General features: G+C 64.7%; 94 protein-coding genes, 1 tRNA gene, 2 pseudogenes and 1 riboswitch. Of the genes and pseudogenes, 38 read left to right on the forward strand and 59 right to left on the reverse strand.

All coding sequences use genetic code 11. The features are described from left to right. Positions 1–9 precede the first annotated feature (9 nt). Positions 10–390 carry a hypothetical protein gene (locus tag JJT62_RS12070; protein WP_202073007.1) on the reverse strand — a complete coding sequence of 127 codons (381 nt, stop codon included), beginning with the start codon at positions 388–390 and terminating at the stop codon, positions 10–12. 344 nt (positions 391–734) lie between these two features. Next, entirely contained in the window at positions 735–1709 is a 975-nt protein-coding gene (locus JJT62_RS12075) for a glycine--tRNA ligase subunit alpha (RefSeq protein ID WP_202073008.1), read from the reverse strand. Between the two features lie 252 nt (positions 1710–1961). Here JJT62_RS12075 and JJT62_RS12080 point away from each other — a divergent pair, with 252 nt between their 5' ends. Both JJT62_RS12080 and JJT62_RS12085 read left to right on the forward strand, forming a co-directional pair. Beyond that, positions 1962–2978, forward strand: a complete 1017-nt coding sequence (locus JJT62_RS12080; protein ID WP_246744851.1) for a DUF2778 domain-containing protein — start codon at positions 1962–1964, stop codon at positions 2976–2978. 227 nt (positions 2979–3205) lie between these two features. Next, the gene (locus JJT62_RS12085) at positions 3206–4291 is read left to right on the forward strand and encodes a DUF2778 domain-containing protein (protein WP_246744852.1); all 1086 of its coding nucleotides are present in this window, start codon (positions 3206–3208) and stop codon (positions 4289–4291) included. Positions 4292–4355: 64 nt separating this feature from the next. Here the strand turns inward: JJT62_RS12085 and JJT62_RS12090 are convergent, their stop codons facing one another. From JJT62_RS12090 to JJT62_RS12115, 6 genes are all read right to left on the reverse strand, one after another. After that, entirely contained in the window at positions 4356–4646 is a 291-nt protein-coding gene (locus tag JJT62_RS12090; protein ID WP_202073010.1) for a DUF5132 domain-containing protein, read from the reverse strand. 299 nt (positions 4647–4945) lie between these two features. Further along, positions 4946–5383: a hypothetical protein gene (locus JJT62_RS12095; RefSeq protein WP_202073011.1), complete on the reverse strand. Its 438-nt coding sequence runs from the start codon at positions 5381–5383 to the stop codon at positions 4946–4948. 369 nt (positions 5384–5752) lie between these two features. After that, a complete protein-coding gene (locus tag JJT62_RS12100) occupies positions 5753–6127 on the reverse strand; it encodes a hypothetical protein (RefSeq protein ID WP_202073012.1) in 375 nt (124 codons plus the stop codon). Between the two features lie 100 nt (positions 6128–6227). Then, positions 6228–7010, reverse strand: coding sequence for a hypothetical protein (locus JJT62_RS12105; RefSeq protein ID WP_202073013.1), 783 nt, complete (start codon positions 7008–7010; stop codon positions 6228–6230). Between the two features lie 53 nt (positions 7011–7063). Beyond that, positions 7064–8053, reverse strand: coding sequence for a hypothetical protein (locus JJT62_RS12110; RefSeq protein WP_202073014.1), 990 nt, complete (start codon positions 8051–8053; stop codon positions 7064–7066). A gap of 134 nt (positions 8054–8187) precedes the next feature. Next, on the reverse strand, positions 8188–8415 hold the full coding sequence (locus JJT62_RS12115; RefSeq protein WP_202073015.1) for a hypothetical protein: 228 nt from the start codon (positions 8413–8415) through the stop codon (positions 8188–8190). 90 nt (positions 8416–8505) lie between these two features. Here JJT62_RS12115 and JJT62_RS12120 point away from each other — a divergent pair, with 90 nt between their 5' ends. The 4 genes from JJT62_RS12120 (at position 8506) to JJT62_RS12135 (ending at position 12907) form a co-directional block, all read left to right on the forward strand. Next, the gene (locus JJT62_RS12120; protein WP_202073016.1) at positions 8506–9408 is read left to right on the forward strand and encodes a 50S ribosomal protein L11 methyltransferase; all 903 of its coding nucleotides are present in this window, start codon (positions 8506–8508) and stop codon (positions 9406–9408) included. Continuing rightward, entirely contained in the window at positions 9405–9896 is a 492-nt protein-coding gene (locus JJT62_RS12125) for an N-acetyltransferase family protein (protein WP_370568535.1), read from the forward strand. Before JJT62_RS12120 ends, JJT62_RS12125 begins: the two co-directional genes overlap by 4 nt. A gap of 372 nt (positions 9897–10268) precedes the next feature. After that, positions 10269–12083, forward strand: coding sequence for an aminopeptidase P family protein (locus JJT62_RS12130; RefSeq protein WP_202073017.1), 1815 nt, complete (start codon positions 10269–10271; stop codon positions 12081–12083). 218 nt (positions 12084–12301) lie between these two features. Beyond that, positions 12302–12907, forward strand: coding sequence for a phosphatase PAP2 family protein (locus JJT62_RS12135; RefSeq protein WP_202073018.1), 606 nt, complete (start codon positions 12302–12304; stop codon positions 12905–12907). Here the strand turns inward: JJT62_RS12135 and JJT62_RS12140 are convergent. Both JJT62_RS12140 and JJT62_RS12145 read right to left on the reverse strand, forming a co-directional pair. Next, positions 12904–13497 carry a GNAT family N-acetyltransferase gene (locus JJT62_RS12140; RefSeq protein WP_202073019.1) on the reverse strand — a complete coding sequence of 198 codons (594 nt, stop codon included), beginning with the start codon at positions 13495–13497 and terminating at the stop codon, positions 12904–12906. The two genes, JJT62_RS12135 and JJT62_RS12140, sit on opposite strands and share 4 nt — an antisense overlap. A gap of 231 nt (positions 13498–13728) precedes the next feature. After that, a complete protein-coding gene (locus JJT62_RS12145) occupies positions 13729–14874 on the reverse strand; it encodes a type III PLP-dependent enzyme (protein ID WP_202073020.1) in 1146 nt (381 codons plus the stop codon). Positions 14875–15566: 692 nt separating this feature from the next. On the opposite strand from JJT62_RS12145, the gene JJT62_RS12150 reads away from it, so the two are divergent. Further along, positions 15567–17129: a glucan biosynthesis protein gene (locus JJT62_RS12150; RefSeq protein WP_202073021.1), complete on the forward strand. Its 1563-nt coding sequence runs from the start codon at positions 15567–15569 to the stop codon at positions 17127–17129. Between the two features lie 247 nt (positions 17130–17376). Here the strand turns inward: JJT62_RS12150 and JJT62_RS12155 are convergent, their stop codons facing one another. From JJT62_RS12155 to JJT62_RS12170, 4 genes are all read right to left on the reverse strand, one after another. Beyond that, positions 17377–20097 (reverse strand): mechanosensitive ion channel domain-containing protein, encoded by a 2721-nt coding sequence (locus JJT62_RS12155; RefSeq protein ID WP_202073022.1) that lies wholly within the window; start codon positions 20095–20097, stop codon positions 17377–17379. Positions 20098–20424: 327 nt separating this feature from the next. Continuing rightward, positions 20425–21285 carry a hypothetical protein gene (locus tag JJT62_RS12160; protein ID WP_202073023.1) on the reverse strand — a complete coding sequence of 287 codons (861 nt, stop codon included), beginning with the start codon at positions 21283–21285 and terminating at the stop codon, positions 20425–20427. Positions 21286–21340: 55 nt separating this feature from the next. Further along, positions 21341–22138 carry a creatininase family protein gene (locus JJT62_RS12165; RefSeq protein ID WP_202073024.1) on the reverse strand — a complete coding sequence of 266 codons (798 nt, stop codon included), beginning with the start codon at positions 22136–22138 and terminating at the stop codon, positions 21341–21343. A gap of 178 nt (positions 22139–22316) precedes the next feature. Next, positions 22317–22847, reverse strand: coding sequence for a Spy/CpxP family protein refolding chaperone (locus JJT62_RS12170; RefSeq protein WP_202073025.1), 531 nt, complete (start codon positions 22845–22847; stop codon positions 22317–22319). A gap of 123 nt (positions 22848–22970) precedes the next feature. Between JJT62_RS12170 and JJT62_RS12175 the strand changes: the two genes are divergently transcribed. Beyond that, the gene (locus JJT62_RS12175) at positions 22971–23441 is read left to right on the forward strand and encodes a DUF411 domain-containing protein (RefSeq protein ID WP_202073026.1); all 471 of its coding nucleotides are present in this window, start codon (positions 22971–22973) and stop codon (positions 23439–23441) included. Here JJT62_RS12175 and JJT62_RS12180 read toward each other — a convergent pair. Continuing rightward, the gene (locus JJT62_RS12180) at positions 23369–24733 is read right to left on the reverse strand and encodes a TIGR03862 family flavoprotein (protein WP_202073027.1); all 1365 of its coding nucleotides are present in this window, start codon (positions 24731–24733) and stop codon (positions 23369–23371) included. The two genes, JJT62_RS12175 and JJT62_RS12180, sit on opposite strands and share 73 nt — an antisense overlap. A gap of 78 nt (positions 24734–24811) precedes the next feature. Here JJT62_RS12180 and JJT62_RS12185 point away from each other — a divergent pair, with 78 nt between their 5' ends. Together JJT62_RS12185 and smbP are read left to right on the forward strand one after the other, a co-directional pair. After that, the gene (locus JJT62_RS12185) at positions 24812–25834 is read left to right on the forward strand and encodes an RluA family pseudouridine synthase (RefSeq protein WP_202073028.1); all 1023 of its coding nucleotides are present in this window, start codon (positions 24812–24814) and stop codon (positions 25832–25834) included. 71 nt (positions 25835–25905) lie between these two features. Further along, entirely contained in the window at positions 25906–26256 is a 351-nt protein-coding gene (gene smbP, locus JJT62_RS12190) for a small metal-binding protein SmbP (RefSeq protein ID WP_202073029.1), read from the forward strand. A 255-nt stretch (positions 26257–26511) separates the two neighbouring features. Here smbP and JJT62_RS12195 read toward each other — a convergent pair whose 3' ends face one another. Further along, entirely contained in the window at positions 26512–27675 is a 1164-nt protein-coding gene (locus JJT62_RS12195) for a hypothetical protein (RefSeq protein WP_202073030.1), read from the reverse strand. A gap of 73 nt (positions 27676–27748) precedes the next feature. On the opposite strand from JJT62_RS12195, the gene JJT62_RS12200 reads away from it, so the two are divergent. After that, on the forward strand, positions 27749–28171 hold the full coding sequence (locus tag JJT62_RS12200) for a DsrE family protein (protein WP_202073031.1): 423 nt from the start codon (positions 27749–27751) through the stop codon (positions 28169–28171). A 139-nt stretch (positions 28172–28310) separates the two neighbouring features. On the opposite strand, the gene JJT62_RS12205 is transcribed toward JJT62_RS12200, so the two are convergent. Beyond that, the gene (locus JJT62_RS12205) at positions 28311–28556 is read right to left on the reverse strand and encodes a DUF6496 domain-containing protein (RefSeq protein ID WP_202073032.1); all 246 of its coding nucleotides are present in this window, start codon (positions 28554–28556) and stop codon (positions 28311–28313) included. Between the two features lie 120 nt (positions 28557–28676). Here JJT62_RS12205 and JJT62_RS12210 point away from each other — a divergent pair, with 120 nt between their 5' ends. Beyond that, a complete protein-coding gene (locus JJT62_RS12210; protein WP_202073033.1) occupies positions 28677–28928 on the forward strand; it encodes a hypothetical protein in 252 nt (83 codons plus the stop codon). Between the two features lie 43 nt (positions 28929–28971). Here the strand turns inward: JJT62_RS12210 and typA are convergent, their stop codons facing one another. The 4 genes from typA to JJT62_RS12230 form a co-directional block, all read right to left on the reverse strand. Beyond that, positions 28972–30795 (reverse strand): translational GTPase TypA, encoded by a 1824-nt coding sequence (gene typA, locus JJT62_RS12215; protein WP_202073034.1) that lies wholly within the window; start codon positions 30793–30795, stop codon positions 28972–28974. 234 nt (positions 30796–31029) lie between these two features. Next, complete coding sequence (locus JJT62_RS12220; protein WP_202073035.1) at positions 31030–31914, reverse strand: DUF1259 domain-containing protein; 885 nt, start codon at positions 31912–31914, stop codon at positions 31030–31032. An 81-nt stretch (positions 31915–31995) separates the two neighbouring features. Next, positions 31996–32583 (reverse strand): hypothetical protein, encoded by a 588-nt coding sequence (locus JJT62_RS12225; protein ID WP_202073036.1) that lies wholly within the window; start codon positions 32581–32583, stop codon positions 31996–31998. Between the two features lie 277 nt (positions 32584–32860). Continuing rightward, positions 32861–34099, reverse strand: a complete 1239-nt coding sequence (locus JJT62_RS12230; RefSeq protein WP_202073037.1) for an argininosuccinate synthase — start codon at positions 34097–34099, stop codon at positions 32861–32863. 201 nt (positions 34100–34300) lie between these two features. On the opposite strand from JJT62_RS12230, the gene JJT62_RS12235 reads away from it, so the two are divergent. The 4 genes from JJT62_RS12235 to JJT62_RS12250 are packed head-to-tail and all read left to right on the forward strand — an operon-like array spanning position 34301 to position 36698. Then, positions 34301–34795: a hypothetical protein gene (locus tag JJT62_RS12235; protein WP_370568536.1), complete on the forward strand. Its 495-nt coding sequence runs from the start codon at positions 34301–34303 to the stop codon at positions 34793–34795. A 31-nt stretch (positions 34796–34826) separates the two neighbouring features. Further along, a complete protein-coding gene (locus JJT62_RS12240; RefSeq protein WP_202073112.1) occupies positions 34827–35255 on the forward strand; it encodes a Fur family transcriptional regulator in 429 nt (142 codons plus the stop codon). Position 35256: 1 nt separating this feature from the next. Further along, a complete protein-coding gene (locus JJT62_RS12245) occupies positions 35257–36090 on the forward strand; it encodes a YgcG family protein (protein WP_202073038.1) in 834 nt (277 codons plus the stop codon). Then, on the forward strand, positions 36090–36698 hold the full coding sequence (locus JJT62_RS12250) for a TPM domain-containing protein (RefSeq protein ID WP_202073039.1): 609 nt from the start codon (positions 36090–36092) through the stop codon (positions 36696–36698). The genes JJT62_RS12245 and JJT62_RS12250 overlap by 1 nt, the downstream gene beginning before the upstream one ends. A 257-nt stretch (positions 36699–36955) precedes the next feature. On the opposite strand, the gene purD is transcribed toward JJT62_RS12250, so the two are convergent. Further along, positions 36956–38236 carry a phosphoribosylamine--glycine ligase gene (purD, locus tag JJT62_RS12255; RefSeq protein ID WP_202073040.1) on the reverse strand — a complete coding sequence of 427 codons (1281 nt, stop codon included), beginning with the start codon at positions 38234–38236 and terminating at the stop codon, positions 36956–36958. Between the two features lie 244 nt (positions 38237–38480). On the opposite strand from purD, the gene JJT62_RS12260 reads away from it, so the two are divergent. From JJT62_RS12260 to JJT62_RS12270, 3 genes are all read left to right on the forward strand, one after another. Next, positions 38481–39164 carry a hypothetical protein gene (locus tag JJT62_RS12260; protein ID WP_202073041.1) on the forward strand — a complete coding sequence of 228 codons (684 nt, stop codon included), beginning with the start codon at positions 38481–38483 and terminating at the stop codon, positions 39162–39164. A 159-nt stretch (positions 39165–39323) separates the two neighbouring features. Continuing rightward, positions 39324–40976: an energy-dependent translational throttle protein EttA gene (gene ettA, locus JJT62_RS12265; protein ID WP_202073042.1), complete on the forward strand. Its 1653-nt coding sequence runs from the start codon at positions 39324–39326 to the stop codon at positions 40974–40976. Between the two features lie 86 nt (positions 40977–41062). Further along, positions 41063–42025, forward strand: a complete 963-nt coding sequence (locus JJT62_RS12270) for a hypothetical protein (RefSeq protein ID WP_202073043.1) — start codon at positions 41063–41065, stop codon at positions 42023–42025. A 47-nt stretch (positions 42026–42072) separates the two neighbouring features. Here JJT62_RS12270 and JJT62_RS12275 read toward each other — a convergent pair whose 3' ends face one another. Further along, positions 42073–42369: a DUF3175 domain-containing protein gene (locus JJT62_RS12275; protein ID WP_202073044.1), complete on the reverse strand. Its 297-nt coding sequence runs from the start codon at positions 42367–42369 to the stop codon at positions 42073–42075. A gap of 375 nt (positions 42370–42744) precedes the next feature. Here JJT62_RS12275 and JJT62_RS12280 point away from each other — a divergent pair, with 375 nt between their 5' ends. Further along, positions 42745–43170 carry a transglycosylase SLT domain-containing protein gene (locus JJT62_RS12280; RefSeq protein WP_370568537.1) on the forward strand — a complete coding sequence of 142 codons (426 nt, stop codon included), beginning with the start codon at positions 42745–42747 and terminating at the stop codon, positions 43168–43170. 299 nt (positions 43171–43469) lie between these two features. Here the strand turns inward: JJT62_RS12280 and JJT62_RS12285 are convergent, their stop codons facing one another. The 4 genes from JJT62_RS12285 to JJT62_RS12300 form a co-directional block, all read right to left on the reverse strand. Continuing rightward, positions 43470–44012, reverse strand: a complete 543-nt coding sequence (locus JJT62_RS12285; protein WP_202073046.1) for an LptA/OstA family protein — start codon at positions 44010–44012, stop codon at positions 43470–43472. A gap of 7 nt (positions 44013–44019) precedes the next feature. Continuing rightward, complete coding sequence (gene lptC / locus JJT62_RS12290; RefSeq protein WP_246744854.1) at positions 44020–44841, reverse strand: LPS export ABC transporter periplasmic protein LptC; 822 nt, start codon at positions 44839–44841, stop codon at positions 44020–44022. Then, positions 44838–45452, reverse strand: coding sequence for a ribonuclease D (locus tag JJT62_RS12295; protein ID WP_202073047.1), 615 nt, complete (start codon positions 45450–45452; stop codon positions 44838–44840). The genes lptC and JJT62_RS12295 overlap by 4 nt, the downstream gene beginning before the upstream one ends. A 70-nt stretch (positions 45453–45522) precedes the next feature. Continuing rightward, positions 45523–45777, reverse strand: coding sequence for a hypothetical protein (locus JJT62_RS12300; protein ID WP_202073048.1), 255 nt, complete (start codon positions 45775–45777; stop codon positions 45523–45525). Positions 45778–46074: 297 nt separating this feature from the next. Between JJT62_RS12300 and JJT62_RS12305 the strand changes: the two genes are divergently transcribed. Continuing rightward, entirely contained in the window at positions 46075–47235 is a 1161-nt protein-coding gene (locus JJT62_RS12305; RefSeq protein ID WP_370568538.1) for an AI-2E family transporter, read from the forward strand. Between the two features lie 302 nt (positions 47236–47537). Here JJT62_RS12305 and JJT62_RS12310 read toward each other — a convergent pair whose 3' ends face one another. The 4 genes from JJT62_RS12310 to JJT62_RS12325 all read right to left on the reverse strand — a co-directional run bounded on the left by JJT62_RS12310 (position 47538) and on the right by JJT62_RS12325 (position 54240). Further along, positions 47538–48713 carry a lytic murein transglycosylase gene (locus tag JJT62_RS12310; protein ID WP_202073114.1) on the reverse strand — a complete coding sequence of 392 codons (1176 nt, stop codon included), beginning with the start codon at positions 48711–48713 and terminating at the stop codon, positions 47538–47540. A gap of 235 nt (positions 48714–48948) precedes the next feature. Continuing rightward, positions 48949–49539, reverse strand: a complete 591-nt coding sequence (locus tag JJT62_RS12315; RefSeq protein WP_202073050.1) for a hypothetical protein — start codon at positions 49537–49539, stop codon at positions 48949–48951. Positions 49540–49664: 125 nt separating this feature from the next. Next, on the reverse strand, positions 49665–49949 hold the full coding sequence (locus tag JJT62_RS12320) for a hypothetical protein (protein WP_202073051.1): 285 nt from the start codon (positions 49947–49949) through the stop codon (positions 49665–49667). Positions 49950–50073: 124 nt separating this feature from the next. Then, positions 50074–54240: a tetratricopeptide repeat protein gene (locus tag JJT62_RS12325; protein ID WP_202073052.1), complete on the reverse strand. Its 4167-nt coding sequence runs from the start codon at positions 54238–54240 to the stop codon at positions 50074–50076. Between the two features lie 383 nt (positions 54241–54623). On the opposite strand from JJT62_RS12325, the gene JJT62_RS12330 reads away from it, so the two are divergent. From JJT62_RS12330 to JJT62_RS12355, 6 genes are all read left to right on the forward strand, one after another. Further along, entirely contained in the window at positions 54624–56417 is a 1794-nt protein-coding gene (locus JJT62_RS12330; protein ID WP_202073053.1) for an acyl-CoA dehydrogenase C-terminal domain-containing protein, read from the forward strand. A 147-nt stretch (positions 56418–56564) separates the two neighbouring features. Further along, positions 56565–57773: an acetyl-CoA C-acetyltransferase gene (locus JJT62_RS12335; protein ID WP_202073054.1), complete on the forward strand. Its 1209-nt coding sequence runs from the start codon at positions 56565–56567 to the stop codon at positions 57771–57773. Between the two features lie 144 nt (positions 57774–57917). Next, positions 57918–60125 (forward strand): 3-hydroxyacyl-CoA dehydrogenase NAD-binding domain-containing protein, encoded by a 2208-nt coding sequence (locus JJT62_RS12340; protein WP_202073055.1) that lies wholly within the window; start codon positions 57918–57920, stop codon positions 60123–60125. 172 nt (positions 60126–60297) lie between these two features. After that, positions 60298–61122 carry a prolipoprotein diacylglyceryl transferase gene (gene lgt / locus JJT62_RS12345; RefSeq protein ID WP_202073056.1) on the forward strand — a complete coding sequence of 275 codons (825 nt, stop codon included), beginning with the start codon at positions 60298–60300 and terminating at the stop codon, positions 61120–61122. Beyond that, a complete protein-coding gene (locus JJT62_RS12350) occupies positions 61119–62201 on the forward strand; it encodes a class I SAM-dependent methyltransferase (RefSeq protein WP_202073057.1) in 1083 nt (360 codons plus the stop codon). The genes lgt and JJT62_RS12350 overlap by 4 nt, the downstream gene beginning before the upstream one ends. Positions 62202–62315: 114 nt before the next feature. Next, positions 62316–63095, forward strand: a complete 780-nt coding sequence (locus JJT62_RS12355; RefSeq protein ID WP_202073058.1) for a polyphenol oxidase family protein — start codon at positions 62316–62318, stop codon at positions 63093–63095. A gap of 117 nt (positions 63096–63212) precedes the next feature. Here JJT62_RS12355 and JJT62_RS12360 read toward each other — a convergent pair whose 3' ends face one another. Beyond that, the gene (locus tag JJT62_RS12360) at positions 63213–64235 is read right to left on the reverse strand and encodes a TonB family protein (RefSeq protein WP_202073059.1); all 1023 of its coding nucleotides are present in this window, start codon (positions 64233–64235) and stop codon (positions 63213–63215) included. A gap of 230 nt (positions 64236–64465) precedes the next feature. Here JJT62_RS12360 and JJT62_RS12365 point away from each other — a divergent pair, with 230 nt between their 5' ends. Next, entirely contained in the window at positions 64466–66139 is a 1674-nt protein-coding gene (locus JJT62_RS12365; RefSeq protein ID WP_202073060.1) for a multicopper oxidase family protein, read from the forward strand. A 13-nt stretch (positions 66140–66152) separates the two neighbouring features. Here the strand turns inward: JJT62_RS12365 and JJT62_RS12370 are convergent, their stop codons facing one another. From JJT62_RS12370 to JJT62_RS12390, 5 genes are all read right to left on the reverse strand, one after another. Further along, positions 66153–66320 (reverse strand): hypothetical protein, encoded by a 168-nt coding sequence (locus tag JJT62_RS12370; RefSeq protein ID WP_202073061.1) that lies wholly within the window; start codon positions 66318–66320, stop codon positions 66153–66155. Between the two features lie 113 nt (positions 66321–66433). Beyond that, the gene (locus JJT62_RS12375; protein ID WP_202073062.1) at positions 66434–66718 is read right to left on the reverse strand and encodes a hypothetical protein; all 285 of its coding nucleotides are present in this window, start codon (positions 66716–66718) and stop codon (positions 66434–66436) included. Positions 66719–67008: 290 nt separating this feature from the next. Next, a complete protein-coding gene (locus JJT62_RS12380) occupies positions 67009–67800 on the reverse strand; it encodes a Spy/CpxP family protein refolding chaperone (RefSeq protein WP_202073063.1) in 792 nt (263 codons plus the stop codon). 209 nt (positions 67801–68009) lie between these two features. Further along, positions 68010–71549 carry a transcription-repair coupling factor gene (gene mfd / locus JJT62_RS12385; protein WP_202073064.1) on the reverse strand — a complete coding sequence of 1180 codons (3540 nt, stop codon included), beginning with the start codon at positions 71547–71549 and terminating at the stop codon, positions 68010–68012. Next, the gene (locus JJT62_RS12390) at positions 71546–71851 is read right to left on the reverse strand and encodes a succinate dehydrogenase assembly factor 2 (protein WP_202073065.1); all 306 of its coding nucleotides are present in this window, start codon (positions 71849–71851) and stop codon (positions 71546–71548) included. Before JJT62_RS12390 ends, mfd begins: the two co-directional genes overlap by 4 nt. A gap of 170 nt (positions 71852–72021) precedes the next feature. On the opposite strand from JJT62_RS12390, the gene JJT62_RS12395 reads away from it, so the two are divergent. Together JJT62_RS12395 and JJT62_RS12400 are read left to right on the forward strand one after the other, a co-directional pair. After that, positions 72022–72098 (forward strand) — tRNA-Asp (locus tag JJT62_RS12395). A gap of 159 nt (positions 72099–72257) precedes the next feature. Continuing rightward, positions 72258–73604: a Fic family protein gene (locus tag JJT62_RS12400; protein ID WP_202073066.1), complete on the forward strand. Its 1347-nt coding sequence runs from the start codon at positions 72258–72260 to the stop codon at positions 73602–73604. Positions 73605–73829: 225 nt separating this feature from the next. On the opposite strand, the gene JJT62_RS12405 is transcribed toward JJT62_RS12400, so the two are convergent. From JJT62_RS12405 to JJT62_RS12460, 12 genes are all read right to left on the reverse strand, one after another. Beyond that, positions 73830–76241, reverse strand: coding sequence for a TonB-dependent receptor domain-containing protein (locus JJT62_RS12405; RefSeq protein WP_202073067.1), 2412 nt, complete (start codon positions 76239–76241; stop codon positions 73830–73832). Positions 76242–76347: 106 nt separating this feature from the next. Further along, positions 76348–76540, reverse strand: a riboswitch (cobalamin riboswitch). 175 nt (positions 76541–76715) lie between these two features. Then, positions 76716–76880 carry a hypothetical protein gene (locus JJT62_RS12410; RefSeq protein ID WP_202073068.1) on the reverse strand — a complete coding sequence of 55 codons (165 nt, stop codon included), beginning with the start codon at positions 76878–76880 and terminating at the stop codon, positions 76716–76718. A 35-nt stretch (positions 76881–76915) separates the two neighbouring features. Continuing rightward, entirely contained in the window at positions 76916–78193 is a 1278-nt protein-coding gene (locus JJT62_RS12415; protein WP_202073069.1) for a glycerate kinase, read from the reverse strand. A 331-nt stretch (positions 78194–78524) separates the two neighbouring features. Next, positions 78525–79496, reverse strand: coding sequence for a CoA ester lyase (locus JJT62_RS12420; protein WP_202073070.1), 972 nt, complete (start codon positions 79494–79496; stop codon positions 78525–78527). Positions 79497–79558: 62 nt separating this feature from the next. Beyond that, the gene (locus JJT62_RS12425) at positions 79559–82306 is read right to left on the reverse strand and encodes a phosphoenolpyruvate carboxylase (protein WP_202073071.1); all 2748 of its coding nucleotides are present in this window, start codon (positions 82304–82306) and stop codon (positions 79559–79561) included. Between the two features lie 125 nt (positions 82307–82431). Continuing rightward, a complete protein-coding gene (sucD, locus tag JJT62_RS12430) occupies positions 82432–83319 on the reverse strand; it encodes a succinate--CoA ligase subunit alpha (protein ID WP_202073072.1) in 888 nt (295 codons plus the stop codon). A 17-nt stretch (positions 83320–83336) separates the two neighbouring features. After that, complete coding sequence (locus tag JJT62_RS12435) at positions 83337–84509, reverse strand: malate--CoA ligase subunit beta (RefSeq protein ID WP_202073073.1); 1173 nt, start codon at positions 84507–84509, stop codon at positions 83337–83339. 76 nt (positions 84510–84585) lie between these two features. Continuing rightward, on the reverse strand, positions 84586–85215 hold the full coding sequence (fchA, locus tag JJT62_RS12440; protein ID WP_202073074.1) for a methenyltetrahydrofolate cyclohydrolase: 630 nt from the start codon (positions 85213–85215) through the stop codon (positions 84586–84588). A 1-nt stretch (position 85216) separates the two neighbouring features. After that, positions 85217–86077, reverse strand: coding sequence for an NAD(P)-dependent methylenetetrahydromethanopterin dehydrogenase (locus JJT62_RS12445; RefSeq protein WP_202073075.1), 861 nt, complete (start codon positions 86075–86077; stop codon positions 85217–85219). A 187-nt stretch (positions 86078–86264) separates the two neighbouring features. Next, positions 86265–87206, reverse strand: a complete 942-nt coding sequence (locus JJT62_RS12450; RefSeq protein ID WP_202073076.1) for a D-2-hydroxyacid dehydrogenase — start codon at positions 87204–87206, stop codon at positions 86265–86267. 202 nt (positions 87207–87408) lie between these two features. Further along, positions 87409–88605 (reverse strand): aminotransferase class V-fold PLP-dependent enzyme, encoded by a 1197-nt coding sequence (locus tag JJT62_RS12455; protein ID WP_165055706.1) that lies wholly within the window; start codon positions 88603–88605, stop codon positions 87409–87411. Positions 88606–88695: 90 nt separating this feature from the next. Further along, on the reverse strand, positions 88696–90432 hold the full coding sequence (locus tag JJT62_RS12460) for a formate--tetrahydrofolate ligase (protein WP_202073077.1): 1737 nt from the start codon (positions 90430–90432) through the stop codon (positions 88696–88698). 101 nt (positions 90433–90533) lie between these two features. Here JJT62_RS12460 and JJT62_RS12465 point away from each other — a divergent pair, with 101 nt between their 5' ends. Further along, positions 90534–90812 (forward strand): hypothetical protein, encoded by a 279-nt coding sequence (locus JJT62_RS12465; protein ID WP_202073078.1) that lies wholly within the window; start codon positions 90534–90536, stop codon positions 90810–90812. 214 nt (positions 90813–91026) lie between these two features. On the opposite strand, the gene msrB is transcribed toward JJT62_RS12465, so the two are convergent. Next, positions 91027–91443 (reverse strand): peptide-methionine (R)-S-oxide reductase MsrB, encoded by a 417-nt coding sequence (gene msrB / locus JJT62_RS12470; protein WP_202073079.1) that lies wholly within the window; start codon positions 91441–91443, stop codon positions 91027–91029. A gap of 126 nt (positions 91444–91569) precedes the next feature. Here msrB and JJT62_RS12475 point away from each other — a divergent pair, with 126 nt between their 5' ends. Beyond that, entirely contained in the window at positions 91570–93144 is a 1575-nt protein-coding gene (locus JJT62_RS12475; protein WP_202073080.1) for an NAD(P)/FAD-dependent oxidoreductase, read from the forward strand. A 490-nt stretch (positions 93145–93634) separates the two neighbouring features. After that, positions 93635–94864 (forward strand): PepSY domain-containing protein, encoded by a 1230-nt coding sequence (locus JJT62_RS12480; RefSeq protein ID WP_202073081.1) that lies wholly within the window; start codon positions 93635–93637, stop codon positions 94862–94864. Between the two features lie 70 nt (positions 94865–94934). Here the strand turns inward: JJT62_RS12480 and aqpZ are convergent. The 5 genes and pseudogenes from aqpZ to JJT62_RS12500 form a co-directional block, all read right to left on the reverse strand. Continuing rightward, positions 94935–95624, reverse strand: a pseudogene (aqpZ, locus tag JJT62_RS19160) (aquaporin Z); the annotation flags it as partial. A 195-nt stretch (positions 95625–95819) separates the two neighbouring features. Continuing rightward, positions 95820–96383, reverse strand: a pseudogene (locus JJT62_RS19165) (HdeD family acid-resistance protein); the annotation flags it as partial. A 93-nt stretch (positions 96384–96476) separates the two neighbouring features. After that, positions 96477–97622, reverse strand: a complete 1146-nt coding sequence (locus tag JJT62_RS12490; protein WP_202073083.1) for a GSCFA domain-containing protein — start codon at positions 97620–97622, stop codon at positions 96477–96479. Then, positions 97622–98386, reverse strand: coding sequence for a hypothetical protein (locus JJT62_RS12495; RefSeq protein WP_202073084.1), 765 nt, complete (start codon positions 98384–98386; stop codon positions 97622–97624). Before JJT62_RS12495 ends, JJT62_RS12490 begins: the two co-directional genes overlap by 1 nt. Before the next feature lie 3 nt (positions 98387–98389). Beyond that, on the reverse strand, positions 98390–98620 hold the full coding sequence (locus JJT62_RS12500; protein WP_202073085.1) for a hypothetical protein: 231 nt from the start codon (positions 98618–98620) through the stop codon (positions 98390–98392). Between the two features lie 170 nt (positions 98621–98790). Here JJT62_RS12500 and JJT62_RS12505 point away from each other — a divergent pair, with 170 nt between their 5' ends. Together JJT62_RS12505 and JJT62_RS12510 are read left to right on the forward strand one after the other, a co-directional pair. Beyond that, a complete protein-coding gene (locus tag JJT62_RS12505; protein ID WP_202073086.1) occupies positions 98791–99936 on the forward strand; it encodes a class I SAM-dependent methyltransferase in 1146 nt (381 codons plus the stop codon). Next, on the forward strand, positions 99933–100925 hold the full coding sequence (locus JJT62_RS12510) for a hypothetical protein (RefSeq protein WP_202073087.1): 993 nt from the start codon (positions 99933–99935) through the stop codon (positions 100923–100925). The genes JJT62_RS12505 and JJT62_RS12510 overlap by 4 nt, the downstream gene beginning before the upstream one ends. On the opposite strand, the gene JJT62_RS12515 is transcribed toward JJT62_RS12510, so the two are convergent. From JJT62_RS12515 to JJT62_RS12525, 3 genes are all read right to left on the reverse strand, one after another. After that, positions 100901–101212 carry a DUF2513 domain-containing protein gene (locus JJT62_RS12515; RefSeq protein ID WP_202073088.1) on the reverse strand — a complete coding sequence of 104 codons (312 nt, stop codon included), beginning with the start codon at positions 101210–101212 and terminating at the stop codon, positions 100901–100903. The two genes, JJT62_RS12510 and JJT62_RS12515, sit on opposite strands and share 25 nt — an antisense overlap. Positions 101213–101522: 310 nt before the next feature. Next, positions 101523–104666: an efflux RND transporter permease subunit gene (locus JJT62_RS12520; RefSeq protein WP_202073089.1), complete on the reverse strand. Its 3144-nt coding sequence runs from the start codon at positions 104664–104666 to the stop codon at positions 101523–101525. Positions 104667–104677: 11 nt separating this feature from the next. Further along, complete coding sequence (locus tag JJT62_RS12525; protein WP_202073090.1) at positions 104678–105835, reverse strand: efflux RND transporter periplasmic adaptor subunit; 1158 nt, start codon at positions 105833–105835, stop codon at positions 104678–104680. A gap of 304 nt (positions 105836–106139) precedes the next feature. Between JJT62_RS12525 and JJT62_RS12530 the strand changes: the two genes are divergently transcribed. From JJT62_RS12530 to JJT62_RS12540, 3 genes are all read left to right on the forward strand, one after another. Continuing rightward, positions 106140–106436 carry an HdeA/HdeB family chaperone gene (locus JJT62_RS12530; protein ID WP_202073091.1) on the forward strand — a complete coding sequence of 99 codons (297 nt, stop codon included), beginning with the start codon at positions 106140–106142 and terminating at the stop codon, positions 106434–106436. Positions 106437–106457: 21 nt separating this feature from the next. After that, positions 106458–106751 (forward strand): HdeA/HdeB family chaperone, encoded by a 294-nt coding sequence (locus tag JJT62_RS12535; protein ID WP_202073092.1) that lies wholly within the window; start codon positions 106458–106460, stop codon positions 106749–106751. 133 nt (positions 106752–106884) lie between these two features. Continuing rightward, on the forward strand, positions 106885–107760 hold the full coding sequence (locus JJT62_RS12540; RefSeq protein WP_202073093.1) for an NAD(P)-dependent oxidoreductase: 876 nt from the start codon (positions 106885–106887) through the stop codon (positions 107758–107760). Here JJT62_RS12540 and JJT62_RS12545 read toward each other — a convergent pair whose 3' ends face one another. Continuing rightward, positions 107761–108702 (reverse strand): nickel/cobalt efflux transporter, encoded by a 942-nt coding sequence (locus JJT62_RS12545; RefSeq protein ID WP_202073094.1) that lies wholly within the window; start codon positions 108700–108702, stop codon positions 107761–107763. It lies immediately after the preceding gene. Positions 108703–108973 lie beyond the last annotated feature (271 nt).

The following is a 108973-nucleotide window of genomic DNA, read 5'->3' on the forward strand; positions in this document are numbered from 1 at the left end:
CACACGCACTCAATTCAGCAGCGACCCGGCCAGATCGCGAACCGCCTCTATGTCCGGGCAGAAATGCACATGCCATTCGACGACGGCGAGTTCACGCCCGACCTTGCGCAGCGCATCGCGGGAGCGGCGCTCCGCAGCAGCAAAGACGCAGACCGGCCGCAGGACGCCGCCGTCGGATGCGACGCCGATGACGGCGCCCCTCTCCACGTCGGAGACAAAGCCCTCCTCGCCGCGCTGGAAGACGGAACAGACAAAACGCCGCCCACTCGCGCCCCGCCAGGAGAAGAAACGGCCGCGCAGCGCCTCCGAATCCGCAAGAGAATCGAGTTCCTGCCCGCGCGGCGTAAAAGCGCGGATCGAGCGGGACCTGGGGGAAGCGAAGCGTTGCATGACGACCCTGCCAAAAGCGGGAGCAGAACAAGAACACAACTAGAACAAACACTGCACGCTGTCAAGGCGCGCGACCGCCGAAACCTCGGGTTCCTGAACAAGGCCCGGCGGGCGCGCGCCGCGTTGCGCCGACCGCACAACGCAAGACGGCAACCCGTCTCGCCGCGTTTATGCCCCGCTCAGCATCGCCCGGATGTGCGCCAGCGCGCATGGCGAAAAGCGTCTTGTCGTGAAAATGGGGAGGCCAAGCTTCTGTTTCAAGCTGAGACAGAAGCGCACGAACACGCAGGAGAGCGCGTTGGAAATCCTGGCGCAAGCGCCGCGCTGGCTGCTCCCCCGCGGCCTTAAGCGTTGGCCCCGCCCCCGGCGGTCTTCAGCCAAGCCGCGCCGCAGGCCTTGGCCAGCTCGCGCACGCGCAGAATGTAGCTCTGACGCTCGGTGACCGAGATCACGCCGCGCGCATCGAGCAGGTTGAAGGCGTGGCTCGCCTTGATGCACTGGTCATAGGCGGGCAGCGCCATGCGGTGCATCTCGTCGCCCGAGCCTGCGCCGAAATCGAGGAGGCGCCGGCACTCGGCCTCGGCGTCCTTGAAATCCTCGAACAGCTTCGCCGTGTCGGCGGCTTCGAAATTATGGCGGGAATATTCCTGCTCCGCCTGCAGAAAGACGTCGCGATAGGTGACCTGCTCATCGCCGTCGCGGCCGTTGAAATTCAGCTCCATAATGCTGTCCACGCCCTGCAGATAGCAGGCGAGACGCTCGAGCCCATAGGTCAATTCGCCCGCGACCGGCGCGCATTCGAAGCCGGCGACTTGCTGGAAATAGGTGAATTGCGAGACTTCCATGCCGTCGCACCAGCATTCCCAGCCGAGGCCCCAGGCGCCGAGCGTCGGGCTCTCCCAGTCATCCTCGACGAAACGAATGTCATGCAGCCGGGCGTCGAGGCCGATGGCGGCGAGCGAGCCGAGATACAGCTCCTGGAGATTGGGCGGCGACGGCTTCAGGATCACCTGGAACTGATAATAATGCTGCACCCGGTTGGGGTTCTCGCCATAGCGCCCATCCTTGGGCCGCCGGCATGGCTGCGCATAAGCGGCGCGCCAGGGCTTGGGGCCGAGCGCGCGCAGCGTCGTCCCCGGATGAAAGGTCGCCGCGCCCATCTCCATGTCGTAGGGCTGCAAAATGACGCACCCCTGCGCCGCCCAGTAATTCTGCAGCGTGAGAATCAAGCCCTGGAAGGAGCGCGTGGGGGAGAGATAGTCGACAGCCCCGCGCGACGCATTGGCGGCAACCGCTTCCTTGCTTTGATCGACGCTCATATCTCGAACCCCTGGCCGCGCCTTCGCGGATCTTGCGACGAAGCAGTTACGGTTGTCGCGCCGCGCGGTCAATGGGGCGCGTCCGCCTCAGAAGTCGTCTCAATTTAAGCCAAATACGCCGCTCGGCGGAAAGGGCTTGGCAACCATTCCGAAAGCACCCCGCGCTAGCGTCGAACCATGCGTAACATGGTTCTGTATCCTCGCGTTTTTTCATCCCGAGAGCTTCGCCGGATCATTCCGGCGCTCGGGGCGATGAGCATCTGCCTCTTGACAGGCGCCTTGCTCTTCCCGCGCTCGCCCCTCGACCCGGCGCCCGACGCCGAGGCCGCGGGCGTCAAGGACCTTGGCCTGCGCGGCTCTTATCTCTCCGATATCGGCCCCCATGCGGCGAGCGCCTTTGCGCCGCGCGAAGCGCGCGCGAAACCGCCGTTCCGTTTTGTGGCGGAGGCCGAGGCGGCGACGCCCGCGCGGCTGGCGAAGGCTCCCGAACCGCCGGCGCCTCCAACGCGCCCGGTCGAATTGCGCAGCGTCAGCGCCGCTCTCGTCGAGCCGCCCCACGTCACGGCGGATGCGCCCACTCCGCCGCGCCGGCCCGCCGAGCTCTCGGCCGCGCTGCGGCCCGAGCCGCCAAAAGAGCTGCCGCTCGCCGCGCGGCAGGAACCGGCGCCGCGCCGGATATCCCGCCTCGAGGGCGCCACCGCCGTTCCGGCGACCCCGTCCGACAATCCCGGCTTCTTCGAGCGGCTGTTCGGCGGCGCGCCCCAGGCCGCCGCGCCGCGGGCGGCCCACCGTCAGGAAGCCATGGCCTACGCCAACCCTTCCGATCCAGTCGGGCTTTTCGGCGGGCTGCACAGCGCCGTGGCGCCGGCGAATCCGAGCGCGCGCTTCGACCGCTACACGGCGGTCTACGACATCTCCGCCCGCACGGTTTACATGCCGAACGGCCAGCGGCTGGAAGCCCACTCCGGCCTGCGCGAGCATCTCGACGACCCGCGCTATGTGCATTTGCGCATGCGGGGTCCGACCCCGCCGCATGTTTACGATCTGAGGCCGCGTGAGGCGCTGTTCCACGGCGTCGAGGCGCTGCGGCTCAATCCTGTCGGCGGCGGCGGGGCGATCTATAATCGCGCGGGGTTGCTGGCGCATACTTATATGCTCGGCCCCAACGGCGACTCGAACGGATGCGTCTCCTTCCGCGACTACGACGCCTTCCTCAACGCCTATAAGAGAGGCGAAATCCGGCGCCTCGCGGTGGTTTCCCACCTGTAAACGACTGAGCAGGCAGGACCTTCCCGCCCTGCCTGCTCCGCCGCCGTTCCCCGAAGCGCCTGTTTACAGCCAAGAATTCGCCCGAATTGAGCCCAAGCAAGGCCGTGATGCTTTTCCAGAGTGTTGCCGTGACGCTATTGCGCGCGCCAGTCCGGGTCCGGAGCATCGATTCGTCGAAGCCCTAAGCCACAAGTGGCGCGCCCCAGCGATGCTTTCGGGGGCGGACGTTGAAGAAAACCCATCTACACGGCTTATTGTCGCGCGATCACGGCCGGCCGCTTGCCTATGCCGTGCTGGGCGCGGGCGTATTGTCCTTGGGCTTGCTGGCCGCTTGGCAAGGGCTTCATCAGCGCCCGGCGCCGGCCCCAGTCCTCGCCGGGGCCGCGCAGCCGACCCAGGGCCCACATCCCTATGGGCCGATGGTCGTCGGGCTCGGCCCCTGGGCGCGCAGCGCCGTCACGACGGCGCCTGCCCCTCAACAGAGCGCCGCGCTGGAGGCCAGGGTCGAGTCGGCGACGCCAAACGACAGCGTCGAACCGACCCCTTCCGACGTTGCCGAGGAGGCCGGCGCGCCATTGCCGCCGCATCGCCCGGCCGAGCTGAAAAACTCCATGAGCCGCGCGCCTGAGGCGGCGCCCATGCGCCAGGCGGCGCTGCCAAGCGAGCCGGCGCCGGCGCCGGCGGACAACCGCGGTTTCTTCGAGAAGATTTTCGGCGGCGCCGGCGAGCAGCAGCCAGGGCAGCAACAGGCCGGCCAGCAGCCTCAGCCCACCCCCCTCGGCCGCGGCCGCCGACAGCAGCAGGCGGTCGCGACTCAGGGCCAAACCCAGGCCTTGGCTTATGCGCCGCAGGAATCGACCGGCGGCCTCTTTGGCGGCCTGACCAGCGCGGTCGCGCCTTCCGTCCCCGCTCAATCGACCGCAACCGCCCGCGCTGGCGCCGGCACGGCCGTCTACGACATCTCCGCCCATACGGTTTACATGCCGGACGGAACGAGGCTCGAGGCGCATTCCGGCCTCGGCCCGCATCTCGACGATCCACGTTTCGTCCATGTCCGGATGAAGGGCCCGACCCCGCCGACCGTCTATGCGCTTACGCCGCGCGAGGCGCTGTTCCATGGCGTGGAGGCGCTTCGGCTCACGCCCATCGGCGGAGACAATATCTACGGGCGCGCCGGTCTCCTCGCCCATACGTTCATGCTGGGCCCGAACGGGGATTCCAACGGCTGCGTCTCTTTCCGAAACTATAGCGCCTTCCTGCAAGCCTATAAGCGCGGCGAGGTGCGGCGGCTGGTCGTCGTCGCGCGGATGTAACGGCTCATAAAAAACGCCGCCGAGGGCGCGTCCCTCGGCGGCGTTTGTATTGCGCAGCTTACTATTAGGTGGGCGCGTGCGCGTGACCGTGTGTCCCTCCGCGCTCCGGCCCCGCGACTCGATGCGACTCGCTTTCAAGCTCTGAGCGCGCCTCGGCGACGAGATCGCCCGTCGCTTCGGCGATGGTGGCGACGGTTCTCTCATAGACGGAGATACCGGTCTTGATCGCCCCCTTGGCTACCGGCCGCAGCGCGCGCCCAACCGAGGGGAACAACGCCGGAACGACAAGAAGCGCCCCGATGCCGATCGCCACGGGTCCCAATGCTTCTTCCATGAGGTCTTCGAACAGCGCCATTGCCGTGCTCCTTCAGGATGTGATCGAACGATCCCTTTCCGGTTGAATGGCTCGCACTGGGGGATGTCATTCCCGGCGGGCTGAAAGCCCGACCGGGAATCCAGAGCCGCAGAAGCGCTGGTTTTGCTCTGGATTCCCGATCGCTCGCTATGCGAGCGTCGGGAATGACGCCGAACCAATCAACGGATCTCACACCAGTCATGTGCGCATCCGCGTTGCGCCTTCAAGGCGCGTCAGCGCCTAAAACATTTTAAAAATCTTTTAGTTAGGCAGAGCTGCGCACAGCCGACGACGCGATTTCACCTGCCGCCGGAGGGCGGTAGAAACTGCTGCAAGGGCAAGCCCGCGCGCTGCCCCTCCTGATAGGAAACCCACCAGCGTTGCGCCGCCCGGCCGCCATAGAGCAGGACCATGGCCGCCGCGGCCACACTATTGCCGCGCGCCAGCTTGAGTGCGACGCTGGCGCCCACAACAGCGAAGACGGAAATCCGCGCCATATTGACCCGGCCGGGGCTCCGGCGCTGGAGATGCGCCTGGGGCTTGGCGCTCGGCTGTTTCGGCTGGGGCGCTTCGTTCCTCTCGTCGCGCATGGAGGCTTCCATGGCCCGCAGCATGCCGCTCGATTCCAGCAGATCGAGAATGGCTCCGGCGTCGGGAGCATGAATCACGACGCTCGTGGAAAGCGGATTGACGTCGACGCGCTCGACGTCCGGCCATTGGGACAACTGGTCTTGCACAGACCTAAAAAATTCACGGTCACCGCGTTTGTGCGGCGCTTGGAGTCGCAGCCGCCGAGGCGTGGCGTGCGCAACGTGGAATCCATGATGTCTCGTCATCGGGCTGTTTCCCGCATAGGGGCCGGGCTCTTTGACGAAACGATAGTTCCAGGGAAAGCGCATTCAAGCGCGCGTGACCGCGTGACGCGCGAATAGTCTTGAGGATCGGACCCATCATACGAGGTTCGACGTCGTTCCCGCCGCTCGCGCAGAGAGGGGTCGGGAATCCCGAGCCAAACCGGCGCTTTTGTGGCTCTGGATTCTCGATCGGGCCTTCGGCCCGTCGGGAATGACAAGCGCCCAATGCGCGCTGTTCAAACGGAAACGGTATCAGGTCAGCAATTTGACCAGGGAAAGCGCCGAGCGGTCGAACAGGCTCTTCACCAGCGCCGAAGCCAGGGCCTGGCCAAGCCCGGAAGCCGCACTCGTCGCAACAGAGTCGGCGCTGTGTGACGGGGCGGGCTCGCCGGCCTGATCGCTGAGGCAGCCCTGCCGCCGCAGCGTCGCCCAGAAGGCCTCCAAATCGAAGTCGGCCCGGTGATAGAGCACCGTGACGCTGCCCGTGTGGGCGTTGATCGAGGCTGATCTCACGCCGGGCACGGAAAGCAGCGCCGAATGGAGGGGGATAATCGCGCGCGAGTGGCCGACGAGATTTGCGAGGCAGACCCGCAGTCGCCCGGGAACATGGTGCAGGTGAAGGACCATCTGACAGCCGACGTTAGTGTTGCTGGTACAACTACTTAGCCTGATCGAGTTACAACTGCATGACATTTCTGGGGCGTCGCGCGCCCGCTTTCACAAACGATCAGGCCGCCGCCTGCGCCTGTCCCGAGGACGGGATATAGCGCAAGCAAAGGCCCGGCAGCGGATTGGCGAGGCCCGAAACGACGCTGACGTCGCGCCAGCGCGGATAGGCCGGAGGAAGAAGTTCCAGCACCAGGCCCACGCCGGCGAGGAAAGCGCCCTCATCGGCGAAATCCTGCGGCCCGAAATCACGGGAGGCGTCGGCTCCGCTATCGGCGCCGTCGAGCAGCGTCTCGAGCATCGGAAACGCCCAGGGCGCCTGCTCCACGATGCGGCGCACGTCCGCTGGATCGGGCCGCGACACCCGCCAGCGGAGCGGCGGCTCGCTCAGCCGCGCGGCCGCGTCTTCGCTCGCAAGATCAGGCAGCGCCCGCAGATCATGCGCGGCGATGGAGAGGCAGCCCGCTGGGTTGCGCCGGAAGGCCTCGAAGGCGCCGACCAGGATCGCCGACTGCTGATGCAGGCGCCCGTCGCCGCGCTCGCCATCCTCGGGCCGGAATCGGGCGCGCATGAAAATGATGCTGTCGCCGACAGCCCGCGCAATCAGGCAACCGGCGCTGCGCGCCCCGACCGCAATGGCGTCCGGCTCGAACCGGCGCAGGCCCGCGAGGCGCAGGGGCGAAAGATAAGGGTCCCAGGCGCGATCGAGGCCCGCGGAACGGCGCGTGACGGCATAACCCGCCGAGGCGGGCACGCGCCGCTCGGCGCCCTCGCCGAGCTTGCCGTAATGCAGGCGGTGAAAGGTGATGATCTCGTCGCCGCCAGACGACGCGCCGCTCGCCATAAACCCGCCCCTCACTATGTCTTTCGCGCTTTACGACAAATAGGAAGGTTTCATTAAGCAAGAATTGCTGTCGCCGGAATTTCTTCTTCCAGCGCGTCGATCTGCGCGTGGGAGAATGTGAAGGCGCTGTCGAGCCCCAAAGCGGCGTAGAGAATGGGCTCGGCGGTCAGAAACGGCCGCCAATATTCGCTGTGGACGCGAGCGCCCTCGAGCCCGGCGCGGCGGAAGCGGCGCTCGCCCGGCTGATGCGGGTCCATATTCGGATTCTGAAAGCGTTTGACGAAGCCATAGGCCGAGCAGACGGTATAGCGCACCGAGACGCCGACGGCGTCCAGCGCCCTGAGCCGCGAGAGCCATTGCGCCGAGCGCAGCGACTTGCGCAAGACATGCAACGCCACGGCCGGATCGCAGGCATAGGTGAAGGCGCTCGGCCCCAGGCGCGTGAACAGCCGCTCATATTGTGAGAAGACCACGACGAGGCGCTTGATCTTCTTTTCGCGCGCAAGCGCAAGGCGGTCGATGAGCCGCGCCAGCGCGCCCATCCAGGCCGAGTCGTCGAGCCGCACCAGCGGCAGCACCATCACCAACGCATCCGCCTCCAGCATCTGGCGCGCGAGCTTGGCTTTCACGTCGTTGAGGATCGCGACCTCCGCGCCATCCGGCGGCGCGGCGATTTCGCCCGCCGAGTCGACGATCTCCAGCAGCCAGGGCCCGCGCGTCACGATTTCGGGCGGCGCCTCGCCATTCACCGAGAGGCGGAAATAATATTCGTAAGTGTTGAGCGTGTCGGTGGCGACGCCGCCGTCCGAGAATTCCTGTTTCAGGCGCTCATAGTCGCCCTTCTCGGCCGCGAAGAAATCGGCGCGGCGCAAATCCGCCGGCCCGGCGGCGAACTCGGCCTGCGAGATCGGCTGCAGCGCCGGCCGCAAGCGGGGCGAATAGCCGAAGGCGCTGTGCGCGACGCAATCGACGAGCGACGCCAGAAGCGAGGACTTGCCGCCCTTCTTGGGCCCAACGAGACAAACCGTTAGTTTTTCGGTCATTTCCGCTCCCTTACGAGCGCGACCATACAGGGCGAGAGCGATGCGGGAAAGGAGGGTGAGCGCGGCGTTTCACGACCCGTCGGCAGGTGCTTCTTAAGCGGGAGTAAGTGTATTGGGGCGTGTATAGCGAAGCTTTACAGACCGTGCTTCGCCCAGATCGCGCGGATCTGCTCGTCAGTGGCAAATTCGCCGGACGCCGCCTGGGCGTAGGACTCGTCGAAAGACGCTTCCTCCTCGGCCGTCAATTGAACGACGGACGTAACCTCGCCCGTCATCGCCATGATGGCGCGCGCCAAATCATCCTGCATCGCGGGAGGAAGGTTGCGCGCGGCCTTGAAAGCCCGATCGAGAAGCTCCGTCATGCGCGAATAATAGCCCTCCCCTGGCAATACCGAAACCCATCGTCGCCCTAAATGGTGACGCGCCCCGGGTCGCCGTGCTAAGCGCGCCTTATGCTCGAAGGCCTTCCCCCCAATGGCGCCAGCCATGTGCTGCGCCTCTCCACGGACGAGCGGCGCGCCCGCGCCGTCGCGGACATCATCGTCGAGACGTTCGACCCCACCGAGACCGCCGCCGGCGCCTTCGAGGTCGACGACGGCCCGGTCTGGGCAGTGGAGGTCTATTTCGCCGAGGCGCCCGACGAAGATGACATCCGCACGCTGATCGAGGTGGTGACCGACGCCGAGACCGCCGCCCGCGCCGAATTCTCCGAGATCGCCAAGGAAGACTGGGTTCAGAAGTCGCTCGCGGGGCTCGAGCCGGTGCGGGCCGGCCGCGTGCTGGTGCATGGCTCGCACGATCGCGACCGGGTGAGGACGAACGACATCGGCGTCGAGATCGAGGCGGCGCTCGCCTTCGGCACCGGCCATCACGGCACGACGCTCGGGTGCCTCCGCGCCCTCGATCGCGTCTTGAAACGCCGGCGCCCCCGCCGCGTGCTCGACGTCGGCACGGGAACGGGCGTGCTGGCGATCGCGGCGGCGAAGCTCCTCCATCAGCCTGTGGCCTGCGGCGACATCGACCCCGTCGCGGTCGAAACCGCCCGCGCCAACGCCGTGGCCAATGACGCCGGCGCCTATGTGCGGCCGGTCGTGGCCGTGGGGCTGCGCCATGAAGCCATTGTCGGCAAATACGATCTCATCCTTGCGAATATTTTGGCGAAGCCCTTGCGTTTGCTCGCGCCCTCCATCGCCGCAGCCGCCGGGCCGGAGGCGGAGCTGGTGCTCTCGGGCCTCCTCGCCCGGGACGTGGCGGGCGTTCTCTCGGCCTATCGCGCCCAGGGATTTTCGCTGGCCGAGCGCGGCGACATCGACGGCTGGGCGACGCTGGTGTTGAGACGCGGCGGCGCGCGGTGACGATCCGCCGCCTCCTCGCTGCGGATGCGGAGGCGTTCCATTATCTGCGGCTGGAGGCCTTCCGCCTCGAGCCGCGTTGCTTTCGCTATGCGCCGCAGGACGAGGCGGGCGTCGGCGCTGCGGAGAAGGCGGCTCGGCTGGAGCGTGATTTCGTCGTCGGCTACTTTGCCGGTGACGCGCTTGCGGGCGCCGCCGGGCTCGCCTTTTTTTCGGGCGCGAAGCTGGGCCACAAGGCGCTGCTCTGGGGCATGTATCTGCGCGCCGCGCATCGCGGCTCTGGCGCCGCCGACCGGCTGATGGACGCGCTGCTCGAACAGGCCCGCCTTCGGGTGGAGATCGTCACGCTGACCGTCGTCGACGAGAACGCACGGGCGAAGCGCTTTTACGAACGCTGGGGTTTTGCAACCTATGGCGTCGAGCCCCATGCGGCGAAGCTCGGCGACGGCGATTATCTCGATGAGGCGCTGATGACGCTGCGGTTGCGATAGTCCCCGCTTATCGTGCTCTCGCAGGCATACATCTTCACCTCGCCGCCCTCGTCATGGCCGGGCTTGTCCCGGCCATCCACGCCCCGCAAACCAAAGCAGACGCTGGGCGTTCGTCGCCATTCGGAATGTTTGCGTCGACGTGAGGTAACAGGACACGGAGATCGCAAAGCCCTGCAGGGAACTTTATCCATAGCGACGACGCGCCCAGTTCGGCTGTACCCCTCGGCGTGGGTGGCCGGGACAAGCCCGGCCATGACGCCCCCGGGGATGTGTGACTCCCTTAAGGCTTATCGCGGGGGAGGGACAGAGAGGGGGCGCTTGCGGCGGCGACAAACCATTGCTCATCATCTCTTCCCGAACTAGCTTTGCTTCATGTTCGAAGCAAAATTCCAATCCTTCGCCGACGCCTCCTCCTCCCACGACAGCGCCACGCGGATCGCCGCGCTGCGCGAGGAGCTCGCGCGCCAGAACCTCGACGGCTTTCTCGTTCCGCGCGCCGATGCGCATCAGAACGAATATGTGCCCAAAAGCGCCGAGCGCCTCGCCTGGCTGACGGGCTTCACCGGCTCCGCCGGCTTCGCCGTGGTTCTCGCGCAGGAAGCCGCGATCTTCGTCGACGGGCGCTATGTGATCCAGGTGCGCCAGGAGATCGACGGCAACATCCTCACGCCGATCGACATCTCCGAAACCGCGCCCTCGAAATGGCTTGCGGAGCATGCGCGTGAGGGCGCGCGCATCGGATATGACCCCTGGGTCCATACGAGCGGCCAGATCGAACGCTTCGCCAAGGCGGTCGAGGGCAAGAAGATCGCGCTCGTTCCGCTCGACGCCAATCCGATCGACGCGCTTTGGGCTGATCGCCCGAGCGAGCCCATGGGGCCCGTCGCCATCCATCCTGCCCGCTACGCTGGCGAGACCGCCGCCTCCAAGATCAAGAAGCTGCGCGAGGCGCTGAAAGACGCCGACGCAGCGTTGATGTCCGACCCGCACGCCATCTGCTGGGCCTTCAACATCCGTGGCGCCGATGTGGCGCATACGCCGATCGTTCTCGCCTTTGCGCTTCTGCCCAAGGAAGGCGCGCCGACGCTTTATGTCGACGACGCCAAGCTCGACGCGAAGACGCGCGCGGCGTTAGAGAAATTCCTCACGCTACGCGCCCCCGCCGAGTTGATTGGCGATCTGACCGAAGCCGGCAAGCGTGGCGAGACGGTGATGTTCGACGCCGCCACCGCGCCCGTAAAGCTCGTCGAGACGCTACGCGCCGCCGGCGGCAAGCCGCGCGTCACCGAAGACCCCGCGGCGCTGCCCAAGGCCATCAAGAACAAGGCCGAGCTGGCCGGCGCGCGCGAAGCGCATATCCGCGACGGCGCCGCGCTGACGCGCTTTCTCGCCTGGTTCGCTGAAGCGGCGCCCAAGGGCGCGCTCACCGAAATCACAGCCGCCGAAGCCGCGGAGACCTTCCGCCGCGAGAGTGGCGATCTGCGCGACATTTCCTTCCCGACCATCTCCGCCTTCGGCGAGCATGCGGCGATCCCGCATTATCGCGTGACCGAGAAAAGCAATCTCAAGATCGGCAAGGGCGTCTATCTGATCGACAGCGGCGCGCAATATCTCGACGGCACGACGGATGTGACGCGCACAGTTGTTGTCGGGCGCGCCTCGAAACAATTGAAGGATCATTTCACGCGCGTGCTCAAGGGCCATATCGCCATTGCGCGGGCGGTGTTCCCCAAAGGCGTCACCGGCGCCCAGCTGGACGCTTTCGCGCGGCGTTATTTATGGGAGGCGGGGCTCGATTTCGACCATGGCGTCGGCCATGGCGTCGGCTCTTATCTTTCCGTGCATGAAGGACCGCAGCGCATTTCCAAGATGGGCGCGACGCCCTTGCAGCCGGGCATGATCCTCTCGAACGAGCCCGGCTATTACCGCGCTGGCGAATATGGAATCAGGCTCGAAAACCTCATCATCGTGGAAAAGCGCGAGATCGCCGGCGCCGAACGCGAAATGTATGGCTTCGAGAGCATCACGCTTGCGCCTTTCGATTTGAACTGCGTCGAACCCAAGTTGATGAACGCCGAGGAGACGGCATGGCTCAACGCCTATCACGCTCATGTGCGCAAGACGCTCTCGCCGCTCGTAGACGCGAAAACGCGGAAGTGGCTGCGCGAGGCGACGCAGGCGATTTGAGCTGAGCCACCAACCGTCATTGCGAGCGTAGCGAAGCAATCCAGAGCCACATCACGGCCCTGGATTGCTTCGTCGCTTTCGCTCCTCGCAATGACGGCGTGATACGGCCACGCTGTCACTGAACCATCACGTCGCCGTCACGCAAGCTCAATCCAACCGTCACGCAAACGCAGTCGCAACGTCGCGAAAACGCAGCGCAATATCCCTAGCCTTGCGTTATGGCGTTTACGACGGACCTGGCGGCGAAGCTGACGCGCGACGCGTCAACCCTCCCGCAAACCGGCCTCTCCGGCCAATGGCTGCAACGTCTTCTCGACGCTGATCTTGCCGCGGTTCACCTCTTCTCCCGCTCGGCGCGGCCCAAGGCCATCCGCTTCCTCGCCATTGGCGTGAGCAAGCTCGGCAATGGCTGGATCTATCCGATCCTCCTGACCATCGTCTTCCTCGGGCTGGGCTGGCGGGGCTGGCATGTCGTGCTGCTCGCCGCCGCCAATGCGGCGCTGCTGCACATCCTCTATCCGATCATCAAGCGCCGCTTCTGCCGCAAGCGCCCCTTCCACGTCGATCAGCGCCTGCCCTCGCTGCTCAAGACGCTGGACGAGCACTCCTTCCCGAGCGGCCACGCCATGACGCTGACCGGCGTGCTGGCGCCGATCGTTCTTGCATGGCCGGCGATGAGCCTCTCCGCCGTGCTCCTCGTGATCTCCATGGCCTGGTCGCGAATCGCCACGGCGCATCACTATCCGAGCGACGTCATCGCCGGCGTTGCGCTCGGCCTCGGCCTCGCCTTCCCGCTCTCGACTTACGCGCTCGCGCTTTTCTAGGCCGCGCGCGCCAGCGCCAGCGGCGCCTCGGCAGGCGCCGCGCTCACGCGGCCCTTCGCCCCTTCGAGCGCGCCCGCGACGAGCTCCAGCCCCAGAAAGCGCGCGCGCTCCACCGGGCCGGGCAGCGACAGATTCTCGGTGAAACGGCGCTCGAAGCCGAATCGGCGATAATAGGGTTCGTCGCCGACGAGCAGCACCGCGCCATGGCCGAGCGCCGTCGCGCGATCCAGAGACGCGCGCATCATCTGCGCGCCGAGCCCCAGCGAACGGGCGTGCTCGGCGACCGCCAGCGGACCCAGCAGCAGCGCCGGACGGCGCCCGCCGGCGAAGACCGGCCACAAGCGAATCGTCGCGAGCAGCTCGCCCTCGTCGTCCTTGGCGACGAGCGCCAGACCCTCTGCGGGCACATGGCCCTCGCGCAGCCTTTCGCAGGTCTTGAGGAAACGCGCGGGTCCGAAAGCGGCGTCCAGCAGCGCCTCGCGCGCGGAGACATCGGCGGGAGTCTCTTCGCGAATCGCAAAGGAAGCGCGCGGCAGCGGCGCGGGGGCTGCGAGGGGCGCGAAAAGGTCGGTGTGAAGTTCAAAGGCCATCTGTTCCTCCTTCAGAGGACAAGCGACCCTCGCGCCTGGCGCGTATAAGCGCCCGCCGGACGGGACTGGTTTACTGGGATTTTGCTCTCACGCCGCCGGCGCCTGCCGGAGGGGATCAACTTTTATCGAAGGTTCATACCCGCGCGCACCATCCACGCGATGCGAGATCGCGCTGGCTTGGATGGCCGGGACGCGCCCGGCCATGACGTTGCGAGTCGAGCGGTGAATCGCTCAGATGATGAAGGTCTCGAGCGGCGGGAAGCCATTGAAGCCGACCGCCGAATAGGTGGTCGTATAGGCTCCCGTTCCCTCGATCAGCACCTTCGTGCCGATCTCGAGCGAAATCGGCAGCGCATAGGGCGCCTTCTCATAGAGCACGTCCACCGAATCGCAGCTCGGGCCCGCGATGACGCAAGGCTCGGTCGGCGCGCCGTCCGCTTCCGTGCGAATCGGATAGCGGATCATCTCGTCGATCGTCTCGGCAAGGCCGTTGAACTTGCCGATGTCGAGATAGACCCAGCGCAGCTCGCCCTCGGCTTCCGACTTCTTCGAGATTAGCACGACTTCCGCCTCGATGATCCCGGCGTTGCCGACCATGCCGCGGCCCGGCTCGATGATCGTCTCCGGAATGCGGTTGCCGAAATGCTTCGACAGCGCGCGGAAGATCGCATTGCCATACTGCTTCACGGCCGGCACGTTCTTCAGATATTTCGTCGGGAAACCGCCGCCGAGATTGACCATCTGAAGATTGATGCCGCGCTCCGCGAGGTCGCGGAAGATGTCGGCCGCCGACTTCAGCGCGCCGTCCCACTTGCGCGGGTCGGTCTGCTGCGAGCCGACATGGAAGGAGACGCCATAGGCCTGCAGGCCCAGACGATGCGCATGCTCCAGCACGCGCGTCGCCATCTCCGGGACGCAGCCGAATTTGCGCGACAGCGGCCATTCGGCGCCCGAGCCGTCGCAGAGGATGCGGCAGAACACTTTCGAGCCCGGCGCGGCGCGCGCGATCTTCTCGACTTCCTCGACGCAATCGACCGCAAAGAGGCGGATGCCGAACTCGAAGGCGCGCGCAATGTCGCGCTCCTTCTTGATCGTGTTGCCGAAGGAGATGCGATCAGGCGTGGCGCCGGCGGCGAGCGCCTGCTCGATCTCGACGAGCGAGGCCGTGTCGAAGCAGGAGCCCAGCGACGCGAGCAGCGAGAGCACTTCCGGCGCCGGATTGGCCTTCACGGCGTAGAAGACGCGCGTGTCTGGCAGCGACTTGGCGAAGCCGAGATAGTTCTCGCGCACGACATCGAGATCGACGACGAGGCAGGGACCCGTGTCGCGGCCGGCGCGACGGCGCTCGGCGAGGAATTCTTGGATACGGTCGGTCATTGCGGCATCCCCTTCGAAGGGCGCGGGTCGAGCCGCGCCAGGAACCAGTTTGCTTCGGCGGATGCACGACGCCGTTCCCTCGCGCGCGTGGTGGAGACGCGACGACGGTTGAATGCGCCAGCAATCCAGGATCGCCACGCTTGCGCGCAAACGATCCGGTGATGCGCCGTCGGCCAATCGGACAACGAAAAACATGCGAAGACGCATGTCGCTCGGTATCAGAACAGCCTCGATTGGAAGGGGAAGAACCCTTTCCGCACGCCCGGCAAGAAAGACAAGCCTCTTCGGTAAGCCAGCCTTTGGAGGGCTGACAGAGACCAAAAAAGCCCGGTCCGTCGTTGCTTTAAGTCGCGATCCTCCGCTGAGAGCGGAGTTCGCCGGTTCGCCTCCGGCTGCCGGTTTTTTTACGGTGGTTAACCGGCCTCTTGTCCGGATCCCCGCCGACCGACACACGACCACAGGCACGTGCGATTTGGGCAAGGCTGTAGATACGCCCTTTTCGATCCGACACAAGCCTTTTTTGACCTTTGTTGGGAATTTTTTCGGCCCTTGCGCAGCGTGGGCGCGGCGGCGCCCAAAGAGCGCCGCAAGCAGCCGCGGCTTGCGTAACCGGAGCGTTGTCGCTACAGCAGCGTCAGCCGCGCCCTGCGATGACACGAGCAGAAGACACGCGCCGCTCCGGTAATTGAGAGATGATCGACATCACCCGGCGCCAGATGATTGGCGCCTTGGCCGCGTCAGGGGCGCAGATCGCCTTTCCTGGCAATGGGCTGAGCCAGAGCCTCACGCCGAAATTCGGCTTCGACGAAGTCGTGGCGCGCGCGCGCGATCTCGCCCGGGCGCCCTTCGAAGACGCGGCGCCGCGCCTGCCCGACCCTTTCGATGCGCTCGACTTCGACACGTGGCGCGACATCCGCTACAAGCCGGACCACGCGCTGTTTTCCAATCTCGCTGGCGGCTTCCGGCTCCATACTTTTCACCTGGGCTTCCTCTACCGCCGCGCCGTCACGATCAATACGATTCGCGACGGCATCGCCGCGCCGATTCCCTATTCGCCGGCCATGTTCGATTATGGCAGGCTGAAGCTCGATAAGGCGCCGGCCGTCAACACCGGCTTTGCCGGCTTCCGGCTGCATTTCCCGGTCAATGATCCCCATGTCCAGGACGAGGCGATCTCGTTTCTGGGCGCGAGCTATTTCCGCTTTCTGGGCCGCGATCAGCAATATGGCCTCTCGGCCCGCGCGCTCTGCGTCGAAGCGGGCACGAACCGGGAGACCTTCCCCTTCTTCCGCGAATTCTGGGTCGAGACGCCGGTTTCGGGCAACAACCACATCACGATCTACGCTTTGCTCGACGGCGAAGCAGTGACGGGGGCCTATCGTTTCGATCTGACGGTCGGACAAGAGAGCACGCTCGACGTGCAGGCGACGCTGTTTCCGCGCCGCTCGGGCGTGAAGTTCGGCCTTGCGCCGCTCACCTCCATGTATCTCACGGGCGAAAACGACCGCCGCGTGCGCGACGGCTTCCGCGACGAGCTGCATGATTCCGACGGGCTGCTGGTTCGCACCGGCTCGGACGAGTGGCTGTGGCGCCCGCTCGGCAATCCGGCGCGCGAACGCATGTCGTCCTTTCTCGATCGCAATCCGCGCGGCTTCGGCCTGCTGCAACGCGACCGCACCTTCGAATCCTATCAGGACCTCGACCTCGCCTATCAGAACCGGCCGAGCTATTTCGTCGAACCCGTCGGCGATTGGGGCGAGGGCCGCGTCGAGCTCATCGAGCTGCCGACCCCGGACGAAACCAACGACAATATCGTGGCGAGCTGGGCGCCCGCGACGCCGCCCGAGCCCGACAAGCCTTTCTCCTTCGCTTACCGCGTCAACGCGGGGCTCGACATGCCGCGCCTCGCGCCGAACGGCCGCGTTGTCCATACGTTCGAAGCGCCGGCGCGGGCGCTGGGCTCGTCCGAGCCGAACAATCCGGGCGCGCGCCGCTTCCTCGTGGATTTTGCCGGCGGCGACCTCAGCTACTATGTTTCCGATCCGGCGCAGGTCGAAGCGATCGCTTCCACCTCTTCCGGCCGTGTGCTGCGCGCGAGCGTGACGGCCAATCAACATATCGACGGGCTGCGAGCGCTGTTCGACGTCTCGGTGAAGCCCGGCGACACCGCCGATCTGCGGCTCTTTCTGCGCGCCAATGGGCGCACGCTGACAGAGACCTGGACCTACCCCTGGACGGCGCCGTCAGGAACCTGAGGCGCCGGCAGGCCAACGCTCCGAATTCAGGTTAACAAACACGCAGCCGCGTCATGCCCGCGCTTGTCGCTGGCATCCACGCCAGGACATTGCGACACGCGGGGAGAAGAAGCGGCGTTCTTCCGCTCATGTTCCCAGCTTTTTCGTGTCGGCGCGGCGTGGATGGCCGCGACAAGCGCGGCCATGACGGTGTTCGCCCGAATTCGAAGCCCCGGCTGGCGGACGCCCCGAACGCCGCCCCCTCAACTTAGCCAAGCTCGAAAGCGCCGACCGGCTTCATCGCGCCGTCGTCGTTGAGCGTCGGCGTTTTCTTTTCGGGGCGGCCCGTTCTACCCCAAGCGAATTCGATGTCATGCGCGACAAAGGCGGCTTGAATCGCCGCGAGCAAGGCGCTTTTCGCAGGTGCGTCGCTCTTCAACCCGAAGTGGACGTAGAAGCGCAGGATATATTGGATCTGGCCTTCCTTGCTGTCGTAGACGTCGACGCGGGGCGCTCTCTCACGGCTGATGTTGTCGATATGGGGAAGCGCGGCTGCGATCGCCTCGTCCAGCGCCTTGCGAACATCCGCGGTCGGAACGCCGGCGAAAGTCGAGATAATAATCGTCGATTCCGACCAGGAGGCCGGACGGGAGCGATTGACGATCGTCGCCCCGGCGAGCACCGAGTTGGGCACCATCACATAGTCCGGCGCGGTCGTGCGAATCGTGGTGGTGCGCCAAGTCATCTCCGTGACCATGCCGCGAATCTCCCCTCTCGAGATTTCGATCCAGTCGCCGAGCACGAAAGGCTTCTCCATGCCGATCATGACGCCGGCGAAGAAGTCGAGAATGAGTTTCTGGATCGCGAGACCAACCACGATCCCGACGACCCCGGAGGTAAGCCCCACGCCTTGCAGATCCAGGCCGAACAAAAAGTGGCCCGCCCAGAGAAGGGCCACGCCATAGATCAGAAAGGAAACGATCGACCGCAGGATCGCCGGCGCGCGCTGCGGATCGGCGGCGTCGGCGACCTGTTTCCAGACATGGCCCTCGAGCCAGGAATTGAACGTATAGGCGCAAGAAAAGGCGATCCAGGCGACGATGCTCGGCCAGACCGCCTTCTCGACGCCGAGCCCTGTCGACCGCACCAGCGTTTCGATGTCGGGCGCGAGATAAGCCAGAATATTGCCGCCGGCGACAGCCGCTAATCCGACCAGGACGCGCAAGCTCGCCTCTGGCCACCGCGCGAAGACGAACAGCAACCCGCCGGCGGATGCGAAGGCGAAGGGGATCGCCAGCGCCCAGATCAGCCAGCGGCGGTCGGCGCCGCCCGACCAGCCCTCGAACGGAACGGCGGCGATGTCGATTTGCGCGCCCGGCAGGCGCACTGCCGTGACCAGCGCGTCCGATCCCTCGTCGAAGAGCTTCTGATCGCCCTGGAAAGCCGGTTGCGGCGTTCCGTCCTGCTCCAAGCGCATGGCGAAGCGGTATTTCTGCGAATCTGCGCAAACGCCCAGATGGCAGACGAGCGCCTTGCGGTCGATCAGCACCGTGGAGAAGCCCCAGAAATTGTCGGCGGACGGCCGCTGATCTCCCAGAAACACGGGCCGCCGATAGAGGAACGCCTGATCGCCATTGGGCATGTTCACCGGGCCGGAGAACACGGGGATTCCCGTCTCTATGGCGCGCTGATTGGCGGCGGCGTCGGCGGCGGAATGCGCCAGATCGTGGCCGATCAGCGCCTGGTCGATCGAGTCCGCGGGTTCGACCTGGCTGATCTTGCCGCCGCGCGCCAGACGAATCGACATGAGGTCGGGGTTCGCGCGCCGGAGCCGCTGGGCGAACTGGCGGAACTCGGCCTCGGAGAAATCCGGATGCGCCGAGACAAAGGCCGACAGATTGCTGCTGACCGACAATTCTTCCGTCACGTCGCGGGTGGCGCGGCTGGTGACGAGCGCGAGCTCCTTCTGCATGGCGTCGCGCGAGGCGCCGGCTGCGCGACTCACTTCCAGCCGATCGAGGATCGTGGCGAGCCCGAGGAGAACCAGAAAGACGGAAGCAGACGCCCCGAAGGCCCAAAGGCGGCTGCCGAGCGGCAAGCCCGTCGCGCCGCGCAGCCAGACGAACGCGACCGTTCCGCAAAACAGGGAAAGAAGAAGCGCGAGCCCACGGATCATCCAGCGATTGGGCGAGTCCTGGCTCCAGCCGTCCGACGGCAGCGCGGCAACCTCGATCCGCACGCCGGGGAAACGTATGGCGCCGAGCGCCGGCTGCGCGGCGGCGTCGAAGAGGCTCGGATCGCCGCGCAACATCCCGCGATATTGCTGATCGACGAAAATCTTCATCGCCATGCGGTATTTCGGGCGAGGCTCGCACAGCCCGAGCTTGCATTCGATGTTGGGGCCCGCTTCGACGGTCAAGCCGACGAAAGCGGGCTTGGCGCCGGGGCCCGGCGCTCCTTCCGTAAAAACCGGCCGCGTATAAAGCAGGCCCGGCTCGCCGTCGCGCAGCGCGAAGGGACCAACCAGCGCCGGCGCCCCCTTCTCGATCGCCCGCGCGATGGCGGGTTCGGAGGCTAGAATATGCGTCTCGATGCGATCGATCGCCGCGCGGTTTTCGGTATAGGGCTCGATCCGCGCCACTTTCCCGTTCTTCACCAGGAACACCCGGCGCAGATCGGGATTCTCGCGGATGAACGGGCGGATGTAATTGGCGAAGGCTTGCTGGTCGATATTCGGATTAGCGCCGACCAATGCGCTGAGGCCCTGCACGACGGCGACCTTTTGCGTGAGGTCGCGCGTCGCCCCGCTGCTCATCGCCTCCAGCTCGACGACCGCATCCTCGCGCTGTTTTTCCAGCCAATTATTGCGGTCGATCCGTTCGGCGACGACCGCCGCGACGATCACCGCCAGCGCCACCGCCAGAGCCGCTAACGCCGGCTGCCAGAGCGAAGTCGTCCGGGATTGCCGAACGACGTTTTGTTTATCCATTTTTCCCTCGTCGGGCCAAACTTAGGCTTTGGCCTAGCTTAGGAGACTCTAAAGCTCAAGTAGCTCAACTGATGTGCGGCACGGCGCTTTCCAGTTAGAGCCACACATCTCGGGGACCGTCATGGCCGGGCTCGTCCCGGCCACCCACGCCGAGGGGCACGGCAAAACTTGGGGTGTCGTCGCTATGGATTAAGTTCTTGCGGGGTTTGCGATCTTGGAAGTCCTGTCGCCTCTCGTCGACGCAAACATTCCCATGAATGCCCAGCGTTTGCTGTCATTCGCTCGGCGTGGATAGCCGGGACAAGCCCGGCCATGACGAGGACATTGCTAGGAGCGCGGCTTCCGCTCGAAGAGGACGCGCGCCAGGAAGCCGACCCCCGCAGCGGCGAAAAGCGCCGCAATGCGCCAGGAAAATAGATTGGCCAGCAGCAGCGCGATCGCCGCGAGAACCGCCGCGATCACCATGCCGCGCAGGGCCGTTGGGGAAAGAATTGGCGTATCGGACGGCCGCACGATGGGGCGCGGAATCACTTGCTCCATGACGCTGGCGAGAACGAGCCCCGCGCCGGGGTCGATGAGCAGGCGATAGGTGTCGATCGTGGGCGCCTGATAGGGAAATGCCGCCCCGCCTCTGGCCGGCTCATGCGCAAATGCAGTCGCCTCCCACCGGTCGGCGTCGACGCGCGCCAGATAGAGATCGAACAAGCGCAGGCCGCCGGCGGCGTCATAGGCGGGCACGCGCGCCTTGAGCGCATAGACGGACTGAGGCGAATTTTGCGACGGCAGCCGATCGGGCGAAATCTGGCTCGCGGTTTCGATCAACCGGCGGACGGGGACGCCGCGCTCCTCCGCCGCGCCGCGCAGCAAGATTTCGACTTCGCGCAGGATCGACTGTTCGGTCAGCCGGCCGTCCCGCAGCTCGGCATTCATCGGCCGGACCGCCTCCTGCGCATAGGAGGCCTTGGCGGCGGCGACTGAAAGCAAACGGTCCTCGCCGCTGCTCATATCCGGCACGGGAAGAACAAGGCTGTCGAAAAGATGCGACATGCCCTCGGCCGGGGCGCCCGCTATTGTCGGCGGCGGCGCGTTGGGCGCCGTCGTCGGCGTGACCGACGGGCGATGGGCGACGCGCAAGCTTTGCGTATCCGTCGCCACTGGCGGCAGCGGCGCGATCTTCTCGACGCTCATCGCGGGCCTCCTCGCGGCGCGCGCGCCGCCTGCGTTGTTCCATCCGCCAGCGGCGCTATTCGCTCTTCAAGCGCGCGAGGTCGAACGCCTCGACGTCGCGCAGCAATTCGATGAAAGCCGTCGCCCAATAATCCGCCGTCGCCTCGCCCTTTTCGGCGCTCGCTTTGGAGGCGTCGCCCATGGCGCCCGAGGGCGACAGATCCTGCGTCAGCCAGCCGAAGCCCGCCGGCCGATCGGCGCGCAGCCAGGCGAAGTCGCGCTCGAAATCCAGCGTCGCGGGCGGGAAATTCTTGGCGCGTCCCATGTCGACCAGCTCGGGCCGGAAGGCGAGCATCAGAGAGGTCTCGATCTCGCCGCCATGAATGCCGTGGCGCTGCTCCTGCGCCGAGAAGAGCCCGTCGGGATAGCCGAAACGCGCCCAGGAGCAGGTGACTGCGAGAAGGCCGAGATGCGCCCGCAGTTCGAGCGCGACTGTGGAGATCAGCGCGGAATTGCCGCCGTGCGAATTCATCAGCACGAGTTTTTTCACGCCGGCGCGCGCGACGCCTTCGGCGATGTCGAGGAGCATGCGAGAGGCCGTCTCCTGCGACAGCCATAAGGTGCCGGGGAAGTCGCGGTGTTCGAGCGAGACGCCGACGCTCTGCATCGGCAGGAAGACGGCGTCGAGGTCTTCGGGCAGGCGCGCCGCGACGCGCTCGATGCAGCCCTCCATGATCATGGCGTCGACGCCGAGCGGCAGATGCGGGCCATGCTGCTCGACGGCGGCGATGGGCAGCACGGCGATGACGCCGGACATGTCATGCGCGCGTATGTCGCGCAGGGAAAGCTCGGACCAGAAGCAAGAGGGCAGCATGGGCCGATTAAAGCCCGGCTGCGGCAAAATTGCGAGCCTGAAGGCCGGACCGCGCGCCTTCAGGCGCGCTCAGGCTGTTGACAAAGCGGCGACGGCGCGCGCCGCGTCTTGAGAAATGCGAGCCTGAAGGCTCGCGGTCCATCACGCGGACCGCGCGTCTTCAGACGCGCCTCATCGATCAGTCGGGACCGGCGCCGAACTCTCCCGGTCCCCTGCCGCCCATATGCCCCGGGTGGCCGCCCATGTGATGGCCCCTATGCGGGTCGACCGCCCCTTCGACGAGCGCGCCGAACCGGCGCTTCTGCGCCTCGTCGAGGCTGTCGTAGAGCGGCTTGGCGGCGGCGGCGATCTTTTCCAATTCGCCGGCGTGCGCGACCATATGTTGCGCCCGCCGCTGCAAGGCGCCGAGGGCGTCCGAGTCAGGAGCCGGCGGCGCCTTGTCGCGCCTCTCGGCGAGATGCGCGATGCGCGCCTTGGCGATGTCGCGCAGCGCCGTTTCGAGCGCAGGCCAGTTTTTCTCCTGGTCGGATTTGAGTTGGAGACCCGCCTTCAATGCGGCGATGCGGGCGTCGGAAAAGGCGGCGATGTCCTGCACGGATGGGTGCGGCGGATGCACGAATGGCTCGGCGTTCGCCGGCTGCGCGGCTTGGGCGGCCGCCGCGCCGCAAAGAGAGAAGGCTGTGGCGATAACAAGAAGAGACTGACGCATGAGATGTCCTAAATCACTGTCCACGCCCGGATTGTTTCGTTTCAGCTCGCGCTCGGCAATTTAAAGTTCGGTAATGTCGCACTACCTTCGGCATGAGACCCAACCGGACAAAGGAACCTATCTGTGCCGCTCGAAATTTCCCGTCGCCAGGCGACGCTCTTTTTCGCCGCCGCTGGCGCGCTTCTCTCGGGCGCCGCGCGCGCCGAGGACGCCAAGAAGATGATCGTGCACAAGAGCCCGACCTGCAGTTGCTGCGGCGGCTGGGCTGAGCGCATGCGCGCCGCGGGCTTCATCGTGGAAGAGATCAAAGAGCCCGACATGAACATTTTGAAAGCCAAGCTCGGCGTGCCGGAGCCGATGACCTCCTGCCACACCGCTGAGCTGGACAGTTACGTCATCGAAGGCCATGTGCCGCCGCAGGCCGTCGCCCAATTGCTGAAGGACCGCCCGAAAGTCACGGGCGTCGCCGCGCCCGGCATGCCCATGGGCTCGCCCGGCATGGAGATGGGCCCGCCGGAGACCTACACGCTGTATTTGTTCGACGCCTCGGGCGCGCGAGAATTCGGCAAATGGCTCGGAGACAAGCCCGCCTGACCGGCCGCGTCGAGCAAGCCCAGATAGCGGGCGGCGCCCCTGCCCGCGGCGCGTCCCGTGGCGAACGCCGCCTGCAGCAAATAGCCGCCCGTCGGCGCGTCATAGTCGAGCATTTCCCCGGCGACGAAGACGCCCGGCATTTTCCTCAGCATGAGATCGGCGTCGACCTCGTCGAAGGCGACGCCGCCCGCCGTAGAAATGGCGCGCTCCAGCCCCGCGACGCCCGAGACCTTGAGCGGCGCGTTCTTGATCAGCGTGGCCAGGGCCTCGGCGTCTCGCGGCAAGCCCTCCGGCTGCGCCTCCCGCAGAAGGCCGATCTCGGCCTTGGAGAAGCCGGCGCGGCGCAGGAAGGTCGCGTGAGACTGTTTGGGCGGGCGACGCGACAGCTTGCGGGCGAGGCAGACCTGGCTGGTGTCGGGACGCAGATCGACGAGAAGCGTCGTCGCGCCATCCGTCTTCGCCGCCTCGCGCAGGCGCGAGGAGAGCGCGTAAACCGGCCCGCCCTCGAGCCCCTTGGCGGTCACGACCATATCGCCGCGCGCCGTCGCCTCGCCGTGGCGGAGCAGGACGGTCTTGATCGGCTGGCCCTCGAAATCGGCGCGGAAGATCGGACTCCAGCGAACAAGCGCGCCGCTGTTTGCGGCCGATAGCGGCGTCACCTCGATGCCTGCGGCTTTCAAGAGGCCGACCCAGCCGCCCTCCGAGCCGAGCTTGGGCCAGGAGGCGCCGCCCAGCGCCAGCACCACGGCGCCGGCCGCGCGGGAGAATTCATGTCCGTCAGGACCTCTCAGCCGCAGGGCGCCGTCTTGGGCAAAGCCCAGGAAGGAATGCCGCAGAGCGAAGGTCACGCCGAGCTGGGCGAGGCGCGTGAGCCAGCCGCGCAGCAAGGGCGACGCCTTGAAGCTCGCCGGAAAGACCCGGCCGCTGCTGCCGACGAAAGTCACCTCACCGAGCTCGGCGCAGAAATCGCGCAGCGCCTGAGGCGGAAAGGCGCGCACGAAAGGCGCGAGACGCTTCGCCGCCGCGCCATAGCGCGAGACGAATCTGTCGAGATTTTCGCTGTGCGTAATATTGAGACCGCCACGGCCCGCCATCAAAAATTTGCGCGCGGGGCTCGGCTTGTGCTCATAGATAACGACGCGCGCGCCAGCGCGGGCAAGGACCTCGGCGGCGAAAAGCCCGGCGGGCCCGGCGCCGATCACAGCGCAGAACGGAGCGGCGGCGGCGTTAATGTGAGCGGCCTCCACGCGAACGGCGGCGGAAAATGCGAATGGCGGATGGACTTGTCCCATCTCTTGTCACGCTTCTTGACCGGCGTTTTGTTGCGCCCCAGTTAGCACGGGCCCCCTGCAAGCGGAAGTAAACTTTATATGACGGTGGATGAAATTCAGCAAAATGACGCAGCGGGCGAACGCTTCGGTTTTGTCGTCGGGGAGGGCGAGACCGGCGCGCGGCTCGACCGCTTTCTGGCCGAGCGGCCGGAGCTCGTCGAGGCGCATCTCTCCCGCAGCCGCATCAAGGCGCTGATCGAGGAGGGACGCGTCTCGCTTCGCGGCGCCGCCGTGAATGATCCTGCGAAGAAGCTTTTAGCCGGCGACGCCGTGACGCTCGACGTGCCGCCCCCCGCCCCCGCCGAGCCGCAAGCCGAGGATATTGCGCTCAACGTCGTCCATGAGGACGCGCATCTCATCGTCATCGACAAGCCGGCGGGGCTCGTCGTGCATCCGGCGAGCGGGCATGAGAGCGGCACGCTGGTCAACGCGCTCATCGCCCATTGCGGGGAAAGCCTTTCCGGCGTCGGGGGCGTGAAGAAGCCCGGCATCGTGCATCGCATCGACAAGGACACGACGGGCCTTCTCGTCGTCGCCAAAACCGACGCGGCGCATCATGGCCTCTCGGCGCTCTTTGCCGACCATGGCCGCACGCTGTCGCTCACGCGCGAATATCTCGCTTTCGTCTGGGGCGTTCCCGATCGCGCGCATGGGACGATCGAAACCTATCTCGGCCGCCACTCGATCCAGCGCGAACGCATGGCCGTGGTGCCGGAGTCGCGCGGACGCGAGGCGATCACCCATTGGGAGAAGATCGCCGATTATGGCGTCGCGTCGCTGATCCGCTGCCAGCTCGAGACGGGCCGGACCCATCAGATCCGCGTGCATATGGCGCATATCGGCCATCCGCTGATCGGCGACTCGACCTATGGCGCGGGCTTCAAAACCAAGGTCGCCAAGCTCCCCGAGGCGGCGCGCGCGGCAGTGGAGAAGCTCGGCCGGCAGGCGCTCCACGCCGCGACGCTCGGCTTCGAACATCCGATCACGGGCGAGGAGATGATGTTCGAAAGCGAGTTGCCGCAGGACCTCGCCGCATTGATAGCGGCGCTCGAACAGATTTGAGCGCAGTTGAGGCCGGGGCAAAAATAAGCACTATACGCGAAGAGGGTTTTCATCGCTCGAGGAGGCAAAATATGTTGTCGCGCCGGTTAACCATCATCGCCATGATGAGCATGGGCCTCGGGGTCTTCGCGCAGCCGGCCTTCGCCGATCCCGCTTATCTGGAAGACGCGATCACCGAAACCAGGGAAGCCATTGCGGCCGGCAAGCAGCTCCAGGCCGGCTCTTTCGTCGAGCACGCCGATCAAGCGATCGACCGCGCGCGCAGCGCTGTCTGGCAAACGCCCGTCGACGAGATCCGCAAGGGCATCAAGCTGATGCGCAAGGCGGTGAAGCTCGCGAAGGGGACGAATTCCGAGAAGCGCATCGCCAAGGCGACCGAACAGGCGGAATTCGCTCTGGAGCAGTTCGAAGCGGTGAAGTGATTTGGGGGGCCATTATAGCGTTGGCCCCTACGCCGACCCATCCCCGCAAGCGCTATAGGATCACGCATCTCAGAACCGTCATGGCCGGGCTTGTCCCGGCCACCCACGCCGATGGGCATGGCTGACCTAGGGACGGGACCGTGTTTTACGCCAAGACCAATCCGACCAGGTGAGCCGCCATTGCCCGGCGTGGATGGCCGGGACGAGCCCGGCCATGACGGTGTGGTGCGACCCTACGCACAGATGACGCCTCCCTCACCGCCCCTCGCAGGCGGAGAGCGGCATCGGCTCCAGACGATAGACCTTGTCGTCGCTCTGCGTCTTTTTCTCTTGCCCGCAATAGGCTTCGAGCTGCAGGCCCATATTGGCGTTGCCGAGCATCATGAAATCCTTTTCGCCGCGCCGCAGATAAATGGTGCGCGTTTCGCCGGTCGTGCAGCCCGTGGCCTTGGCGTTCTCGATGTCTTGCGGCGCGCAATCCGCCTCACTGCCCGTCTTGCAGAAGGCAGCGCTGCATTGCCACTGATCCTCGAAAGGCGTGCAATTATATTTGAGCGTCGCCGGCTTGCCGTTCTTTCGCGTCGTCACCGACGCCGAGACGCTCGCGCCGTCCGGCCAATCCGGCAGAAGCTTTTTCGCGCGGTCCGCATCGATCTGCCGGAGGTCGCGCGACACACGAACGGAAACCGTCTGCTGCTGCGGATGCGACGCCAGATGCTGGGTCGAATAATCGCGGCCATAGCAGAACGGAACGTCGGGTTTGAGCCGCTCGCGCAGCGGCGCGCCCAGGCCGGCGTAGGGCGAATTGGTCTTGTTCGCCTCCGCGACACAGTCCTCGATCGGCCGCCGCTCCAGGCGGAAACTCTTGTCGTCGGCGCCGAGCCGCGATGTGACGTCGCCCGCTTCCTCATCCTCGGGATCCAGCAGAAGATCCGCGCCAACTCCATCGACGATTACATGCGCATCGTCCTCCGCGCGCAGGCCGCCAATATGGCGATCGCACTCGCCGCCGCATTGCAGGCTGGCTTTCGACTTGTCGTCGTAATCGTTTTTGTAGCACCAGCCGGAGACATTCTCGGGCTTTTTGGCGCCGCGAAGGGTGACGAGCGCCGCGACATGGGTCGTGTCGCGGTTCGAGGCGTCCGCTTCGGGGTTCGCGTGCTTATGCGGGCTTTCCTCGCTGTGGCGCAGATTGGGGTCCTCCCAATAGGTCGAGGCCTTGTCCTTGCCGACCATGAAAAACAGCCGCTCGACCCTCTGATGCGGATGCGCGGCGAGATGCGCGGAATCATAGACCCTTGCGAAACAGAGCTTGCCCTGCGCGAAGATCAACTTCTCGACGCGCGAGGGCTCGTCCGCCGCAGCGGTAAAGGGCGCAACGGCTGCGGCCGCCACGAAGAGAAATGCCAGGAATCGCACGCGCCCCTCCCCTGCTTCTGACCTGTCGCGGACTATGCCATAATTCGCTCGTCTCGCATGAGGGCTGGCGCACATGGATCGACGCGGGGTTTTCCGGGGGGCTTTAGTGGCGGCGGCCGGCTGGTTCGGCGTTGCGCGGGCGAGCGAGGAACGCGCGCCGATGAAGGTGGTCTATCACCTCTCGGATTTCGAGAAGGCCGACTTCGTCCTGCACAATATGCGCGTGCATTACGAACACGCGACCGCCCCCACGGCGCTCGCCCTCGTCGTGCACGGCCCCGCCGTCCGCGCGTTCCATCGCGACGGGTCAAGCGTCACGCAGGAGCGCTTCGCGAGTCTCTCGAAGCGCGGAATGACTCCTTACATCTGCGCGGTCGCCTTGCGTGGGCACAATGTGGAAGAGAAGGATTTGACGCCCGGCTTTCAGGTGGTCGAAGCCGGCACGGTCCGTCTCGCGGAGTTGCAACGCGACGGCTATCTCTACATTCGGCCCTAACAAGATCGTTTGAACGACTGGCGTTTGGACTTGTCATTCCCGACAGGCCGCAGGCCTGATCGGGAATCCAGAGCCAAGATAGCGCTGGTTGCCCTGGATCACCGATCGCTCGCTTTGCGAGCGTCGAGGATGACAGCCCCTAACCGCCCTCTTTTTGGGCCTTAGCCGTCTTGCCGCTGCGTTCCTTCGCCTTGGTCTTGCGGAGGTTCTCCGCATTCTTCTGAGGCGTTTCCTCCTTGGAGGCTCCGGCCTCATGCAGGGCGATGGCGACGGCTTGTCTTGGATTCTCGACCTTCTTGCCGGCGCCGCTCTCGAGTTCGCCATGCTTGTATTCATGCATGACGCGGCTCACGGTTTTCTTCTGTTCCGGCGACTGCTTGGGCATGACAGCGCTCCCGCTCGAGGAATGCTGACTGAACGCATCGCGAAGGCGGATGATCCTAAATCGAAACCTTCGCGCCCCAGCGCGCGTTATTCGATCATGTGGCCCACCGGGAGGTCGGAAATGTGGTCGAGCCGCCAACCCACGCGCCTTTGCAAGACGGTCGCGATCGCGCTCTTGATCGTCACATTCGCGAGCGAGGCGCTCGCGCAAACTATCTGGCTTCCAAGGCCGCCGGCCAGAATACACCGCGCGCAGCCGTCCTATGCCGGCGATTGCGGCCCCAACCCGCCGCCCGGCTATCGCTGGGACTTGAAAGGCTGGCGTAGCGGGTTCAACCGGGATTTCGAGTGCTACATGCTCGACGAATATTGAGCGCGCGGCCGACCAACGGGGTCGCCGCGCGCGACGTTTATCTTCACTCCACCAGCGCGGCCTTCGCCTTGCCGAACTTCTTGCGGTCGTTCGGATCGAGATAGACCTTGCGCAGGCGGATCGACTTCGGCGTCACTTCCACCCGCTCGTCGTCCTCGATATAGGCCAGCGCCTTTTCGAGCGTCATCTGGATCGGCGGCGTCAGGCGCACCGCTTCGTCCTTCGATTGCGTGCGGATGTTGGTGAGCTGCTTGCCCTTGAGCACATTGATTTCGAGGTCATTGTCGCGCGTGTGCTCGCCGACGATCATGCCGCGATAGACCTTCCAGCCGGGCTCGATCATCATCGGGCCACGATCTTCCAGCTTCCACATGGCGTAGGCCACGGCCTCGCCCTGATCGTTCGAGATCAGCACGCCGTTGCGGCGGCCCTGAATCTCGCCCTTATAGGGCGCGTAGCTGTGGAACAGGCGGTTCATGATCGCCGTGCCGCGCGTGTCGGTGAGCAATTCGCCCTGGTAGCCGATGAGGCCCCGCGTCGGCGCGTGGAACACGAGGCGCAGGCGATTGCCGCCCGAGGGGCGCATTTCGATCATCTCGGCCTTGCGCTCGGCCATTTTCTGCACGACGACGCCGGAATGTTCCTCGTCGACGTCGATGACGACTTCCTCGATCGGCTCCAGTATCTCGTCGCCCTCGCCGCGCTTGAAGACGACCTTGGGGCGCGACACGCCCAGCTCGAAGCCCTCGCGGCGCATTGTCTCGATCAGAATGCCGAGCTGCAATTCGCCGCGGCCCGAGACGATGAAGGCGTCGCCCATCGGCGCGTCTTCCACGCGAAGCGCGACATTGCCTTCGGCCTCCTTCATCAGCCGCGCGCGGATCATGCGGCTCGTGACCTTGTCGCCTTCCGTGCCCGCCAGCGGGCTGTCGTTGACGAGGAAGGTCATGGAGAGGGTCGGCGGATCGATCGGCTGCGCCTGCAGCGGCTCATTGACTTCGAGCGCGCAAAGCGTGTCGGCGACGTTGAACTTTTCGAGGCCCGCAATGGCGACGATGTCGCCGGCTTCCGCCTCATCGATCGGCTGGCGCTCGATGCCGCGGAAAGCGAGGATCTTGGAGACGCGACCCTGCTCGACCACTTTGCCCGTGCGGTCGAGAACCTTCACGGCCTGGTTCGGCTTCACGCTGCCGGAGAAAACGCGGCCGGTAATGATGCGGCCGAGATAGGGGTTCGCTTCGAGCAGCGTGCCGAGCATGCGGAAGCCGCCTTCTTCGACCGTAGGCTCCGGCACATGCTTGAGCACGAGATCGAACAGCGGAGCCATGCCGTCCTGCGGTCCGGTCGGCTCCTCGGCCATCCAGCCCTGCTTGGCGGAGCCGTAGATGATCGGGAAGTCGAGCTGCTCGTCGGTGGCGTCGAGGGCGGCGAAGAGATCGAAGACCTCGTTGACGACCTCCGAGACGCGCGCGTCGGGCTTGTCGACCTTGTTGACGCAGACGATGGGCTTCAGGCCGATCTTCAGCGCCTTGCCGACAACGAATTTCGTCTGCGGCATGGGGCCTTCGGCGGCGTCCACCAGCACGATGGCGCCGTCGACCATGGAGAGAATGCGCTCGACCTCGCCGCCGAAATCGGCGTGGCCGGGGGTGTCGACGATGTTGATGCGCACGTCCTTCCAGGTGATGGACGTGGCCTTGGCCATGATGGTGATGCCGCGCTCTTTTTCGAGATCATTCGAATCCATCACGCGCTCGGCGACGCGCTGGTTGTCGCGGAACGCGCCCGACTGCTGGAGGAGGCGGTCGACAAGCGTGGTCTTGCCGTGGTCGACGTGGGCGATGATGGCGATATTGCGAAGCTGCATGGCGGCTTTCGAGTAAACAGCCGCGACCCGTTCCGTCAGGCTTGAACTGGCCCGGAAGACGCGGCGGCGACTTTTGTTGCGATGCGGCGGCTTTTACAGGAGCGGGGCGGCGAAGGGAATAGAAAAGGGCGGATCGGGGCGCGTTGAGCGCCCTCCAGCATGGGTTTAGCTCGTTTTCTGCCTTTGGATGCTCCCCGCCGCTATGGTGGGGAGCGGCTCGCGAGGCTCCTGAGGCTAGCTTCTCTCCGGGGCGTGCACCGCGTCCAGGCCGGCGCGCAAAGCGTGCGCCAGCTTCACGGCGTCGTCATTGGCCCAGAAATGCACGAAGAAAAGCCTCGGCTCGTCGTCGAGCATGTGGTTGTGAAGCGCCGTGACCTCGACGCCGTTCGAGCGGAGCGCTTTCAGCAGCGGCTCGACCTCCCTGGCCTCGGCGACAAAATCGCCGCTGATCGCCGCCTTTCCGCCGCCGGTGGGTTCGAAATTAAGGGCCGTCGCCGTGCCCATCGCCGGGGCGACGGTCATGCCGCCGGCCCTTATCTGGTCGCCGCGCGGGAAGCTGAATTGATAGACGCCGCCATTATTCTTGCCGTGGGCGCCAAGGGCTTCGTCTAGCCGGGCCGCGTCGAAGCCAAGCTCCGGGGCTTGTTGGCCGCCGCTGGAAGCCTCGAAAGGCGTGCCCGACGCCCCCAGAGCGTCCCGGACCAATTGCGCGAGTTTTGCGGGATCGCCCTCCGCGGAGACATGCATGTAGAAAGTCGCTGGCTGCGCCCGCAGGAGATGATTATGGACGCCGGTGATTTGCACCCCGGCGGCGAGCAGCGACTCCATCACCGGATTGATCTCGGGCTCGGTCAAGACCAGATCGCCCATCATCATGGCGTCGCGACCCATCGGCTCGAAGGCGACCCACCCTCCAAGCGCGAGCGCCGGCTTGATGTCCACGCCGTCGAGGGTGACGTGGAGATCACTTCGCGGCAGCCCATATTTGTGGACGGCGCCGCTGACGATCGGCTTTTTGCCGAAGGCGGCGTCGACGCGGGACCAGTCGAATTCGGCGGGCGCGGCCGGCGACGACAACACAAGCGCAAAGAGCGCCAAGGTCGCAGGGATCTTTCGCATTGGCTTCCCTTTCGTTGAAGGCCTCCCCTCCAGCGAAATAGGGCCGCGCGCGCCGGCGCGCTGGGAAAAGGTCGCGCCTTGCTACAGGCCGAGATTTTCCCTGAGCCAGAAGGCGGCTTTGAACAGCCCCCCCTCTGAGATGTTCGCGCCGAAGGCGAGATAGCTCGCGACAGAGGCCGTGAAGGCGAGCGTCGGCGCGACCGCCTGGAGACGCGCCTTGACGTCGAACGGGCCGGCAAGACGGAAAAACAGCGCGAAACAAGCCAGTCCGACCGACGCGCCGACGACCGTATCGGGGAAAGTGTGGCCGCCCACGAGGAAGCGATTGAAGAACACCAAAAGGGCGACCGACCAGGACGCGGCGGCGAAAAAATAGCCCGCCGGGGACCGGGCCGCGAGCGCCATTCTGCCGAACGAGCAGAAGAAGAAGCAGGCCAGCGCGGCATGTCCGCTGGGACTGTAAAGCCCGCCTAACCCATGGATGGCCAGGAAGACGATCTTGCCGAAAGAGATCAGCGCCGCGCAGAGGCCCGCGGAGAAGATGAAAGCCGCTGCGGGTCGCCGCAGGCCGGCAAACCACAGCGCGGCGGCAAGTCCGACGCAGGCGGACAAGACGAGGTTCGACGCGCCGAAGGGCGTGAAAAAAGCCAGAAGCCTGGACCCAGTCACCGACAAGCCTCGAAAAAACTATTACCGAAAGCATACATTCTCATGTCACCGCCCTCGTCATGGCCGCCGAGATACGGAATCCGCTTGATTGGTTCGATGTCATTCCCGACGCTCGCGCAGCGAGCGATCGGGAATCCAGAGCAAAACCAGCGCTTTTGTGGCTCTGGATTCCCGATCGGGCCTTCGGCCCATCGGGAATGACAAGGCCCCATGCGAGCTATTCAAAACGGAAACGGCATGACTCCCTTCGCCCATAAGGGGAGAGCGCCTCGTCCGGTTACTTCTTCGCCCCGCGCGCCGCGCGCTTGGCAAGCGTGCGCAGCCGCAGCGCATTGAGCTTGATGAAGCCTTCGGCGTCGCGCTGGTCGTAGGTGCCGCCTTCCTCAAAGGTCACGAGATCCTGGTCATAGAGCGACCACGGGCTCTCGCGGCCGACGAGCGCCGCTGATCCCTTGTAGAGCTTGAGCCGCACGCGGCCGGTGACGAGCTCCTGGCTCTTGTCGATCGCGGCCTGCAGCATCTCGCGCTCCGGCGAGAACCAGAAGCCGTTGTAGATCAGCTCCGAATAGCGCGGCATCAGCTCATCCTTGAGATGCGCCGCGCCGCGGTCGAGCGTGATGCTCTCGATGCCGCGGTGGGCGACGAGCAGGATCGAGCCGCCGGGCGTCTCATACATGCCGCGCGACTTCATGCCGACGAAACGGTTCTCGACGAGGTCGAGACGGCCAATGCCGTGCTGGCGACCCAGCTCATTGAGCTTGGCGAGCAGCGCCGCCGGCGTCAGCGCCACGCCATCGACCGCCACCGCATCGCCCTTCTCGAAATCGATGGTGATATATTGCGGCTCGTTCGGCGCATCTTCGGGATGGCCGGTGCGCGAATAGACGTAGTCCGGCGTCTCCTGCGCCGGGTCTTCCAGCACCTTGCCCTCGGAGGAGGTGTGCAGGAGATTGGCGTCGGTGGAGAACGGCGCCTCGCCGCGCTTGTCCTTGGATATGGGAATCTGATGCGCCTCGGCGAAGGCGATGAGATCGGTGCGGGAATGGAAGTCCCATTCGCGCCAGGGCGCGATCACTGTGATGTCGGGCTCCAGCGCATAATAGCCGAGCTCGAAGCGCACCTGATCGTTGCCCTTGCCGGTCGCGCCGTGGCAAACGGCGTCCGCCCCCATTTTGCGGGCAATCTCGATCTGCTTTTTCGCGATCAGCGGACGGGCGATGGAGGTGCCGAGAAGATACAGCCCCTCATAGACGGCATTGGCGCGAAACATCGGGAAGACGTAGTCGCGCACGAATTCCTCGCGCAGATCCTCGATGAAGATGTTCTCGGGCTTCACGCCGAGGAGCAGCGCCTTTTCGCGCGCCGGGCCCAGTTCCTCGCCCTGGCCGAGATCGGCCGTGAAGGTGATGACCTCCGCGCCATAGGTCGTCTGCAGCCATTTGAGGATGATGGAGGTGTCGAGGCCGCCGGAATAGGCGAGGACGACCTTCTTGATGTCTTTCTTGGCGCGGGTCATGTCGGGCTCGGTATTGGTGCTTGGTCGGCGCCGTTATAAGCCCGCCGCCGCCGCGCGCAAGCGTTGGGCCTAGGGTTGCGAGCGGTCAGCGCCCGCCGGGGATGACAGAGGGCGTCATTCTCGATGTGCGATAAATCACAAGCGAGGCGGGTCGGACTGCGCTAGGCTTCCGTTTCCGCCTTCCCTCTCTAGGAGAAGCCCGTGATCAGGAATGCGCTTGCGAGATTTGCCCTGGCCAATTGCGCTCTGTTCGTTCTCTGCGCCCCGGCGCCCGCCAAGGACGAGCGGGTCTGGACGCTCTCGGGCCTCGAAGAAAAGAAGCCGGACTTGATTTATCTCAACTACGGCGTTCCCGAGACGGACGACAGCTTCGGCGCCTTTCGCTGCAAGCCCAAGAGCGGCGACGTGACCTTCTTCGTCTCCGAGACGAGCGAGAAGCTGAAACCCGGCAAGAGCGCCACGGCGGCGCTTTCCATCGGCGAGGTTCAAACGAAAATCGCCGGCAAGCTTTTGCCCAATGAAGAAGCGGGCGTGCCGAGCTTCGAAGGGCGGCTGCCGGCGAATGACCCGATCTTCGAGGCGATGGCGACGGGCGAGACATTGGCCGCGATCATCGGCCCCTCCAAGCAGACCGCGCCGCTGAAGGGCGCCGCCGAGAAGGTGAAGAAGTTCATTGCGGCCTGCGCCAAGCCGTGACGGCGGCGCGGCGCAACGCTACAATGACGTCATGAGCAGCCATCCGCCGCAAGATACGGCCAAAACCATCGCGGGGCTCACCCCCGCGCGCCGTCGCGCGCTCGACATTCTCATCGAGGCCAACCGGCCCGTCGGCGCCTATGAGATGATCGATCTCATGGCGAGCGCCGACGGCAAGCGGCCGGCCCCCGTCTCGGTCTATCGCGCGCTCGCCTTCCTCCTCGACAATGGACTTGCGCATCGGCTCGAATCGAAGAACGCCTTCGTCGTCTGCGGCCATTGCCATGGCGCCGAGGAGCCGGTCGTGTTTCTCATCTGCGAGGAGTGCGGGGAGGTCAAAGAGGCGACCTCCCCCGGCCTCGCCCGCGAGCTCTCCGCGCTCACCAGCGAAGCCGGCTTCAAGGCGCGCACGCGCGTCGTGGAGATCGCCGGCCGCTGCGCGCGCTGCGCCGGCGCCTGACATGAACGCGCCGGCCTTTGCGCCCCGGATTTTGGCGCCCCGGACTTTGGCGCTGCGGGGCTTGCTCGTCTTCGTCTTCTGCCTCCTCGCCGCGCTGGCCTTGGCCGCGCCGAATTATCCGGCGCTCACCGGCCGCATTGTCGATCAGGCGAACGTGATCCCGGAGGCGACGCGCGCGAGCCTGCAAACGAAGCTGAAGGACCTCGAAGACAAATCCAGCATCCAGCTCGTCGTCGCGACGATCAAGACGCTGGACGGCTATGACATTGAAACCTACGCCAACGGCCTCTTTCGCTTCTGGAAGCTGGGCGAAGCCAAGAAGAACAATGGGGTCCTTTTCCTCGTGGCGCCCAGCGAGCGCAAAATGCGCATCGAGGTCGGCTATGGGCTCGAAGGCACGCTGACCGATGCGCTCTCAAAGGTGATCCTCGCCAGCGCCGTCGCGCCGAAATTCAAGGCGGGCGACTATGGCGCCGGCATCGAGCGCGGCGTCGAGGGGATCATCGAGATCCTGAGCGGCGACTCGGCGGAATGGGTGAAGAAGGCTGCGCCGGCGCCGTCGATGGTCGACGAGCTTCTTCCTCTCCTCATCTTCGCGCTCTTCGTTTTCATCTTCATCATGATGGCGCGAAGCGCCGGACGTCCGAAGGATTACCGCCATTACCGCCGCGGGGGCCCGCCGATCGTCATCCTGCCCCCGAGCCGCGGCGATTGGGGCGACGGCGGCTCCTTTGGCGGCGGCTCGTCGTGGGGCGGCGGCGACGGCGGCGGCTTCGACAGTTTCTCGGGCGGCGGCGGCTCGTCCGGCGGCGGCGGCGCCTCGGGAGATTGGTGATGCTGCTGACCGAGCAAGACCTCGACGCAATCGCCCAAGCCATCGGCAAGGCGGAGCAGAAAACCTCCGGCGAGATCGTTTGCGCTTTGGCGCGCCGCGCGTCGGACTACGCCTATGTGCCGCCGCTCTGGGCCGCTTTTTTCGCGCTCGTCTCGCCCTGGCCGCTCGCCGAATTCACCGATCTTTCCGCCAAGACGATCTACGCCGCGCAGATCGGCGTCTTCATCGTCTGCGCGCTCATCGTCTCCTGGCCGCCGATCCGGCTCGCGCTCACGCCCCGCCTCGTGAAGAAGCGCCGCGCCGAGCGGGCGGCGATCGAGCAATTTTTCTCCCGCGGCGTCTCGGGCACGAAAGGCCGCACCGGCGTGCTGATCTTCGTCTCCTTCGCCGAGCATTACGCCCGCATCATCGCCGACGAGGGGTTGAACGGAAAAATCTCGGACGCGGAATGGAAGGCGGCGCTGGAGCCTTTGCTAACTTCCCTCGCTCAGCGCCGCTGCGCGGAAGGTTTTGTCGCGACGATCGACGAATGCGCGCGCCTGCTCGCGCGCGCCGCGCCGCCCGGCGAAGAAGGCGACGAATTGCCGGACAAGGTCTATGTGAGTTGAGCTTTCGCATAGAGGGCGCGCCCGGCGAGCGCTGCGCCGAACGGTCGCTCGCAAAACGAGCGGTCGGGAATTACCGCCGTCATTGCGAGGAGGCGGAGCCGACGAAGCAATCCAGCGCCGCACCGCTGCCCTGGATTGCTTCGCTTCGCTCGCAATGACGGGCTCTGAGCAAAACCACAGCCCGCCGGGAATGACGAGTGCCCGTGCGAGCTATTCAAACGAAAATAGTGTTAGAAGCCCCCTAGCCTCGCAAGAGATCAGCCGCGCCGTTCCCGCGCGACCTCGCGCCAGCCGATGTCGCGGCGGCAGAAGCCGCCCGGCCATTGAATGGCGTCGACCGCCGCATAGGCTCTGACCTGCGCCTCCGAAACGCTCTCGCCGAGCGCCGTGACGTTCAGCACGCGGCCGCCCGCCGCCAGCAGCCGCTCCCCCTCCAGGCGCGTGCCGGCATGCGTGACGATAACATCGTCCATCGCCTCGGCGCTCGCCAGGCCGCGAATTTCCGAGCCGGTCAGCGGCGTGCCCGGATAGCCCTTGGCCGCGAGCACCACGGTGAGGGCCACGCGGTCGGAGAAATGCGGGCGCGCCTCGGACAGCGCGCCGCGCGCGGCGGCGAGCATGATCGACAGCAAATCGTCATCGAGGCGCGGCAGGATGACCTGAGCTTCCGGATCGCCGAAACGGTTGTTGTATTCGATGAGCTTCGGCCCCTCCGCCGTCAGCATCAATCCGGCGTAAAGCACCCCCGTAAAGGGCGCGCCCTTCTCCTGCATGGCGCGCATCGTGGGCTCGATGATCTCGGCCATCACGCGGCGCTCGATGTCCGGCGTCACGACGGAGGCCGGCGAATAAGCGCCCATGCCGCCGGTGTTCGGCCCCGTATCGCCGTCGCCGACGCGCTTGTGGTCCTGCGCCGTGGCGAAAGGCGCCGCGCGCGTCCCGTCGCAGATGGCGAAGAAGGAGGCTTCCTCGCCCTCTAAGAATTCCTCGATCACCACCTCGGCGCCCGAGCGGCCGAAGAGCCCTGCGAACATCGCCTCCACGGCGCGCTCGGCCTCCTCCAGCGTCTGCGCCACCACGACGCCCTTGCCCGCGGCGAGGCCATCGGCCTTCACGACAATGGGCGCGCCCTTCTCGCGCAAATAGGCAAGCGCTTGGTCCTTATCGGCGAAACGTCCATAGGCCGCGGTGGGAATGCCATAGTCGCGGCAGAGATCCTTGGTGAAGCCCTTGGAGCCTTCGAGCTGTGCGGCCGCCTGCGTCGGCCCGAAGGCGAGAATTTCGGCGCGCGCCAGCGCGTCCACCAGCCCGCCGATCAAGGGCTGCTCCGGCCCCACGACGACGAGCGCAATGCCCATCTCGCGGCAGAAGCGGATGACCGCGCCGTGATCCCCCGCGTCGAGATCGATATTCTCGCCCACCCGCTCGGTCCCGGGATTGCCGGGGGCGACATAGAGGCGGGTGAGCAGCGGGCTCTTCGCCAGCGCATTGGCGATAGCGTGCTCGCGGCCGCCCGATCCGATGAGGAGAATGTTCATGCGCTTTCCGCCCGAGTTGAACCGATTGCCCGCTTCTAAAGCAGGATTGCGGAAAAGTGGAAATCGGATTTCCGCCAGATGATCCCGCGCAATAAAAATGAGCCGGCTTTCGCCGCGCCGCCAGCCTGCCCGGGCGCCCGCCGGACAAGACGCGACAACGGCCATTTAGCGACGAACGCCATGCTTGCTGGCCATTTATGCGGCGCTAGCTACCGGCCCCGGGGGCCATGGCCGGAGTAAAGAAATGTCCATCACCCGAGAGGTCGCCACGCATGAAAATGCGGTTGCGTACGGCGGCTTGATCGACGCTATCGGCGGCGTCGCGACAATCGTCCTGGCCGTCTGCGGCCTGGTCAATATCGCGCCCGTCTACATGACCGCGATCGCGACGATTGTCTTCGGAGTCGCGCTTCTCGTCCAGGGCGGCGCCATGGTCTCCGAATATGCGCAGATCGCCTTCCCCGCCGAGACGAAAGGCTTTACGGCCGAACAGTTCGGCGGCAACAGTCTGGCGGTCGTCTTCCTGGTCGGCGCGGCCGGAATCGTGCTCGGCATTCTGGCCTTGCTGGGCATTAATTCGGGCGTGCTCATGCCCGTGGCCGTCATCGCCTACGGCACAGCGCTCGTCCTGAGCAGCAACGCCGTCTGGCATCTCTTCCTGCTGCGCCGCGCCTCGCGCATGCAGGCGGTGACGTCGGGCCGATCGATGATCGGCGGCGAAATGCTCGCAAGCGAAATGGCCTCCGGGTCGGCGGCGTTGCAGGCGCTCGCGGGGCTTGCCGCGATCGTGCTCGGCATTCTCGCTCTGGCCGGCAATGTCAACGATCTGACGCTGAACCTCTGCGCGCTGCTCGCCTTGGGCGCCACGCTCGTCCTGACGGGCAGCACGCTCAGCGCGACGGTCATGGGCTTCATGCGGACAACCTGACCCCGCGCCGACCTGTCGTTCCCGGCGGGCCTCAGGCCCAGCCGGGAATTCGGCGTTTCGAGAGCGGGTAGCCGGAACCGCCGGGGCCTCGCGCGACCCCTCCCCACGGCCGCGAAAATGCTCTAAACACGGCGCCAACTTCTCTCGTTGCGAGGCGATATGGCGCGCCAGTTCATCTACCACATGCAAGGCCTCACCAAGACCTATCCGGGCGGAAAGAAGGTCTTGGACAATATCCATTTGTCTTTCTACCCGGACGCCAAGATCGGCGTGCTCGGCGTCAACGGCGCGGGTAAGTCGACCCTGCTGCGCATCATGGCCGGCATCGACAAGGAATACACCGGCGAGGGCTTCGTCGCGGAAGGCGCGCGCGTCGGTTATCTGCCGCAGGAGCCGCAGCTCGATCCGGCGCTCACAGCGCGCGAAAACGTCATGCTCGGCGTCGCGGAGAAGAAGGCCGTTCTCGACCGCTACAATGATCTCGCCATGAATTATTCGGACGAGACTGCGGACGAGATGACGAAGCTCCAGGACGAGATCGAGGCCAAGGGCCTGTGGGATCTCGACAGCCAGGTCGATCAGGCCATGGACGCGCTCGGCTGCCCGCCCGATGACGCCGACGTCACCAAGCTCTCCGGCGGCGAACGGCGCCGCGTGGCGCTCTGCCGCCTGCTGTTGGAGCAGCCCGACATGCTGCTGCTCGACGAGCCGACGAACCATCTCGACGCCGAGACGGTGAACTGGCTCGAGGGCCATCTGCGCAACTATCCGGGCGCGATCCTGATCGTCACCCACGATCGCTACTTCCTCGACAATGTCACGGGCTGGATTTTGGAGCTCGATCGCGGCCGCGGCATTCCCTATGAGGGGAATTACACGAGCTGGCTGAAGCAGAAACAGAAGCGCCTCATGCAGGAGGCTTCCGAGGACAAGGCCCGCCAGCGCGCGCTGGAAGCCGAAAGCGAGTGGATCGCCTCCTCGCCCAAGGCCCGCCAGGCCAAGAGCAAGGCGCGCATCCAGCGCTATGAGGAGCTCGTCGCCAAGCAGGGCGAGAAGGCGCCGACCACCGCGCAGATCATCATTCCGGTGGCGGAGCGCCTCGGCGGCAATGTCATCGACTTCGAGCACATCACCAAGGGCTTTGGTGAAAACCTCCTGATCGACGATCTCTCCTTCAAGCTGCCGCCGGGCGGCATCGTCGGCGTGATCGGCCCTAACGGCGCCGGCAAGACCACGCTCTTCCGCATGATCACCGGCCAGGAGACGCCTGACAAGGGCACGATCACCGTCGGCGACAGCGTGCAGCTCGGCTATGTCGATCAGTCACGCGACGCGTTGCACGCCAATAAGACGGTCTGGGAAGAAATCTCCGAAGGCAATGAGGTGATCTATCTCGGCAAGCGCGAGATCAACTCCCGCGCCTATTGCGGAGCCTTCAACTTCAAGGGCTCCGACCAGCAGAAGAAAGTCGGCCAGCTCTCGGGCGGCGAGCGCAATCGCGTGCATCTCGCCAAAATGCTCAAGAGCGGCGCCAATGTTCTGCTGCTCGACGAACCGACCAACGACCTCGACGTCGACACGTTGCGCGCGCTCGAAGAAGCCCTCGTGGATTTTGCCGGCTGCGCCGTCATCATCTCGCATGATCGCTTCTTCCTCGACCGCATCGCCACGCATATCCTCGCCTATGAAGGCGACTCGCATGTGGAGTGGTTCGAAGGAAACTTCGCCGACTACGAGGAAGACAAGAAGCGGCGCCTCGGCGTCGACAGCGTCATCCCGCACCGGCTGAAGTATAAGAAGTTCGCAAGATAATCCTCACTGCGCCGGGCCGTGCTTCCCCGCACAGAGGTCCGGCGCATTGGCCTTTACCTTCGTCTCGCGGCTTGAAAGTTCGTGACATGAAGGTCCAATCGCAAAAACCTTTCCTTTGGATTCCTGGCCAGGGCTGCGACGCCGCCGCCCTCGCGCGCATGCGCGCCGCCTTCCCCCGCCCGCGCGAGCCCATGGGCGAAGCCTGGTTCATGGGCGAGACCCGCGCCATGTTTTGGGATTTGCTGGGCGACCTCTCAACGCTGCCGATCGGCGACCTTCAGACGGCGCTCTTTGAAATCGCGAGCGGCACAAAAAATTTTGGCGAGCGCACCGAGTGGACCGATTGGTATCATCATATTCTCGTACAAACCCTGCCGCGCGCGCATGAGAGACATATCAGCAGCTATATCGAGACGCTCATCACCACTTTCATGTCCCTTTATTTCAATGGCGTAGCGCGTGAACCCTATAAAGGTTTCCGGCGCGACGCGCTGAATACGCTCGGCCGCTCGATAATGAACCCCGAGTGCTGGGATGGCGAGCGGATCAAGATCGGGCGCTTCCTCCGCCGCGAATATAATCCGCGTGTCGGCGTCTGGTTCTGGCGCGACGCCTCGGGCGACTTTTCGGCCTCCATGTTTTTCTGCCTGAAATACCTCGCCGCCGAAGAAATCGCGCCTTGGCTTCGTTCGGTCCTCTCGATTCCCGATCCGCATTGGCGGGCGCAGATCATGGTTTGGTTCATCGGCGCATACGACCTTCTCACAGGTCGGATCGACGATCCCTCAAGCTACGAAATTTCGGATTGCCCGAGCGTCTACTGGGACAGCGCTCATCTGCTGACCCGCGCCGCCTCAGACGGAGCGCCGACGCATTTTTTGCCCCAAGCCAATCGCGACGCGGCGCTGACGACCTTGGCGGCGGTTATGCTAGATGAGGTCTACCTCGACTGGCTGTGCTCTATCGCGGCGTTCGATTATCTGGAAAGCGAGCTTGCGGATTTGCCCGAGCGCTTTCGGATGCTCTACATTTTAGGCGCGGCGCCCTGAGCATGCCACGGTTCGGACCCACAGCGCGCCTGCATGTACCGCAGAGGCTAGCAGCCCGTCCGCCCGAACGCCTTCCGCAGCTCGTCCTTCGCCGCCTCCAGCACGCGCCGCCGCTCCGGGGCCAAATCCTTGCCGGCGCGGTTGATATAAAAAGTGAGCATCGACATCGCTGAACGAAACGGCGTCGTCTTGCGACGCGTGCTCGCCTCCGCCGAGCGCTTCAGCGACTGCGCGATCGCCTCGGGATCGTCGCGCGTAAAGACCCCCGCTTCGAGATCGAGCGCATTGCTGTGGCGTGTGACCTCGTTCGACCAGTAAGCGTTTTTGTCGTCCCGGCGCGCCATTCGTCCCTTCCTCGAAGAAAGAAGCTAGTCGGCGCCGGCGGGATCGAAAGGCCCGGCCGCGATCGCGGCCGGGCCGAGGTCACTGAAATTGCTCCTGAAAACCCGGCCCCTTGATTTGCCCCAGAAACAACTGCAACAACACCATTAAGGTGACGCTTTCGTTACGGGCCCGCCGTGCGGCCGCACACATGGTCGCCGCTTGGCTGGTCCACAGGCTCCCTGCCTACCGCCACGATTTCGCCATCTGGGCGTGGCGAGCTAGCCAAGTTGCGATTCATGCGGGCGATCGAGGGAATGTATTGAATGAAGTCAACGACCTGTGCCGCAACCTTGGCGGCTCTCGTCCTCGCCGGATGCGTCCAGACGGAATCGCCAGTGGCCTCCGCCCCAGAATCCTACGTCAATGAGCCCCGCCCGGAGACGGCGCTGACCGGCAAGGACGCGCTTCACGCCCGCATCGCCCATTTCGCCCGGATCTACGATATTCCCGAATCGCTCATCCATCGCTCGGTGCGGCGCGAGAGCAATTACAATCCGGCCGCCCGCCACGGTCCCTATTGGGGCCTGATGCAAATCCGGCACGATACCGCCAAGGGCATGGGCTATTCGGGCCCGGCGCATGGGCTGCTCGACGCCGAGACCAACCTCACCTACGCCGTGCCTTATCTCGCCAACGCCTATAAGCTCGCGGGTGGCAGCGAAACGCGCGCGATCCGGCTCTACGCCGGCGGCTATTATTACGAAGCCAAGCGGCGCGGGATGCTCGGCCTCCTCCACAAGGAAGCGCTGTCGCCGGAGTGACGCCCGTTTGAACGGCTCGGATTGCCGTTTGTCATTCCCCGCGGGCTGAAACCCCGACCGGAATCCAGAGCAGCAAAGGCGCTGGTTTTGCTCGGCGCCCGTCATTGCGAGCGAAGCGAAGCAATCCAGAACAGCGATGCGGCCCTGGATTGCTTCGTCGGCTCCGCCTCCTCGCAATGACGGCGGTGAACCGACCAAGAATCCAGAGCCACAAAGCGCTGGTTTTGTTCTGGATTGCCGATCGCTCACTCAAGTGAGCGGCGGGAATGGCGCCGCACCAATCAAGGAACTGATAAAATTTACTGCGCCTTGGCGGCGCCGGGCGTGAAGGTGGAGCGCACGCGCCCGCCTTGCGCGCCGCCGCCCTGCACGGTCGCCATACCGGTCGTCACGTCGTAGACGAGCCGCTCGCCTTTCACGATATTGTCGCCCTGGGTCAGGGTCACATTGCCGGAGAGATAAACCTTGCTCTCGGCCTTATCGTATGTGCCATGGTCGCCCGTGCCGATCTGATCTTTCGAGACCAGCGTCACGGGCCCGTCGGCCTCGATATGCTTGACGCGGTCGTCGCTGTTCGCGCCGCCCGGCGCGCCCTTGCCCTCGAGCAAGATCGTGATGCGCGTGGCCTTCAGCGTCGAGGGGCCATTGGTGACGATCACGCTGCCCGAATAGACCAGCTTCTGCTCGTGGTCGAAATAGTCGAGCTTGCCAGCGTCGATGTTGAGCGGGTCCTTGGCGGTGGCGCCGGGAAGAATGCCGCCCGAACGGCCCTTGGCGGCGACGGGCGCCGCCGCGGCGACGAATAGCGCGGCGAGGCCGGCGAGGATGATCTGACGTTTCATGCTTGTCTCATTGGGCCGCGGGCGGCTCGCTAGCCTGCGCCGGCGGGCCGTCCTCGCCATACAGCACGGAACGGACATTGCCGGAGAAGCTCGCACGGCGCTCTTTTTGCGAAAACGTGACCGAGTCGGCGACGACCTGGCCGCCGTCTATGTCGAGGGTGACCGGCTTGTCGGAGGTCATCACGCTGGCCCTGAAATCCATGGCCGCGCTCTCCATCCGCATATCGAAACTCTTTTTGTCGGAGATGACCACGCCGCCGCTCATATCGGCGCGGTCGTCCTTTGTGCTGTAGCGGGCCTTGGCCGCGGTGAGCACGACGGGCTTTTCGCCCTGCGTTTCCACGCGCACGTCCAAGCCGTCGAGATCGAAAAGCTCCGGCGTCGTGATGTCCTGCACGCCGACGCGCGCCCGGATCTCATAGGGTTTGCCGTCCTTGCGGTAACCGACGAGCTTCGGCGTCTCGATCACGATGCGGGTGCCTTTGAGGGCGACGCGCGACAGGCTCAAATCGATGGGGAGAAATCGCAGAGAGCTCACCACGAGCCCGAGCGCGACCAGACCGACCGTGCCCCCGACGCCCCACAGAATCCAGCGCCGCAGCCGCGTGACGCGGGCCGTGTGGCGCAGAGCGTCGGGAAAGGCGCTTTCGCGGCGGGCCGTCAAAGCGGCGAGCCGGTCGCGGCCGCCGGGCGGCGGCGCGCGCAGACCCGTCCCCGACGGCGGCGCGCCGGCAGAGGGTGGGGCCGGTCTCACGTCAGCGGCGCCGCTGTTGCTCATGTCTCGATCATCGGGCGGCGGGGTGGCGAATTCGAGGCGCCCGCTGCTCATTCATGGGAAAAGATGTCCGTCTCCGGCCAGCCGGCGATGTCGAGCTGGGCGCGGGCCGGCAGGAAGTCGAAGCACGCCTGGGCGAGCTCCGTCCGCCCCTCGCGGGCCAGCATGACGTCGAGCTTCTCTTTGAGCTGGTGCAGATAGAGAACGTCGGAGGCGGCGTAAGCCTGCTGGGCGTCGGTGAGCGTCGCGGCGCCCCAGTCCGAAGATTGCTGCTGCTTCGAAATCTCGACGCTGGCCAGCTCGCGCACGAGCTCCTTCAGCCCGTGCCGATCGGTATAGGTGCGCGTGAGCTTGGAGGCGATCTTGGTGCAATAGACCGGCGCTGGCATGACGCCGAAGGTCTTGGCCAGGATCGCCAGATCGAACCGCGCAAAATGGAACAGCTTCAACACATTGGGGTCGGTCAGCAGCCGCACCAGATTGGGCGCGCTGGTCTGGCCCTTGGCGATCTGGACAAGTTCGGCGTCGCCGTCGCCGAAGGAAAGCTGAACAAGACACAGCCGGTCGCGGTGCGGATTGAGGCCCAGCGTTTCGGTGTCGATGGCGACGATGGGCGATGTCGCAACCGCCGAGGGAAGGTCGCCTTGGTGCAGTCTGATGGTCATAGCGCCCGATTCGTTAGGAAGGCTTTCCCCATCCTATTCGAAAAGGCGGGCGCATGTCTAAGATCCGCCTTTATTCCTTACCGCGGGCGCCGGGGCCGGTGGTGAAAGGATTCTCGCCCTGTTGAAGCCGCTCCCCGACGAACCGGGCCCAGCCGATCAGCAACTCCGCGATAGAAACCGTAATGGCCGCGTAACGGAAGTCGCGATTCCCGGCGAGCGCCCGCAAGGACAGGCCGAGATAATGCGCTTCCACCAGCGCCTGCTCCAGCTTCGCGAGATCGCCTTCCGGCCCATGGGTGGCCTCGGCCTCGTCGATCTCCGCCATAGAAAATAGCTCCTGTCCGGTAATGTTGGCGTCCGCCAGCGGCAACAAGCGCGACCTTGGCGCGGCGACGAACATCACACGGCGGTAACATGCCACTGTAACTCAGTCGTTGCCGCAACAAGTCTGATTTGAAACGCTTTTTAACGAATGGACAGAAAAGCGCGCGCGGACGCGCCTGGCCGCATCCTAAAAAAATGGGTTAGCGGCGCCAGGCCCCGAAAGCGCGCGCGCCCCTTGCCAGAGGAGCGGCGCGCGTCCACTCTCCGGCCGCATCACAGCGCATCGCAGGATACCCGCGTGGCCGACGAGACAAACATCTTCAATGGCGCCGACCGGCGTTTCAACGCCGTCTTCATCGAAGTGTCGATACGGCTCTTCGTGATCGGTTTCCTGGTCTATTGGACCTTCGTCATCATCCAGCCCTTCGGGGCGATGATCGTCTGGAGCGTCGTTGTCGCGGTTGCGCTCTTTCCGCTCTTCGACAAGCTCTCGTCCTGGCTCGGCGACCGGGGCACGATCGCCGCCGCCCTCATCACCGTGGCGGCGCTGATCCTGGTCATCGGCCCCGTGACATGGATGGGCGTCGGCGTCATCGACCCGGTCAAAGGCGTGATCGCCGGCTTGAACAATGGCGACATCGCCGTCCCGCCGCCGCCGGAATCGATCAAAAGCTGGCCGATCGTCGGGGCGCAAATCCACGCCTATTGGGAGCTCGCCTCGACCAATCTCAAAAGCGCGCTCGCGCAGATCCTGCCGGAGCTCAAGCCTGTCGGCGAATATCTGCTGTCCATGGCCCGCAATGCGGGCCTCGGCACGCTGAAATTCCTGTTGTCGGTGATCCTCTCGGGCTTTTTGCTCGCCTATGCGAGCCAGCTCATGATCGGCATGCGGGCCCTGGCGCGGCGCATCGATCCGGCCAATGGGGAAAAATATCTCAGCCTTGCCGGCGCCACCATCAACGCCGTGTCGCGCGGCGTGATGGGGCTCTCGATCATGCAGGCGGTGATCGGCGGCCTGGGCATGTATCTTGCCAACGTCCCGGGCGCGAATCTGCTGTCGGTCGCCATTCTGGTGCTCGGCATTATTCAGATCGGGCCGCTGGTGATCGTCGCGCCGGTGGTTTTCTGGGCCTGGACAAATCTGTCGACCCCCGGCGCGATCGGCCTGACGATCTGCATGCTGAGCGTCAATTACATGGACAATGTGTTGAAGCCCTTCATCTTCGCGCATGGGCTCTCGACGCCGATCCCCATCATCTTCATCGGCGTGATCGGCGGCGTGCTCGCCCATGGCGTCGCGGGCCTCTTCGTTGGCCCGGTGGTGCTCGCCGTCGTCTGGGAGGTGGGAAGCGCCTGGGTTGCGGAGGAAATCGCGTCGACGACGCCGGAAAAGACCGCCGCCAAGGAGGCGCCGCCCCAGCTCTTGTCTTCGTCCCGCAGCGGGGCTGAAGCCGTTTGAAAACCCCTGGACCGCGAGCCTTCAGGCTCGCATAGGCTGCTGATACCATTTCCGTTTGATCAGCGCGTTTGAGGCGTGTCATTCCCGGCGGGCTGAAAGCCCGACCGGGAATCCAGAGCCACAAAGAGGAGCTTTTGCAACTTCTCTCAAACACTTAGGCCTCATCCTGAGGAGCGAGCGAACGCTCGCATCTCGAAGGACGAGGCCGCCTCGGAGGTTCGTCCACAGACTGCGCGAGCCTTCAGGCTCGCATTTCCCACAGAAAGATTCCTGGAGCGAGCCTGAAGGCTCGCGATCCGTTGTCAGCGGCCCCGCAGCGCCTGCAGCACTTTCAGGCTTGCCCTGCCGTTGCGCGGCAGGCCGACGCGGCTCTGATAGTCGGCGATGGCTTCCTTCGACTTGGTCCCGATCACGCCATCGGGGTCGCCGACCTCATAGCCCGCGCGAATGAGAAGCGACTGTAGCTCCCGCCGCTCCGCCCGCGACAGGCCCGGATCGTCCGTGGGCCACGGCGTCTGAATGCCCGGACGCCCGCGCAGCCGGTCGGAGAGCACGCAAATGGCGAGCGCATAAGACTCAGCCGCGTTATAGGCGTAGACCGCGTCGAAATTCTTGGTCACGAGAAAGGCTGGACCATTGCGGCCCGCCGGCAGCAGTAGGCCCGCGGTTCCGCCGCCGAGCCCGCTCCCGTCGAGACGGGTCACGCCGCGCGACTCCCAGAAGGACATCGGCTGCTTATGCGTGCGGCCGGAGGGGCCGGAATAGCCCTCGGGCAGGCGCACCTCGAAGCCCCAGCGCTCTCCCGAACGCCAGCCACTCTTTCTCAGATAATTGGCGGTGGAGCCCAGAGAGTCGGCGGCCGAGCTCGCAATATTGCGTCTCCCGTCGCCATCGAGATCGACGGCCGTGCCTAAGAAGGTCGAGGGCATGAATTGGGTATGGCCGAAAGCGCCGGCCCAGGAGCCGATGAACTCGTCGGCGCGAATGTCGCCGCTGTCCAAAATCTTGAGCGCGGCGACGAATTCCTTGCGCCAATAGTCGTTGCGGCGCGGGGCCTCGCAGGCGAGCGTCGCCAGCGACTGCACGACCGGGCGCTTGCCGAAGCTCTTGCCGAAATCGCTCTCGACGCCCCACACCGAGACGACGGTCGCCGGATCGACGCCATAACGCCCCTCGGCCGACTGCAGCGCATGGCCGTATTTGTGCAGCATCGCGCGCCCTTCCTCGACGCGCTCCTCGTCGACGAGACCGGCGACATAATCCCAGACCGGCGTCGTGAACTCCGGCTGCTTGTCCATGAAGCTCACAGCGTCATTTGGCTCCAGACCGTCCGTCGCCGAGGCGATCGTCTGCTGGCTGACGCCGGCGCCCGCCGCCGTGTGACGCAGGCTCGAGAGACAGGAAGACCATTCCGCGCGGGCGGGGGCCGCAAGGAGGAGAAGCGCGGCCGAGGCCAGGAAGAGGTGATTCGCCTTCATGGAGGAAGGGTAGCCCAACAAGGGTTGTTTTTCATTCGCCATGCGCGCGCTCGGCGCGTTGTTTCGGGCGCGGCAGGCTCGCTCTGTCGCCGCGCGCCGTTCGCAGCGTTAACCGCCGCGCGCTTCGAAAATAAGGCGCAAGGAAGGAAATGTGGCGAACATACAAAATGCGCCGCCGGCGCATCACCGGCGGCGATCAAGATCGGTTGCGAAGAATTCGAGCAGCTCCAGCCGCCTAGACAGGCCGGTTCGCGTTCCTGTTGCGGACCGGGCCCATGCGCTCCACGCCCTGAGCGTAGCTGATCACGTCATATTTGGCGTTGAAGCCCAGCGCCGCGTCGGCGACGGCGTCGGTCTTGCCGGCGGTGGAGAGCTTCTTGAGGTCGCCCTTCTCGAGATAGAGCAGCTCGAGCAGCTCGTTATAGACCGTCGCCTCGTCGATCGGCAGCACGTTATAGGTGATGCCGTCGATCTCGACCTCATATTTGGCGAGGAGGTCGATGTTGTTGCAGAAAATGAAATACTTCCCCTCGGGCGAGAACAGGCCCTTCGTCACCGAGGCAAGGTCGGTCAGCCATTCGAAGGAATGAAGATAACAAGCAAAGAACGGAATTGTCGGTTCTCCGACATTCGCGATTGCAATCACCTGGTCGACCGAACGCTCCGGCGGGCGCTTCTCATCGGCGAGCGTCTCCGCGAAAATCAGCGCCAATTCGCCACGAAAGCCATAACGGCCGGGCTTTTCCGTGGGGCCCTTGAGGACTGCATTGAGAAGGCGGCCCTGCTCCTCGAGGGTCTTGAAGGCGGTATCGAGAATGCTCGTCATGTGGTTACTCTTCGCCATTGGAATTTGTGCGGCGAAGAACGAGCAACCGACGTGCCACTGCGCAAAAAATGAGCGCCGGACCGCCTGCGGCAATCCGGCGCTCTGTTTCTGGTTGGCAGAGTCTCTTATTCGCAGATGCGGCGCGGGCGCGAGCCGATTTCGACGCCATATTCGTCGAAGACCGGGCGGCGCTCGACCCAGCAGCGCGGCGGCGGCGGCGGCGGGGCGTAATAGACCGGCGGCGGCGGAGCCGGCTGAGCCAGCGCGCCGCCGGCCATGGCGCCGAGCGCGAAGCCGCCGATGCCCGCGGCCACAGCGGCGCCAGCCGAATCCGCCCGCGCCGGCGCGGCCGCAAGCGTCAAAGCCCCGATCGCCGACACGGCGAGGATCGCGGCGGTGGTTTTTCTCATCCCGATTCTCCCAAAAAGCGGCCGCGGCTCTCAAAAAGCCTGCGACATCGCGACGTTATGCGTCAGGCGTCGATTAACCGTAAATGAACGGCGAAAACTTGACGGCTCGCGCCCTTCATACCGCTCAAATCGCCGAGAGTTTAGCCTTTTGCGCCGGCTTCGTCCCGCCCTTCGCGGCGGCCGGATCCTTGACGCTCTCCCAGCCGCCCTTGGGCGGCAGCACGTCATTGGCCTCGCGAACGGGCTCCTTGGCGTGGAAGCCGGCCGCCAAAGATTTGGCGGTCGCAAGCTCCTTCGAGTCGAGCCGCGCGGCGACCTCGTCGCGCTTCTTGCCGGCGTCGGCGTCGCCCTGTTCCGCGGCGGCGGAGAACCACAGGTAAGACTGCGTGAGGCTCTGCGTGACGCCGAGCCCCCGGGCGTAAAGGATCGCCAGATTATACTGGCTGTCGCGCACGCCATATTCCGCCGCTTTGCGGAACCATTCCGAGGCCGCAGGATAATCCGGCTTGCCGCCGTCCCCGCCCTCGGCGAGCAGCACCGCGAGATTGTGCATGGCGCGGGCGTTGCCCGCCTCGGCGGCGGAGAGATAATATTTGCGGGCGCGCCCATAGTCGCGCTCGACGCCCACGCCCTTTTCATAGAAGGAGCCGAGCCGGTATTGCGCCGGAACGAGGCCCTGGCTCGCCGCCTTCTCGAACCACTCCGCGGCGGCTTTCGCGTCGCGGGCGACGCCGCGACCGTCGGCGTAGCGGACCGCCAGCTCATATTGCGCCGCCGGCAAGCCTTGCTGGGCCAACACTTTGATGACGCCGATGGCGTCGGGCGCCGACAGCGGGCTGGGGCTGGAGATCGATCCAACGGGCGTCGGATCGACCGGCGCATTTTCGGTATGCGGCGCGATCATGCGCGGCGGCGGCGCTTTCGGCGTCTCTGGCGCGCGGGCGGGAGCGGCGGGCGCCGCGGCTTTCGCCGCCGGGGCGGGTTCGGCCGGCGGGGCGGCGGGGCTTTCCGCGCCGGGCGCCGTCTCAGCCGGAGCCGCGTCGCTCATCTCGTGATTGGCGTGGGCGTTGACGTCGGCGGTCTGGATGCCGACGCGGGCGATCTGATAGGCGCCAATGAGCAGCACCAAAGCGCCGAGGCCGAGCAACAGCGGGCGCTTGCGCTCCTGAATGGCGCCGACCAAGCCGCCCTTGGCCGGGTTCTGCTCCGCCGCCGGCGCGCTTGCCGGCCGGCCGGCCGAACGGCGCGCCTGCTGCGATTTTTCAGCCGCCTCGGCGTCCATGGCCGCCTGTTGCGCCGCGCGGCGCGCTGCCGCGATAAAGTCGGTCTGAACCGGCTCGGACCTTTCCTGCTTTGCCCCGGGCGACGCAAATCCCGGCTCGCGGCGCTGCGGGCGCGGCGCGCCCGGCTGCACCAGCAAATCCATCAGATTTTCGTCGTCCAAGCCGCTACGGGGAGCCGAGCGCGGCTCGACCGCCAGCTCCGGCGCGCGCCCGTCGCCCCGGCGCGGGGATGCGGCGGGGGCCGAGAATGGGGCGGCGGGCGCAGGGGCCGCCGCTTCGCTGCGCATGTCGCTCAGCTCGTCCTCGAACATCGCCAGACGGTCGACGACGCGCTCCAGCGTCTCGTGCACGGCGAGCAAAGTCTCATGCGTGCGCTCGCCCGCTTCGTCTTGAGCCTTGCGAATGTCGGCGAGCTCGCGCTCCAGCGCCTCGCGAAGCGCGCCCGGCGCCGGGTTCGCCTGACGCAGAATGTCCTGCGTGGCGCGACGCACCGCTTCTTCGGCCGCGAGCGTCGTCGCCGCCTTGGTTTCCTCCATCTGCGCGACGAGGGCGGCGATCCGCGACTCGACGCCGCTGAGCGCCGCGCCGTTGCGATCATTGCGATCGAGGCGCTGCGACAGCGCGCCGATCTGGCTTTCGAGGGCTTTCAGCGCCTCGGCGTCGCCGCGCGGATCGAGCGCCTGATTCATGCGCGTGGCGAGCTGCTCGACGAGCGCCGTCAGATCCTTTTGTTGCGTCTCGACGCGATAGGAGTCCTCGGCGCGCTGCGCAAGCGCGCCATGCATGCGCTCGAGACGTCGGGCGATCTCGTCGAGCTGAGGATTGTCGAGCGCGCCCGGCTCGAGGCGCTGCGCCAGCGTCTCGCGAACCACGTCGATGCGCTGCGCCAGCTCGGCGAATTGCCGATCGGCGACGGGATGCGCCGACATCTCCGCCGGATCGAAGCGTTTTTCCAGGCGCTCGAGCTTGCGGCCGAGCTCCTCGAAACCCGGCGCATGCGGCCGATCGTCGAGAACAGAGTCGATCTTGCGGCCCAGATTGGCGATCAAATGCTCGAGCGAGGCTGTGTCCGCTGGCTTCTGGGCGACGGCGCTGTCGATCCGTTCGCCGAGATCGCGGCCGAGCGCATCGATGCGCTGCCCGAGTTCGTCGAAGCGTTGGGCGCCCGCGCCGAGAACGGCCTCGTCGAACTTGCCGGCGAGATATTCGAGACGGCTGTTGAAGGTCTCGAAGCTCGTGCCGGTTTCAGAAGCGACGATCGAGCGGATCGATCGCACCAATTCGCCCATGTCGAGAGCCGCTGCGGCTTGCGCCGGACCGGCGCTCGCATGCGCGAGCCCCTCGACGCGCTGCGTCAGATCGAAAAGCCGCGTCTCGATCTTTTCCAGCGGCAGCGGACGGGCCGCCATGGCGCCAAGCTGGTCCTTGATCTCGCGCGCCTGCGTCGCAAGTTGGCGAACCGCCGCCATATCAGCGGCGTCGGGCGCCTGCATGGCGTCGAGCCGGCGGCCAATCGCCTGAACGTCGGCGTCGAGGCTGCGCAGGATCGGGCTCGGATCGAGGTCGCGCACGACGGCGCGCAACTCTCCTGCAATCCCTTCGGCCGGCGCCAGAAGGTCCGCGGCGACGCCGCGATCGCGCTGCGTCTCGATGCGGCGCGACAGGTCGCGCAACGCCGATTCGACGGCGGCGACGGAGGCGCGCGGCGCAAGATCGCCGACTGCGCGCGCCATCTCCTCGATTTCGCGGCGCAGTCCCTCGATCTGCCGCATGGTCACGAGCTGTTGGTCGGCGCGTTCGCCGCCCTGCTGGCGAAGGCCTTCCACTTGCTGCAACAGGGCGTCGAGCGAGGCGTTCACGGCAGTGAAGCGCTTGGCGGGCGCTTCGTCGTCGGCAAGATCGGCCGCGGGAGCTGGGGCCGGCGCGGCGGAAGGCGCGGCGAAGTCGTCGAGGACGCGCTGACGCTGGGTGATCTTGGCGATGGCGTCTGCAAGCGGCCGGCGGGAAAGTTGCTGGCCCGAGCGCAGGCCCTGCTCCAGGGCGGCGGAGCTGGCGCCGCCCATCGCGGCGGTCGCCGCCGGCGCCGTCTGCTCGTTTTCGAGACGACGTGAAATGTCGTCGCGCCGACGATCGCGGCCGCTCGGCGCCGTGTCGACATCGCAGTCGTCCTCGGGGCCCGCCAGGCGGTCCAGCCGCGATTCGAGCCGCGCCAGGGCCGAGCGAAGCGGCCGCACGCTCGCATTGGGAGAAGGCTGCTCGGCAAGCCGCGACTCGATGCGCCCGAGACGCTCGGCGAGAAAAGCGAGACCTTCCTCCGCCGTCTCGCGCCCATGCTGATGCTGCTCCAGCAGGCCGGCGAGATTCTTCAAAGCGCGCGCGGTGTGGCGCTCATTGGCGTCGGCGCGTTCCGCGAAAGCCGAAACCGCGCGTTTGACGGCGGCGCTCTCGCCGGCGCGCTGGCCACGCTTGATCAGCTCGGCCAGATTCTCGAAGGCGCGCGCCGTTTGGCGCTCATGAGCCGCGACGCGGCGCTCGACGACCTCCGTCGCTTCGGCGACGATGGCTTCCGGGTCCACGCGACGCTCGTCGCGCGACCGAGGTCCGGTGAATTCCGACTCGCGGCGGTCGCGACCCCGCTGAGAGCGAGGCGCAAAGTCCTCGCGCTCCCACGTGGGGCGTTCCTCATCTTCTTCGAAGGCGTCGTCCCGCCGGCGGCGAGAGGACGCGCGCCGGTCGTCGACCTCGTCCCGCCAGCGACGCGGCTGCCGGAAATCCTCGCGCTCATGGCGGCGCTCGCCGCTCGGGCGCGCGAGGCGGCGCGTGATTTCCGCCAGCCGATCGCCGCCGTCGGCGTCGAAGTCGCCCTCGTCGTCATCCCTGGCGGGCTCCCGGATCGCGTCGTCGAGCCAGTCGCCGAGGCTTTTTCCCGAACGGCGCGCCTCGGCGCGAGCGACGTCGCGCGCATCGTAATCGGGACCACGGTATTTGCGGGAAAGACCCTTGCTCATAAGTCTATGTCCGGCGGATCCGACTGACGGATAGCTCGAGAAAAACTGGGGGAACCGACGCAGGGACCGCGCGAATCGCGCTCAACGCTCGACGCTGTGGCGTCGTTGACGGCGACTTTCCGTCAATCAAGGTAAATATGCCGTTAACCGCCGCCTGGGCGTCGCGGGCGCTCAACGCATCGTCACCAAAATCTGATCCGCTCGAGCAAGCGAATCGCTCAGCCCGCGGATAAGATCGCTGAAATAGACCTGCCATCAAAGCCGTTTTGAGCTGCGTTCATGTCCTATTGCGCGGACCGGCGGCCCCCTCTACCTAAGACGCGAACGGCGTCCCTCCCCCGAGTCGGGCCACCCGGCTCCGGGGAATCTGCAAGGAGCCCTTGATGCCGAGCTATAAAGCGCCCGTCGACGACACGCTGTTTCTGCTCAATGACGTCCTGAACATTCAACGATTCGGCAATCTGGAGGGCTTCGCGGACGCCTCCCCCGATCTGACGGGGCAAATTCTCGGCGAAGCCGGCAAGCTCTGCGAAGAGGTCCTCGCGCCGCTCAACGCCTCCGGCGACGCCAATGGCTGCAAGCGCCATCCAGACGGGAGCGTCTCAACGCCCGCGGGTTTCAAATCGGCTTTCGAGGCCTATGCCGGCGGGGGCTGGATCGGCCTCTCGGCGCCGCCGGAATATGGCGGCCAGGGCCTGCCCTATTCGCTCACCATGGTCATGAGCGAGTTCGCCTCATCGGCGAACATGGCCTTCGCCATGTATCCGGGCCTCACGCAAGGGGCGCTGGCGGCGCTGCTGACGCATGGCTCGCCGGAGCAGAAGAAGCTCTATGCCCCGGCGATGATCGAAGGCCGCTGGACCGGCACGATGAATCTGACCGAGCCGCAGTGCGGCACGGATCTGGGGCTGCTGACCACCAAGGCGGTCCCGCGCGGCGACGGCGCCTACGCCATCACCGGGCAGAAGATTTTCATCTCCGCCGGCGAGCATGATCTTTCCGAGAACATCATCCACCTCGTGCTGGCGCGAATCGAGGGGGCGCCGGCGGGCGTGAAAGGCATTTCGCTCTTCATCGTCCCAAAGGTGCTGGTGAACGCCGACGGGTCGCTTGGGCAACGCAACGGCGTCTCCTGCGGCTCTATCGAAGAGAAGATGGGCATCCACGGCAACGCCACCTGCGTGATGAATTACGACGGCGCGACCGGCTATCTCATCGGCGAGGCCAATCGCGGCCTCAACGCCATGTTCGTGATGATGAACGAGGCGCGGCTCGGCGTCGCCATGCAGGGGCTCGCGCAGTCCGAGGTCGCGTACCAAAACGCACTCGCCTACGCCAAGGAGCGCCTGCAGGGCCGCGCGCTGGCGGGGCCGAAATACCCCGAGAAGAAAGCCGATCCGATCATCGTACACCCCGACGTGCGGCGCATGCTGCTCGAGATCAAAGCCTTCAACGAGGCGGCGCGCGCTTTGGCGCTCTCCGCCGCGCTCGACAGCGACATTGCGCATCGCTCCGGCGATCCGGCGGCGCGACAGGCGGCGGACGATCGCCTGGGCCTGATGACGCCGGTTTTGAAAGGCATGCTCACTGACGTCGGCTTTGAGAACGCGGTGAAGGCGCAGCAGGTCTTCGGCGGCCATGGCTACATTCGCGAATGGGGCATGGAGCAGTTCGTGCGCGACGCCCGCATCGCCATGATCTACGAGGGCGCCAATGGCATTCAGGCGCTCGACCTCGTCGGCCGCAAGCTGCCGCGCGAGGGTGGGCGCGCCATCATGGCCTTCTTCAAGGAGGGCGCGGAGCTTTTGGGCGGCCATAGCGCCAATGAGGCGATGAAGCCCTTTGTCGCGCCCGCGCAGGCGGCGCTCGCCGATCTGCAGAAGGCTTCCATGTGGCTGATGCAGAACGCCATGGCGAAGCCCGACAACGCCGGGGCCGCGTCCTATGACTATATGCATCTCTTGGGGCGCGTCGCGCTCGCTTTGATGTGGGTGAAGATCGCCGCGGCGGCTTTGGAGAAGAAGGTCCGCGAGCCCGAGACGGCGGCGCTGATGGAGGCGAAGCTGACGACCGCGCGCTTCTATATGGAACGCATGCTGCCCGAGACGAGCTTGCGCCTCGCGCGCATCGTGAGCGGCGCCGACACGATGATGTCACTGGCGCCGGAGATGTTTTAAGCAAAACGAATCCCCTTCTCCCGCTCGCGGGAGAAGGTGTCGCGCGAATGCGCGACGGATGAGGGCCCTCACCCGACCCTCGCTCACGCGAGGGCCACCCTCTCCCGCAAGCGGGAGAGGGGAAAGCGATAAGAAAGAGGAAACACCATGCCCGAAGCCTATATCTACGACGCCGTTCGCACCCCGCGCGGGCGCGGCAAGCCGGATGGTTCGCTGCATGAGGTCTCCTCGCTCGGCCTCGCCAATACGGCGCTGACGGCGATCAAGGAGCGCAACAATCTTGCCGGCGTCGAGGTCGACGACGTTATTCTTGGTTGCGTCGATCCTGTCGGAGAAGCGGGCGGCGACATTGCGCGCGCCTCGGCGATCGCCTCAGGCTATTCGTACAAAGTGCCCGGCGTGCAGATCAACCGCTTCTGCGCCTCCGGCCTCGACTCGGTGAATTTCGCGGCCGGCGAAATCATGTCGGGCCAGCACGATCTCGCGATCGGCGGCGGCGTCGAGAGCATGAGCCGCGTCGGCATCGGCGCCTCGGGCGGCGCCTGGCCGGTCGATCCGACCATCGCCATTCCGTCTTATTTCATGCCGCAGGGCGTCTCGGCCGACCTCATCGCGACAAAATACGGCTTCTCGCGCGACGACGTCGACGCTTTTGCCGTCGAATCGCAGAAGCGCGCCGCGACCGCCTGGACGGAAGGGCGCTTCGCAAAATCCGTCGTGCCGGTGACGGACGTGAACGGCCTCACCATCCTCGACCGCGACGAACATATGCGGCCGGACACCAATATGCAGTCGCTCGCGGCGTTGAAGCCCTCGTTTGGCTTCTTCGCCGAGCAGGGCGGCTTCGACGCTGTGGCGATCCAGGCCTATCCGGCGATCGAGAAGCTCAATTACGTGCATCACGCCGGCAACTCATCGGGCATCGTCGACGGCGCGGCGGCCGTGCTTGTCGGCTCGAAGGAAGCCGGCGAAAAACTGGGTCTGAAGCCCCGCGCAAAAATTCGCGCCTTCGCCAATATCGGCTCCGAGCCGGCGATCATGCTGACGGGCCCGGTGGACGTGACCAAGAAAGTGCTCGCGCGCTCAGGGATGACACTCGACGACATCGACCTCATCGAGATCAACGAGGCTTTCGCCGCTGTCGTGCTTCGTTACCTGCAGGCTTTCGATCTCGATCCCGCGAAAGTGAATCCGAACGGCGGCGCCATCGCCATGGGTCATCCGCTCGGCGCAACGGGCGCGATGCTCGTCGGCGTCGCCTTGGACGAGCTGGAGCGCACGGACAAATCGACGGCGCTAGTGACGCTTTGCATCGGCGCGGGCATGGGAACTGCGACGATTATCGAGCGGGTGTGACGCGCCCCTCCTTCTCCCGCGCGCGGGAGAAGGCGCCATGCCGAAGGCATGACGGATGAGGGCCCTCACCCGACCCCGCTTCGCGGGGCCACCCTCTCCCGCGAGCGGGAGAGGGAGTCGAACAGATCTTTTGGGAGCGAAACAATGAACCTCGCCAATTTCCGCTTCGAGACCGGCGCCGACGGCGTTGCGCTCCTGACCTGGGACATGCCCGGCCGCTCGATGAACGTCATCAACCCCGAAGTGATGGCGGAGCTCGACTCCGTCATCGACGCCGTGGTCAACAACGCCGACATCAAGGGTTGCGTGATCGCCTCGGGCAAGAGCGCCTTCTCTGGCGGCGCCGATCTTTCCATGCTGCAGCAGGGCGCAGCGCAATACGCCAAAGCGCTGAAGGAGCAAGGCGAGGAAGCGGCGAACAAGCTCTTCTTCGAAAATTCGCGCAAGCTGTCGCTGCTCTATCGGAAGCTCGAAACCTGCGGCAAGCCCTTCGCCATCGCCATCAACGGCGTGTGTCTGGGCGGCGCTTTCGAGCTGGCGCTCGCCTGCCATTATCGCGTGATGGCGGATGACGAGAAGACCAAAGTGGGCCTGCCAGAAATCAAGGTCGGTCTCTTCCCCGGCGCCGGCGGCACGCAGCGCGTCGCACGCATCATGCAGACCGGCGACGCGCTTCAATTCCTGTTCCGCGGCGATCAGGCAAAGCCGAAAGCCGCGCTGGGCGCCAAGCTCGTGCACGAGGTTGCGCCACGCGAAGAGATCGTCGCGCGCGCCCGCGCATGGATCGTCAATGGCGGCAAGGCGCTGGCGCCCTGGGACGTGAAGGACTTCAAGAATCCTTCCGGCAAAGTGTTCTCGCCGACCGGCATGATGATCTGGCCCGCCGCCAACGCCATTCTGCGCCGCGAGACCTACAACAACTATCCTGCGGCGCGCGCCATTCTGCATGCGGTCTATGAAGGCCTGCAATTGCCGATGGATCAGGGCCTCACCGTCGAGTCGCGCTGGTTCGCGCATATTCTGCGCTCGAAGGAAGCGGCGGCCATGATCCGCTCGCTCTTCCTCTCGAAGAACGAGCTGGAGAAGGGCGCCCATCGCCCCGCCGACGTTCCGCCGACCAATCTCAAAAAGATCGGCATTCTCGGCGCGGGCTTCATGGGCGCAGGCGTCGCCTATATCAGCGCGCTCAACGGGCTCGACGTCGTGCTCATCGACCGCGATCAGGAGAGCGCCGACAAGGGAAAAGCGACGATCGACAAGCTCATCTCGGGCTCCGTCGCCAAGGGCCGCGCCACGGCGGCGGAGAAGGATGCGCTGCTCGCGCGCGTTCGCGCCACCGCCGATTACGCCGCGCTCGCGGGCTGTGATCTCGTGCTGGAAGCGGTGTTCGAAGACCGCGCGGTCAAGGCCGACGTCACGAAGCGCGCGCAGGATGTCGTGGGCGGCGATGTGATCTTCGCCTCCAACACATCGACGCTGCCGATCACCTCGCTCGCCGAGACGGCGCAGAAGCCCGAGAATTTCATCGGCATCCATTTCTTCTCGCCGGTCGAGAAGATGCTGCTCGTCGAAGTGATCGTGGGTAAAAAGACCGGCGACCGCGCGCTCGCCACGGCGCTCGATTTCATCCGCATCATCAAGAAGACGCCCATCGTCGTGAACGACACGCGCGGCTTCTACGCCAATCGCTGCGTGCTGAACTTCGTGCGCGAAGGGCAGATCATGCTCACCGAGGGCGTGCCGCCGGCGATGATCGAGAATGTCGCGCGCATGGCCGGCATGCCGGTCGGGCCGCTGTCGCTCAACGACGAAGTTGCGCTCGATCTTGGCTGGAAGATCTTGCAGGCGACAAAGAAAGACCTCGGCGATAAGGCCATCGATCCCGCCCAGGAACGCGTGCTCGGCTATATGGTCGAGAAAGAAGGCCGCTTCGGCCGCAAGAACGGCAAGGGCTTCTACGACTACCACCCGGACGGCAAGAAGAGCCTGTGGCCCGGCCTCTCGGCGCTCGCCGAGGCGAAGCTCGATCCCGACACGCTCGACGTCAAGGAACTCGAGCAGCGCTTCCTCGTGACGCAGGCGGTCGAGGCCGCGCGCACCCTCGCCGAGGGCGTCGTCACCGATCCGCGCGAAGCCGACGTCGGCTCGATCCTGGGCTTCGGCTTCGCGCCCTTCACCGGCGGCACGCTGAGCTATATCGACGGCATGGGAACGAAGGCCTTTGTGGCGCTGTGCGACAAGCTCGCCGCCAAGCACGGCCCCCGCTTCGAGCCGCCGCAGCTTCTGCGCGACATGGCGGCGAAGGGCGAGACGTTCTACGGGCGGTTCGGGGGACAGCAGAAGGCGGCGTAAAGCGCTTTCGTCATTGCGAGGAGCGGAGCGACGAAGCAACCCGGAGCCCCATCGCGGCCCTGGATTGCTTCGCTTCGCTCGCAATGACGACGTGGGGGGACATGACATCCTCACGCGCCGCCGCTAGAAAGCTTAACGCGGCGCGACATCCGGGCCGCGCCGGACCCTTTTCATGCCCTTCTTCCTCCTGCCCTTCCCCATCGTCGATCCGGTCGCGGTCCATCTCGGCCCGCTGCCGATCCGCTGGTATGCGCTCGCCTATATCGGCGGTTTCATTTTCGGCTGGATGGGACTACGTGCGCTCGTCTCCAACGAGCGGCTCTGGGCGCCGAACCAACCGCGACCGACGCGCGAGGGCGTGGACGATCTTCTGGTCAACGCCGCGCTCGGGATCATCATCGGCGGGCGGCTCGGCCATGTGCTGATCTACGATCCATCCTTCTATCTCGCCCACCCGCTGGAGATCTTCCAAACCTGGAAGGGCGGCATGGCCTTTCACGGCGGGCTCATCGGCTGCATCATCGGCATGTGGCTGTTCGCCCGCGCGCGCGCCCTGCCCTTCCTCACCATCTCGGATATTTGCGCGGCCGTCGCGCCGATTGGCCTGTTCTTCGGTCGGCTCGCCAATTTCATCAAGCCGGAGATGTGGGGACGGCCCAGCGACGTTCCCTGGGCCATGGTTTTCCCCGGCGCCGGCGACATGCCCCGCCATCCGAGCCAGCTCTATGAAGCGGGGCTCGAAGGCGTCGCGCTCTTCATCCTTCTGTGGCTGGCCGCCCGCAGCGGCGCCTTGAGGCGGCCGGGACTGGTGACGGGGCTGTTCGGTGTCTTCTATGGCGCCGCGCGCATCTTCTGCGAGTTCTTCCGCGAGCCGGACCCTGTGCAGGAAGCGCTGCCCAATGGCCTCACCATGGGCATGGCCCTGTCGCTTCCGCTCGTCGTCATCGGCGCGGTCCTTCTCCTCTTCTCGCTGCGCCGCCTGAGCGCGTTCGCATGACCGCGCTGAAACAGGAAATCGCCGCGTTGATCGCCCATGAAGGGCCGATGACGCTCGAACACTATATGAGCCTCTGCCTCGGCCATCCGAGCTACGGCTATTACATGACGCGCGATCCTTTCGGCGCGGCCGGCGACTTCGTCACCGCGCCGGAGATCAGCCAGATGTTCGGCGAGCTGCTGGGCGTCTGGGCGAGCGAAGCCTGGCGCATGGCGGGCACGCCCTCTCCCGCGCGGCTCGTCGAGCTCGGCCCCGGACGCGGCACGCTGATGTCGGACGTCTTGCGCGTCGCGCGCATTGCGCCGCCTTTCCTCGACGCCATCAGCGTGCATCTCGTCGAAACCAGCCCGGCGCTGCGCGCGATCCAGGAGCAGACGCTGGCCGACGCGCCCAAACCCGTGAGCTGGAGCGCCGACGTCAACGACACGCCGCCGGGCCCCGCCATCATTCTCGCCAATGAATTCTTCGACGCGCTGCCGGTGCGCCATTACGTCAAGACGGCGCAAGGCTGGCGCGAGCGGCTTGTGGGCGTCGACGCAATGGGCGAACTCATCTTCGGGCTGTCCGACCAGGTCGAAGCCTCGTTGAACGTCCCGGCGCGCGAGGGGTCGATCGTCGAGGTTGGCGCCGTCGCGCAACGCATCATGAGCGAGATTGCCGCCCGGCTCGTGCGCGAGGGCGGCGCGCTGCTCGTGATCGACTACGGCTATCTCGAAACGTCGCTCGGCGACAGCCTGCAGGCTGTGGCGAAACATGCCTATGTCGACCCGCTCGCCGCGCCCGGCGAAGCCGATCTGACCACCCATGTGGATTTCGCCGCCCTCGCCCGCGCCGCCCGGGCGGCGGGGGCGAAAGTGATGGGGCCGGTGACGCAGGCGCATTTCCTGTTGCAGCTCGGCATCGAGCGTCGCGCCGAAACGCTGATGAAACGCGCAACGCCCGAGCAACAGCGCGCCATCATCGACGCGCTCGACCGCCTGACGGGCGCGCAGGACCCGCGCCGGCAAATGGGGGCCTTGTTCAAGGTCATGGCGGTGACGCACCCCGACATGCCGGATATGCCGGGCTTCATTGTGTGATAAACGCGCCCCGTCATTGCGAGGAGCGAAGCGACGAAGCAAACCAGAGCCGTGATGTGGCCCTGGATTGCTTCGCTCCGCTCGCAATGACGGGATGCTTGGCTAGGATTCACGATGACCATCCCCACCGCCCTCACCGCGCCCAACCTCGACTTGCCCGGCGTGCGCCATGCCTTCTTCACCCGCTCGGGCGGCGTGTCAGAAGGCGTCTATGGCTCGCTTAATGGCGGGGTCGGCTCGATGGACGCGCCGGAGCGCGTCGCCGAGAACCGCGCGCGCATGGCCGCGCATCTTCGCGTCGCGGCAGAGCGGCTGCTGGTGCCCTATCAAATCCACTCCGCCGACGCGCTTGTCGTCAGTGCGCCTTGGGCGCCGCAGACGCGGCCGCGCTGCGACGGGCTCGTCACGCGCGAAGCCGCGCTCGCGCTCGGCGTCACGGGCGCCGATTGCGGCATGCTGCTTTTCGCCGACGCGCGCGCCGCCGTGATCGGCGCCTGCCATGCGGGCTGGAAGGGCGCGCTCACCGGCATGATCGAGTCGACCGTCGCCGCCATGGAGGCGCAGGGCGCGCGCCGCGCCGACCTCCACATTGCGCTCGGACCGGCCATCGGCGCGACGAGCTATGAGGTCGGGCCGGAGTTTTCCGCACGCTTCATAGAAGAAGACGCGAGTTACGCACGCTTCTTCGCGCCCTCAGTTCGTGAGGGCCATGCGATGTTCGACCTGCAGGGATTCATCGCCCATCGCGTGGCGCGGCTGGAGGCCGCGTCGTTTCAGGCGCTGGGAATCGACACCTACGCCGACGAGGCGCGCTGCTTCAGCTACCGCCGCAGCGTGCATCGCAAGGAGCCAGATTATGGGCGGCTCGTGTCGGCGATTGCGTTGATTGCATGACCCCCTCCCTGTCCCTCCCCCGCTTCGCGGGAGAGGGGACGCTCGCGATCAGCGTTGTCGATTAAGGCCGCGCTTTGCTCCCTCTCCCGCTTGCGGGGGAGGGCTGGGGAGGGGGCGCTACTTCGTCGCGTAAGTGAACAACATGGAATGCGGCAGCCCTCGGGGCGGCGCGGGGAATGGCGCGGCGGCGCGCACCGCGGCGAGCGCGGCGGAGTCGAGATCGGGCAGGCCGCTCGATTTATAGACCGCCTGATGGGTGAGATTGCCCAGCTCGTCGATATAAAAAGCCACGACCCCTTTAGAAGGCATCTGCAATGCGCGCACGCGCGGCGGAATGCGCATATGTGGCATGATGAGGCCATAGAGGATCGTCAGATAGGTCGTCTTCGCCTGGCCGCCGGCGACCGGCGACAGCTTGGGCGGCGCCGCCAGTTTGAAATCCGGCAAAGGCGCCAAAGCCGCGATCTGGTCGGCGATCGACATGGCGTCGCCTTTCTTGGCCGGCTTGTTTTCCGCGGGCTCGGGCTTCTCCGTTGGCGTTGGGCTCTTCTCCGCGCGCTCGATGATCTCGGCGTCCGGCTTGTCGTCGACTTGCTTGTCGAGCGTGGGCGCGGGCGTTTTGTCGCCTTCCGCATTGTCCTCGCCGTCCTTGAGTCCCTGCGGCTTGTCGTCCTTGGGCGCGAATTTCTCCGTCTCGTTGCGCTTGGTCTTGGCCTCCTTCGCCTCCTCCGGCGTGTTCTGCTCGCTTTTCTCCTTGCTCTCCAGCTTGGGCGCGTCGGTCGCAGGCTTCTCGTCCTCCACCGGCGGCGGCGGCGGGGGCGGCGGCTTCTGCTCCTCTTTCTTTTCCTGTGGCGGGGGCTCGGGCGGCTGCGGCGGCTCCTCCTTCTTCTCCTCGGGAGGCGGCGGAGGCTCTGTGATGACCTCGACGGGAATCTCTTCGGGGGGCGGCGGGAAATCCGCGTTCCGATCCTCCCACAGCAGAAAGGCGAGAATCGCGAGATGCAGCAGCAGGCCGATGAGAACAAAGGCCAAGAAACGCGGGCGCGGCGCCCGGCCGCCCACGCGCGGCTCGAACAGCCGCTCCATCGCGACAGCGACGAGCGCGACGCCCCGCGGCTTTTCTCTGACCGTTTCGTTCATCTCGGTGGAGGAACCCGTCCGGTGGGGCCGCTTTATGCCAACCTGGGTGAAATCGGGGTGGAATTTGCCATAAGGCCCGCCTGCTTCGCAAATCTTCTGGCGTTTTTCGGGGCGATTAATCGGGGACGATCCGAAGGACGCCACGCTGAGCGGGGGTTTTATGCGCGCCCCGCGCAACTTATATCAGGATTAACTAATGAAAGTGAGCGCTCAGACGCCAGGGAAGAATCATGCGCAACAACCTCGGCCTCACGCGCCGCAATTTCCTCTTATCCGCTGCGGCCCTGACAGTTCCCTCCTTCGCCCGAGGCGAAGCCATGGCGCATATGCCGCCGAGAACCGCTTCCGAGAGCTTCAATCCCGATGTGGACATCGAGCTCGCCTGCAAAACCGATTCTGTCCGGATTCTTTCCGGCGACGCCACCAAAGTCTGGCGCTACGCCGGCAATCTGCTCAAAGGCCCCGCCAATACGCTGACCAGCCTGCCAGACAGCTATCTCGGCCCGGTGATGCGATTCGTGAAAGGCCAGAAGATTCGCATCAGGCTCAAGAACGAGCTGCCTGAGCCGACGATTACGCATTGGCATGGGCTGCATGTGCCGATGGAAGCGGACGGCCATCCGATGGCCGCGATCGATCCCGGCCAGACCTATGTCTATGAATTCGAGATGCGCAATCGCGCCGGCTTCAATTTCTACCACCCGCATACGCATGAGGCGACAGCGACTCAGGTGTATCGCGGGCTCGCCGGCGGCATCATCGTGGAAGACGAAGAGGAGCGCGCGCTCGGCCTGCCGTCTGGCGAATTCGAAATCCCCATCGTGCTCCAGGACCGCAGCTTCACCGACGATAATCAGCTCTTCTATGGCGGCGGCATGCATCGCAGCATGTTCGGCTTCTATGGGGACAGCGTCCTCGTCAACGGCCGCCCCGATTTCAGGCTCGATGTCGCGAGCCGCGCCTATCGGCTGCGTATCCTGAACGGCTCCAACGCGCGTATTTACAAGCTGCAATGGGACGACCGCACGCCGCTGACGATCATCGGCGTCGATGGCGGCCTGCTGGAGAAGCCGGAAACGCGGCCCTACGCCATGATGGCGCCGGGCGCGCGCCTCGACCTATGGGTCGATTTCAGCGGCCGGTCGGTCGGCTCCAAGCTCGTCATGCGCAGCGGGGAATTCGACGGCCTCGTGCCGCCCATGGCGCAGCGCATGAGCGGCGGGCTCATCGTCGGCGACGACTATCCGCTCTTCACTGTTACAGTGACGCGCGCCATGAGCGACAGCCCGAAGCTTCCCGAGAAGCTTTCGACGATCAAACATCATCGCCCGGAAGAGATCGCCAATCGCGACAATCCGCGTCCCATCGCTTTGTCCATGGGACATATGCAGGTGATGATCAACGGCCGCACTTATTCCCCCGACGAACTTTTGGACAACGAGCGCGTGCCCGTCGATACCGTGCAGCTCTTCGAGGTTTTCCACGACCATGGCGGCGGCATGGGCATGGGCAGAATGGGCATGGGCCACGGCATGATGGGCGGCGGAATGATGGGAGGCGGAATGATGGGAGGCATGGGCATGGGGGGCGGCATGATGGGCCGCGGCATGATGGGAGGCGGTATGGGCATGATGGGCATGATGAATATGGCCCATCCCGTCCATCTGCACGGCCAGCCGTTCGAGGTGCTGAGCCGCAGCTATGCCGGCGACGATCCGGAAGCCTATGCGACCTTCAAGGACGGGCTGATCGACAGCGGCTTGAAGGACACGATCATCGTCACGGGAGGCGAACGCCTGCGCATCGCCAAGCCCTTCGGCGATTTCAAGGGCCGCTTCATGTATCACTGCCACAACCTCGAACATGAGGACATGGGCATGATGCGCGAGTTCTCGGTGGAGTGACGCGCGCGCCGGCCTATTCTTCGGCGTCGGTATATAGAACGACCTCGTCGGGAAGGCCGGCCGTCGCGCTCTTTTCGAAAGTAACGCCGGCGATGCGGGCGAACCCCGCCTCGCTTTCGAGCAGCACCACGGCTTCGCTCGGCAGTTGCTGGAGCTTGTTGATGAGTTCTGCGACGGTCATGGGAGCGCTCTTGCTGTCGGACGACGGCGACGAAGCAAGCTGCAGACCATAGGACCGCGGGCCTTCAGGCCCGCTTTTTTGGATGCGAGCCTAAAGGCTCGCGGTCCTATCGGTCAGTCGCAGACGTAGCTCAGCTCGCTCTTGCTGATCTGATCCGCCACCCAGGCGGCGCCCTTGCCCCTATTGGCTTCGACGAAGGCCGACGCCTTGTTCAGATCGTCGCCGGAAAGCGTCACATTGCACATGCGCGCGACCTGGCGGCCGATCTCGACCTTGCGGGCGACCGGCGTCGGGCGGGAAAGAACGGCGCTGACCGCCTCGACGGCGGAGGGCTTGGCGAGCGCCGGGACGGCCGTCATGGCAAGCGCAAAGCACGCGAGAACGCGAATTCGTTTCATCTCTGTCCTTTGGTTTGGATGGGCGCATTCAACGAGCGCCCGCGAGTCCGGGACGCCGCACATGGCGGTTTGGTCTCTCAAGCGGACAGCCAATAAAGCCGTGGACAATGTGACGGCTTTAGGGCCGTAGCGGGGAATCACCGCGGCGCGGGGAAAGCAAATGAATTCACGCAGGCGCCCGCCGTCATCGCGAGGAGCGAAGCGACGAAGCAATCCAGAGCCCCATCGCGGCCCTGGATTGCTTCGCTCCGCTCGCAATGACGGCGGGCGTTATTGGAGTTATTGGGGACTCAGTGCTGCATGCCGCCGCCGCTGTGGCCCATCATGCCGCCCATGCCCCCCATCATGCCGCCGTCGCCCATGGACTTGCCGACCTTCATGATGCCCGTCATGGTTTCGCTGGCGATCTTCTTCTGCTCGTCGGAAAGCGCGGTGAAGAGCGGCTCGATCGCCGCTTTTTGCGCGCGCACGATCTCGAGATGGTTCGCCATGTGCTTTTCCATCATCGAGAGCTTGGCGAGCACAGGCGGCTTGGAATGATCCGGCGCCTCCTCCGCGGCCGCGCAAACCGTTTGCGCCTTCTGCGCCACGGCGCGCCACGCGTCGGCGAAGCTGTTCCACGCCGGCTGCTGCTGATCAGTGAGCTTCAGCTCCGCCTTCAGATAGGCAAGGCGTCCATCGAGATGCTCGGTGAAGCCGCACATCATCTTATGCATCATCTTGCCCATCATGGCGCTCATGCCGGCGCCTGCGCCATGCTCTGCGCCGCCGCCGTGGTTCATTCCGCCCATCATGCCGCCCATGCCGCCCATCATGCCGCCGCCGTGTCCCATGCCGCCCATGCCTTCGCCGCCGCCATGGTGGCCCGCGTGCTCATCCGATTTCGACGCATCGCCGGTTGGCGCTTCAGCGACGGTGGCGGAGGGAGTCTGCGCCTTGCCGGGGTCGATCCATTGAACCGGCGCGGGAGCGGCGGCTCCATGCGCTGAATGGTCTACTGGCTCGGCGCGCGCCAGAACCAGGCTGCAGGCGAGCGTAAGCGCGGTCGCGCTCGTCGTCATAAAAATGGCCGGAGCTCTCATTTTTCTCTCCCTCGTACCTGAATGCGTCTTGGCCGCCGCGCCATCTCAAACAATGCCACAGAACGCCGTTCGGCGGCGCCCCGCTTATTGTCGCGTGTCAAATCGGTCGGGAGGCGGCAGGTTTCAAAGCCAAAAAACAAATGCGGCCGCTCGAGAGCGGCCGCACGAAGCGCTATCAGAAATGCTGCAGGCGAAGAGTCGATCGCGCGTTAACCTGGCTTTTTCTCCGCAATGCCGACGAGCGCGCGCAGGATACGCCGCGTGCCGGCGAGACGCTGCTTCATCGTGTCGAATTCGCGAATGAAGACGATGCGCATATCCTGCCGGACCTTGGCCGAGGCGCCCTGCTCTGCGACATAGCGCACGAGCCCGGCCGGGTCCGCGAAGAGATTGTCGCGGAAGGCGATGATGACGCCCTTCGGGCCGGCGTCGACCTTCTCGACATGAGCGCGGCGGCACATCGCCTTGATCGCGACGATTTCGAGAAGCTGCTCGACCTCGGGCGGAATAGGCCCGAAGCGGTCGATCATCTCGGCGGCGAAGGCCTCGATGTCCTGGTCGGTCTCCAGCGTCGAGAGACGCCGGTAGAGCTGCAGGCGCAGGGTGAGATCGGGGATGTAATCCTCCGGTATCGTCACCGGCGCGCCGATGGCGATCGTCGGCGACCACACTTCTTCTTCCGGCTCCTCGACGCCCGCCTTGAGCAGCGTGATCGCGTCCGAGAGCATCTGCTGATAGAGTTCGTAGCCGACTTCCTTGATATGGCCCGACTGTTCGTCGCCGAGCAGATTGCCGGCGCCGCGAATATCGAGATCGTGACTCGCGAGTTGGAAGCCGGCGCCGAGCGTATCGAGCGATTGCAGCACTTCGAGTCGTTTCTGCGCCTGCGGCGTGATGGTGCGATTGGCCGGCGTGGTGAAGAGCGCGTAAGCGCGCGTCTTGGAGCGGCCGACGCGCCCGCGCAACTGATAGAGCTGCGCAAGGCCGAACATATCGGCGCGCCACACGATGAGCGTGTTGGCGGAAGGAATGTCGAGGCCGGATTCGACGATCGTCGTCGAGAGCAGAATGTCGAACTTCCCGTCGTAGAAGGCCGACATTTTGTCTTCGAGCTCGCTCGGGCTCATCTGCCCATGCGCGATGACGAATTTCGCCTCCGGCAAATTCTCGCGCAGGAAAGCGGCCGCTTCTTCCAGATCCTCGATGCGCGGGCAGACGAAGAACGCCTGTCCGCCGCGATAGCGTTCGCGCAGCAAAGCTTCGCGCACGATCAATGGATCGAACGGTGAGATGAAGCTGCGCACGGCGAGGCGATCGACCGGCGGCGTGGTGATGAGCGACAGTTCGCGCACGCCTGTCATGGCGAGTTGCAGCGTGCGCGGAATGGGCGTCGCCGAAAGCGTCAGCACATGCACTTCGGCGCGCAGCTCCTTCAAGCGCTCCTTGTGGCCGACGCCAAAATGCTGCTCCTCGTCGATGATGACGAGGCCGAGGTCGGAGAAATTGACGCCCTTGCCCAATATCGCATGGGTGCCGACGAGAATTTCGACCTTGCCTTCGCCAAGCTCCTTCTTGGTCTCGCGCGCTTCCGCGGTCCCCACCATGCGCGACAGCCGTCCAATCTTGATCGGCAGGCCGGCGAAGCGTTCGGTGAAGGTCTTGTAGTGCTGGCGCGCGAGCAGCGTCGTCGGCGCGACGACCGCGACCTGCTTGCCATTGATGGCCGAGCAGAAAGCGGCGCGCAGCGCGACTTCCGTCTTGCCGAAGCCGACGTCGCCGCAAACGAGCCGATCCATCGGCCGTCCCGAGGCGAGATCGTCGAGAACGGCCTCGATCGCGGCGAGCTGGTCTTCGGTCTCGTCATAGGGGAAGCGCGCGCAGAACTCGTCCCAGACGCCTTCCGGCGGAATGAGCTTGGGCGCCTGGCGCAATTGCCGCTGCGCGGCGATGGCGATGAGGCCCTTCGCCATTTCGCGGATGCGGTTCTTCAGCCGCGCCTTGCGCGTCTGCCAGCCGACGCCGCCCAGTTTGTCGAGCTGCGCGTCGGTGTCTTCGCCGCCGTAACGGGTCAGAAGCTCGATGTTCTCGACCGGCAGATAGAGCTTGTCGCCGCCCGCGTAATGCAGCTCCAGACAATCATGCGGCGCGCCGGCGGCGGTGATCGTCTCGAGGCCGACGAAACGGCCGATGCCGTGATCGACATGCACGACAAGATCGCCCGCCGTGAGCGCCGCAACTTCGCCGAGGAGGTTTTCAGCCTTGCGCTTGCGCCGCCGCCGCACGAGACGATCGCCGAGAATGTCCTGCTCGCCCACCAGCGCATAAGCGTCGGTCTCGAAGCCATGCTCGACGCCGAGCACGGCGAGCGAGACGCTCCCCTGCCCTTTCGAGAGCGCGGCCGGCAGAGAGCCGACGAGCGCAAGCTCCTTGAGCCCGTGCTCCTGCAAAACATGGCCGAGACGCTCGCAGGAGCCGTCCGACCAGCCCGCGACAACGAGCGTCTTGCCGGCGCCGCGCAACGCCTGCACGTGATCCGCCGCCGCCTGGAAGACGTTCACTTCCGGCTCATTGCGCTCGGGCGCGAAATCGCGACCCACCCGCGCGCCACAATCGATGGCGTCGGCGCGCTCGGAGGCGAAAGGCGAGAATTGGGCGTTGGCGCGCTCGGCCAGCGCGTCGCGCCACTCATCCAGTTTCAGATAAAGCGCGCTCGGCTCCAGCGGCTTGTAATTGGAGTTGGCGGGGTCGAGATCATGCGCCTCTTTGCGGGCGTCGTAATAATCGGCGACCTGCTTGACGCGCTCGCTTGCCGCTTCTTCGACCAGCGCATCGAGCATCAAGGGCGCTTCGCCCAGATAATCGAAGAGCGTGTCCATGCGCTCATAGAAGAGCGGCAGCCAATGCTCCATGCCGTGATGGCGCCGGCCCTCGCTCACCGCCTCGTAAAGCGCGTCGCCACGCGTCTGGCCGCCGAAACGCGCCGCATAATTCTGGCGAAAGCGGCGCATTGTGTCGGAGGTGAGCCGCAACTCGCTCATCGGCGTGAGATCGAGCGCGCGCAACTGGCCGGTAGCGCGCTGCGTCTCGGGATCGAAACTGCGGATCGATTCCAGCGTGTCGCCGAAGAAGTCGAGACGGATCGGCGCCGGCATGCCCGGCGGAAAGAGATCGATCAAGCCGCCGCGCTGCGCATACTCGCCGGTCTCGTGCACCGTGCTGGCGCGTAGAAAGCCATTGGCCTCGAGCCACAACGCCAGCTCGTCGAGCTTCACCACATTACCCGGCGCGGCCGAGAAACTCTCCGCCGCGATCATTTTCTTGGGCGGCACGCGCTGCAGCAGGCAATCAGCGGTCGTCGTCACGATGCGCGGGCGCTCGGCGGAGGAGCTGGCGCGCGCGAGGCGCGAAAGCGCGGTCATGCGCCGCGCGACGATATTGGCGTGCGGAGAGACGCGGTCATAGGGCTGGCAGTCCCAGCCGGGGATATCCAATATCTCGACATCCGGATTGGCAAAGCGCAGCGCGTCGCGGAAAGCGGCTGAGCGGCCGGCGTCGCGCGCGACATGGACGAAGACGGCCGGGCGCCCCTCGGCCTCGCGCGCCAGCGCGCGGGCGAGATCGGCGCACAGAAAAGCGTCGAAGCCTTCCGGCGCATGGGCGAACAGCAGCTTCTCGCCCTTGGCGAGGCGCGCCCGCGCGCTCTCCAGCGCGCTGGCCGCGCCCTTGGTCTTCAGGGCCGTCTTGTTCAATGAATCGGTCCGTCGTGCGTGTGGAAGGCGATGATGGCCTTAAGTAGGGCCGTGTCCCGCTCTTGCGGCGGCTCGGCGCCGCCCGCAAGCCAGCTCAAAAGCTCCGCGTCGGGAAGATCGAGCAGCAATTCGAGCTCGCCCAGCTCCGCCTCGGAGAGCGCGTCGATTCGCGCGTCGACGAAGTTGCCCATGAGGATGTCGAGCTCCCGCATGCCGCGCCGCCAGGCGCGAATCCGGATGCGCCGACGGCGGATGTCGCTTTCGCTCGGCCGATCGTCGCCGGCCTGTGGATAATCTGTCATGAACGGGGTCTTTTCGCCGCGACGCTAGGGAAACCGGGGGTCGCCATGCGGCATGGCTTAGCCCAGCGCGAGGGGAAAGAAAAGCGTTCGGCGCCTTTCGTGCGACAAGCGCTTGACATCCAAATCCCGCTGCCCTATCCCGCAGTCCTCGCGCGAACAACGCGCCGCGCGGGGGAGTAGCTCAGTTGGTTAGAGCGCCGGCCTGTCACGCCGGAGGTCGCGGGTTCGAGCCCCGTCTCTCTCGCCATTAAATCCCGCACAGAGAAGAGCGTTCAAGGATTTTTCGGAACGTACTTTTGAGGGCATTCCTCAAACGCGTGCGCCATGCTGTCTTCGAGACCGAAGCTGTCGTTGCTTCCTCGATTGCTATTATAATTTACGAAACAAGCGAACCATGCGAGCCGAGATGATCCCGCTTTCTGGAACTCCTTACGCGCTGAGTGGTGACATTGAGCACGAATTTCTGGCTAGGATTAAAGAAATAGAAGAGCGTGTATTCCTCCTCAGAAATTCTGGAACATTAACCGAGACAACTCTTTTGAGTTATTATGGAAAGAAGAGATTTGAACAGGTCGCCGAGTCAAACGCGATTGAAGGCAGCACCCTGGATGTTGGAGAGACTGAGTTAGCAATCTTAAAAGGCATCACCGTAACAGGTCATGATCCAGCCTATGTGCGCGATGCAATTTCTCTGGACAAAGCACTTACTAGGCTCGTTGAGATTGCTCGTGATCGTTCGAAAGTTACGAGTATTCCAGACCTACTGGAACTGCATGGTTTGATCCTGGGGGATCGGCCGAGCGGTGGGCAGTTTAGAAAAGACAGAGTTAGAATAACAGGCGCAACTCACGTTCCTCCAAAAACACTAGAAGCGATTATCTCTGCAATGGAAGAATGGGAGCGCTGGTCATGCACACAGTGCGAGGCTCCTGCGCCAATAAGAGCCGCCGTCCTTCATGCATGGCTGACTCATATACATCCCTTCGTTGACGGAAATGGAAGAACTGCTCGAGCGGTAAGTAATCTCGAACTCGTAAGAGCGGGATATCCGCCTATAATTATTAGGAAAAAGGAGAGAGATCGATACGTTGCCGCATTGGCAGAGTCCGACGAAGCTGGAGATATTAGTTCCTTTTTAGCTTTGATTTTAGAACGCGTGGTTGGCGCGCTCACAGGTTTAGAGATATCTGCAAAGCAAAATCAACAATACAGCCCGCTCGCTGAAAGGATTCGCATAAATCAAGAGAAGCAGCTGGAGGTATGGAACAAGAGTGTTTCGCTTCTATCAGCGATGATCGAGCTCAATTTGTCTAAGCACATGGAGCAAATCGGGGGAAAAGTTTATAAGAAAGATTTTGGCGGGATCGCAGACATCGAAGATTTTATCAGCCTTTGCCACAGGACCAGTATATCTAGGAGTTGGTCATTCATTATATCGATGGGCATTCCAGGTGCCCAAGAATTGGCATATCTTGGGTTTATAGGGCATCGCAGCGCCGCTCTTTACCAGAATCTACACGAAGGCGGGCCTTCATTGCACTGGGCTGTTGCAAGACCCGAAACGGTCCCGAAGTGGCAAAGAGCCCTCAGTGAAGCACCATATGCGAAGGAGATTACCACTCGCCTTGGGAAAGGCGATGAATGGGTAGCGGTTTTGCCTGACGACTCGATTAGAGAACATACAACTTCGGAGCTAGCCGAGAATATCGCAAATAGCTTGATGGAAGCTATCGAAAAAAGACTCACATCCTAGACAGTAACCTGAGGGCTCCGATCGCCTTGGTCATTTGCGACGAACTTGGCGCTGGATCACTTTCGGGAAGCAGGGACTTCGCTGGTGGGGTCCGTCGCTGGTCGTCTCTACGGCGCGCTGGCAGCATCCCACGACGCTCACCCGCGCGCTCGGCCCCGGCCCTGCTTCGGAGCCAGGTAACGCGGAAATCGTTCACATTGGTGCGCCTCGGCCCCGTCGCGGGCGTTAGTTCGAAAACACTCGGAGAGGCTCCGCCACATCGGGCAGTTTTGTCACCGACGTATCGAAGTTCAACGGCCCCGAGAAGGTCACGCGCACAGCGGGCGGCTCCACGGGCTTGAAGTGGCGGTCCATCACGCCGATGGCGCAGACTGCGCCCGGCGCGACGCCCGCGCGGCACTGGCCGTAGAGCGGATCGCTCGGCAACAGTGAGCCATAGCCATAGGTGATCTGGTCGGAACGCGAATTGAAGATGTTGAAGGCGTCTAACTGCAACCGCCAGCCGTCGGACCAGCGATAGCCGAGCCTCGCATTGACCGTGCCCGTCGCGGGGGATTTCAGAAAACCGTCTTCGGTCAGCGGGCGGGAGCCGATGTAGCGATATTTGATCGCCCCGAACCAGCCCGTCGCCTCACCCAGCTCCAGCCCGCCCATCGCCGTCACGGCGACGGCGTTTTGCAGGAAATTCCCCGGCGCATTGCCCAGGAAGGTTCCGTAAGGAACAGCCTCCGGCGTCAGCAGATCGGCGTAGGCGAGCGCCCGCGCCGTATCGAAGCCGCGATAGCGCGCATGCGCCAGCGCCACGTCGCCGTCGAAATTGATCCAGGAGACGGGGCGATAATGATTGGCGATCTCGACGCCGTAGCGGCGGCTCGGACGGCCGTATGTCGTCGTGCCGCTGTCGCCTTCGAATTGGTTTTCGGAGTCGAGATTGAGCCAGAAAAAGCTGACGCTCGAATCGAGCCCCTCGATGAATTTCGTGCGCGCGCCAATCTCGGCGCCGCGCGATTTCACCAGGAGCGGAATGGGCGCGACGCGCAGGAAGGTGTCTTCATCCGACAAAGCCGAAGTGTCGAACCTCTGCGCCGCGCCGCGCGCGTCGGTCGAGTGGAACCCTTCGCCGTAATTGGCGAAGAGTTCTGTCTTCGCCCAGGGGCCCAAAATGATCGACGCTTTGGGGCTGAAAAGCGCGGCGTCCTTCGAGCCGCTGTTCCACGGGCCTGTCCATAAGAAGGCGGGCGCGCCTGTGCTCGTCGCCACCACCGGCGCGCCCCAGAGCGATTGCAGCGAAGTGACGTTGGCGTTGTAATAATCGAACCGCCCGCCCGCGATGGTCTTCAACCAAGGCGTCCAGCGCACGCTCGTATCGGTCCAGAAGCTGATGCTGCCCTCGCCGACCGCATCGTTGCGGACCGTCTCATAGGGCGTGCGGCGGAACGAGTCCTGCAAGCCGAGGCGAATATCGTCATAGCGGCCCTGGAGGCCGATGCGCGTCTCGACCGGCAGTCCGAAACTGTCCCATTTGATCTTGTGCTGGGCATCGACGCCTGCGATCCAGCGCCGATCGAACTGGCGGAATTGATCGCCGAGGTTCGGGTTCGCGAGAAAATAGGTGAAGTCGTTGTAGATATCGAGCGTCGAGCGGACGAGATAGGCTGCAACGCGGCTCGCGTGATTGCCTTCCGTCTGGCTCCAGCGCGCAGAAAGCGAGAAGCGTGTGGTGTCGCCCCCATCCGTCGGGTTCAGCGTTCCCCATAGCGGGATAAGACCGCCGACGACCGCGCGTTGCGGAATCTGGTTGGTCGCGTACCACTTATTGGCGTAGCCCATGAAGGTGACGGACGCGCCGTCCTCCTGCGCGCCGCGCGACCAGCGAAACACGCTGTTGATCTTGCGCAGATTGTCGCCGCGCTCCCAGGGCCCGTTGTAATATTGCGACTCGACGGCGCCATAGGCCGAGCCTCCGGCAAAATCCTTGTAAGGCGCCACGGCGAGCGCGCGCCCGTAACCGAAATTGCCGCCGGTGAGCTGATAAAAGCCCTTCTCGATCTTGTCCTTATATTGGAGATAGACCGAGCCGGCGGAGGCGAAGTCGCCGTCCTGCGCGTCATAGGGCCCCTTGCGGGCAAGCACGTAACCGAGCAGCTCGGGGATGAGAAAATTCGAATCCGCATAGCCCTGGGCGTGCCCATGCGTGCGCATGTTGAGCGGCATCCCATCGAGGTAAAGGGCGAGATCGGAGCCGTGGTCGAGGTTGAAGCCGCGCAGGAAATATTGGTTGGCCTTGCCGTCCCCCGAGTGTTGCGTGACGACGAGGCCGGGCACGATCTCCAGCGCCTCGCCAGGGCGCGCGAAGGGGATGGAATTGACTTCCTTGCCGGTGAAGAACTTCTCGCTCGATGCGGTGATTGGCGGCGGCGTCGGCCCGGCAGGCTCGCTCGCTGCGGGCGCGGTGGCGATGACCGGCGATGAGGGCGGAGGCTGTCGTGGGTGAGCGGGTGTCGTCACGCGCGCCGCGGGACGCGCGGATGGGCGCGCGCCAATGCTGATGGTTGGTAACGCCTGCTGGGCGGAAGCGGCGTTCGAGAGAACAACGGTGACAGAGAGAAGCAGGCCAAAACGGCGGCGCGAAAACATGGGCTGACTCGCAGCGGACGTGGACCGTCACTGCGAATGGCCACAACCTCGTCGCATCACGACAAGAGCCGATGACCGCCCCGGTGCACCCCGCCCGGCGCTTTCGCGCGTGACCACGAACAACGGCAGGTCTCCTGGCTCGCGGGTCGTCACATGAGGCCGCCTTCCCGAGCTTGCGCCCAGTGGCTGTCTGGCTTCACGCTCACCGCTTACAGTTGCGGGGGCAGCTACGGCATAGGGCCGGAGCCCGCACCGCATTCCCTTTTGATCCGAAAGGAACCGTTGTCTTGAATGAATAGGGCCCGCGAGGCTGTGTCAAGCTGGTTGATGCGAGTCATCGCAAGCCGCATGCGAAATAGCCTCGGCTCGATTGCAACCGGACGAAAAGAAAGTGATGCCTGTAATACGAGAGCCGCTTGATTGGTTCGGTGGTGATCCCGACGCTCACAAAACGAGCGACCGGAATTACCGCCGTCATTGCGAGGAGGCGGAGCCGACGAAGCAATCCAGTGCCGCATCCGCTGCCCTGGATTGCTTCGCTTCGCTCGCAATGACGGTCTTATGGCTCTGGATTCTCGGTCCGGCTTTCAGCCCGCCGGGAATGACACAGCCCCATGTGAGCTGTTCGACGGAAATCATACGCAGGCTCCCAAAGGGGCCTGCGACGCGCGACGTCAGCCCTGCTTCGGCACCAGGATCACGCGGAAGTCGTTCACATTGGTGCGCGTCGGTCCCGTCACCACGAGATCGCCGAGCGCCTCGAAGACCGTGAAGGCGTCGTTGTTGGCGAAGAGCGCCTTGAGATCGACGCCCTTGGCCTGCGCGCGGGCGAAGCTGTCGGGCGTCATGATGGCGCCGGCGTTGGTCTCGACGCCATCGATGCCGTCGGTGTCGCAGGCGATGGCGGAGATGCCGCCGAAGCCTTCCAGCGCGAGCGTCAGGCCCAGCAGGAACTCCGCGTCGCGGCCGCCCTTGCCATTGCCGCGCACGGTGACCGTCGTCTCGCCGCCGGAGATGATGGCGACCGGCGGCTGGAACGGCTGGTTGTGGAGGGCGATCTGCTTGGCGACGCCGGCGTGCACCAGCGCCACGTCGCGCGACTCGCCTTCGAGATCGCCGAGGATGCAGGGGGTGAAGCCCGCAGCTTTTGCGACCGCGGCGGCGGCATCGAGCGAGCCTTGCGGCGTCGCGATGAGGATGTTCTCGACGCGGCCGAAGATGGCGTCGCCGGGCTTGGGCGTCTCGCAATCGGGGCTCGCGAGGTGCTTCAGCACGGCGGCCGGGGCGTCGATCTTGTATTTCGCAATCACCGCGAGCGCGTCCTCGCGCGTCGTGGGATCGGGCACGGTGGGGCCGGAGGCGATGACAGAGAGATCGTCGTTCGGCACGTCGGAAATCATCAGCGCCACGACGCGCGCGGGCGCGGCCGCGCGAGCGAGACGGCCGCCCTTGATCGCCGAGAGGTGCTTACGCACGCAATTCATCTCGGAGATATTGGCGCCGCTCTTCAAAAGAGCCTTGTTGACGGCCTGCTTTTCTTCGAGCGTCACGCCCTCGGCCGGCAGCGCCATCAGCGCCGAGCCGCCGCCGGAGATGAGCGCCAGCACGAGATCGTCCTCGGTGAGGCCCTGCACCTTTTGCAGGATGCGCTTGGCGGCCTCGCGGCCGGCTGCGTCGGGCACGGGGTGCGAGGCTTCGATCACCTCGATCTGCTTGGTTTGCGCGCCGTGCTCGTAGCGGGTGACGACCAAGCCTTCGAGCGGCCCACCCTTCCAATGCGCCTCGACCGCCGCCGCCATGGAAGCGGCCGCCTTGCCGGCGCCGATGACGATCGTGCGGCCCTTTGGCGGCGCGATCTTTTCGAGGTGCTTGGGCAGGCAAAGGGACGGATGCGCGGCGCCGACGGCGGCGTCGAACATGGCGCGGAGAAGCTGGCGATGGTCGTCGGACATGGGTTGCTGGCCCTATTCACAAATCTTGGGGTTTCTCCTTCTCCCGCGAGCGGGAGAAGGTGGCCCCGCGGAGCGGGGTCGGATGAGGGTCTTCGGCGTTGCCTGGGCCTGTCCTAATGGCTTTCGTATGAGAGGGAAACGTCGGCGTTATTCGCTTCGATCAGCCCAGCTTTTGAGCATCGTCATGGCCTCAAAAAGAGTCGCACATAACTGAAAGCACGGGAGCCTCGACGGCCCTCATCCGACCCCGCTTCGCGGGGCCACCTTCTCCCGCGAGCGGGAGAAGGGAGAATCCCCCTCCCCGCGCAGGCGGGGAGGGGGGCTTGGTCTTTTACGCCCCCATGGCGTCGGCCTTCTCGATCAGCGCCTCGGCCATGCGGATCGAGGCGATGTCGATGAGGCGGCCGTCGAGCGACACGGCGCCCTTGCCTTCCTTGGCGGCCTGGGCCATCGCGTCGAGGATGCGGCGGGCCTTGTTCACTTCCGCTTCGGACGGCGTGAAGACCTCGTTCGCCAGCTCGATCTGCGAGGGATGGATCGCCCACTTGCCTTCGTAGCCGAGAACGGCGGCGCGCTTGGCGGCGGCCTTATAGCCTTCCGGATCGTTGAAGTCGCCGAACGGGCCGTCGATCGGGCGCAGGCCGTAGGCGCGGCAGGCGACCATCATGCGGGTCTGGGCGGCGTGCCACTGGTCCATCCAGTAGTAGTCGCGGTTGCCCTTCTCGTCCTTGTCGGTGAGAACGCCGTAGTCCGGGTTCACGCCGCCGATGACGGTCGTGCGGGCGCGGGTCGAGGCGGCGTAGTCGGCGACGCCGAAGGACATGGCCTCGAGACGCTTGGAGGACTGGGCGATCGCTTCGACATTGGCCATGCCGAGCGCGGTCTCGATCAGGATTTCGATGCCGATGCGCTTGGTGCGCTTCTTGTACTGCTCGATCTGCGTGATCATCATGTCGATCGCGTAGACGTCGGCCGGCACGCCGACCTTGGGAATCAGCACCACGTCGAGGCGCGGGCAGTTCTCGAGAACGTCGACCACGTCGCGGTAGCAATACTGCGTGTCGAGGCCGTTGATGCGCAGCGTCATCACCTTCTTGCCCCAATCGATGTCGTTGAGGCCCTGGATGATGTTCTTGCGCGCCTGCTCCTTGTCATCGGGGGCGACAGCGTCTTCGAGGTCGAGGAAGATCTGGTCGGCCTTCGACTGGGCGGCCTTCTCGAACATGCCCGGCGCGGAGCCCGGCACGGCGAGTTCGGAGCGGTGCAGGCGCGGCGTGGCCTGCTCGATCAGGGTAAAGCTCATAGTGATTTTCCTTTCTTCATTGGTCCCAAAGATGCGCCTGCTGGAAGCGCGTCAGGATGCATTTAGCCAGTGGCCCCGAGGCCGGCGGCGATGCAACTGATGGAGATGAGCAGAGGCGCTTTCACAGCCTCCTTCTCGTCCTCGTCTTGCGCCTCACGGAAGCGGCGCAGCAATTCGACCTGTTCGCGATTGACCTCATTGATGACCGGCAGCCGATGCTCCAGCCGCGCGGCATATTCCTTGAAGCGGTCGGTGAGGTCGCGATCGCCGGTCACGCGCAGCACCATCTCGCGGGTGAGCGCATATTCGTCCTCGATCATCTTGAAGATCTTCTCGCGCACTGCTTCGTCGGCGACGAGGCTGGCGTAGGCCCTGGCGATCGAGAGATCGACGAGCGCCAGTGTCTTCTCGACCTCATCGAGGATGAGGCGGAAGAGGCGCGAATCCTCGAACATCCAGCGCAGCAATTCGAGGCCGCGATCGCCATGCGTGTCGAGATAGGCCTTGAGGCCGGAGCCCACCCCATACCAGCCGGTGATCGAATGGCGATTCTGCGCCCAGGCGAAGACCCAGGGGATTGCACGCAAATCAGCGAGGCTCTTGGCGCCGAAGCGGCGCGCCGGGCGCGAGCCGATGTTGAGCAGGGAAATCTCTTCGAGCGGGCTCGCCGCCTGGAAATAAGTGACGATGTCCGGGTCGGAGACGAGCCGCTCATAGACCGCGAAAGATGCGAAGGAGATCTCCTCGAGCGCCTCGTCGAAATCCTTGCGCGGCACCAGCGCGTCTTCGCGCTCGGATTTCAGCGCATGCTGGAAGACGGAGGAGGCGAGCAGCTCCATCTGATAGGCGGCCGTGCCGCGATTGGCGTATTTGAAGGAGACGACTTCGCCCTGCTCGGTGACACGGAAGCGGCCACGGATCGAACCCGCCGGCTGCGCCGCGATGGCGTGGCCGGTCGGCGCGCCGCCGCGCGAGACGGAGCCGCCGCGGCCGTGGAAGAAGGCGATGGCGATGTCCATCTCCTGCCCCACTTCCGTGAGGCGCGCCTGCGCCTTGAACAGCTCCCAATTCGACGACAGGAAGCCGCCGTCCTTATTGGAGTCGGAGTAGCCGATCATCACTTCCTGCAGATCGCCCTGCGCGCGGGTGCTACGGCGGATGAGCGGAATCTGCAGCAGATCGCGCATGATCGCCGGCGCGTCCTGCAGATCGGTGATCGTCTCGAAGAGCGGCACGATCGGCAAAGTGAGATGATCGACGCCCGCGGCGTCGGCGAAGAGGCCGGCCTCTTTCGCCAGTAGATATATGCCGAGCACATCGTTGGCGGAGGACGTCATCGACAGGATGAAGCTGCCGAAAGCCTCGCGGTCGAGCCGTGCGCGCATGTCGGCGACGACCTCGAACATCTCGATGATGTCGCGCGTGTCGGCGGTGAGCGTGTCTCGCGGGATTGGCGCGGCGCGCGGCGCGTCGAGCTCCTTCATGAGCCACGCGCGCCATTCGTCGGACGTCACATCAGGGGCCGTCTCGCCCTCTGTCTTGATGCGCCACAATTCCTGCAACGCCGCGGTGGTGCGCGTCGTGTTCTGGCGAATATCGAGCCGCACCGTGCTGAAGCGGAAGATTTCCACCGCGCGGCGCAGCGGGCGCACGAGGTCGGTCGCGAGCGCCTCGCTCTTGGCGTCGATCAGCACGGATTCGAGCAACAGCAGATCGCCGATGAGCTTGTCGGCGCTGGTGTAGCGCGGGCCGGTCGTCGGCTCGTCATTCGTGGCAGCAAGCGTATTGTCGATCTTGCGCAGGATCGTCGTGACGAACTGGCGATAAGGCTCGTTGAAATTGCGCTGCGCGATGCCGGCGCCGTCCGGCAGCTCCTTGAGGCGGCGCGACAGCTCTTCCTTGAACGCCGGCGGAATGACCGCGGCGCGCTCGCTGATCGACAGCATGCGCACCAGATCGACCACGCGGTTGCGATAATAATTGAGGCTCGCCGTCGCGTTCAGCCGCATCGTCTGGCGCGTCACCTCATTGGTGACGAAGGGATTGCCGTCGCGGTCGCCGCCGATCCAGGAGCCGAACTGGAAGAAGGGCGTGACCTCGAACTTCTCCTGCGGATAGTGGCGCTTCAGCGCGCGCTCGAAGGAGGAGAGAAGCTCCGGCGCGAGATCGAAGATGCTTTCCTGGAAGAAATGCTGGCCCCAGTGCACTTCATGCTCGACGGTGGGCTTTTCCAGATGCAATTCGCCGGTGAGCCACAAAAGCTCGATGAGATCGTAGATCGACTTCACCAGGGCTTCGCGCTCGCGGTCGGTCCAGCGTGTGGATTCCAGCTCACGCATCAGCAGATAGATGCGGCGGTACTTTTCGAGGATCGAAACGCGCTTGGCTTCGGTCGGATGCGCCGTGATGACCGGGCGGATGCGCAGCGTCTGCAATTGCGCGCGCACTTCCGCCGCGCCGACGCCCGCATTGGCGGCGCTGGAGAGCACGTAATCGAACGTGCCGAGCAGCTTGTCATGCCCTCTTTCGCGCTCGATGCGACGGCGCCGGCGCATGGCGTAGGCCTGCTCGGCGATGGAAACGAGCTGGAAGATAATCCCCTGCGCCTGCAGCGCGCGCGCCATCTGTTTCGGCGCAAGGCCCGCGCCCGCCTTCGAGTCGCGCACCACAGCTTCGATCTCGGGCATATGGCGGCGGATGACGGCGAGCAATTGCTCGCGCAGGAAGGCGGAAGCCTCCGTGACAGAACGCGTCGCGAAAGCCGAGGGAAGGCTGATCGCGCTTGTCGTGTTCTGGTTCTCGGCGGTCATAGAAGCTCCCTAAAAGCGTACGAAACGCCAGGCCGGCGGTCCGCGCCGGCGCATCCTTCACAAGAAGACGGCAACCGGGCTTTCGCGATCTACGTCGAGAACGCGAAAGCTCGATGATGGCGCCGTCAGGCCCGCTTGAGCACTTTGGCGACGGTCGAGCCGAACTCGGCCGGATTGGGCGCCACGGTGAGGCCGTAGGACTTCATGATCTCGGTCTTCTCGGCCGCGCTGTCGCCTGTCGCCGAGATGATGGCGCCCGCATGCCCCATGCGCCTTCCCTTGGGCGCCGTGAGACCCGCGACGAAGCCGACGACCGGCTTGGAGAAGTTTTCCTTGATCCAGGCGGAGGCCTCGGCCTCCTGCGGGCCGCCGATCTCGCCGATGATCAGCACCGCTTCCGTCTCCGGGTCCTTGTCGAAGAGGACGAGGTGGTCGAGGAAGGACGAGCCGTTGATCGGATCGCCGCCGATGCCGACCGACGTCGAGATGCCGAGCCCCAGTTCTTTTAGCTGCGAGGCGGCCTCATAGCCGAGCGTGCCCGAACGCGAGATGAGGCCGACCGGGCCCTGCTTGTAGATATGGCCGGGCATGATGCCGAGCATGGCCTTGCCGGGCGAGATGATGCCGGCGCAATTCGGGCCGACGAGCATGGGCCGGCGGTCCTTCGGGAAGCGCAGGAAATAGCGCTTCACCTTCATCATGTCCTGCGCCGGGATGCCGTCTGTGATGGAGCAGATGAGCCGGATGCCGGCGTCGGCGGCCTCCATGATCGCGTCGGCGCAGAAGGCCGGCGCGACGAAGGTGATCGAGGCCTGCGCGCCGGTCGCCTTCACGGCTTCCTTCGCCGTGTTGAACACAGGCACGCCGTGATGGGTCTTGCCGCCCTTGCCGGGCGTGACGCCGGCCACGACATTGCTGCCGTAGTCGATCATTTCCTTGGCGTGGAAGCTGCCTTTGTCGCCGGTGATGCCCTGGATGAGGATCGGCGTCTTTTCGTCGATGAGAATGCTCATGATGTCCTCCCCAGCGCTTACTTGACGCTCTGCCAGGCTGCGACGGCCTTTTGGGCGGCGTCGGCGAGCGTATCGGCCTGGATGATCGGAATGCCGCTCTCGTCGATGATCTTCTTGCCGGCTTCGACATTCGTGCCGGCGAGACGCACGACAAGCGGCACGCCCTCGATCTTCTCCTGACGCACGGCGTCGACGACGCCCTGTGCAACCCAGTCGCAGCGGTTGATGCCGGCGAAGATATTGACCAGCACCACCTTCACGCGGCGGTCGGAGAGCACGAGACGGAAGGCCGTCGCGACGCGCTCGGGCGAGGCGCCGCCGCCGACGTCGAGGAAGTTCGCCGGATTGCCGCCGGCGTGCTTGATCATGTCCATCGTCGCCATCGCGAGGCCGGCGCCGTTGACGATGCAGCCGATCTCGCCATCGAGCCCGATGTAATTCAGGCTGTGCTCATGCGCCTGCGCCTCGCGCGGATCGCTCTGCGAGGGATCATTCAGTTCGACGATATGACGGCGGCGGAACAGCGCATTATCGTCGAAGGACATCTTTGCGTCGAGCGCGAGCACCTTGTCGTCCTTGGTGACGACGAGCGGATTGATTTCGAGCATGGTCGCGTCATTGTCGCGGAACGCGCGATAGGCGCCCATGATGGTCTGCACCGCGCGCGACACCTGCTTGATATTGAGGCCGAGCTGGAAGGCGAGCTCGCGGGCCTGGAACTGCTGCAGGCCGACGGCCGGCTCGACGATCACCTGCAGGATTTCATCGGGCATGGTGCGCGCGATCTCTTCGATCTCCATGCCGCCATGCTTGGAGGCGATGACGCGCACGCGTTCGAGCTTGCGGTCGAGGACATAGCCCAGATAAATCTCGCGCTCGAAGGGATCGGCGACTTCCACATAGACGCGCTGCACGGGCTTGCCTTCCGGCCCCGTCTGCCCCGTCACGAGACGCTTGCCGAGAAGGTCGCGCGCCGCCTGCTGCACTTCATGATAAGTGCGGCAGAGCTTCACGCCGCCCGCCTTGCCGCGCGCGCCGGCGTGGATTTGCGCCTTGACGACCCAATGGGAACCGCCGAGCTCGGTCGCCGCATAGACGGCTTGGTCCGGGCTGAAGGCCACGGTGCCGGGCGGAATGGCGACGCCATGCGCGGCCAGAATTTCCTTGGCTTGATACTCGTGGACGTCCATCGGTTCCTCCCTCGCGGTTCATTCGCGCTTATTGGGCGGTCGACGCGCGCGGGCGCGTCAGCCGCCTGTCTTGGCGTTAGCCAATCTTTCCGCGCACGACCTCATAGACCGCTTCGGTCTCGGCCGCCGCCTTGGCGAGCAGCGCGTTGACCTCGGCGAGTTGCGTCTCGGCGAAGTCGCGGTCCTTGATCGACTTGGCGTTGATGAAGACGTTCAGCGCGCAGCTACGAAGGCCGGCGTTGGCCGCGAGCACGGCGACGCCCGCGTCGCTGATGACGCCGAGATTGCCCTTGTCCGCGGCTTCCTTCGACAGCGCGATCACCTCGTAGCAGACCTTGCAGGTCGCAAGCGGGGCGAGCGTCGCGGCTTTCAGCGCTTCCTGGATCGCCGCGCTGCGCGCAGCCTTCTCTTCGTCCGTCGCCTTCGGCAGGCCATAGGCGCCCATCAGTGTGTTGAAGGCGACGACGTCCTCGTCGATGCCTTTCGTGAGCGCCTCGCGGAGTTCCTCGGCGCGGGCGAGGGTCTTTTTCAGATCCTCGGAGACGGCCTCATAGTTCTTCTTGCCGATGGTCAGATTGCAGACCATCGACACCAGCGCCGCGCCCATGGCGCCCGAGAGCGCCGCCGCGCCGCCGCCGCCAGGAGTCGGCGCGTTGCTCGCGAGTTCGTCGAGAAATTTGCCGATCGTTTCCGTCTTCGCGCTCATGTCAGGCCAGCACCTTCGCTTGGGCGTAAATGTTTTCGCAATCGAACAACTGGTCGGAGCTTTCGAACAGCTTGCCGACGCATTCGCGATGCAGTTTCAGCTTGAGGCCGCCGAGGCCCAGCGCGCCGATCACGATCTTGCCGTGGCGCTCCTTGGCCTTATCGATCGCCTCGACGCCGCCGATGCCGAGCGGCGGCTGCGCGTTGCAGTCGGCGAGAAGCTCGATCGTCGGGTCATTCTGCCAATCGGCTTCGTCGAGCAGCGGCACGCCGATGGCGCCCGCCGCGAACACGACCTGCGCGCCCTTGACGGCGGCGGCGCGGGCGGCGTTGTCCTTGGCCTCGATCGCGACGGGCGTGAAGCCGAAGCGCTCCTGAATGGCTTTAGCGGCCTCTTCCGCGCGCGCCTTGTCGCGCGAGGTGATGGCGACTTCGGCGCCCTCGATATTCAGCATGGCGGCGGCGCGCATGCCGACGGGGCCGGTGCCGGCGAGAACGACGGCCTTCTTGCCCTTGAGATTGCCGGCTTTGGCGAGCAGCGCGACGCCGGCGGCGGCGGTCGTGTTCGAGCCGTTGGAGTCGAGCATGGCCGAGACGCGGAAGTTGGAGAAGAAGCGCTTCTTCACCGCCTTGAACACGGCCTCGCCCGCGGTCATCGAACCACCGCCGACGAAGATCGCCGTAAATTGCTTCTCTTTGGGGCCACGCGTGTAAATACAGCCATCGACGAGCGCGCCGACGCTCTCCGGCGTCACGCCGCCATAACCGATAATGTGATCGGCGCCGCCGTCGTAACCGACGACCGTGTCGAAGACGCTGGCGACGGGATCGGTGTCGAAAAGGAAAAGAAGCTTTTTAGTCATTAGCGTTCCTCAGGAGCGAACCCGCCACGCGTCATGGCCGGGCTTGTCCCGGCCATCCACGCCGGGACGCGATGAAATCGTCTGCGACGAGGCCCCCCGCTGCTCCGCCCGCTGCGCGGCGTGGATGCCCGCGACAAGCGCGGGCATGACGGCGGGGGAGACAATCGGGGCCATTTCCTTCACTTCTTTACGCCGTCACCACATTGCGCGGGTCGCCCGCGACGAAGGCGTCGATATTGTCGATGAGCTGATCCGCCAGCACCTGCATGGCTTCTTTCGAGGCCCAGGCGACGTGAGGCGTGATGATCAGGTTCGGGATCGTCGGATCGAGCAGGATGTTGCCGTTCTTCGGCGGCTCGACGGTGAGCACGTCCAACGCCGCGCCGGCGATGACGCCGTTGCGCAGCGCGTCCGCGAGCGCCTGCTCGTCGATGATGCCGCCGCGCGCCGTGTTGATGATGCTGGCGGTCTTCTTCATCGACGCGAGCTCCTTCGCGCCGATCATGTTCTTGGTTTGCGGCGTCAGCGGGATGTTCAGCGTGACGACGTCGGCCTCGCGCAGGATGGTGGCGACATCGACCTTGCCGGGAATGTCCGTGACGTCGTTGATCAGCACATTCATGCCGAGGGCCTTGGCGCGGCTTTCGACCTGCTTGCCGAGCGCGCCATAGCCGATGATGCCGAGCGTGGAGCCGGCGATGTCATAGATCGGGTAATCGAAGTAACAAAACTGGTTGGCGTAGCCCCAGCGGCCGTGGCGCACGCTGTCGACATAGTTAACCAGATTACGACGCAGCGCGAAGAGCAGCGCAAAGACATGCTCGGGCAGCGTGTTGTAGGCGTAATTGCGAATGTTCGAAACGGTGATGCCATTGGCCGTGGTGTAGGCCTTGTCGATCACGTCGGTGCCCGTGGCGGCGACGGCGATGAGCTTCACATCGGGAAGCTGCTTCAAGGTCGCTTCGCGCAGCGGCACTTTGTTGGTGATGATGATGTCGCAGCCCTTGGCGCGCTCGACGATCTGGTCCGGCGCGGTCTGCGCATATTCCGTATATTCATGCGGGAAATTCGGTTTGCGCACATTGGCGTCGAGCGTTTCGCGATCCAGAAAGACGATTTTGTGCGACATGAAGCTCCCCTGATGTCCCTTGATTAGCCCTCTCCCGCTTGCGGGAGAGGGTGGCCCCCGCGTGAGCGGGGGTCGGGTGAGGGCGAATTGCACACGCGACGGAAGCCCTCATCCGTCGCGCATTCGCGCGACACCTTCTCCCGCATAGCCCGTCGAAGACGGGCGTCTCTCGACGCCCTAAGCGGGAGAAGGATTAGCGGCCTTAGACCTTCAGCAGCGGATTGGCGCGATACACCGCCTGGGCGGCCGCGACGCCGGAGCCGGCCTCGATCTTGATGCCGTTGTCGAGCATCGCCATTTCCGCGCCCGCGATGGCGCCGAGCAGCATCAGCTCGTTGAGGTCGCCGAGATGGCCGATGCGGAACACCTTGCCGGCGACTTCCGACAGGCCGGCGCCGAGCGCGAGGTTATAGCGCTTGTAGGCGGTCTCGATGACCTTGGCGGCGTTGTAGCCTTCCGGAACCAGGATCGCGGTGACCGTGTCCGAATCCCACTTCGGGTCCTGCGCGCAGGTCTTGAGGCCCCAGGCCGCGACAGCGGCGCGGACGCCGGAGGCGAGGTGATGGTGGCGCTTGTAGACCTGATCGAGGCCCTCTTCGAACAGGATCGCGAGCGCTTCCTTGAGGCCGTAGAGCAGCGGGACGGACGGCGTATAGGGGAAGTAGCCGTTCGCGTTCTGCGCGATCATATCCTGGAATTCGAAATAGGCGCGGCGCATCTTGGCGTTCTTGCCCGCCTCGATCGCCTTCGGGCTCGCGGCCATCAGCGCGAGGCCGGCCGGCAGCATGAAGCCCTTCTGCGAGCCGGAGACGATCACGTCCACGCCCCATTCGTCCATCTTGAACTCGAGCGAGCCGACCGAGGACACGCCGTCGACGAACAGCAGCGCCGGATGCTTGGCGTTGTCGATCGCCTTGCGAACGGCGGCGATGTCCGAGGTCACGCCCGTGGCGGTCTCGTTGTGCGTGGCGAGAACGGCCTTGATCTCGTGGTTCTTGTCGGCCTTGAGGGCCTCTTCGATCGACTCCGGATCATTGCCGGTGCCCCACGGACGCTCCTGCTTGATCACCTCGAGGCCGAGGCGCTGGCAGAGGTCGATCCAGAGGTGCGAGAACTGGCCGAAGCGCTGCGCGAGAACCTTGTCGCCGGGCGACAGCGTGTTGGTGATCGCCGCTTCCCAGCCGCCGGTGCCGGACGCCGGGAAAATGAAGGGCACGCCCTTGTCGGTGTTGAAGACCTTCTTGAGGCCCGGGAACAGCGGCTTCACGAGGTCGGGGAAGGTCGGCGAGCGATGGTCTTCCGAGGCGACCGCCATGGCGCGCACGATGCGGTCGGGAAGATTGGTCGGGCCCGGCACGAAGAGGAAGTTTCTGCCCGGGACTCTGGAATTCTGCGCCATTTCTATTTGCTCCTTTCGAGCGAAGCGTTTGCAGGATTGGAAGGAACCGCGGCGCCCTACTGAACGCCGCGGAATTCTCTATCGAGGCGTTTAGAACAGGCCCGCGATGCGGCCGTTCGCATCCACCGCGATATTGTTGGCGGCCGGCACCTTCGGCAGGCCCGGCATGGTCATGATGTCGCCGCAGACCGCGACGATGAACTCCGCGCCCGCCGACAGACGCAGCTCACGGATCGGGATGATGTGTCCCGAAGGCGCGCCCTTGGCGTTGGCGTCGGTCGAGAAGCTGTATTGCGTCTTGGCGATGCAGACCGGGAAGTTGCCGAAGCCTTCCTTCTCCAGCTCCGCGAAGCGCGCCTTGATGCTCGCGTCGTAGGAGATGTCGGCGGCGCCGTAGAGCTCCTTGGCGATGGTGCGCACCTTCTCGGCGAGCGGCAGCTCGTCGGGATAGAGCGGCTTGAAGTTCGAGGGCTGCGTCTCGATCGTCTGCACCACCGCGCGAGCGAGATCGGCCGCGCCGGCGCCGCCCGAACCCCAGTTGTCGGCGACGACGCACTCAACGCCTTCCGCCTTGCAGAGCTTGTCGAGCGCCGCCATCTCGGCCGCCGTGTCCGCCGAGAATTTATTGATCGAGACCAGCACCGGCACGCCGAACTTGCGGACGTTGCCGATATGGCGCTTCAGATTCTCGAAGCCCTTCTCGACCGCCGCGACGTTTTCGGCCTTTAGATCGTCCTTGGCGACGCCGCCATGCATCTTGAGCGCGCGGATCGTTGCGACAATGACCGTCACGGAGGGCGTCAGGCCCGCCTTGCGGCACTTGATGTCGAAGAACTTCTCCGCCCCGAGGTCGGCGCCGAAGCCGGCTTCCGTCACCACGTAATCGGCGAGCTTGAGGCCCGCCTTGGTGGCGATGACCGAGTTGCAGCCATGCGCGATGTTGGCGAAGGGACCGCCATGGATGATCGCCGGATTGTTCTCGAGCGTCTGCACGAGGTTCGGCGCAATGGCGTCCTTGAGCAGCGCGGCCATGGAGCCGGCCGCGTGCACTTCGCTGGCGCGCACGTTCTTCTTGTCGCGGGTCTGGCCGACGATGATGTTGCCGAGACGCTGCTGCAGATCGGCGAAGTTCGAGGCGAGGCAGAAGATCGCCATGACTTCCGACGCGACGGTGATGTCGAAACCGTCTTCACGGGCGAAGCCGTTCGCCACGCCGCCGAGCGACGAGACGACCGAGCGCAGGGCGCGGTCGTTCATGTCGACGACGCGGCGCCAGCTCACGCGACGCGAGTCGATCGCCGGCTGATTGCCCCAATAGATGTGGTTGTCGATCAGCGCCGCGAGCAGATTATTGGCCGCGCCGATGGCGTGGAAATCGCCGGTGAAGTGGAGGTTGATGTCCTCCATCGGCACGACCTGAGCGTAGCCGCCGCCTGCCGCGCCGCCCTTCACGCCGAAGCACGGGCCGAGAGAGGGCTCGCGCAGGCAGCACAGCGCCTTCTTGCCGATGTAGTTGAGACCGTCGGTGAGGCCGACCGTCGTCGTGGTCTTGCCTTCGCCGGCGGGCGTCGGGGTGATCGCCGTGACGAGGATCAGCTTGCCGTCCGGCTTGCCTTCGAGCGAAGCGATGTAGTCGAGGGCGATCTTGCCCTTGTAATGGCCATAAGGCTGCACGTGCTCGGCCGGAATGCCGAGCTTGTCTTTGGCGACCTCGATGATCGGCCGCATCTTGGCAGCCTGAGAAATCTCGATATCTGACTTGGGCGAAAGGTGCTGATTGTCTTTTCCGCTCGCGCCCGGCGCGGCGGCTGACGTAGGTGACGACATATAGCTCCACTCCCTCTCGAGCCCGTTTGCGGGCTCCGGAAATTTATCGGCCGCGGCGCGATGAGCGACGGCTTGCCGGCGCCGTTCAACGGTCCTGAGCCATGCTCGCGCGCGCCGGGCTTAAACCGACGCCGCCCCCGCGCGCAATGAGCCCATCGAACGACCTGATTTTGCCGTTTCGTATGACGGCAATAAAAATGAGCCGTCAAGCAGGCAAGCGCGCGCGCGGCGCCGATGCGGCGCCGCAGCAAAATCGGCTTTCCCGTTCGCGCGACGGCCCCGAATGGCTTGGCTGCATATACGACAAGCGGGGCAAGACGACTATCCTCGACCTACCCGATCGATCAGCGCCTGACTTGAACACAAAGAATCATAAATAACTTATATTTCTTACACTATCTGAATCGCCGTCAGACCGACATGATGGGGAGCTGAACGGACCAGGCGCGCTCGCGCGGTCAGGTCGCCCCCGCCCGAACCCATCCTGGATGGGGGTATGGGTGAAACCGATCGCGCAGGAAACAGGCAGGTGAAAAAATTTTTTGTCGCACCCGACCATCGCTGCGTCGAATCCTATGGGGCGATTGCGAGAGCTTATCGAACGGCCTCTTTTTCTGGAACGAAATTCAAAGCGACGCCATTGATGCAATATCGAAGCCCGGTCGGCTTCGGCCCATCCGGGAAGACATGGCCGAGATGCGAACCGCAGTGGCTGCAGTGCACTTCCGTGCGCTCCATGCCGTAGCTGTTGTCGGTCGTTGTTCCCAGCGCGCCCGGCAGCGGATCGAAGAAGCTCGGCCAGCCGGTGCCGCTTTCGAATTTCTCGCCAGAGCGGAACAGCGGCTGGTCGCAGCCGGCGCATTGGAAGACGCCGCGGCGCTTCTCGTGATTGAGCGCGCAGCTGCCCGGCCGCTCGGTCCCGTGGCGGCGCATAACGTCATACTGTTCGCGCGTCAGCCGCGCGCGCCATTCCGCGTCGGTGCGCGTGACTGGATAGCTTTCATCGGTCATTGACGTTCCTCTGAAGGGAGCCGCGACCCGGCGGCGCGCCATGTTATGTTGGCGCCGACTCAGGCTTTGGCCATATCGCGCCCGCCATATAGGCGGGCTTTGACACAAAGAGGCGACGACGTCCCGATGAGCGACAAGAAATACGACGCTGTGGTGATCGGCTCCGGACTTGGCGGCCTCACAGCCGGCGCCCTGCTCGCCAATGCGGGCTACAGCGTCTGCCTGCTCGAACGCAACTTCAGCTTAGGGGGCGCCGCCTCGGTCTACAAGGTCGGCGATCTCTGGGTGGAGGCTTCGCTCCACCAGACGTCGGACGCGCGCAATCCGCGCGACGTGAAGCACCATATTTTGAGCAAGCTCGGCATCCTCGACGAGATCGAATGGCTGCCGACCGGTCCGCTCTACAAGGTCAAAGGCGGCCCCATCGGCGAACCCTTCGAGCTGCCGGTCGGTTTCGAGGCCGCCCATGACGCGCTCGCCGCGCGCTTTCCTGACAAAAGCGCCGCGATCAAGCGCTTCTTGGGCGAAATCGAACAAATTCACGACGCCATGTGGACGCTCAAGCAGGCGCGCGAGGAAGGCTCGCTCGCCAAATTCACCCGCGGCATGTGGGAGGTCGAGCCCGCCGCCGCCGGCTGGATGAATTCGCTCGATGAGATCTTCACCCGCGACTTCGCCGGCGCCGAAGGGCTGAAATGCGCGCTCGGGGCCAATCTCGCCTATTATGGCGACGATCCGCGCAAGCTCTGGTGGATTTTCTATGCGCTGGCGCAGGGCGGCTACATCGCCTCGGGCGGCGCTTACATCAAAGGCGGCTCGCGCCAGTTGAGCCTCAAGCTCGCCAAATGCATCACCAAAGCGGGCGGCGTCGTGCGCATGGGCCGGCTCGCCACGCAGATCGAGACGGACGCCGATGGAAACGCCATCGCCGTGCGCCATGTCGCGCGCCGCACCAACGACGCCGACGAGCGCGTCGAGGCGCGTGTGGTGATGGCCAATTGCGCGCCCGCCGTCGCCGCCGCGTTGATGGAGGCGCCGGCGCGCGCCAGAATGGAGGAGACCTTCGGCGGCCGGCCGCTCTCGACGTCTCTTTTCTCGGCGAATTTCGGCCTTTCCGCAAAGCCGTCGACCATCGGCATGACGGACTTCTCGGCCATCGTCATGCCCTCGTCCATGCAGCGCTTCGACCAATATGGCGACGGCGCCACGGCCATGGCCGACATGCCCAAAGGCGAATTGCCGCTGCATACGATCGCCAATTTCACGGCCGTCGATTCCGGGCTTTGGGACGAGCCGCCGGTGCTTCTCACCGTGCTCGGCCTCGACCGGCTCGACAATTGGAAAAGTGCGTCGAAGGAAGAAGGCGTCGCCCGCCGCGAGGCCTGGCTCGACGCCATTCAGGGCCGGCTGGAGCAGGATTATCCAGGCTTTTCCAAGCTCGTGACGTCGCGCCTGCTGCTCAACGCCTATTCCATGTCGAGCTATCTCAACACGCCGGAAGGCGCGGTCTACGGCTTCGCGCCGCTGCCGCCGGAGGCGCCGATATTGATGGGCTTCCCGCGCACGCCGGAGACGCCGATCGGCGGGCTCTATCTCGCCTCCGCCTTCGGCGGCGAGCATGGGTTCAACGGGGCGATGCTGTCGGGCGCCGAAGCCGCGCGGCTTGCGACGCGGCGCCTCGAAACGAATGGGACGGAATAGCCGCGACAGCGCGCGTGCGTTCGACGGCGACGTGACGCTCCTTCGCTGAAGAAGATCGCTCCTCGGCGGCCCGGGCTCCGAATTCAGGTTAACAAGCGGACGTGTTCCGCCGTCATCGCCGCGCTTGTCGCGGCCATCCACGCCGCGCCGACGCAGAAAAGCTGAGAACATGAGCGGGAGAAACGCCGCTTCTTCTCCCTGCGTGTCGCAATGTCCCCGCGTGGATGCCCGCGACAAGCGCGGGCATGACGGGGCTGCGCAGGGTTTGTTAATCTGGATTCGGAGCCGGGTTACTTGCGTTTCGACGCGGTCGCAGCCTATCGTCGCGCAGACGAAAGCGACTGCGCAATTCGATTTCGACACATCACGAATATGAGATATTTCGAATCCCCCGATCCGGAATGAGAGTTGATGCGCGCTACGGCGATTCGCCGGCGCGCCGTTTTCCGCGATCGGCTCGATCAAAGTTGATTTTCTGGCGGAGGAAATCATGACTTCTATCGGTTTGCCTCGGGTCGGCGCCGCGCGGCGGCAGGTCGCGCTCTGGAGCTGGCGCAAAATCTGGCTGAAGACCCATCTTTGGTTGGGGCTCGCGCTCGGGCTGTTCTTGTCGGTGATCGGACTTACCGGCTCGGCGCTGGTGTTCTTTCAGGAGATCGACCAGGCGCTCAATCCACAGCTACGGATCGTCGCGGCGCCCCCCGAAGGCCGGGCGGGGTGGCGCCCGCTGGAGGCGATCGCCGATACGGCGCGTCGCGCTATTCCGGCCGACTCTTATCTCGGCTGGTGCTACTGGCCACAGAAGGACGATCAGGCGTTTCTATTCTACTACCGCGTCGATAATCCGCAGTCCGGGAAACCCGATACGCGTCAGGTCTTCGTCGATCCCTATACGTTGAAGGTTACGGGGACCCGTGTCTGGCATTCCAGCACGAACCTGTTCGATGACGCCTTCGTCGCTTTCCTGTTCAAATTGCACTACGCACTGCTTGTTTCCGGCATCGGCGATGTCACGGTCGGGATCATCGCCATTCTTGCTTTCGTTTCCACGGTGACCGGGGTCGTTCTCTGGTGGCCGAGAAACGGAAAATGGCGCAACGCCTTCACGGTGAAATGGCCCGCGAGATCGGAGCGGTTGAATTACGACATTCATCGCCTGGCCGGCTTGTTCCTCGCGCCGATCGCCTTGGCCGTGCTGCTCTCCGGCGTTCATTTCAACCTGCCGCAGCAGTTCAAAGCCGTCGTCGAGTTGTTTTCCGCTCTCACGGAGCCGGAGCGCTATCAGTCGGCGGCGAGCGACTCGGCCCACTTCACGCTCGACGAAGCCGTCGCCACCGCAACCCGGTCCTTTCCGGACGGACGCATCTATGCCGTGACGATGCCCAAACCTCGTGACGGGGCCTATATCGTCAATCAGTTGTTTCCGATCGGCTGGGGGCTCGACGGCCGTCGGACGATCTATATCGATCAGTTCCGTGGCGACATTCTGCAAGCCAACGATCCACTCTCGGGCGACGGCGATGGCTTCATTCAATGGCAGTGGCCGCTGCATTCCGGCTATGTCTATGGCTGGCCGGGGCGCATCGCGGTCTTTCTGTTCGGGCTGAGCTGGCCGCTGTTGTTCGTGACCGGGGTCATTCGCTGGCTGCAAAAGCGCCGAGCTCAGAGCGTCGCGAAAGAGCGGCGCGTGAACGCCCAAAGCCCGTCGGGATCATTCTAAAAAACGAGCGAGCCGCCGCGATCGACGCGGATCGAAACGCGGCGGCTCCGTGAACCGATGAGAACCGCGCTTACGCCTTATCGGCGAGCGCGAAACGGTGGATAAGTCCGCCGATCAAGCCGCCGAGCAACGGGGCGACCCAGAACAACCACAACTGCTCCAGCGCCCAGCCGCCGACGAAAAGCGCCTGGCTCGTCGAACGCGCCGGATTCACCGAAGCATTGGTGATCGGAATATCGACCAGATGGATCAAGGTCAGCGCGAGGCCGATGGCGAGCGCTGCAAAGCCGACCGACGCGCGGGCTTCCGTCACCCCGAGAATGACGAGCAGGAAGAAGGCCGTCAGCACCGTTTCGACCAGAAAGGCCGCTTGCAGCGTATAGCCGTTGGGCGAGTGCTCCTCATAGCCATTGGCGGCGAAGCCGTTGGCCAGCGAGAAGTCGATATTGCCCTGGCAGATTTTCAGCAGAACGAAAGCCGCCGCGCTCGCGCCGATAAGCTGGACGAGCCAATAGGGCCCAAGCTCCTTCCAGGAAAAGCGCCCCGCCGTGGCGAGACCCAGCGACACAGCCGGATTGAAATGGCCGCCCGACACCGGGCCAAAGGCATAGGCGCCCGTGAGCACGGTCAGGCCGAAAGCCAGCGATACGCCGGTAAAGCCGATGCCGAGCTGCGGAAAGCCCGCCGAGATCAGCGCGCTGCCGCAGCCGCCGAAAACAAGCCAAAAGGTGCCGAGAAACTCGGCAAAAAGCTTGCGTTGGAACCCTTCGCCGAAACCGAATCCGGTCGCGCTCCCGCTTTCATTGGCGAGAAAGCCGCTAACCTCCCCGCCCTCTGCGCGCCGAAGCGAAAGGCCGAAGCCCATCCAGCTCGCGCCCGCGAAGATGAGATCGACGCCGAGGAAGACGCCGAGCACCCAAAGGCTCGACACCGGCCATTGCGCCAGAATGACGCCGCCGAGCAGGAAAGTAACGGCCCCGGAGAGCGCGACCACAGCCCATGGCGCGTTTTTTGGAAGCTGAAAGGCGAGAAAAATGCGCACGAGCCCCGAAGCGAAGAGGCCGGCGCCGAGCAGCAGCGTGAGGAAACCCGCCGCGAGCAGCGGGTTTTGCACCACCGCGCCGCCGCCGACGACATAGAGAAGGCCGATGACGATCCAGAGGAAAAATTTCTTCCAGCTTCGCATTGCGAAAGCATAGGCGATCTCGACGAGACCGCTCGCGATCATCGCGACCCCGACGATCAGCACGGTGGCGATGGTCGACAGAACAACGCTGCCGAGCGCGACGAAGCCGGCAATCGCCAGCAGCGCGCCAAAAGCGACCATCCAGCCCCAATTTTTCTGCAGCGGGGCGGCCTCGGCCGCTCTCATACGAATAATATCCGACGAGGAGAAACTAGACATGCCGCGTCCTCTCTGAAAAGCGCCAGAATATCCGGCGTGACAAAAATCAACGAACGGCCGCAAACGGCCGTTACGCCAATGCAACCTTATCTTGCGACGCAAGGCGAGCGTCATCCCGCGCCTTGCTCGACGGCAATTCAGCTTCGTCAAAATACTTCAATTTTCGGTAAGCGTCGGCGCGTGCGATCTGCGATTTGCGTTCACGCTCTATGTAGCGTCCTCCGTCGACGGATCGAGTTCGCCGCCACAAGAGCTTTCCGTTATGGCCGGGACTGCGCCGCGCTCGAGCGCTTCTTCGTCACACATGAGTCGCATGGCGTCCGAGATCGCGTCTGTCGGCGCCGAAGGGACGGCGAGCGCCTGCCTCGTTTTGCGCAGGGCCGTCTCCATGAGATTGCGGCGGATGAAATGCCGCTCGAAGATGCTCATGACATGCGCGACGCCTTCGCGCGTGACGCTGCGGCGGTCGGCCTCGAAATAGTCGACGCCGGTGAAGCCGCCCGCGACAATTTCATAGGAAGGGAAATAGGCTGTTTGCGCGCATGTGCGTTCGATTGTGTCGCAGGCGGCGCGCAAAATCGCTTTGGAGCAAAGCGTCGAAACCATCACGTGCCTGCGTTCGGCAGTCGCGACGAGCGGCACGGGCGAAACGGTTAAAATGACTCTGGCGCGCGGGTTTACGCTGCGCAAACCCTCCAGAAAGACGCTCATGTCCGCGACGACGTCGTCGACGCCGAGATTGATGAATTCATGCGCGGCGGACGAAAATTCGCCGCCGGCGACGCCGGGGCAAAGCGGAAACACCGCGCCGTCTTCGCGCGATCGCCAGGCTTCCGTCAGGCCGAGCGTGAAGACGAAAACGTCGAGGGTCTCGAACGCCGCGCGCACGGCGGCGAAATGCCATTCGCGGTCGACATCGAGCTCACGCGCGCAACTGAAACCGCCCGGCTGTATTTGCGGCCTGAAGGGGTCGACCACAACGCCCGCGCCATTGCGCCAGTAATTCTCTTTCGGCGTGAAGCGGCCATAGGCGCGCTCGAAAAGCTGGAGAAGCTGCCGGCTCGTATAGACATTGCCGTAGCGCGCGGAATAAAGGCCGTAATTCAGCGCCTGCGCCGCTTTTTCGCTGAGAAATGGATGCGGCTTCTCCGTCACCAGATAGTTGCAGCCGCCGGCGACGAGATAGCGCCCGATATGTTGAGCGAAGCAACTGCCGGCCGCCGCGATCTTCTCTCGCGCGCCGAAGCGAAATGGCGGCTCGACGACAGGATCGACGTCGGCCGCGGGGACGCCGGCCACGGCGTGGCGCCAATAGGCATAGGGCGGCAGTTTCGAATAGGGATGCGACGTCATCAGGCGACCAAGGCTCGCGACGCTTCCACCATGCCGATCACTTTTTCGACCATCGCTTTTCCAAAGGATGGATTGGCGTGAGTCGCATCGGCGCCCCACGCTTCGCGAATAAGCAGGCCGGGCGGCGCAATGAAGGCGGGGGGAACTTCGACGAAGACAATGTTTTGAGCGGCGCAGCTCTCACGATAGAGCTGACACGCGAGGCGCCACACTTTGTAGCGGAAGATTTCGGGCGACAGGCGATCGGCGTCGACCGCCTTTCGGAAGAATTCCTTGGGATAGGCCTTGATCTGACAGTCCGGCAAAGGCGGCGGTGGCGACAGACAATAAAGCGGCATGCGCGTCGCGCGCCGTAGCGCCGCGAGGATCGCGATCGTTTCCGCCATTCTGTCGCGCAAGGTTTCCCGGACCGCCGCTTCCGTCAACAAAGTGGCGCCCTCGGCGAGCGGCAGCGCGCTTTCTTCCCCGAGGATGAAATCGATGCGCTCGAAAGGTTGCGTGATCGAGAGCGCGATATGCTCATTGCCTTGGATCGACAATAAGCCGAAATCGGCGCCTTCCTGGGCGATGATCTCCGAGAGCCGCGGGTTCAGCGTCTGCCCGTCCTCCTCATCGAGGAGCGTTGGCGTGATCGCGGGGTCGAGAAGATAAACAAAGCGGGAGGACAACGGCGCGCCGCCGATCGTCGCTCCCTGATGCTGGAGCTCGTAACAACCCTCTGCGATCGCCACAATATGGCTATGCCCGAGCCCGAGTATCTTCATGCGTCAAACCCGCGCGTCGATCTCGACGCCGATCGGCTCGCCCTTTTGGATCGGCCCGGAAATTTGCCGAAGGACCCCTCGGACGCGATGCGCCTCATTCCCGACCCGGACGCGCCGGCCGATGATCTCGGCGTCAGCGGACATCGCAAAGGGGGCGCGGATGGCGATCATGTCCCGCCCTCGATAGCCATAGCGATAGAAAGCTTCGACCTCGATCGGCTCGTCTTGCGCCATGATATCCTCAATCAAATTGACGCCCCAGCGGCGGCGTCTCTCCCGCGCGGCAACATATTCGTCTTGAGGCCAAAGACCAAGAGAGCCTCAGATGCGGCGCCCCGGCCGGGTTTTTCTTGTTTTGCCGGCTGTGCTAAACGAGCCGATCTTTTCACCTGGCGCCCTTCCTCATGACCAATCCCTTCGAGATCGCGCTGCTTCAGGAGATTCCGACGCCTTCTACCTTCGACGAGCGCTGCTACCTCGCGGCCAATCGGGATGTCGCCGAGGCGGTCGCGGCAGGGCGGCTCGCGTCAGGCAGGGCGCATTTCAAGAAGTTTGGGGCGGTGGAGGGGCGACGGCAGTTCGCCAAGCAGGATGAGCTCGTCACCTGCGAGAATTTCGATGAGGCGCGCTATCTCGACAGCAATCCGGACGTCGCGCGAGCGTTCGAGCGCGGCGAGTTCCCCTCCGCCAGGGCGCATTTCGAGCAATTCGGCTTTCGGGAGAGCCGGCGCCAGCGACGCGCGAGCCAGGTGCCCGCAATCCGCGCAAGAAAGCTCGACGCCTTGCGCCCGCTTCTCCTCGACCCGGAAAAGCGGCTCGAGGAAAGCGGCAAATATTGCTTCCTGGACGAAGCGACGCGCGCGCGCGATAGCCTCGATGATGAGATTCCGATCAGCGAGAACAGCTACGACCAGGAAACGGTCGAGCTGATCGAAAGCTGCAGAGACGGGTTGGTTCTCGATGTCGGCGCCGGCTTCCGGCCGACCTATTACAGCAATGTCGTCAATCTGGAGATCGCAGACTATCCCACGACCGACGTCATTGGCGCCGCTGACAGCCTCCCGTTCAAGGACGATTCATTCGACGGCGTTATCTCGATCGCCGTCCTCGAGCATGTCAAAGACCCGTTTCGTTGTGCGCGTGAAATCGCGCGGGTCTTGAAGCCCGGCGGATGGCTGAAGTGCTGCGTGCCCTTTTTGCAGCCGCTGCACGGCTTTCCGCATCATTATTTCAATATGACGCATGAGGGCCTGCGCACATTGTTCGAGCCTTATCTCACTATCGAGCGGCAGGAAGTAAATCCCGCGACGCATCCGGTCTGGGCGATCGCATGGCAACTTCGATCCTGGGCGGAGGGCCTGCCGCCAAAAGCCCGCAAATCCTTCCTGCGCCAGCGTGTGGGCGATCTCATCGCCTACCCCGGCCCCATGCTTGAGCAAGCCTGGGCGAAAGAGCTGCCGGTGGAAAAGCAGTTCGAGCTCGCCGCAGCCACGATTCTCCTCGCGCGCAAGCCGCAGGCGCCAATGTCGATTGGACAAGAGCCGCAATGAGCCATGCAAGCCTTTTCGTCCATCAGGGAAACGATGGATGGCTATTCCTCGTCGGCGGCTCCAATTTCGTCTCGACTCTTTACGAGCGTGATTCAGGACATTTGCCGGATCGGGCGCTAGCGCGCTGGCGGGATCTCATCGTCGAGCGCAAAAAGCGGTGCGACGCCCTCGGCGCCAAATTCGCCCATCTCGTCGTGCCCGAGAAGCTGACGATCTATTCCCACAAAACAGCCGAGCCGCTGGTCGACGCCGACCTCGCGCCCTCGCTCAGGCTGGCTCAGCTCTTCGAGCGAGACCCCGCCGCTTATGGTTACGTCGACTTGGTCCCGCTCATGCGCACGCATCGCGACGATGTGGATCTCTATTGGCGCACGGACACGCATTGGACGCCGCTCGGCTGTCTTCTCGGCTATGAAATTCTGTGCGACGCGCTTGGATTGGAGCGCAATGACGATCTCGCCGCGCGCCCTTTCATCGAGGATGTCCGGCTGCTCGATCTGGGCTCCAAACTCGAGCCGCCCGTCTATGAGACCATCCGCGAAGCCACATGGCGGCAAGATGCGACGCGCGTCTATGATAATGCCGTCGTGCGGCTCCTGGAAGCGCATGAATATGGCGGCGAAATCCATGTCGGATGCCATGCGGTCTTCAAAAACCCGCGCGCCAGGAACAAGTGCAAGCTCTTGCTGTTCGGCGACTCTTTTGCGGGCGTCAGCCCCTATTTTCTGACCGCCGCCCTCGCCGAGACTGTCTCCGAGCTGGAATTCGTCTGGTCGGCGAATGTCGATTGGGCGCTCGTCAAGCGGTCAAAGCCCGATTTCGTCGTTACGGAGACTGCGGAACGCTATATGGCGATCCCGGCAAACGACCGCTTCAACTTGCGCAGGACTGAAATACGTCAGGTTCTACTTGGCCGCCGCAGGCGCTTCGAAGCTTGGCTCAGGGACTGGCGCGAAAAGCGGCGTCAACCTTCGAGCAAATCGACATAGGCGTTTTTGACCTTGTCCCACTGACGCGCATCCGCGACCAGATTGGCAAGCTCGACGCCGCGACGGGTGAGCTTGCGGAAAATCCAGGCGTCGTCGCGAAAGGCGCCTGGCGCATCGATGAATTCCGCCTCGCGAAGCATTTCGAGCGCGTCGACCACCTCTCCTCGGGTGCGATCCAAGCGGCGCGCGATCTCCTCCAGCGGCAACACAAAAGCTTCTGGCGGCGAAAGCTGTCTTCCTTCGAGATCGAGCAGCAGCAACCGCATCAAATCGACGTCGCGCGCCATTCCTCCGTCTTTCTCTTTCGTTTGGCGTCGCCAATGAAAAACGGAATCGAACGCGAGCGCAAGCCTTTCGTCGCCCCGCTAAGGGCTTCGAATTGGGGTTGATGAGCGGACGTGTTCCAGCGTCATGGCCGCGCTTGTCGCGGCCATCCACGCCGCGCCGACGCTGAAAGGCTTAAGAACATGAGCGGGAGCGACGCCGCTTCTTCTCCCCGCATGTCGTAATGTCCCGGCGTGGATGCCCGCGACAAGCGCGGGCATGACGCGGCTGCGTAGAGGGTTTGTTAATGGATTTCGACGCCCTGTCGCTGCGCTACGGGCGCCAGGATCGTATCCCGAGCGCGCGTGACAGCACATAGAAGATCGGGGTGAAGAGAAGACCGAAGATCGTCACGCCAAGCATGCCGCTGAACACCGCGACGCCGAGCGACTGGCGCATTTCGGCGCCGGCGCCATGCGACACGGCGAGCGGCAGCACGCCCAAAATGAAGGCCAGCGACGTCATCAGGATCGGACGCAGGCGCGTGCGGGCGGCCTCGATCGCCGCCGTAAACCGATCCTTGCCCTCATTTTCGCCCTGCCGGGCGAATTCCACGATGAGAATGGCGTTCTTCGCCGCAAGGCCGATCAGCACCACGAGGCCGATCTCGACGAGAATATTGCGGTCGAGCCCGCGCGCCGCGACCCCGCTCATGGCGGCGAGAATGCACATGGGCACGATCAGAATGACCGCGAGCGGCAGCACCACGCTCTCGTAAAGCGCGGCGAGCAACAGGAAGACGAAGACGACGGCAAGCCCGAAGGCGAGGATCGCAGTATTGCCGGCGAGCTTCTCCTGCAGGGCGATCTCGGTCCATTGGAAGCCGAAGCCCTGTGGCAGCGATTTGCTCGCCAGCCCCTCGATCATGGCGATGCCCTGCCCCGAAGACACGCCATGCTGGAGATTAACCTGCACCTCGGCGGCCGGGTAAAGATTATAGCGCGGCACGCGGAAGGGGCCGGTCGTATCGTTGAAGCTCGCCAGGGCGCCGAGCGGCGTCATCTCGCCGGTGGCGCTACGGGTTTTGAGCTCCGAGAGATCACGCAGCGTCAGGCGATGCGGATTGTCGGCCTGCGCCATGACGCGGTAGGTGCGGCCGAGAATATTGAAGTCGTTGACGAAGACCGAGCCGAGATAGATCGACATGGTTTCGAACACGCGCGTGATCGGCACGCCGATCATCTCCGCCTTGGTGCGGTCGACGTCGGCGAAAATCTGCGGCGTGCGCGTATTGAACAGCGTGAAGGCCTGAGCGACGCCCGGCGTATGCATCGCCGGTCCGGCAAGCGACCAAGCGGCGCCTTCCAGAGCCGGAAGCCCCATGCCGCCGCGATCCTGCACATAGCCCTTGATGCCACCACCCGTGCCAATACCCGGCACCGCCGGCGGCTCCAGCACGAAAACAAAGGCGTCCTTGATCGGCGCGAGCGCGGCGCGGATGTCGTCGCGAATGCCGGGCGCCGTGAGGCCGGCCCGGTGGCGCTCCTCGAAGGATTTCAGCGTGACGAAAATAACACCGGCATTCGGCGCATTGGTGAAAGTCGCGCCGTCGAAGCCGGTGAAGACGACGCTCGACGCGACGCCCGGCCGTGACAGGATAATGTCCGTCGCCTGCCGCATCACAGAGTCGGTGCGGTCGAGCGCGGCGCCGGGCGGCAATTGGAATGCGGCGATGAGATAGCCGCGATCGAGCGTCGGCACGAGGCCCGTCGGCGTGCGCCACAACAGCCCCGCCGCAATGGCGATCAACAGACCATAGACCACAAGCGAGGCGAGCCCGACCCGCACCAGCCGCGCCGTCAAGGCGCCATAGCGCGCCGACATGGCGTCGAAAAGGCGATTGAAGCGCGCGAAAAACGCCTCGAGCGGATGGCGCAGAAACTCGAAGCGCCCCGCGTGTTTGTGCTCCTCGCCATGCGGTTTGAGAAGAATGGCCGCGAGCGCGGGCGAGAGCGTCAGCGACACAAAGGCCGAAATCAGCGTCGCGGAAGCGATGGTGATGGCGAATTGCTTATAGAAGGCGCCCTGCAGCCCCGTGATATAGGCGACCGGGATGAAGACGGCGCAGAGCACGAGCGCGATGGCGATGAGCGCGCCGCCCACCTCGTCCATCGTTTTATGAGCGGCCTCTTTCGGCGTCATCCCCTGCGCCAGATAGCGCTCGACATTCTCGACGACGACAATGGCGTCGTCGACCACAATGCCGATCGCCAGCACAAGGCCGAAGAGCGACAGCGTATTGAAGGTGAGCCCGACGAGTTTCATCACCGCGAAACTGCCGACAAGCGAGATCGGAATCGCCACGACCGGAATGATCGCGGCGCGCCATGTCTGCAGAAAAAGGATCACGACCAGGACGACGAGGATAATCGCTTCGCCGAGCGTGCGAACGACTTCGTCGACCGACTGCTGAATGAACTCGGTCGGATTATAGACGATGGAATAATCGAGACCGGCGGGGAACTGCTTCTTCGCCTGTACCATGGCCTCCTCCACCGCGGCGGAGGTGGCGAGGGCATTGGACCCCGGCTTCTGGAAGATGGCGATGGCGGTCGCCGCGTCGCGATCGAGATAGGCGTTGACCGTGTAATCCTGCGCGCCAATCTCCACCCGCGCCACGTCGCGCAGCCGCACCTGGCCGTCGGCGTCGGCGCGCAACACCACGTCAGCGAATTGCGCCGGATCGGAAAGCCGGCCGAGCGTGCGCACGGAAAGCTGGAAGGCGCCGGGAGACGCCGCCGGCGGCTGGTTGATCGCGCCTGCCGCCACCTGGAGATTGGCGGCGCGCAAGGCGGCGACCACTTCGCCCGCCGTCATGCCGCGCGCGGCCACCTTATCCGGATCGAGCCAGACGCGCATCGAATAGTCGCGGGCGCCGAAGACGCGCACATCGCCGACGCCCTCCAAGCGCGCCAGCTCGTCGCGCACATAGAGCGTCGCGTAATTGGAAATATATTGCTGACTGCGCGAAGCATCGGGCGAGCGCAGATGCACGACCATCATCAGATCGGGCGACGCCTTCTTCACGACGACGCCGAAGCGCTGCACTTCCTCGGGCAGGCGCGGCGTCGCGATCGCCACGCGATTCTGCACCAGCACCTGGGCCAGATCGATATTGACGCCGGTCTTGAAAACGACATTGATCGTGAGCAGGCCATCGCCTGTCGATTGCGAGACGATATAAAGCATATCGTCGACGCCATTGACCTCTTGCTCGATGGGCGAGGCGACCGTCTGCGCGATGACTTCCGCCGAGGCGCCAGGATAAGTCGCAGTGATCATCACCGTCGGCGGCGCAATGTCGGGATATTCGGACACCGGCAGCGCGCGCTGGGCGATAAGGCCCGCGATGGTGAGCAAAACCGAGATGACGGCGGCGAAAATCGGCCGTTCGATGAAGAAATGCGGAAAACGCATGCGCCCCTAGCCTATTTAACGGAGGGCGCAATCGCGCCTTCGGTTGGCGCGACGGTCGCGCCGGGCCGCACCATGGGATTGGCGAGGCCGGCGGTGATGACAAGATCATTGGGATCGAGGCCGGACAGCACGACTCGCAATCCCTTATGAAGCGGCCCAAGCGTCACGGGCTTCGCCGCCACCTTGCGATCCGGCGTGACGACCAGCACGATCTTATTCGTCTGATCCGAGGCGATGGCGGCGTCGGGGACGAGCAGCCCCGCAAAATCCCCGCCATTGACGCGCACGCGGCCGAAAGCGCCGGGCGTCAAAAACAAGTCCTTATTGTCGAGAACGGCGCGGGCGCGGATCGTGCCGGAATGCACGTTGAGCTGGTTGTCCATGAAGTCGATCGCGCCCGAGCGCTTCCAATCGACCTCATCGGCAAGGCGCACGAAAGCGGGGATCTTCCCTGTCTTCTCTCGGCCCGTCCCGGCCCGGGCGTAGTGCAGATAATCCGATTCAGACACGTCGAACTCGAAGTGGATGGGATCGAGGGCGACAAGCGTCGTCAGGAGCGTCATCCCGGCCTGCACGAGATTGCCCACGTCTATGCGGCGGTCGGAGACGCGGCCGGCGATCGGCGCACGCACCTGGGTCCATTCCAGATTGAGTTCCGCGTTGCGCAAAGACGCTTCGGCGCCCGCCAACTGCGCGCGCGCCGAGTCCGACCCGCCGCGGCGCTGGTCCATATCGCGTTTCGTGATCGTCCCGCCGCCGACGAGGCTCTCGCCGCGCGCCGCATCCTTGGAGAGCATAGAGGTTTGCGCCTGCATGCGGACGACGTCGGCGCGGGCGCTGTCGACGGCGATCTGATAGGGGCGCGGGTCGATGGTGAAAAGCAGATCCCCCGCCTTCACGATCTGGCCGTCGGTGAAATGGATTTTCTCGACGGCCCCGGAGACGCGCGGGCGCACCTCCACGCGCTGAACCGGGACAAAACGGCCGGTATATTCATCGAAACGCGGCACGGTCTCAGCGAGCGGATGCGCAACCGTAACGGGCGGCGCCGCTGGCGCCCCGTCCTGCGCGCCGGCGCCAAACCTCAACGCCACGACGGCGATCACGGCAATAAGGCCCAGCGACACCCCAGCGAGGCGGCGATAAGCGCGCGGGCGCATCCAATCCATGTCATGTCTCTGTCAAAAAAAGCGCTTGATGCTGCGGCGCCGAAAGTAAATCAGACGGCCGCCCGCGTCCACCGGGCGGGCAGCAAGGGCGTCGAAGACCACGAAACTCGGAATTAGCGTGGAATTAGAATATTTTCGCGAACGTGCTGCGACTTACGCGCAGTCTGTCTGCTCAGGTTTAAGCCAAAGTTTGTTTTTGGTCTGTATGTGATGTCCGCGCTTGCGCCGAATGGAGAAGCGCTTTTCACTTCGATTCGTCGATTGTGCGAACGACGCTGGCGCGCGTATTTTTTGGAGGAAACGCATGAATAAGCTGATTTTCGGGCTCGCCATGGCGGCGATGTTGGCGCCTGCGGCTGTGCAGGCGCAAGTCAAGTTGGATATGACCAAGATTACCTGCGGCGAATTGCTGGCGATGCCGGCGGAGGACCAAAGCGACTTCGCAGCCTTTATGAGCGGGTGGTTCGCGCAAAAGAGCGGCCGCACCTTTATCGATGTCAGTCTTTTTCTAAAGAACGCCGCGAGCGTGACCGACTGGTGCGCCTCCAACAAGTCCGAGTCCGTCATGGCGGGCCTGCAGCGCGCTTTCGACAAGAAATAACGACAAGGGATGGCCACACAAATGATCCGCAAGCTCATTCTTGCTGGCGCCGCGAGCGCCTTCGCTTTCGTCGCCCCGGCCTCTGCTCAGGTTACGATCGATATGTCGGAAATCACTTGCAAGGATTTCCGTGGTTATGACGCCGGCACGCAGGACTTCATCGGAAATTGGATGCGCGGTTACTTCAGCGCGAAGAACAATATTACCGTCATCGACTCGCGCTACGTCAAGCGGAACACCGCCAAGATTTCGCGCTACTGCAAGAAGCTCCCGAAATCTTCGCTGATGGACGCCGTTCTGAAGAACGCCCGTTAAACCCCTACGGCCCGGCCGATGGCTGGGCCCTTTCGCCGCGGCCGAGGGCGACTCCCGCGCCTTGGCCGCCGCTTGCCGTTCATCGGCTTGCGGCTATTTGTTAGCTCCTCTGGATTTTCCGGGATTTATCTGGATGACGGCATCGCTTCGGGGCAAAACGCTTTTCATCACAGGCGCCAGCCGCGGCATCGGTCTCGCGATCGCCAAAAAGGCCGCCCGCGACGGCGCCAATATCGCGATCGCTGCAAAAAGCGTGGCCGAAAATCCGAAAATTCCCGGCACGATCTACACGGCCGCCGCTGAAATCGAGGCGGAGGGGGGCAAGGCTCTGCCCCTGCCCTGCGACATACGTTTCGACGATCAGGTGGCGGCCGCCGTCTCCAGAACGGTCGAGACCTTCGGCGGTCTCGATATTCTCATCAACAACGCCAGCGCCATCGACCTGCGCGGCATCGACCTCCTCGACATGAAGCGCTTCGATCTGATGCACCAGATCAATGCGCGCGGCGCGTATCTTTGCGCCAAATTCGCGCTGCCGCATCTGCGCAAGGCCGAGAATCCGCACATATTGACGCTCTCGCCGCCGCTCGATTTGAACCCGAAATGGTTCGCCCCCAACCTCGCCTATACGATGGCGAAATATGGCATGAGCCTCGTCACCCTCGGCCTAGCGAAGGAGCTTGCGCGCGATGGCGTCGCGGTGAATTCGCTTTGGCCCGAGACGGCGATCGCCACCGCCGCCGTCGGCAATCTTTTGGGGGGCGAAGAGATCATCCGCCGCTCGCGCAAGCCCGAGATTGTCGCCGATGCGGCGCATGCCGTGCTGACCCGCCCGTCGCGCGCATGCACGGGGAATTTCTTTATCGACGTTCGCGTGCTCGCCGAGGAAGGCGTGACGGATTTCTCGCCTTATGCGGTCGATCCCGCCTATGAGGCGGTGCTCGACTTTTTTCTGGACGAGCCGATCAGCCCGCGTGTCCAGAAGTCGGCCTTCCACGGCGGGAAATAGTCAGGCCAGCCCCCGCGCGCCGATCACGATCGTATAAAGGCCGACGAGCGCCACGAGGCCGCTCGAGAGATAGGGCGCGCGCGCCGCGAGCCCTTCGAGCGCCGGAAAGCGCGAGACCGCATGGCGGACCCCAATCGCCGCCGCAACGCCCACCAGAACGAGCGTGAGCGCCAGGCCGATGCTGAACGCCAGCACGAGCGCCGCGCCAAGAGTAAAGCGGCCGGCCTGCAGACAGAGCAGAAGGACGGTGATCGAGGCGGGACAGGGGATGAGTCCGCCAGTGAGCCCGAAAAGGATGATCTGCCCCGTGGTCGCCTGACGATTGGCGAAACGGCGCTCGATCTCGAGCGCATGCTCCCGCTCATGTGCGTCGGCGTAAACGGTCGAATCGACGGATAGAAGCTCGTTTTCGAACTCCTGTTCTTCGACGCTCGTGGCGAGCGCGGCTCCTGCGCCATGCGGGTGGTGATGATGGTGATCGTCGCCATGCTCGTGGGTGTGATGATCGTGCCCGTGGTGGTCGCCGAGGCCGTGATCATGTCCGTGATGGGCATGGATGTGATCGACATCGGCATGGGCGGGCGCCGGCGAAGCGGTCGTGTTTCGCCACATGCGCCACGTCATCCAGACGGCGACGGTCAGGATCATCAAGCCCGAAACGATCTGCAGATAAGGCTCGTTGGCCTCGACGTTTATCTGAGCCCCGAGGGACATCCCGATCAAAGCGACGAGCCACATGATCGCGGAATGGGAGATTGTCGCGGCAAGCCCTAGAAGCGCCGCCTGTCCCACTGTGCCGCGCACCGCGACGATAAAGGCCGCCATCATCGTCTTCGAATGACCCGGCTCCAGCCCATGCAAGGCGCCGAGCACGATGGCGGTCGGGATGAAGATCCAGGCGTTGCCGGCGCTGGCGTCGAAGAAAGGGGAAAGATTGGACACGTCCGCGCGGCTCCTCGCGTGGCGCGGTCGATCGGCGGCCAGGAAGGCTCGCCGTTCCTCGCGGCCATATGGCCGCCGGGAATGCGCCTGTTGGCCTTATCTAAAGGTTGCGCATTGCCCAAACAAGCGGCGGTCCGCGCCGGTCGGTCGCCCGCTTAGAGCTGGAGTGGTCCCCCCCAAAACGCGACCGGCCGGACTTTCGTCCGGCCGGCGCATTTAGTCAGGCTACCGAGTTTCGCTTAGGGCATGTCGCCGGCGACGAACTTCGGAA

Source organism: Methylocystis sp. Sn-Cys, assembly GCF_016745395.1.
Lineage (GTDB): Bacteria > Pseudomonadota > Alphaproteobacteria > Rhizobiales > Beijerinckiaceae > Methylocystis > Methylocystis iwaonis.

What these genes read in the sequence shown, in the direction of transcription:
- JJT62_RS12070 (WP_202073007.1), bottom strand. Translation starts at nt 390, where the DNA reads ATGCAACGCTTCGCTTCCCCCAGGTCCCGCTCGATCCGCGCTTTTACG.
- JJT62_RS12075 (WP_202073008.1), bottom strand. Translation starts at nt 1,709, where the DNA reads ATGAGCGTCGATCAAAGCAAGGAAGCGGTTGCCGCCAATGCGTCGCGC.
- JJT62_RS12080 (WP_246744851.1), top strand. Translation starts at nt 1,962, where the DNA reads ATGAGCATCTGCCTCTTGACAGGCGCCTTGCTCTTCCCGCGCTCGCCC.
- JJT62_RS12090 (WP_202073010.1), bottom strand. Translation starts at nt 4,646, where the DNA reads ATGGCGCTGTTCGAAGACCTCATGGAAGAAGCATTGGGACCCGTGGCG.
- JJT62_RS12100 (WP_202073012.1), bottom strand. Translation starts at nt 6,127, where the DNA reads ATGGTCCTTCACCTGCACCATGTTCCCGGGCGACTGCGGGTCTGCCTC.
- JJT62_RS12105 (WP_202073013.1), bottom strand. Translation starts at nt 7,010, where the DNA reads ATGGCGAGCGGCGCGTCGTCTGGCGGCGACGAGATCATCACCTTTCAC.
- JJT62_RS12110 (WP_202073014.1), bottom strand. Translation starts at nt 8,053, where the DNA reads ATGACCGAAAAACTAACGGTTTGTCTCGTTGGGCCCAAGAAGGGCGGC.
- JJT62_RS12115 (WP_202073015.1), bottom strand. Translation starts at nt 8,415, where the DNA reads ATGACGGAGCTTCTCGATCGGGCTTTCAAGGCCGCGCGCAACCTTCCT.
- JJT62_RS12120 (WP_202073016.1), top strand. Translation starts at nt 8,506, where the DNA reads ATGCTCGAAGGCCTTCCCCCCAATGGCGCCAGCCATGTGCTGCGCCTC.
- JJT62_RS12130 (WP_202073017.1), top strand. Translation starts at nt 10,269, where the DNA reads ATGTTCGAAGCAAAATTCCAATCCTTCGCCGACGCCTCCTCCTCCCAC.
- JJT62_RS12135 (WP_202073018.1), top strand. Translation starts at nt 12,302, where the DNA reads ATGGCGTTTACGACGGACCTGGCGGCGAAGCTGACGCGCGACGCGTCA.
- JJT62_RS12140 (WP_202073019.1), bottom strand. Translation starts at nt 13,497, where the DNA reads ATGGCCTTTGAACTTCACACCGACCTTTTCGCGCCCCTCGCAGCCCCC.
- JJT62_RS12145 (WP_202073020.1), bottom strand. Translation starts at nt 14,874, where the DNA reads ATGACCGACCGTATCCAAGAATTCCTCGCCGAGCGCCGTCGCGCCGGC.
- JJT62_RS12150 (WP_202073021.1), top strand. Translation starts at nt 15,567, where the DNA reads ATGATCGACATCACCCGGCGCCAGATGATTGGCGCCTTGGCCGCGTCA.
- JJT62_RS12155 (WP_202073022.1), bottom strand. Translation starts at nt 20,097, where the DNA reads ATGGATAAACAAAACGTCGTTCGGCAATCCCGGACGACTTCGCTCTGG.
- JJT62_RS12160 (WP_202073023.1), bottom strand. Translation starts at nt 21,285, where the DNA reads ATGAGCGTCGAGAAGATCGCGCCGCTGCCGCCAGTGGCGACGGATACG.
- JJT62_RS12165 (WP_202073024.1), bottom strand. Translation starts at nt 22,138, where the DNA reads ATGCTGCCCTCTTGCTTCTGGTCCGAGCTTTCCCTGCGCGACATACGC.
- JJT62_RS12170 (WP_202073025.1), bottom strand. Translation starts at nt 22,847, where the DNA reads ATGCGTCAGTCTCTTCTTGTTATCGCCACAGCCTTCTCTCTTTGCGGC.
- JJT62_RS12180 (WP_202073027.1), bottom strand. Translation starts at nt 24,733, where the DNA reads ATGGGACAAGTCCATCCGCCATTCGCATTTTCCGCCGCCGTTCGCGTG.
- JJT62_RS12185 (WP_202073028.1), top strand. Translation starts at nt 24,812, where the DNA reads ATGACGGTGGATGAAATTCAGCAAAATGACGCAGCGGGCGAACGCTTC.
- smbP (WP_202073029.1), top strand. Translation starts at nt 25,906, where the DNA reads ATGTTGTCGCGCCGGTTAACCATCATCGCCATGATGAGCATGGGCCTC.
- JJT62_RS12200 (WP_202073031.1), top strand. Translation starts at nt 27,749, where the DNA reads ATGGATCGACGCGGGGTTTTCCGGGGGGCTTTAGTGGCGGCGGCCGGC.
- JJT62_RS12205 (WP_202073032.1), bottom strand. Translation starts at nt 28,556, where the DNA reads ATGCCCAAGCAGTCGCCGGAACAGAAGAAAACCGTGAGCCGCGTCATG.
- JJT62_RS12210 (WP_202073033.1), top strand. Translation starts at nt 28,677, where the DNA reads ATGTGGTCGAGCCGCCAACCCACGCGCCTTTGCAAGACGGTCGCGATC.
- typA (WP_202073034.1), bottom strand. Translation starts at nt 30,795, where the DNA reads ATGCAGCTTCGCAATATCGCCATCATCGCCCACGTCGACCACGGCAAG.
- JJT62_RS12220 (WP_202073035.1), bottom strand. Translation starts at nt 31,914, where the DNA reads ATGCGAAAGATCCCTGCGACCTTGGCGCTCTTTGCGCTTGTGTTGTCG.
- JJT62_RS12230 (WP_202073037.1), bottom strand. Translation starts at nt 34,099, where the DNA reads ATGACCCGCGCCAAGAAAGACATCAAGAAGGTCGTCCTCGCCTATTCC.
- JJT62_RS12240 (WP_202073112.1), top strand. Translation starts at nt 34,827, where the DNA reads ATGAGCAGCCATCCGCCGCAAGATACGGCCAAAACCATCGCGGGGCTC.
- JJT62_RS12245 (WP_202073038.1), top strand. Translation starts at nt 35,257, where the DNA reads ATGAACGCGCCGGCCTTTGCGCCCCGGATTTTGGCGCCCCGGACTTTG.
- JJT62_RS12250 (WP_202073039.1), top strand. Translation starts at nt 36,090, where the DNA reads ATGCTGCTGACCGAGCAAGACCTCGACGCAATCGCCCAAGCCATCGGC.
- purD (WP_202073040.1), bottom strand. Translation starts at nt 38,236, where the DNA reads ATGAACATTCTCCTCATCGGATCGGGCGGCCGCGAGCACGCTATCGCC.
- JJT62_RS12260 (WP_202073041.1), top strand. Translation starts at nt 38,481, where the DNA reads ATGTCCATCACCCGAGAGGTCGCCACGCATGAAAATGCGGTTGCGTAC.
- ettA (WP_202073042.1), top strand. Translation starts at nt 39,324, where the DNA reads ATGGCGCGCCAGTTCATCTACCACATGCAAGGCCTCACCAAGACCTAT.
- JJT62_RS12270 (WP_202073043.1), top strand. Translation starts at nt 41,063, where the DNA reads ATGAAGGTCCAATCGCAAAAACCTTTCCTTTGGATTCCTGGCCAGGGC.
- JJT62_RS12275 (WP_202073044.1), bottom strand. Translation starts at nt 42,369, where the DNA reads ATGGCGCGCCGGGACGACAAAAACGCTTACTGGTCGAACGAGGTCACA.
- JJT62_RS12285 (WP_202073046.1), bottom strand. Translation starts at nt 44,012, where the DNA reads ATGAAACGTCAGATCATCCTCGCCGGCCTCGCCGCGCTATTCGTCGCC.
- lptC (WP_246744854.1), bottom strand. Translation starts at nt 44,841, where the DNA reads ATGAGCAGCGGGCGCCTCGAATTCGCCACCCCGCCGCCCGATGATCGA.
- JJT62_RS12295 (WP_202073047.1), bottom strand. Translation starts at nt 45,452, where the DNA reads ATGACCATCAGACTGCACCAAGGCGACCTTCCCTCGGCGGTTGCGACA.
- JJT62_RS12300 (WP_202073048.1), bottom strand. Translation starts at nt 45,777, where the DNA reads ATGGCGGAGATCGACGAGGCCGAGGCCACCCATGGGCCGGAAGGCGAT.
- JJT62_RS12310 (WP_202073114.1), bottom strand. Translation starts at nt 48,713, where the DNA reads ATGAAGGCGAATCACCTCTTCCTGGCCTCGGCCGCGCTTCTCCTCCTT.
- JJT62_RS12315 (WP_202073050.1), bottom strand. Translation starts at nt 49,539, where the DNA reads ATGACGAGCATTCTCGATACCGCCTTCAAGACCCTCGAGGAGCAGGGC.
- JJT62_RS12320 (WP_202073051.1), bottom strand. Translation starts at nt 49,949, where the DNA reads ATGAGAAAAACCACCGCCGCGATCCTCGCCGTGTCGGCGATCGGGGCT.
- JJT62_RS12325 (WP_202073052.1), bottom strand. Translation starts at nt 54,240, where the DNA reads ATGAGCAAGGGTCTTTCCCGCAAATACCGTGGTCCCGATTACGATGCG.
- JJT62_RS12330 (WP_202073053.1), top strand. Translation starts at nt 54,624, where the DNA reads ATGCCGAGCTATAAAGCGCCCGTCGACGACACGCTGTTTCTGCTCAAT.
- JJT62_RS12335 (WP_202073054.1), top strand. Translation starts at nt 56,565, where the DNA reads ATGCCCGAAGCCTATATCTACGACGCCGTTCGCACCCCGCGCGGGCGC.
- JJT62_RS12340 (WP_202073055.1), top strand. Translation starts at nt 57,918, where the DNA reads ATGAACCTCGCCAATTTCCGCTTCGAGACCGGCGCCGACGGCGTTGCG.
- lgt (WP_202073056.1), top strand. Translation starts at nt 60,298, where the DNA reads ATGCCCTTCTTCCTCCTGCCCTTCCCCATCGTCGATCCGGTCGCGGTC.
- JJT62_RS12350 (WP_202073057.1), top strand. Translation starts at nt 61,119, where the DNA reads ATGACCGCGCTGAAACAGGAAATCGCCGCGTTGATCGCCCATGAAGGG.
- JJT62_RS12355 (WP_202073058.1), top strand. Translation starts at nt 62,316, where the DNA reads ATGACCATCCCCACCGCCCTCACCGCGCCCAACCTCGACTTGCCCGGC.
- JJT62_RS12360 (WP_202073059.1), bottom strand. Translation starts at nt 64,235, where the DNA reads ATGAACGAAACGGTCAGAGAAAAGCCGCGGGGCGTCGCGCTCGTCGCT.
- JJT62_RS12365 (WP_202073060.1), top strand. Translation starts at nt 64,466, where the DNA reads ATGCGCAACAACCTCGGCCTCACGCGCCGCAATTTCCTCTTATCCGCT.
- JJT62_RS12370 (WP_202073061.1), bottom strand. Translation starts at nt 66,320, where the DNA reads ATGACCGTCGCAGAACTCATCAACAAGCTCCAGCAACTGCCGAGCGAA.
- JJT62_RS12375 (WP_202073062.1), bottom strand. Translation starts at nt 66,718, where the DNA reads ATGAAACGAATTCGCGTTCTCGCGTGCTTTGCGCTTGCCATGACGGCC.
- JJT62_RS12380 (WP_202073063.1), bottom strand. Translation starts at nt 67,800, where the DNA reads ATGAGAGCTCCGGCCATTTTTATGACGACGAGCGCGACCGCGCTTACG.
- JJT62_RS12390 (WP_202073065.1), bottom strand. Translation starts at nt 71,851, where the DNA reads ATGACAGATTATCCACAGGCCGGCGACGATCGGCCGAGCGAAAGCGAC.
- JJT62_RS12400 (WP_202073066.1), top strand. Translation starts at nt 72,258, where the DNA reads ATGATCCCGCTTTCTGGAACTCCTTACGCGCTGAGTGGTGACATTGAG.
- JJT62_RS12405 (WP_202073067.1), bottom strand. Translation starts at nt 76,241, where the DNA reads ATGTTTTCGCGCCGCCGTTTTGGCCTGCTTCTCTCTGTCACCGTTGTT.
- JJT62_RS12410 (WP_202073068.1), bottom strand. Translation starts at nt 76,880, where the DNA reads ATGATTTCCGTCGAACAGCTCACATGGGGCTGTGTCATTCCCGGCGGG.
- JJT62_RS12415 (WP_202073069.1), bottom strand. Translation starts at nt 78,193, where the DNA reads ATGTCCGACGACCATCGCCAGCTTCTCCGCGCCATGTTCGACGCCGCC.
- JJT62_RS12420 (WP_202073070.1), bottom strand. Translation starts at nt 79,496, where the DNA reads ATGAGCTTTACCCTGATCGAGCAGGCCACGCCGCGCCTGCACCGCTCC.
- JJT62_RS12425 (WP_202073071.1), bottom strand. Translation starts at nt 82,306, where the DNA reads ATGACCGCCGAGAACCAGAACACGACAAGCGCGATCAGCCTTCCCTCG.
- sucD (WP_202073072.1), bottom strand. Translation starts at nt 83,319, where the DNA reads ATGAGCATTCTCATCGACGAAAAGACGCCGATCCTCATCCAGGGCATC.
- JJT62_RS12435 (WP_202073073.1), bottom strand. Translation starts at nt 84,509, where the DNA reads ATGGACGTCCACGAGTATCAAGCCAAGGAAATTCTGGCCGCGCATGGC.
- fchA (WP_202073074.1), bottom strand. Translation starts at nt 85,215, where the DNA reads ATGAGCGCGAAGACGGAAACGATCGGCAAATTTCTCGACGAACTCGCG.
- JJT62_RS12445 (WP_202073075.1), bottom strand. Translation starts at nt 86,077, where the DNA reads ATGACTAAAAAGCTTCTTTTCCTTTTCGACACCGATCCCGTCGCCAGC.
- JJT62_RS12450 (WP_202073076.1), bottom strand. Translation starts at nt 87,206, where the DNA reads ATGTCGCACAAAATCGTCTTTCTGGATCGCGAAACGCTCGACGCCAAT.
- JJT62_RS12455 (WP_165055706.1), bottom strand. Translation starts at nt 88,605, where the DNA reads ATGGCGCAGAATTCCAGAGTCCCGGGCAGAAACTTCCTCTTCGTGCCG.
- JJT62_RS12460 (WP_202073077.1), bottom strand. Translation starts at nt 90,432, where the DNA reads ATGTCGTCACCTACGTCAGCCGCCGCGCCGGGCGCGAGCGGAAAAGAC.
- JJT62_RS12465 (WP_202073078.1), top strand. Translation starts at nt 90,534, where the DNA reads ATGCTCGCGCGCGCCGGGCTTAAACCGACGCCGCCCCCGCGCGCAATG.
- msrB (WP_202073079.1), bottom strand. Translation starts at nt 91,443, where the DNA reads ATGACCGATGAAAGCTATCCAGTCACGCGCACCGACGCGGAATGGCGC.
- JJT62_RS12475 (WP_202073080.1), top strand. Translation starts at nt 91,570, where the DNA reads ATGAGCGACAAGAAATACGACGCTGTGGTGATCGGCTCCGGACTTGGC.
- JJT62_RS12480 (WP_202073081.1), top strand. Translation starts at nt 93,635, where the DNA reads ATGACTTCTATCGGTTTGCCTCGGGTCGGCGCCGCGCGGCGGCAGGTC.
- JJT62_RS12490 (WP_202073083.1), bottom strand. Translation starts at nt 97,622, where the DNA reads ATGACGTCGCATCCCTATTCGAAACTGCCGCCCTATGCCTATTGGCGC.
- JJT62_RS12495 (WP_202073084.1), bottom strand. Translation starts at nt 98,386, where the DNA reads ATGAAGATACTCGGGCTCGGGCATAGCCATATTGTGGCGATCGCAGAG.
- JJT62_RS12500 (WP_202073085.1), bottom strand. Translation starts at nt 98,620, where the DNA reads ATGGCGCAAGACGAGCCGATCGAGGTCGAAGCTTTCTATCGCTATGGC.
- JJT62_RS12505 (WP_202073086.1), top strand. Translation starts at nt 98,791, where the DNA reads ATGACCAATCCCTTCGAGATCGCGCTGCTTCAGGAGATTCCGACGCCT.
- JJT62_RS12510 (WP_202073087.1), top strand. Translation starts at nt 99,933, where the DNA reads ATGAGCCATGCAAGCCTTTTCGTCCATCAGGGAAACGATGGATGGCTA.
- JJT62_RS12515 (WP_202073088.1), bottom strand. Translation starts at nt 101,212, where the DNA reads ATGGCGCGCGACGTCGATTTGATGCGGTTGCTGCTGCTCGATCTCGAA.
- JJT62_RS12520 (WP_202073089.1), bottom strand. Translation starts at nt 104,666, where the DNA reads ATGCGTTTTCCGCATTTCTTCATCGAACGGCCGATTTTCGCCGCCGTC.
- JJT62_RS12525 (WP_202073090.1), bottom strand. Translation starts at nt 105,835, where the DNA reads ATGGATTGGATGCGCCCGCGCGCTTATCGCCGCCTCGCTGGGGTGTCG.
- JJT62_RS12530 (WP_202073091.1), top strand. Translation starts at nt 106,140, where the DNA reads ATGAATAAGCTGATTTTCGGGCTCGCCATGGCGGCGATGTTGGCGCCT.
- JJT62_RS12535 (WP_202073092.1), top strand. Translation starts at nt 106,458, where the DNA reads ATGATCCGCAAGCTCATTCTTGCTGGCGCCGCGAGCGCCTTCGCTTTC.
- JJT62_RS12540 (WP_202073093.1), top strand. Translation starts at nt 106,885, where the DNA reads ATGACGGCATCGCTTCGGGGCAAAACGCTTTTCATCACAGGCGCCAGC.